The organism is Streptomyces neyagawaensis, from assembly GCF_023516595.1.
Classification (GTDB): domain Bacteria; phylum Actinomycetota; class Actinomycetes; order Streptomycetales; family Streptomycetaceae; genus Streptomyces; species Streptomyces neyagawaensis.
In genome coordinates this window covers 170084-285426 of record NZ_JAMGBG010000010.1, presented here as the reverse complement: position 1 = coordinate 285426, position 115343 = coordinate 170084, and the positions used below count along the sequence as shown (strand labels likewise).

The following is a 115343-nucleotide window of genomic DNA, read 5'->3' as shown; positions in this document are numbered from 1 at the left end:
CACGGTCCCCGGTCTGCGGATCGCCGCCCGTTATCTGCCCGCCACCCGCGGTATGGAGATCGGCGGGGACTTCTACGACCTGATCCGCTTCGGCGACACCGCCGTCGCGGCCGTCATCGGCGACGTCCAGGGCCACAATGTGGCCGCCGCCGCGCTCATGGGCCAGGTCCGCACCGGTGTCTACGCCCATGCCACCCTCGGCACACCCCCCGGCGAGGTTCTCGCCCGGACCAACCGGCTCCTCACCGATCTCGCCCCCGACCTGTTCACCAGCTGCCTCTACGCCCACCTCGACCTCGGCGAGGGTCGGGTGAGCCTCGCCAGCGCCGGGCACCCGCCGCCCCTGCTGCGCCTGCCCGACGGCGACACCCGGCCCCTCGCGGTCCCGCCCGGCCCTGTCCTCGGCGTCGACCCGCGCGCCGTCTACCCGGTGACGGAGATCCCGCTGACCCCGGGAATGACGCTCGCCTTCTACACCGACGGTCTCGTGGAGACACCCGGCGTCGACCTGGACGACTGCATCGCCCGTCTCGCACAGCACCTCGCGCGCGCCGACACCCGGGACCTGGACGTGGTCATCGACGATCTGGTCGAGAAGGCCGGTCCGCCCGGCCAGCGCACGGACGACATCGCGCTGCTCCTGCTGCACCACGAAGGCGACCACGGAAGCAGCGGTTGACACCACAGGGGAACCCTGCGGTGTCAGAGAATCCGGTGCGCCTCGGGTGCGCCTGTGCGCCGGGTCCGCGTCGAGGGAGCCCGCGCGGTCAGCCGGCCTTCTGCTCGCGTTGGTCGCGCAGTTCGTGGACGGTGGCGGTCAGGGTGCCGTCCTGCTGCTCGTAGTGCGACAGGGCGAGGCCGAGGCCGAAGAAGGTGGGCGCCCACTCGCCGACGAACAGGCCCCAGCGGTCCGCGCGGTCCAGCCCGGTGCCGGGCTCCATCTTGAGGGACCCCGCCCAGGCGACGACGGTCAGGCCGATGGACGCCATGGCGGCGATGTAGGCGTGCTCACTGCGGATGCCCATGTCGTGCATCTTCTTGATGACCATGATCGACTCCTTGTGTCCTCGCGGGTGGGGGATGTCCGCTCGGCGGGCGAGTGCCCGTGGCCGGGCCGCCCATGCGTCGATTCGCCATATATGTCCGCTATTTGAGGTTCGGGTGGTGGTCACTCCGCGACGTGGCGTTCGATCCAGTCGGCCGCGGTGCGGCGGAAGATCCGTCGGCTGTCCGCGCGCAGGAAGTCGTGGCCCTCGTTGCGCAACAGCAGCAGCTCGGCCTCCAGGCCCCGCTCGCGGGCCGCGCGCACGAACTGCTCGGACTCGCCGAGCGGCACGTTCGTGTCGTGCTCGCCGTGGACGGTGAGCACCGGTACCCGTAGCGCGTCGATCCGGGTCATCGGGGACAGCGAGTGCAGCAGGTCCCGGTCGTGTTCGGGATGGCCGTACTTGTGTGCGGCCGACTCCGCGATCCACGGCTCGGTCCCGGCATAGAACGTCGCGAAGTCCGACATACCGCACGCCGCGACACCCGTACGGAACAGCTCCGGGTGCCACACGAGCGAGGCCATCACCAGATAGCCGCCGTACGAGCGGCCCATGACGGCCAGCCGCCGCGGATCGGCGAGCCCGGCCTCCACGATGTGGGCCGCGCAGTCGGCGACGTCCTCGATCGCGGCGAACCGTCCCGTGCCGAGATCGGCGTCGACGAACGACCGGCCGTGCCCGGAGGAACCGCGCACGTCCGGCGCGAAGATGTCGAGCCCCCGGCCCGACAACTCGTGGTACAGCGGGTTGAACACGGGCCGTTCCTGCTCCTCGGGACCGCCGTGCAGATGGATCACACAGGGCGCCGGCTGCCCCGGGGCCCGACCCGGCGCCCGGTAGTACCAGCCGCTCAGCGGCAGCCCGTCCCGCGCGACCGGCCGCAGCGGCACGGGACGCACGGGCGAACGGCCCGGAGGTACGGCGTCCTCGTCGCGCGAGGACCACATGGTGCGCCGTGGGGCGCCCTCGGAGAGCCACCACACGCCGGGCCGCCGCTGCGACCCGGACAGCGCCAGCACCAGCTCCGGCCCCCCGCCGGCCCGCGCCATCCGGGTCACCACCTCGTGCGGCAGCGACACGGACCGCCGCACCCCCACCGACGCGACGCCGGCGGTGCCCGAGACGGTGGTGACCTCCAGCTCGGTGGCCCCCCGCACGTTCCACGCCAGGGCCGCCGTGGACCCGTCGCGGCCGAACGTCAGCAGCTCCAGGCCGGACCCCTCGCGCTCCGCGGTGACGGTGATGCCCTGCTGCTCGCCCCCGGGTGCCAGCCGTACGGCGAACAGCGCGGCGAACTCGCGGGCCGCGTCGCTGCGCAGCCACAGCGTCGTGGCGTCGGGGGAGAACCGGCCGATCCACGGGTCACCGTCCGCGACCGGCAGCGCGAACGTGGTCCGCAGGTCGGAGGTGCGCACGACGAGGGCCTCGCGGCGGCCGCGCGGGCCCCGGCGCACCAGGGCGAGCCGTCCGTCCCTGCTGAGGTCGCACACCCGCAGCGTGGCGGCGCCGCGTTCCACCGCCAGCAGCGCGGGTGCCGCCGCGCCCGTGGGGTCGACGAGGTAGGCGGCGAGACCACCCGCGGCCTCCTGGCCGCTCTCCTGGTCGTGTTCGCGGGGGGTCCCGCCCTCGCGTTCCGCGAGATGGGCGGCCGGCCCGGCGTCGCCGTAGCGCGGGCCGCCCAGCAGCACCGCCCGGCCGTCACGGACGGCCCAGCCCGGCGGACGGGCCGGCGTGTACGTGTGCGGGTCGGCGAGGCCCGGCTCCGCGCGGGCGGGCGACTCCTCCGTGTCGCCCCCGGCCGGCAGGAGCACCGGCTCGGCGACGGTGACGGCGACCGCCGACCCGTCGTGCTGCCAGCAGCCGAGGTACGCGGAACTGCCGGGCTCGGCACCGGCGAGGACGCGTCGCCCGGTGCCGTCGGGCCGGACGCACAGGACCCGGGTGTGCTCGCCGCCTCCGGGGGCGGTGGTGTAGGCGATCCAGCGGCCGTCCGGCGACCAGGCCACCTCCTTGACCGGGTGGGGATCGGAGTCCAGCAGATGGACCTCGTCCCCGTCGACGGGCCCGGTCCACAGTTGCGGCACCCCGCCCCGGTCGCAGATGAACGCGACCTGTCGGCCACTGGGGTCGACGGAGGGGTACCAGCAGCCGTGGGACCGCAGCGGCTGCGGTGTGTCCCGCGTTCCGGCGGTCTCCGGCAGCGGCACCGGTACGGGAGCCGTTGACGCCGGGGGTGCGAGGGCGGACGCCCCGGACCACGCGGCGGCCGGGGCGATCGCGACCGCGGCCGGGGGCGCGGTGCCGTGGTCCAGGGGCAGCCACGGCACCCCGTCGACGACGTCCTCACCGGCGTGGACGCCGACGGGGGGCGCCGCCGGCGGGTCCGACGGGGCTGCCGTGGCCGGGCGCGGGGATCGGCTCCCCTGCGCCCCGGTCAGCTGATTCCGTGCGTTTGCAGCCATATCTCCAGCAAAGCTACCTGCCACAGGGCGTTCGCCCCACGCCTGGTGCGGTGCTCGTCCGGCGCCGACAGCAGCTTGGCCACGTACGCGTCCTCGAAGACACCGCGCGACGTTGCCTCCGGAGCCGTCAGGGCCTCGGTCACCCGGTCGAATACCGGACCCGCCATGTGCATGATGGCGGGGACCGGGAAGTAGCCCTTGGGCCGGTCGACGACCGCCGTGGGCAGGACCTTCCGGCCGGCGGCCTTGAGGACTCCCTTGCCCCCGTCGGCGAGCTTCAGCTCCGGCGGGCAGAGGGCGGCCAGCTCCACGAGTTCGTGGTCGAGGAACGGCACCCGGGCCTCCAGCCCCCAGTCCATCGTCATGTTGTCGACCCGCTTGACCGGGTCGTCGACCAGCATCACCTCGGCGTCGAGCCGCAGCGCCGCGTCGAGGGCGGTCTCGGCGCCCGGGCGGGCCATGTGCTCCCGTACGAAGCGGCCGGACACGTCGTGCTCGGGCAGCATGTGCGGCCGGACGATCCCGGTGAGGTCGCCGTGCGAGCGGTCGAAGTACGTCTCCACGTACGCCTCGGGGGCCCGCTCCCTGGGGACGGCGGCCATGTCCGGGTACCAGTGGTAGCCGGCGAAGACCTCGTCGGCGCCCTGGCCGCTCTGGACGACCTTGACCTCCTTCGCCACCTGCTCGGACAGCAGATGGAAGGCGACCACGTCATGGCTGATCATCGGCTCGCTCATCGCCTCGACCGCCGCGTCCAGCGCCGTCGACACCCGGTCCGAGGGCACCATCAGCTGGTGGTGGTCCGTGCCGAAGTGCCGGGCGACCAGATCGGAGTAGTGGAACTCGTCGCCCTCGACACCGCCCTCCGACTCGAAGCCCACGCTGAACGTCGCGAGGTCCGTCTGCCCCTCGTCGGCCAGCAGCGCCACGATCAGACTGGAGTCCAGGCCGCCCGACAGCAGGACGCCCACGGGCACGTCGGCGACCATGCGGCGGCGTACGGCGGTGCGCAGCGCGTCGAGCACCGCGTCACGCCAGTCGTCCGCGCCGAGCCCCGCGTGCTCCGGCACACGGCTGTACGACGGCTGCCAGTAGCGGATGTCCCGCTCGCGGCCGTCGGGCTCCACGACCCGCACGGTGGCGGCGGGCAGCTTGCGCACCCCGTTCAGGACGGTGCGGGGCGCGGCCACCGTGGCGTGCCAGCTCATGTACTGGTGCAGCGCGACGGGGTCGAGGGAGGTGTCGACGCCGCCGCCCGCGAGCAGGGCCGGCAGCGAGGAGGCGAAGCGCAGCCGCCCCGGCGACCGGGCCAGGTACAGGGGCTTGATGCCGAGCCGGTCCCGGCCGAGGACGACCCGCCCGGTGTCCTGGTCGACGATGACGAAGGCGAACATGCCGTAGAAGTGGTCCACACAGTCGGTGCCCCACTGCTGGTACGCCTTGAGCACGACCTCGGTGTCGGAGTCGGAGAAGAAGCGGTGGCCGAGTCCGCGCAGTTCCTCGCGGAGTTCCTTGTAGTTGTAGACGCAGCCGTTGAAGACACCGGTGATCCGGCCGGCGGAGTCGGCCATCGGCTGCGCCCCGCACTCGGACAGGTCGATGATCTTCAGCCGCCGGTGGCCCAGGGCGACGGCGCCCTGCGACCACACGCCCCTGCCGTCCGGTCCACGGGCGGCCAGGCGGTCGGTCATGCGTTCCACGGCCGCCAGGTCCGGCCGTCCGCCGTCGAAACGGATCTCTCCGCTGAGACCGCACATCAGGCCGCACCCCCTCGCGCAGTGACGCCGGTCGTGCCCGGCGACGAGTGGGCGCCCGGCGGGCACCACCCGGTCTGATCGCTGTCGGTCTTGCTGGTGGGCATGTCGAACTCTCCTTGATCGCCTACGGCACCGGCGCCGGGGAGCGGACCACGACCGCTCCTGGGGGCGCCCCGTCGCGGGGCGCGGACCGGTGACCGTCTTTCCGCATGGCTGCGCGGTTCAGCCCCCGAGGGCTTCCACGGGGCCCGATGCCAGGGGCCCCCGCAGCGTCGTCGTCGCGGCCGCCGCGAGGGGCCGCCGGACCGGGGCGTGTGCGGGGCGCGGGTCCCGGTCTCCGCGGGTCTCGGCGACGACCGTCTCGACGGCGGCGCGCAGGCCGTGGACCTCGGCGATCCGGCGCAGCCGGTGGGCGGCGCTGCCCCGGGCGAGGGCCTCCGCCATGAGCAGGCGCACCGTGTCCCAGTCGCCGCAGGCCTCCAGGGCCGGGCGCAGCCGCCGGAGCATGCCGCGCAGGACGTCGGGGGCGGGCGCGGCCAGCCGGGTGTCGGGATCGACCAGGGGGCCCTCCAGCCCCGTCCGGGCCGCCCGCCACGCCGCCGCCCTGAGCCACTCGTGCCGGCCGTCGCAGACCTGATCGCTCCGCTCCAGGCGGAGCCGCGCGTCCTCGACGAGGGCCCGGAACAGCCCGGCGACGAGCACGACCGTCTCGGTGCGCGGACAGGCGTCGCAGATCCGCAGTTCCAGTGTCCGCTGGTGGTCGGAGGGCCGCAGGTCGTAATAGACCATTCCCGGGTCGCTGATCACTCCGCCGCGGATCAGGTCCGCCACGGCGGCGTCGTAGTCGGCGGCCGAGGCGAAGCAGCCGACCGGCCCGGCGGTGGGCCAGCGCTGCCACAGCATGGTGCGCCAGCTGGCGTACCCGGTGTCGGCGCCCATCCAGAACGGGGAGCTGGCGGAGAGCGCCAGCAGCGGGGGCAGCCAGGGCGAGACGGCGCACATGATCCGGACGGCCGTGTCGCGGTCGGGTATGTCGACATGGACCTGGGCGCTGCACACCAGGTGCTCGTCTGAGACCCGCCGGTACTCCTCGGCCATGGTCCGGTACCGCGGGTCCGGGGTGGGGTCACCCGGCGTCAGCCGTGCGAACGGCACGGTTCCGGCAGCGGCGACGGCCAGCCCCAGAGGGCCGGCCGCCGCGTCCAGTCGTCGCCGGGCCCCGGCCAGATCGGCGCGCAGGGCCTCCAGCGAGGTGTGCACCCGGCTGTTCCACTCGACGGCCGACCGCTGGAGTTCCGGCTTGAAGCCCGGTCTGCGCAGACGACCGAGGACCGCGTCTGCGCCCGGGACGAGTCGTCCGCTCTCCAGGTCCAGCACATGGAACTCTTCCTCAACGCCTACCCGAACGGCCACGATCTCTCCCTCTTCCGTTCCCGAGATCGCCCGCCGGGCAGGGAACCCGCGGCGACCGTTGCGCCATGCGAGTTCCCGGCAAAAGGACAAATAAGCCTCACGCTCTTGCACGTCTGTCGTGTACGGAGTGCATATGAGCGAACGCGATCGGGCTTCTCAAGGCCCGGGACCGGCTCCGTCAGCGGAAGAAGGCCGACGCGAGCGTCCCGAGTCCGGCGCAGGCGAGGAGGGCGCACGCGCAGGCGGCGTGGCGTCTCAGGAGGGAGCGCCGGAGGGCCGCGTACCGGGTCTCGTACTCCTCCCGGAGCTGCCCGGCGCGCTCCGTGGTGGCCAGCAGTATCTGGCGGGTCAGATCCATGCGGCGGCGGAGGTAGTGGGCGGTGACGTCCTCCGCCTGGGCGGTGGTCAGCCACGGCATCCGGGCGCACAGGTCCTCCGCCTCGCGCCGGGCCTGCTCGCGGTGGGTATGGGCGAGGAGGTACCCCTCGACCCTCGAGGCCGACCCGTCGTCGTACCCGGTGTCGTGCCCCGTGTCGCAGCCGCTCTCGTGTCCGCTCTCATGCCCGCTCTCGTCCTCCCGGTACGGCGATGTGCACCGGTCGCGCCTCACCGCGGCTCGCCCTTGTGGTTCTCGGCGTCGACGGCGTCCCGCCTGCCCTCGTTCGCCCGCTGCTCGATCCGCGCGAGCCGGGGGTGGTGCAGGTCGAAGGCGGGGGACTCGGAGCGGATCCGGGGCAGGGTGACGAAGTTGTGGCGCGGGGGCGGACAGGAGGTCGCCCATTCCAGGGAGCGGCCGTAGCCCCAAGGGTCGTCGACCTCGACCTTCTTGCCGGTCTGGGCGGTCTTCCAGACGTTGTAGAGGAACGGCAGGGTCGACAGGCCCAGGAGGAAGGAGCCGATGGAGGAGACCGTGTTGAGGGCCGTGAAACCGTCGGCGGCCAGATAGTCGGCGTACCGGCGGGGCATGCCCTCGGCGCCCAGCCAGTGCTGGACGAGGAAGGTGGTGTGGAAGCCGACGAAGAGCGTCCAGAAGTGGACCTTCTCCAGCCGGTGGTCGAGCATGGTGCCGGTCATCTTCGGCCACCAGAAACTGAAGCCGCCGAACATCGCGAAGACGATCGTGCCGAAGAGCACGTAATGGAAGTGCGCCACGACGAAGTAGCTGTCGGTGACGTGGAAGTCCAGCGGGGGAGAGCCGAGGATCACTCCGGTCGTGGGGACGGGCGGCTTCGGGGGCGCGGAGGGGACAGCCCCTTCGGAGGCCGGTCGTCGTCACTCCGTGCGTAACCGGCCCAGCGGAAAGTAGTCGTGCCGTTCCGCACCCGCGCACCCGAAAGGCCTGTAACGGGCCGAATGGCCGGATGATCCATCCCCTCGGGTGGATCCCGCCGCGACCGCCCGGACCGACGCCCACGACGGCTCAGCCGGGGCCGCATCCGACGGGCCGCCTCAGCGTGGCGCGAGCAGCACGGTGAAGCGTGTGCCCTCGCACGGGGCCGTTCTGAGTTCGACGCGGCCGCCGTGGCCCTCCAGGATCGCGGCGGTGATGGCGAGGCCCAGTCCGGTGCCGCCGCGGGTGCGGGAGCGGGCGTTGTCGACCCGGTGGAACCGTGCACGGCGTCCTCACGGTCGGATGGTGCCCCTGTTCCGCAGCCTGGTCTTCCTGCCGGCGGGCCGTCGAACGCATGCCGATGGCGCATTTCCTGTCCCTGACCGCCCTCGGCAGCCTGATCTGGAACTCCGGCTTCGTCACGGCCGGTTATCTGTTGGGCGCCAACTGGCAGGACGTGGACGCCTACGCGGGCGCCCCAGAAGCCGGTCGTCGCGCTCGTCGCACTGGCCGCCGTCGTGTTCGTGGCGGTCCGGCTGCGCGAACGGAGGCGGGACGCCCGGTAGACGCGAGCAGCGCTCGGCCGCCGCTCGTGGACCGGGCGGCCCATGAGAGCCTGACCCCTGATCAGGATCGATGCCGACCATCATGTCGAACACGGGGGCGAACCATGACCATCGAGCGGCCGGGAGTGCCCGGCGATCTTCCGCCCGCCGAGGTGCTGTGGGCGCGCTGGTCGCTCGTGGCCGTGCTGGAGGCCACCACGGCGGACGAGGGGGAGGGCCATCACCGCACGGGGACCTGGGTGGACGACGAGGGACTCCACCTGGACGACTCCGGCTGCACCTGGTGGACCTTCGAACAGCGGGGCGAGGGGCGGTACGTGCTCTTCGGCGAGGACGAGTCCAGCGGGGTCAAGTGGCACGAACCGCCGGTCGACATGCTCGTCGGCGCCCCCGACTGGCTCCCGCACGAGTGGCTCCAGGACCTGCTGAAGGGCTGGCAGCTCGGCTGCGTCTACTGGTACGAGAACGGCACCTGGGCACGTGCCCCGTACCCGGCGACCCTGCACGACGACGGACTCGACTGCGGCATGAGCCGCTTCGTCGACCGGAAGGACGTGCTGAGGACGATCGCCGACGAGGACCACGGCGCCATGCCGGCCCACGACGCCGAGACCCTGCTGACCCACGCCGAGACCCACCGGCTCACCCCCGACCTTCTGATGTCCCTCGTCAACGAACCCGACTGGCGTGAGCTGGACCGGCCCGCCATGATCAGGGCGCTGGAGCGCGCGGGCCTTGATCGGACACGGTAGCGATCACCGGGACGCCAGTAGCGGATCTGAGTCAGTTCGCTTCAGCCCAGCTCGGCGTGCGGCATCGCCGACAGCACTCATCAACATCGTGGTTGCGCAGGCATCCTTCATTACCGCGCTGATGTTCTACGTGGGCGTGATCTACACCAGCGCGTACTACGGCTACTTTCACCTTTCCCCCTTCGCGCTCGGTTTCGGCTTCGGGGAATTCGTCCTGCACAGCCTGCACTTGGCGACCTTCCCAGTCCTTGTGGGCGCCGCAAGTACTGCACTTCGTCATCGCGGTCGCCGGCCGTAGGCCAAGGCGACGTGGGGCGCTGGCGCACGCTGTCGAGCGCGGCGTATCGGCGCCGACCCGCCGCTATCTGATTGTCGTGGCCGCAGGTGTACTACTGCTCATCCTGTGGTGGCGGTGGCAGGTACTTGTGCCCTACCGCTGGGTGGGCCCCCTCTTCGTAGGCTTCGGCCTGCTGCTCGGCCTAGTAGGGCAAACCGGCTCCGGTCGCCACGGGAACGCCTGGGAGACCGCGTCGCTGGTTCTCGCTGCCGGGCCGTTCCTGCTGTGGACTGTCACCCTCGTCTCCGGCCAACTCGGCGAGCGGCACGCCAGACATGACGCTCGAGCGGTGATCCTTCGCACCGGCCTGGTCGTTCACAGCGCCCGGTCACTCGGCCTCTCGTCATGGGCGCCCGGGCTGCGCCACCGGGACTTGGGTGCGGGCACCCACCTCCGCCACCGCTACGAGGGACTGCGGCTCATCGTGGAGCGTGGCGGGCGCTATTACGCCGTGCCCACGGAATGGCGGGCACGCACCGACAGCGTCTTCGTCCTCAGAGAGAGCGCCGGCGTCCGCATCGAGCTCACGCCAGGGGTGATCTGGGTACGGTTGACTTCGTCGCGCTACTGTCGTGACGGGATCGAGGCCTGTGTCCCTGGGTGGTGCGGCTGACCCGCGCGCGGCGCTCGGTGAGCGTGGCCGGGCCGCCCGCTGTCAGGCGGCCCGTGCGACCCCAAACGTTAACCTTCGGTCATGAAGTCAACCGTGAGGCCCACCAGCGAGGAGATCGATCGTGCCCTGATCGACGTGGCGGCCTTCGTGTTTGCGCGGCACGGGTTCGCTCAGGGCCCCGTGCAGGCGATCGCTGACGGTGCCGGCTACTCCAAGGCGGCTGTGCTGAAGCGCTTTGGCTCGAAGGAGCGGATCCAGGACGCCGTGGTGGCTCGCGCGGAGGAACATGCCGCGCGAGTGGCGGCTGCGGGTGAGGGCCTCCCGGTCGGGTTCGAGCGGGATGCCGCCCTGCTCGGTGCGCTGGTCGAGCTGATCGAGGAGTGGCCGGGGACTGGTGCGCTCATGGCCGGAGCCTTCTGGCTGACGCGAGAGCCCGAGATCATGGAGCGCCTGTCCGGGGCGCAGCGCATGTTGATGGAAGCCTTCGATCCCGATGTCTGGACCGATGAGGAACGGCATGTGCGGGTGGTGTCCGCGATCGGTGCTGTGACCGTCACGATGATGGCGAACCGTGAGGCCAGGTGGACCGAGCGCACCGATGTGGTGATCGCCGCGGGCCTTGGCGCACTGGGCCACAGGGGCAACGGCGATGCCCGCACGGGTGATTGAGTCACTGAGACGGGTAGCCGGCGCCGCATTACGGAACAACGGGCCCGGCGACCAGTGCGCAGCGTCGGCTGAGGCAATGCTGCGTCACTTGTGCAGTTCGGCCGGGGTTGGGTGCCCGTGCGGCACGGCGGCAGACAACTACTGCCGGTGCAGCCAGTCGCCGATCACGGTGCAGGCGTGTTCGCTGGCTTGTGGCGGGACAGCAGGACGTCGTGGAGGGCGCCTGGGACGGGGACGACGGTGGTTTCGTTGCCGAGGCAACTCGACCAGCGGACAGTCCGGGTGACGTCCAGGACGGTATCGGAGCGGTCGCTGACCTCGGACGAGCGGTCGTCGATGGGCTGACCGGAGGGGGCGCCGTCGCTCCATGCCCAACCGGCGATCTTCATACTGGATACGGTGTTGCTGTTATGGTGCTGGCCGAGGAGGTGGACGTTCAGTGGCAGCAGCTGGTCCTGTGCGAGCGACCAAGGCATCGGCTCGGCGCCCGGGGCGTCCGCCCGTGCCGCTGGAGCGCATCGTCTCTACCGCACTGCGGATCGTGGACGATGAAGGGGCCGACGCTCTCTCGATGCGGACGCTGGCCCAGCGCCTGGGCTCGGGCACGGCGACGCTGTACCGGCACTTCGACAACCGGGCAGCGCTGGTCGCCCATGTCGTGGACCGCATGTTCGGCGTCGTGGAACTGAAGGGCGACGAACTCCTCGCGATGGGCTGGCAGCAAGCGCTGCGGACGGTCGCGCACACCATGTTCGAGGCCCTGGCCCGGCACCGGAACGCGGCGCGCCTGATGGTCGAAGAGATCCCCCTGGGGCCGAACGCCATGGCGCTGCGGGAACACTGTGTCGCGGCGCTGCTCGACAGCGGCTTCCCGCCGCGACTGGCCGCGCACGCCTTTGCCACCCTCTCCCGCTACGTTCTCGGATTCGCCATACAGTCCAACGGTCACGGCGGCGGCGGGCAACTCGACGACGCGCAACTGTCCGCCGTCTTTCAGGGCGTCGATCCAGCCTCGTTCCCCGCAACGGTCACCGTCGCCGGGTCGATGCCCGTTCCGATCGAGGACGAGTTCTCCTTCGGACTCGAACTTCTTCTCAGCGGGCTTGCCCAGCTGCGCGACGACGCCTGACCAGCCAGGACGATGCGGATGTGAGGCCGCCCGCCCACGGTGTCATCCCGGGCGGCATGGAGCGAGGCTGTCAGGGACTCGTGATCGACCCGCCGGCCCCGGCCAAGGGTGAATGCGCCGGCCGAACCGGCCCACCGGTGCCCGCGCGAGGAAAGCCGTCCGCCCCGGGCACCCAACGCTGCAGTGCCCGCGGCAGACGAGTTGAGCAACCGCTCGTGGTGAGCCTACGGGGATGCTGTGGAACCTCCCCAGCGGAGTCTGTCCGTCACTGCCCGGCGGCGGCAGGGGCGCTGTGCTTCCTGGTCAGCCCCTTGAGGTCGTAGGCACGAGTACCGAGGGCCCCGACGAGGAGGCCGAGGACAAGCGCGATCACGGAGGCCGACACGGCACGCGCCAGCCCCGAGTCCCAGGTGGCTCCGAAGTACAGAATCGAGCGCGTACCCAGATAGATCTGGTGCATGGGCTCGAACGAGCTGAGGAAGCGGAAGAAGGGGGGCATGGCTTCCAGCGGTGTCGTACCCCCGGAGCTGGGGATCGACAGCACGACGAAGAGGAAGAGGTTGACCACCATGCCCAGACCGCCCAGCAGGGCGAGAACCGCCTGGGCGACCACTGCGACGGCCGAGATACTCAGCACGCTGAACAGCCACAGCTCCCCTGGATGGTCCAGCGGCATGCCGGTCCAGTCCGCGATCCCCAGATAGACACTGCTGACGAGCACCGCGATACCCGCCATGATTCCCCACTTCAGAACAAGGGTGGCCAGGCGGCTGCGACCAGAGGGGCTTTCCATGCGGTAGAGCGGCCCGATCTCCGACGGAGTGAAACCGAGCTGGGAGTCGACGAGATTGGTGGCGATCAGGGAGCCCGTGAACCCGGCCAGCGCCAGCAGGAGGGCGTAGTAGAAGGCCGAGAGGCCGCCGCCGGTCCCGTCGGGAACCTCCTTGAACGGCGTGACGTGCACCAGCATCGGTTCGGACAGAACGATGCGTGCCGTTCCTGTGACGGACTGGCTGCCGGATGCCGCCTTGTCCCCGGCCTGCGTCGCGGTGGCAAGCAGCTGCTTGCCCACCGTTTGGTTCGCCTCGGCCAGCGCCTGAGAAGCGAAGGAATTGACGACGGACGCGCTGGAAGTGTTCGCGAGGGGATTGGTGTACACGGTGACCGCGGGCTGCTGTGCGGCCCCACCGGTCGCCGCGCTCTCCGTGAGAGCCACCAGCTTCCTGCTCAGGTCCGAGGGCAGAACGATCGCGCCGTAGAGCTTCCCCTTGCCCATGTCCTCCTTCGCTGCGGCAAGGCTGACGAAGCGTAGATCGAAATTGTCGTCGTCGACCCCCTTGCGCAGGCTGTCGGAGATCTGCTCGCCGACGTCGATGCGCTGCCCCGATGGGGTGGTGGCTCCGGTGTCGGCGTTGACGACCGCTACGGGAAAGTCGTTGAGCTCTTGGGAGGAGTTGACCGTCGACCCCAGATACAACGCTGCCAGGGCAGCCATGACCACGGTGACGATGACTGCCGGGGGCAGCCACAACCGCGGCCCCAGCCTGCTTCCTGCGGGCTCGTCGTCGTTCGTCATGGTGCGCACATCCTTCGGGGTGACCATTTCGGTTATGGTGTAACCAGAATGGTCACCTCTCATCGTGAAGTCAAATGCGAAGGTGAGCGGCGAGGAGGTGGACGGTGCGTTGACCGACGCCGCTGCCTCCGTGATCGCTGATCGCCCGGCACGGGTTCGCCCAGGGCACCGTCCAGGCTGTGGCGGATGCAGGCGGCTGTGACTGCTCGTGTCGAGGACCACATGGCGCTCATCGGTGCGGCCCGCACCGGACGGCATCCTGCCGCTAGAAGCGGAGTGCCTCTTCGGGCAGATCCCGTTCAGCAGTGAGCGGCAGCTCCAAACGGGTGAGCATGTCCCGGTACCGTTCGGCCAGTTGGGAGGGGGGCTTTCTGCTGAACACCACCAGCTCCCGGAAACAGCCGGGCCCGATCCGCCGGGCGTGCCTCGACCAGCGCAGCGGCACCGCGTTCTCCGGTGTCACCGTCACGCCGATTCCCTCGACCGCGAACAGAAGCGCCGCGGAGACCTGGCCCGTGCGGGCGACGGCGCGCGGCGTGAACCCGAGGTGCCCTGTCAGGCGGTCCACCACTTCGCTCATGCCCTGTTCCCGCTCGTAGAGCACCCAGTCGGCTGCGGCCAGTTCGGCCGGATCAGCCGCTGTCCCCGCCGGGTATTCGGCCGAGCCGGTCACCACCATCTCCTCGTATCCCAGGGAGATGACGGGCCCCTCCCACGGGTCGGGCCGTGGACCGACCGCGATGTCGCCCTGGCCGCTGCGCATGGCCTCTTCGAGGTCCCGGCGGTGGGAGTAGTCGTGCAGTCTCAGCACGGTGGAGGGGTACGTCGAGTGCCAGCGCGCCGCGGACGGCGGCAGGATCCCCGAGGCGACGGACCGTACGGTCAGGACGTGGACGTCGCCCTGACGGCCCTCCACCACCTCGCGCACCGAGTCCTGCGCGTCCTGAACCGCACGGACGACGTCCTGCGCACGGGGCAGAAAGGCACGGCCCGCGGGAGTCAGCGTCACCCCTTGCCGACCGCGCTCCAGCAGGACCGCGCCCAGCTCCTTCTCCAGGGCCCCGATCTGCTGGGAGAGCGAAGGCTGGGTGACATAGAGCCGCGCAGCCGCTCCGCTGAAGGAGCCCGCCTCCCAGACCGCGAGGAAGTACTCCAGCTGACGTAGCTGCATGTGATCAAGTTACGTGGTGCCGTACCGCTGTGCTGAGGCGTGTCGCCTGTGCGTCATGCCAAGAGTGCGACCCTGCTGTCCTTGCGGGTGAGCCTGGACAGCAGGTAGTCGACCTCGGTGCGGGCACGCGCCGAGAGTACGGACCCGGGCTTGCGCTGGGTGTCGGAGGCCAGGATTCCGCGGCGCTTCATGACGTACTTGCGCACGGCCAGGCCGATGCCCGGCTGCTGTTCGTAGCGCAGCAGGGGCAGGTGGGCGTCGAAGACGTCATGGGCGGCGTCACGGTCGCCGGCCGTGGTGTGGCGCACCACGTCGACGAGGAGCTCGGGAACGCAGTAGCCCGTCATCGCTCCGTCGGCTCCGCGTTCGGTCTCGAAGTCCAGGAAGAGGCCGCCGTTTCCGCACAGGATCGACAGGCGGGGCATCGCTCCATCGGCTTCGAGTTGCCGGAGTGCGCTGATCTTCTCCAAGCCCGGCCAGTCCTCGTGCTTGAGCATCACGCACCCGGGCGCGGCGTTCGCGATGCGGGCGATGACGGCAGGGGACATGACGACGGAGAACGACAGCGGATAGTCCTGGATCACGAACGGCACGTCCGCGCCGATGGCGCCCGCCGCTCCCTCGTAGTAGCTCACGATCTGGTCGTCAGTCCGCAGCGTGTTCGGCGGGGCGATCATGACGCCGCCGGCGCCGGCTGACATGACGTCGACCGCGAGAGCCCGCATGGCGGCGTAGCCGGGTGCGGAGACGCCCACGATGATCGGCAGATCGGTGCGCTTGATGACTTGCTGGACGATGCGCACGCTTTCCTCGTGGGACAGCTTGGGTGCTTCGCCCATCTGGCCCAGGAGGGTCAGTCCGGTGACGCCGACGTCACCGTAGAAGTCGACGAGTCGGCTGAGTGAGTCGAAATCGATTGTGCCTTCCTCGCTGAAGGGCGTTGGCGCGATGGCGAAAACGCCATGGGTGTTGCGGTCCAGGGGTGCCATTGTTCTGCCTCCTCAGAAATCCGATGTCTTTTTCAGAGGCTGGCGATGAGTCCGCCGTCGACGCGAATGACCGAGCCTGTGATGTAAGAGGCCTGGGCGCTTGCGAGGAAGGTGACGGCGGCTGCGTATTCCCGCGGTTCGCCGTAGCGGCCCACAGGGATCGACGCGACGCTCTCGGCGGACGTCTCCGCGACGGCCCTGCCCTCCCGATCGGCCTTGGCCTGGTCGAGGAACTTGGTCCGCTGGGTGCCGATCCGTCCCGGAACGACCACGTTGCAGGTGACGCCCTCGGCCGCGACTTCCCGGGCCAGCGTCTTGGACCAGCCGAGCAGGCTGCCCCGCAAGGCGTTGGACAGCCCCAGGTTGGGGATGGGGGCGATCACCCCCGAGCTGGCGCTGGTGATGACCCTGCCCCAGCCGCGGCTCCGCATCAGCGGCACGACCCTGTCCGTGATCGCGATGACGGACAGCACCATGGACTGGAAGTGTTTCAGCCAGAGTTCAGGGTCCTGCCCCGCAACCGGCGAGGGCGGCGGCCCTCCCGTGTTGTTGACGAGGATGTCCACGGGACCGAGCGCCCCTTCGGCTGCCGCGAGGTGCTGGTCGATCGCGCCCAGGTCCGCGAGGTCCCATTCCAGGGGCACGGCTTTCCCGCCCGCGTCGGCCACCGCCTCGGCGGTGCGCTCGGCGGCCTGTGGGTTGATGTCCGCGACGGCGACAGCGGCCCCTTCCGCGGCGAGTGTCTGGGCGATCGCGCCGCCGAGACCCCCACCTCCGCCCAGTACGAGCGCGGTCTTGCCCGAAATTCCCAGATCCACAGCTTCGCTCCTTGGGCGGTGGCCCCGTTCCCCGACCGTACGGCCGACGGCTACGTCCGTCGTTTCCACATGACACTGCCACGAGGCTGTGGTGGGTATCCAATAGGAATCTCTCGCGACATGCATAAGGGATGCCTATGTGCCGCGCATAGGGAATAGGCGTTTCCGGCGTGCAGGATGAGGTGGGGAACAGGGCCGTTTCGGCCCGTCGATTCCCGACGCATGTTCATGGCCGTAATCGGAGGCCCCTATGTCCTTGCCGGAAACCATGCAGGCCGCTGTGCTGTGCGAGCCCGGCACCCTCGCCGTCACGACGCTGCCCGTGCCGCGGGTGGGACCGGAAGACGTTCTGGTACACGTCCGCAGGGCGTCCCTGTGCGGAACGGACCTGAAGATCCGCAGCCGGCACTTCTTCAAGGACGGCGGCCCGGCCGCGGGCGAGTTCGTACCCGGCCACGAGTACGCCGGCGTCGTCGCCGCGGTGGGCAGCGCCGTGGACGAGCTCCGGGTCGGCGATCGGGTGGTGACGGAAGCCCACCGCGGTTGCATGCGCTGCGCCAACTGCCTGGCCGGGGCCTACACGGACTGCCTCAACTACGGCCTGCGGCACACCGGGCACCGCGTGCAGGGGATGACCGTCAACGGGGGCTTCGCGGAGTACGCGCTCAACCACGTGGCGACCCTCCACCGGTTGCCGGACACCGTGGACTTCGACGCCGCGGTCGTCCTCACCACCGTGGGCACCGTGATGCACGCCTTCGACGTGCTCGACGCCCTGCTCGTCGGATCCACGGTCGCTGTGATCGGCCCAGGACCGATAGGTTTGCTCGCGGTACAGGTCGCACGTGAACTCGGGGCCAGGACCGTGGCCCTGGCCGGCACGCGGGAAGCCAGGCTCGCCATCGGCAAGTCCTTCGGCGCGGACCTGGTCGTCAACTCCCGGGAGGAGGACGCCGTAGCGGCGGTTCGGGAGGCGACCGACGGGATCGGCGCCGACATCGTCCTGGAGTGCTCCGGCGCCCCGAGCGCGGTGGACGACGCGCTGCACATGGCCAAGCGGTCCGGGAAGGTCGTCCTCGTCGGCTTCTTCGAAGAGCCCGTACGGGCCGACCTCAACCACGCCGTGATGAACGGCATCTCGATCCGGACGGTCCGCGGCGAGGGCACCGGTTCGCTGGCCCGCTCCGTGGGCCTGGCCGCCCGGGGTCGGCTGCGCACCGCGGAACTGGTCACCCACCATTTCGGGCTGCCGGACGTCGCCGAGGCGTTCGACACCTACGCCGAGCGCCGGGGCAACGCCATCAAGGTCATGCTCGACATCTCCGAGGACCCGGAGTCCACCGGTGACCGGTGACCGAGAGGGCACCGTGCCCGCCGCCGCCCTGGCAGCCGGGCGGGAGAAGGCGGCGGCCGCCATGGCCGACACTGCCACCGCCTGGCTGGACAGCCTGAGCGAGGACCAACTCCCGCTCGCCGCCTACGACTCCCCGCTCCACCCGGATGCGGAGGCCGAGCGGCTGCGCTGGTTCTACACCCCCACCGAACACGGCGGGCTCGCCGTCCGGGACCAGAACGCCCGCCAACAGAGCCTGGCCATGCGACTGGTGGCCACCGGACTGTCCGTCCCGGGCTACGCCACGGTCACCACCGTGATGGGACTGGAGAACGTCCTGGACCAGCTGGAAGGGTGGCGGGTCCACTGGGGCCGGCAGCGCGGACGGGACCCCGGCCTGTACTGGCTGAGGATCTTCGGCCGCCCCGGCGACCGAGTCTGGGCATGGCGGTTCGGTGGCCACCACATCTCCCTGAACAACCTCGTCGTCGCCGGCCGGCTCGTCTCCACGACCCCCTGCTTCATCGGTGCCGACCCGGCCACGACCGAGCTGATCGGAGGCACCCTGCGGCCCTTGCAAGGCCCTGAGGAGACGGCCCGCCAACTGGTCCGCAGTCTGGACCCGGGCCAACTCCACAGCGCCCTGCTCCACCCGTCAGCGGTCTCGGACATCGTCTCCGGCAACCGCCCACGCGTCGAACACGGCGACACGATGATGCACATGCAGGACCTGTGGCGCGGCCGGTTCGCCGACCCTGAGCTGGACCGGCTTGTCAACGACATCGACCGCCGGGCGGAAGCGGGCAGCGGATACACCGAGAACGATCACGCCCGCGTGGCCATCACGATTCCCCCCGGAGGCATCGGCGGTCGCGACCTGAACAACGAGCAGCGGCACCTGTTGCGCCGACTCGTCACCCTCTACACCGGACGGGCACCCGAGTTCCTCGCAGACGCCTACGACACCCACTACGCCTCTGACACCGTCCTCGACGCGGTGCATTTCGGCTGGGCGGGCAGCACGGACGCCGGGGAACCGCACTACTACCGGGTGCAGGACCCTCGCGTTCTCATCGAGTACGACAACACCCAGCGGTACGCCAACCACGCCCACTCGGTGTGGCGAGACCTGACCTCCGACTTCGGACTGGACGTACTCGCCGAACACCGCGCACACATCGCCCACGAGTAGGGCGCGTACTCGGGGAGCGCCGTACACACCCGTACCGCCGCTCCATCCCCCTCCCCGAAAGAACCAGCACCATGACCACCCCGCTGATCGTCGACGACGAGCCCCTGCAACGCCTTGCCGTGCGCATGATCCTCGAACGACAACCTGGACTGACCCTCGTCGGCGACGCCGTCATCGCGCCGGGTCTGACCCGCAGACTCCTCGACACCTTCGCTCACCGCCTGCACAGTCCCGTCCCGGACCGGAACCACGACGACAGCGGCCGGCTCCACCACCTCACCAGACGCGAGCGTGACGTTCTCGCCCGCGTCGCATCGGGTCGGAGCAACGGAGAGATCGCCGAGGACCTGCATCTGGCCGAAACCACGATCAAGTCACACGTCAGTCGCATCCTCGCCAAGATCGCTGCCCGGACCCGCGTCCAGGCGGTGGCTTTCGCCTACGGAGCAGGGCTGGTCAGACCGGTCCTGCACATGTGACAACCTCCGAGAAGCTGACGGCATCGCGGTGCCAAGAAGGAGAGCCGGACATGAGCAGTCCCCAGATGCACGTAGTCGCCGCGTTCATGCGGTTGGCCCTTAAGGGCAAGACGGCCCCGGACCCCGTGGCTGCGTCGAAGGAGCCACCTCGTCCGCCCGCCAAACTGGTACAGCGGCACGACGTGAGATCGCGCAGCATCGACGGGTTCGCATGCCACACCGTCAGTCCGCGCGGGCGCCGGGCGGAGCGAGCGGTCGTCTATCTGCACGGCGGCGCCTACATCAAACACCTCTCGCCCCAGCACTGGCAGTTGATCTCGCAGCTCGCGGATGCCGGTGTACGGGTCGAGGTGGCGCACTACGGGCTGGCGCCGAAGTACACCTACCGTGACGCGTATCCCTTCGTCACTGCCGTCTACCGCGAACTGCTCAGCGACCTGGACGCCGGCCAGGTCACGATCATGGGCGACTCCGCCGGCGCGGGCTTGGCTCTGGGCGTGGCGCAGAGCCTGGTCGGCTCGGGTCTGCCCCAGCCGGCCCGAGTGGTACTGATCTCCCCCTGGCTGGATCTGACGCTGACCAACCCCACGATTCCCGAGGTCGAAGCCCGAGATCCCTTTCTCACCACCAGCGGCCTGCTCGCGGCAGGACGTGGCTGGGCAGGCGGGGACGACCCCGCCCAACCCCGGCTCAGTCCCGTCAATGGCCCGCTTGCCCCCCTGGCGCCCATCGACGTCTACATCGGCACTCGCGACTTGTTCTACCCGGACGTCCGGCGCCTGGAAGAACGGGCTGCTGCGGAAGGGGTGGCCGTGAACGTCATCGTGTGCGACGGGGCGGTCCATGTCTACCCGCTCGTCCCCGCTCCCGAGGGGCGTGCCGCGGCCCGCGCCATCGTGCGGTCCGCGGCCTCCTGAGCGGGTGAGAGGCGATCTTCAGCCGACGTCGGGCGATCCCTCGCCCCGCTGTTCGAGAGCGGTGTCGCACACCGACCAGCAGCTGCTTCCGAACTCCTGGTACGACACAGCCTGCGGAGGCGTGAGGTTGAGGAGAGGTCAGGTCTCCTGACTCGATACTCCGGTGCTCTGCGCTGGAACGGCTGCATCGTTGTACTCCCTCCGGCAGCACGGGGTTTGCGGCGGAGATCAGCCACCGATCAGGAGGAAGGGGATGCGGGCGCGCGATCGGCCGGGCAGTGCCTCAGGAGAGCGCCGCGTGCGCTGCTGTTGCCGCTGAGGAGGGTGTAGGGCAAGTCTCCGGTGAAGCAGGCGTAGTCGCCTTCGTGCGAGGTGGAGCAGCGAGCCTTCGATGCACGGGGGGTGGTGATCCTTCGCGCTCGTGCAAGTCCTCGGGCTGTCGGTGTGTCTCTCGGGCACCGCGATCAGCCCGGCATTGGCGGCAGAGTGGCGGCGCAACACGGGTGAGGTCGTGTGGCTCACGACCTCGGTCCATATCGGGTTCGTACTGGGCGCGACTGTCTCAAGCGTCTTCCGTCTCGCCGACCGTCGGCCCCCGCGCCTGGCGCTTGCCGCAGGTGCCCTGGGCGCCGCCGCGTCGACACTCGCGCTCGCGACGGCGGCCCACGGCCCGGGGGGCCGGAATCGCACTCCGGGCGCTCACGGGCGCGAGCCTGGCCGCGGTGTATCCCATGAGGGCGAGGCTGACCGCCTCCGGTCCGCGGGCGTGCCTCCGGGACCCTGACAGCCGCCCTGACCATCGGCTCCGCGCTTCCGCACCTGATCGCGAGTATCGGTGCACCCTCCTGGCGGGTCGCCGGGGTGGACAGCCTTGGGTGGCGTCCCCGCGGAGGAAAAGATGACGGGACGAGAGCTACGACGTTGCGCCCCATCCGGGCGCGATCTGCCGCGCCAACTGATCCAGGACCTCCTCCAGGCGCTCGCGAGACAGGCTCGCGTAGACGTAGTTGTCTGGACGAACGAGGAGGATGGGCTTGCGCCGGAACAAGGGGCGGGCGACACCTTCAACGTCCTCCAGGACGTCAGACCTTGCGTCAGGGCGTGTCGGACGCCGTCCCATTTCGGCGAAAGTCACGAAAGTCGCCCGCAAGACAGTCTCTGCAAGGTGCTGGCCGCGAGGCGACAATGATTTCCCTGGGGGGTCGCCCCAGCCGATGATGCGCCATCCAGTGCCTGCAACGTCGTCGAGAAGGCGCTCTTCACGCTCAAAGGTCCGGACGATCGGTTGAGGAAACAAGCGCCCGACTGGCGAGAGAGGTGAGGTTCGGCCGGACAAGAGGCCGCGGCGATAGCGGGCCGGCTCGCGCCATCGGCCCTGTCGAGCGGCAGTACGAAGGGCTGGGACCCGCAAGACCGTCCCGGCCACTACGTCGCGGGCTGCGGCTGCCTTCGCAGACCTTGGCGTGGTCAACTGCCCAGCCCGGACGGACAGGTTGGTGATCGCCTCCGCGTGCGGTCGCTGGGGGAACGAGGCCGCGGGGTGCGGTTCTGAGGGCGCGTGGCCATCGCGCCGACGAGGACGGGTGTCGTGCGCGTCGGCGCGCGGTTCCTGCGTGGGGGCCGTTGCGGTAGGTCAGCCGGGAGAGCCCGCGGGCATGATGCCGCGCAGCAGCCGCTCTCCGGACTCGCGTAGCTGGTCCTTGACCTCGTCGAGGCCGGATGCGAGCAGGACGTGATCGCGTTTGCGCCAGATGCCGGCGACCATCACGGCTTCGATGTTGGCGATGTCGGCGTGCAGGACCGTGGCGACCGGGTCGTGCGCCGGCCACAGGTTGAGCGCCCGGGCGTCGACGGCGACCAGGTCGGCCTGCATGCCCACCTCGATCCGGCCCACCTTGTCCGCCAGGCCCAGTGCCTTCGCTCCTTCGACCGTGGCCCAGGCGAGCGCCTGTTTGCCGGTGACGGACGGTGTGTTGGCGTACATGCCGGTCGTCCGCCGGTGGTGGGCGTGGTCCAGGCCGCGCTGGTGGGCCAGGGCGATCCGGGCGGCGGTGAGGACCGTGCCGGGTACGGCGGTGTCGATGTCCGTGCCCAGGGAGGGTGCCGCGTCCAGGCGCAGCAGGGATCCGGTGATGGGTGTGCCGTGTCCCTGGCCCAGTTCGTTCTCCGGGGTGGCGGTGAAGGTGACACCCGCCTCGACGAGCGTCTTCAGCCAGTCCTCGGGCAGGTCGGATCCGTGCACGACGTTGGTCAGGGGGCTGAACAGCCCGGCGTTGCGCACGGCTTCCCAGCCGGGTGAGGGTTCGCCGCCGCTCTGGTGCATCGAGACGACGAGGCCGCGTTCCGCGCCGGCCTGGAAGTCGGCCACCGCGGTCTCGGCGGAGGAGTACTGCGGCCCCTGGAGTGCCATGCCCAGGGTGAGGAGGCCGTGGTCGCGGACGGGGCCGTCGAGCAACCGGTCGATCTCGGCGAGCGGGTGGGGTGTGTCCGGCGAGCGGTAGGGCGTGCCGTGCAGGAAGACGGCGCGGATCCCGGCCCGGACCAGTCCCTCGACGGCCGCGTCGGCGTGTTCGGGCGACAGGGCGTTGTGACACCAGTCGCCGACGGTGGTGGTACCGCAGTTGAGCTGGTTCAGGGCGCCGGCGAGATTGCTGATGTGCATGTCGGCCGGGGTGTACTGACCGACGCACTCGCCGTGCAGGTGGGTGAGGTACTCCATCAGCGTCCAGTCGGCGCCCACGGAGCGCAGCGCGGTCTGCCAGGTGTGCAGATGGGCGTTGACCAGGCCGGGGATGAGGACGCGGCCGGAGAAGTCGACGACCTCGGCGTCGGGCGCCTCGATGGTTTCGCCGACGGCGGCGATGGTCTCACCGTCGACGAGGATGTCGACCTGCTCGGCGTCCGGCCGGTCCGGCGTCATCGTGATGACCTGCGCCTCGCGCAGCAGTATGCGGCTCATTCAGTGGCCCCCGAACCGGGGGAGGTGTGGCTCGGCTGGGACATGGTGCGGCTCCTTGCCTGCGGCGTCATCGCCCGCACGGCGGCTTGTGTGGTGGTGAGGAAATCCCGAGTGGCGATGTGCCCGATGTAGCCGTCGGGACGGATCAGCAGCAGCGTGTCGCCGGTCAGGCCGTAGGCACTCCGCAGCGTGTTCGTGGGGTCGGAGAAGGCGCGGCCGTCGCCCGCGGCCGATCCGACGGTGAGCCGCCCCAGCCGGGCGCCCGTCGTCGGCCAGTCGAGGAGTTCGAGGTCCCGGGCGGCTCCGGGGCCGTAGGCGATGGCGGTGAAGTGCGGTCCCTGGAAGAGGGTGAACAGGCGGGTCTCGGCGCCGTCGGCGCCGAGCAGTCGGGCGTCCGGGGCGCGGTCGCCCACGTGCAGCGTGCTGGTGCCGCCGCTGTCGCCGCCGGCGGGGGCGAGCGGGCCGCCGTAGTAGGTCAGGGCGAGCTGCTGCTCGTCCTTGCCGCGCTTCATGCTGGAGGGGTCGAGCCTGGCGAGGCCGCCCCACTTCTCCGTGGACAGTCCCAGGACCCCGGCGGCGATCGGCTGCCGCTCGGCCTCGTAGGTGTCCAGCAGGGCCGGGTCGGCTCCGGCGAGGACCTGGCCGAGCTTCCAGCCGAGGTTGTAGCCGTCCTGCATACCGGTGTTCAAGCCCTGGGCACCGGCCGGGGTGTGGACGTGCGCGGCGTCGCCGACGAGGAAGACACGTCCGCGGCCGTAGTGCTGCGCGAGACGGATGTTGGGCCGGAACACGGACGTCCAATGGATCTCGTGCAGCTGGATGTGCCGGTTGCGGGTGTGGGAGTGGATCCGGTCGATGATGGCGCCGATCTCCTGGGGCGGCTTCTCGTCGGGCGTGAGCCGGATCATCCACTGGAACATGTCGCTGTCGGGGAGCGGGCAGGCGCCGATGAGCTTGCCGCCGAGGCCGGGCCACATGTGCCACCGGTTGCGGGCCAGGCCACTGACGGAGGCATCCACGATCAGCACGCGGTCGGCCTCGTCCGTCGTCCCGGCGAAACCGATGTCGAGCTGCTTGCGCACCACACTGGAGCCGCCGTCGGCCCCCACGGCATAGCGGGCGACGATCTCCTCGACCCCGTCCGCGCCCACCACCTTGGCGACCACCGTGTCCTCGTCCTGCGTCAGCTCGGTCAGCTCCTTGCCGAACTCGACCCCGCGGCCGAGCTCACTGAGCCGGGCGTGCAGGGCGCGGTCCGTGCGGAACTGCGGGATCAGCCACGTGTTCGGGTACGGGACGTCCGGGGTCGCCTCTTTGTGGGGGAACATCTTCCACGGCACACCGATGGGCCCTGCGTGGATCCCGAGCTTGGGATAGATGTCGCCGCCGGCCAGCACGTCGTCGAGAGCGCCGAGGTCTTCGAGGACTTCGAGGCTGCGGGGCTGGATGCCCTTGGCGCGCGAGCCGTCGAAAGCGTGGGGGGACCTGTCGACGATCCGGACGTCGAGTCCACGGCGTACGAGGTCGATCGCCAAGGCGGAGCCCGAGGGGCCGGCGCCGATGATCAGGACGTCGATGGCCTGCGGACTGTTCATGAGTCGAGCCTTTCGGTGCGGGCGGACACGAACGAGGCGAGCTGATCGGCGACGTCGCGAGGCCGTTCGAAGGGGGCCATGTGCCCGCATTCGGTAATTACGTGATGTTTCTGAGGCTTCAGCAGAGCGCGCGCTGTGTCGAAGTGCGCCAGCGGCGTGACGTTGTCCTCGTCGCCCCACAGCAGCAGCGTCGGAATGCCCAGGGCTCCCGTCCGCCGGAAGAGGTCGTCACGGCCGGCGACAGGCAGGTGCTGGAGGGTGTCGAAGACCGCGTACAGCGAGCCCTCGAAGTGGAAGGCGTCGAGGACCATCTCGGTCAGTTTCGCGCCGAGCTCGGGGTCGCGGACGTTGTGCCCGAGGTGCCCCTGGAGCAGCTGAAGACCGCGACGGCGGGCGACCGCTCCGGCCAGCAGATCGCTGCGCAGCAGCCGGTGGGGGGAGGCCAGCCGCGGTTTCGCGAGACCGGCGGGCCCGACGATGGTGAGCGTGGACACCGACGAGCGGTACTGGGCGGCGTACGTCATGCCGACCAGCGCGCCCATGGAGGTGCCGACCAGGTGCAGGGGCCGCGCCGTCAGGCCGAGCCGGTCCGTCAGCTCGGCCAGCTGCCGCGTGAACAGCGCCTCGTCGTAGCGCGCCTCGACCCGGTCGGAGTAGCCGCGGCCGTAGGCGCTGCACGTCAGCGTGCGCAGCCCGCGGGCGTGCAGCTCGCCGACGAGGCCGTCCCAGTAGAACAGCGGAATGGTCAGACCGCCCGCCATCAGGACCACATCCCCGTCCTCGGGCCCCGTCAACTCGTAGTGGGTGACGCCGTCGGACAGCTCGATGAAACTGCCGCGCAGCGCCTTGCGCGAGTCGGCGGTGAGCTTGCGGTCCTCGCCCGAGGCGACGAAGTACTTCATGGAACGGGCCTCCTTGCCCTCAGTTCGCGGGAGTGTCGGCGCAGGAGCCGAGGAACTTCGCGATCGCGTCCGCGACCCACTGCGGTTCCTCCTCCGGCAGCAGATGTCCGCCGTGGGGGTGGACGAGCTCCTGGGCGCCGGGGATGTCGCGGGCGAAGTGCTGGCCGTCGATGCTCGCGCTGCGCAGCACCAGCGTGGGCACCGTGATGCGGGGGATCCGCGCGCTGCGGTCCGGCTGGTCGGTGTTGCAGAAGTCGACGAAGGCCGAGCGGTTGCCGGGGCGGCTCATGAGCTGATGGGCGCGGTCCACCATGGCGTCGTCCACGATCCGCGAGTGCGGCCCGACGGCGGCGCGCAGGTTGCGTTCGAGTGCCCCGCGCGGCATCACCCGCCTCAGCAGGGGCCGCACCAGCGGGTTGCGGGTCAGGCGCATCCCCGCGGGCACCGTCTTCTCCGGATAGCCGGTGGCATTGACCAGTACCAGGCCGGTCAGCCGTTCCGGGTGATCCAGCGCGACGTTCCAGGCGATGTTGCCGCCCAGGGAATTGCCGGCCAACGCGTAGCGCGGCACGCCCAGCGCCTCCGCGAAGCCCGCCACCGTCGCGGCGTACGCCGGGACGCGGTAGTCGCGGTCCTTGCGCGGGCCCGTCAGCCCGAACCCCGGCAGGTCGGGACGGATGACATCGAACGAATCCGACAGCAGATCCGTCGCGCGGTCGAAGTGCTGCAGGGATGAGGCACTGCCGTGCAGCAGCACGAGTGCCGGGCCGTGCCCAGCACGCTTGTAGTGGATCCGCAGGCCGTCCACCTCGACGAACCGGGAATCGGGCTGGGGCTCAGACCAGGTACTCATAATGGATACACTGTTACCGATATCGTGGCCGTGTCAAGAGGAAGCCCCCGCGTGTGACGACCACGGTGGTCCTGAGCGAGGAGACGGATCAGTCGGTGCGCCGCGCTGCCGGTCGTCCGCCGGTCCCACCGGACCGGATCGTCGACGAGGAGGAAGCGGAGGCGCTGTCGATGAGGGCCCTGGCCGAGCGCCTGGGCTCGGGTACGGCGACGCTGTACCGGCATTTCGGCAACCGGGCAGAGCTCGTGGCGCAGGTCGTGGACCACATGTTCGGCCTCGTCGAGCTGGACGACCGTGAACTGGCCTCGGTGAGCTGGCAGCAGTTTCTGAGGGCGGTGGCACACGCCATGTTCGGCGCCTTGGGTCGGCACGGGAACGCCGCCCGGCTGCTGGCCGAGCAGACTCCCGTCGGCCCCCACGCGATGGCGCTGCGGGCACGCTGTGTCGCGGTCCCGCTCAAGGCGGGATTCGAGGCCTCACTGGCCACGCGCGCGCGTATGTGACGCCGGCTCGCTACGTATGTGGCCTGGCGATACAGCTCAACCATGAGAACGGCGGCGGTGGGCGGCGCAACGGGGGGTCGGTCGCTGCTCCGCGGGGGATGGATCCGGCACAGTTCCCCGCTGTCCTCTCGATCGCGGAGGCGTTGCCGGTGCCTGTCGAAGAGATCTTCTCCTTCGGGTTGGATCTCATCCTCAGGGGGCTGGGGGCCTTCCGTGATCCGGAGCCGTGCTGAACCACCTCCCTCCGATCACGCTTGGTTACAATGCTCACTTCAGGCCGGAGGCCGGAAGCCCGGCGGCCGCGCCGGTGGGGCGCACCGCCGTCGACGGACTGCTGGGGAGGAGGGAGCTGTGGGGCCTTTGAAGATGCTGAGAGAGGTCACCGCCACCCGCTACATCGAGCCCCTGCGCTCCGGTGGCTCCGTCCCCGGCGTCGTCGAGGCCGACGACCTGGGCACCTACGTCGTGAAGTTCACCGGCTCCGCGCAGGGCCGCAAGGCGCTGGTCGCCGAGGTGATCGTGGGGGAGCTGGCGCGAGCGCTCGGGCTGCGGTTCTCGGAGCTGGTCCTCGTCCACTTCGACCCGGCGATCGCCGACGACGAGCCCCACCAGGAGGTACGGGAGCTGCACGGGGCGAGCGCGGGACTCAACCTCGGCATGGACTATCTGCCGGGGGCGAAGGACTTCACCCCCGAGGTCGCCAAGGCGTTCCCCGTGGATCCGGTCGAGGCGGGCCGGATCGTCTGGCTCGACGCCCTCACTGTCAACGTCGACCGTACGGTCCACAGCTCGAACCTCATGGTCTGGCCCACCCTCGGCACCGTCCCCCCGCGGCTGTGGCTCATCGACCACGGCGCCGCCCTCGTCTTCCACCACCGCTGGGACGCCTCGGACCCCGCGAAGGCGTACGACTTCCGGCACCACGCCCTCGGCCACTACGCACCCGACGTCCGCGCCGCCGACGCGGAGCTGGCGCCGAAGGTCACCGAGAGCCTGCTGCGGCGGATCGTGGCGGAGATTCCCGACGCCTGGCTGGCCGCCGAGGACGGGTTCGCGACGCCCGACGAGGCGCGCACGGCGTACGTCGACTACCTCCACGCGCGCGTGCGGGCCTCCGCGTCCTGGCTCCCCACGGACTTCCCGTCCCGGGAGGAACTCGCCGCCGAGGAGGCGCTCCGCGCGGCGAGAACACAGCAAGGCCGCCCGGACTGGCTCAAGCGGGTCCCCGATCTGCACGGCAAACCGGCGGCGGAACAGGATTGGTCGGTGCATCTCGGATGACGGACAGCACGGACACGACGGACGCGGCGACCGGCACGGCGTCCCCCGCCCCCCGGCGCGTGTCGATCGAGTACTGCACCCAGTGCCGCTGGCTGCCCCGCGCCGCCTGGCTCGCCCAGGAGCTGCTCACGACGTTCGAGGCCGAGCTGACGGAGCTGTCCCTCAGGCCCGGCACCGGTGGCGTCTTCGTCGTCCGGGTCGACGACGAGGTCGTCTGGGACCGCCGCGAGCAGGGATTCCCCGAGCCGACGGCGGTGAAGAAGCTCGTACGCGACCGAGTGGCCCCGGGAAAGACCCTGGGCCACTCGGAGCGGTGAGGTCCGGCGGGCCTCAGCCGCGCAGCCGCTCGTACGCCGGCAGCGTCAGGAAGTCCGCGTAGTCCTCGTCGAGGGCGACCTGGAGGAGCAGGTCGTGGGCCTGCTGCCAGTGGCCGGCGGCGAAGGCGTCCTCGCCGATCTCGGCGCGGACGGCGGCCAGTTCCTCGGCGGCGACCTTGCGGGCCAGCTCGGGCGTGGCCTTCTCGCCGTTCTCGAACTCGACACCCGCGTTGATCCACTGCCAGATCTGGGAGCGGGAGATCTCCGCGGTGGCCGCGTCCTCCATCAGGTTGAAGATCGCCACGGCGCCGAGGCCGCGCAGCCACGCCTCGATGTAGCGGATGCCGACCTGGACGGCGTTGACGAGGCCGTCGTAGGTGGGCCTCGCGTCGAGCGAGTCGACCGCGATCAGGTCGGCGGCCTCGACATGGACGTCCTCGCGCAGCCGGTCCTTCTGGTTCGGCCTGTCGCCGAGGACCTTGTCGAAGGACTCCATGGCGATCGGCACGAGGTCGGGGTGTGCCACCCAGGAGCCGTCGAAGCCGTCGTTCGCCTCGCGGTCCTTGTCGGCGCGGACCTTCTCGAACGCGACCTTGTTGACCTCGGGGTCCCTACGGGACGGGATGAACGCCGCCATGCCGCCGATCGCGTGCGCGCCGCGCTTGTGGCAGGTACGGACGAGGAGTTCGGTGTACGCCCGCATGAACGGGGCGGTCATCGTGACCGCGTTGCGGTCCGGGAGGACGAACCGGGTGCCGCCGTCACGGAAGTTCTTCACGATGGAGAACAGATAGTCCCAGCGGCCCGCGTTCAACCCGGAGGCGTGGTCGCGGAGTTCGTAGAGGATCTCCTCCATCTCGTACGCGGCCGTGATCGTCTCGATCAGCACCGTGGCGCGGATCGTGCCCTGCGGGATGCCGACGTAGTCCTGGGCGAAGACGAACACGTCGTTCCAGAGGCGGGCCTCCAGGTGCGACTCCGTCTTCGGGAGGTAGAAGTAGGGGCCCTTGCCGAGGTCGAGCAGCCGCTGGGCGTTGTGGAAGAAGTACAGGCCGAAGTCGACGAGGGCGCCGGGCACGGGCGTGCCGTCGGCGTCGACGAGGTGACGCTCGTTCAGGTGCCAGCCGCGCGGGCGCATGACGACCGTCGCCAGCTCCTCGTTCGGGCGCAGCGCGTACGACTTGCCGGTGCGCTCGTCGGTGAAGTCGATGTTCCGGGTGTACGCGTCCGCCATGTTCACCTGACCCAGGACGACGTTCTCCCAGGTCGGGGCGGAGGCGTCCTCGAAGTCCGCGAGCCACACCCGGGCGCCCGAGTTGAGCGCGTTGATGGTCATCTTGCGGTCGGTGGGGCCGGTGATCTCGACCCGGCGGTCGTCCAGGGCGGCGGGCGACGGGGCCACCTTCCAGGAGTCGTCGGCGCGGATAGCGGCCGTCTCCGGGAGAAAGTCGAGCGTGGAGGTGCGGGCGATCTCCGCGCGGCGCTCTGCCCGGCGGGCGAGCAACTCGTCGCGCCGGGGCGTGAACCGGCGGTGCAGCTCGGCCACGAAGGCGAGGGCCGCGTCGGTGAGGATCTCTTCCTGGCGGGGCAGGGGCTCGGCGTCGACGATGGCCAGCGGGGACGGCGCTGGTGCGGACATGAGCTGTCACTTCCTTCAGCGGGCGTGGCACCGGGTGTCAGTCGACCCGGGTAGGGCTGGGAGCGCCCTTGGGTCACGAGAGCGCTTCTGAACAGTGGATACTAGTTTCCTCATGGTGGAAGTTCAATGTTTTGTTGATGTCGAGATTCTCCGGGTCGAGTCAAGGCGGCGCTGGGTGCCACTCCGCTCACGCACCGCTCATTCGAGATGGGCGAGGTCGGCCTCGGTGTCGATGTCGTAGGGCCGCGCCACGTCCCCGCACTCGACGAGCGTGATCTCCTCCGCGTGCGCCTTCAGGTAGGCACGTGCCCCCCGATCGCCGGTGGCAGTCGCCGCGATGCCCGCCCAGTGCTCGGCGCCGAAGAGGACGGGGTGGCCCCGTTCCCCGCCGTAGGCGGCGGCCACGAGCGCCTTGCCCGCGCCGGCCGACTGGTACGCGGCGAGCACCCGGGCCACGGCCTCCGGTCCGATGCCCGGCTGGTCCACGAGCGACACCAGTGCCGCCTCGGCGCCCGTCCCGGCGAGCGACTCCAGTCCCGCGCGCAGCGACGAGCCCATGCCGTCGGCCCACCGCGGGTTGTCCACCAGGACGCAGCCGGGCAGTTCGGCCCGGGCGCGTACGGTCGCCGCCTCCGCCCCGAGGACCACATGGATCCGCGAACAGCCGGCCGCCCGCAGCACCGCGACCGCGTGTTCGACCAGGGGGCGCCCGCGATGGGGGAGCAGCGCCTTGGGGCGCCCCCCGAGCCGCCGCCCGCCGCCCGCGGCGAGCAGGAGCGCGGCGATACGGGGTGACGGGCCGCCGCTCTGTGCGCCCTGGCCGGCGGCGTGTCCGCCGCCGGGTGCGCCTTGGTCGACGGCCTGTCCGCCGCCGGGTGCGCCTTGGCTGACGGCCTGTCCGCCGCCGTGTACGCCCTGGCCGGCGGCCTGTGTGCCCCGCTCGGCGGCCGGTTGGTCGCCGTCGTGTGCGGTCTGCCGGTCACCTCGGCCCGCAGGCGGCCGGTCGTCCCGCTCTCCTGCCCGCCGGTCGTTGCGCCCTCCTGTCCGCCGGTCGTCCTGACCTGCGGTCTCCGCGTCGTCTCGGCCTGCGGGCCCCCGGTGGTCGTGTGTCATGTGCCCTGCATACCCGAACCGGCGTGCGGGTGCCCATCAACCGGGGGCCGGTGGCGTCCGCCGGTAGGGGAATCCTTGGGGCTGAATTTCGGTCCTCGGTGTGGCGCTCGCCATACCGTTGGCGTTTACTGGCCCGCGCCACCCCCGGCGGACGACCTGCGCCAGGGGCGGCCGGTCGTGCGACGGGGTGCGGCCGGGTCTCGCGCGCGACGGTGTGCGTGAGGGGGGAGAGCTGGGTTGCGGAGCTTGGGGCAGAGGCCAGTGACCGGCAGTGGCGAGGATGTGAGGGTGGCGGAACTGCGGTCCGCCGTGTCCCGGTTGCGTCGTGAACTCGCCGCGCATCCTGCCGAGTTCCCTGATCGGGGGATCGCGGAGGACGAGTTGGCCGCGCTGGCGGCGATGGTCGTGAGCGGCATGCCCGAGGTCCCGCGGTTGCGACGGTCCCTGCTGTTGATCGCGGGGGCGATCGGCTCGGTCAGCGCGCTCGCGCGAGGGCTGGCGGAGGTACGCACGGCAGTCGACCTGTTCGGCGAACCGCCGGGTCGGTGACAGCCGGGTCCGTGACACGGGCAGGTGGTTGTCGGACCGGTGGTTGTCGGGCCGGTGACCGCCGGGGGTTTCGCCCCGCCGTCCCCGGCCCGTCACCACCCTCTCCGGTGGGCCGTCGCCTCCTGGCCGACTACTCCTCCGGTTCCCAGGCGCGAAGCAGGTCCAAGAGCCCGGCGTCCCCGTCGATCCGTACGGCGTCTGCCGGGATGCGGTCGTACATGAAGAGGATCAGTTCTCCTGCCGTGCCGTGGACGGAGACGCCGGCCGCGTCCGGGCCCTCACCGGCGGTGGTGGTGGGCAGGCGGTCGGAGCGGGCGCCGTCCCCGTCGACCGTGAGGCGCCAGGAGGCACCCTCGGTGGCGTGGAAGTCGAACGTCGCGGGCTTGTGCGGCCAGGGGGCCGTCGTGGCGCAGCAGGTGGACAGGAACTCGTCGACGCCGTCGAGCGCCACCGCGTCCGGCAGCGGCCGCGGAGCCCCCAGGGTGAGCTGAACGTCGTAGGTGTGCACGGCGGTCTCCTGGACCCGGTGCCGGGCGACGCCACCGGAGGTGGGCGGCGACTGCGCCGCGCTCCACCACGTCCAGCAACCGGCGTCCGGGCCGACCGCTCGCAGCGCGCCCAGCAGCAACTGGGTCGACTCGGCCAACCAGGCCGACAGGGCCTCGGGCTCTCGTGGCGCCACCAGGGCGGCGCGCTCGGCGACCGCCTCGGCCGCCGGAGCGTCAGCGGGTCCTGCGGCGACGAGGGTGGCCCAGAAGCGGTCGCCTCCGCCCAGGTGCTGTGCCAGGTCGAACAGCGTCCACTCGGGACAGGTCGGCACCCGCGCGTCGAGATCGGGCGCGGCGGCGACCGCGCCCCGGAACGCGATCGACCGTTCGTCGATCAGCCGCAGCAGGTCGGAGAACTCAAGTGTCATGGCCACATCGGGTATCTATCACCACACCCCGATGACCGGACAGCGATTTTCGCCGACGACGCACGCGCCGCTCGGCACGGCAGTCGGACGGCGATGAAGGCCTGGCCGCAGGCCCATGCCCTCAGGGGCGCGGGGCCGTGACACACGCGGCTCCGCCGCCCGGGCGCGAGCAACTCCCAGACCAACTCCCATGCATCCGCACGCGCCGCCGCACCCGCACCCCCGAGCCGAAACGCGCCCGGCCCTCAACCCCCCGTGTTGGCGAGCGCCTCCGACAACTCCGCCGCCACCTGCTGCAGCACCGGCACGATCCGTTCCGTCGCCGCCTCGGTGACACGGCCCGCCGGGCCGGAGATGGAAATCGCGGCGGCGGTGGGGGAGTTGGGGACGGAGACGGCGAGGCAGCGGACGCCGATCTCCTGCTCGTTGTCGTCGACGGCGTAGCCCAGGTCGCGCACCTCGGCGAGCGCGGCGAGGAAACCGTCGGGTGTCGTGATCGTCTTCTCCGTCGCGGCGGGCATCCCGGTACGGGACAGCAGGGCCCGGACCTCGTCGGCGGGCAGGTCGGCGAGCAGGGCCTTGCCGACGCCCGTGGAGTGGGGCAGCACGCGGCGGCCGACCTCGGTGAACATCCGCATGGAGTGCTTGGACGGCACCTGCGCCACATACACGATCTCGTCGCCGTCGAGCAGCGCCATGTTCGCCGTCTCGCCCGTCTCCTCGACCAGCCGCGCCAGATAGGGGCGGGCCCAGGTGCCGAGCAGCCGGGACGCCGACTCGCCGAGGCGGATCAGACGCGGGCCGAGGGCGTAGCGCCGGTTGGGCTGCTGGCGCACATAGCCGCACACCACCAGGGTGCGCATCAGCCGGTGGATCGTGGGCAGCGGCAGCCCGCTGCTCGCGGACAGCTCGCTGAGGCCGACCTCGCCGCCGGCGTCCGCCATCCGCTCCAGCAGATCGAAGGCGCGCTCGAGGGACTGGACGCCGCCGCTGGACGAGGACGACTTGGTGGAGTCGGTGGTGCTGGCGCTGGACGTCGGCACGGCGCGGGTCCTTTCACGAAGGCAGGCGAAGTCGCAGCCTACCGGGCAGTTCGTTGACTGCTCGCTTGCACGTCACTATGTTCTGCCTGGTGGAATTCTCATTCCGGGAAATGAAAATATCCAGGGCGGCGGGATAGGGAGCAGAGTGGAGGTAGGGGGCTCTTGACGGGGCCCGACCTGGAGTGAAGACTCCTTCAACAGAACGTTGAATTCCGTTACGTGGAAGTAAAACCGGCGGACGCGGAAGAAAAAACGGCAGGACGAGAGGGGTCCGGGTGTCCGACGCTGAACTGGTGCTGCGCTCGACGCGGGTCATCACGCCCGAGGGATCGCGCCCCGCCGCGGTCGCGGTCGCGGACGGCCGCATCACGGCCGTCCTCCCGTACGACGCCGACCTGCCCCCCGGCGCCCGTCTGGAGGATCTCGGCGACGACGTCCTGCTGCCGGGGCTGGTAGACACCCATGTGCACGTCAACGATCCGGGCCGTACCCACTGGGAGGGCTTCTGGACCGCGACGCGCGCCGCGGCCGCCGGTGGCATCACCACCCTCGTCGACATGCCCCTCAACTCCCTGCCGCCGACCACGACCGTCGACCACCTCCGTACGAAGCAGGAGGTCGCCGTCGACAAGGCGCACATCGACGTCGGCTTCTGGGGCGGCGCGCTGCCCGACAACGTCAAGGACCTGCGCCCGCTGCACGACGCCGGCGTCTTCGGCTTCAAGGCGTTCCTGTCCCCGTCCGGCGTCGACGAGTTCCCGCACCTCGACCAGGAGCGGCTCGCCCGCTCCCTGGCCGAGATCGCGGGCTTCGGCGGACTGCTCATCGTGCACGCCGAGGACCCGCACCACCTCGACACCGCCCCCCAGCGCGGCGGCCCCCGGTACGCCGACTTCCTCGCCTCCCGCCCGCGCGGCGCCGAGGACAGCGCCATCGCGTCCCTCATCGACCAGGCCCGACGGCTCGACGCCCGCGTGCACGTCCTGCATCTGTCCTCCAGCGACGCGCTGCCGCTGATCGCCGCCGCCAAGGCCGACGGCGTACGGATCACCGTGGAGACGTGCCCTCACTACCTCACCCTGACCGCCGAGGAGGTCCCGGACGGGGCGAGCGAGTTCAAGTGCTGCCCGCCGATCCGCGAGTCCGCCAACCAGGACCTGCTGTGGCAGGCGCTCGCCGACGGCACGATCGACTGCGTGGTCACCGACCACTCCCCGTCCACCGCCGATCTGAAGACCGACGACTTCGCCACCGCCTGGGGCGGTATCTCCGGCCTCCAGCTGAGCCTCGCCGCGGTCTGGACGGAGGCCCGCCGGCGCGGCCACACCCTGGAGGACGTGGTCCGGTGGATGTCGACCCGCACGGCGAGCCTCGTCGGCCTCGACCGCAAGGGCGCCATCGAGGCGGGCCGCGACGCCGACTTCGCCGTGCTCGCCCCGGACGAGACGTTCACCGTCGACCCGGCGGCCCTCCAGCACCGCAACCGGGTGACGGCGTACGCGGGCAGGACGCTGTACGGCGTCGTCAGGTCCACCTGGCTCCGCGGCGAACGCATCGTCGCCGACGGCGAGTTCACCGCACCGAAGGGACGGCTCCTCACCCGCACCCCCTGATCCACTCCGCACCCGCGGCGGCCCACAACCGAGAGGCAGACCTGATCAACGTGACGGCGATCGTGAACTTCACCGGCGACGCGAACCCGTACGGCGGCGGTGACCCGTACGCGGACTACCGCACCGCCGACCTCCCCTTCACCCACTACGCCGACCTCGCCGACCGCAGGCTCGGCGCCGGTGTCATCGCCGCCAACGACGAGTTCTTCGCCCAGCGGGAGAACCTGCTGCTGCCGGAGCGGGCCGAGTTCGACCCGGAGCACTTCGGGCACAAGGGCAAGATCATGGACGGCTGGGAGACCCGGCGCCGCCGGGGTGCCTCGGCCGACCACCCCTGGCCGACCGCCGAGGACCACGACTGGGCACTGATCCGCCTGGGCGCGCCCGGCGTCGTCCGGGGCATCGTCGTCGACACCGCCCACTTCCGCGGCAACTACCCGCAGGCGGTCTCCGTCGAGGCCACCTCGGTGCCGGGCACCCCCTCGCCCGAGGACCTCCTCGCCTCCGACGTGAAGTGGACGACCCTCGTACCGCGCACCCCCGTCGGCGGCCACGCGGCGAACGGCTTCGCCGTCTCCGTCGAACAGCGCTTCACCCACCTGCGCGTCAACCAGCACCCCGACGGCGGCATCGCCCGCCTGCGGGTGTACGGCGAGGTCGTCCCGGACCCCGCGTGGCTGGACGTCCTCGGCACCTTCGACGTGGTCGCCCTGGAGAACGGCGGCCAGGCGGAGGACGCCTCCAATCTCTTCTACTCACCGGCCACCAACACCATCCAGCCCGGCCGCGCCCGGGTCATGCACGAGTGCTGGGAGACCCGTCGCCGCCGTGACCAGGGCAACGACTGGATCCGCTACCGCCTGGCCGCGCAGTCCCAGATCCGTGCCCTGGAGATCGACACGGCCTATCTGAAGGGCAACGCGGCGGGCTGGGCCACTGTCTCGGTCCGGGACGGCGAGGACGGCACCTGGACGGAGATCCTTCCGCGCACCCGCCTCCAGCCCGACACCAACCACCGCTTCGTGCTCCCCGAGCCCGCGGTGGCCACCCACGCCCGCATCGACATCTACCCGGACGGTGGCATCTCCCGTCTGCGCCTCCACGGCTCCCTGACGGAGGAGGGCAGGACGCGGCTGGCGGCACGCTTCCAGGAACTCGGCGCCTGACAGCATTCGTCCTGGCCGCACCGATGAGTTGCGGGCCCTCGCGGAGTCTGAGGTGATGACAACAGATCCCGCACCAGGAAGCAGGCGATCGCCATGGGCAAGCTCGTCTCGACCGTCTTCGTCACCCTCGACGGCGTCTACCAGGCCCCCGGTGGCCCCGAGGAGGACACCCGCGGCGGCTTCGAGCACGGCGGCTGGAGCTTTCCGTACGCCGACGACGACTTCGGGAAGTTCGTCGACGAGAGCTTCGGCAGGGTCGGCGCGTTCCTCCTCGGCCGCCGCACGTACGACATCTTCGCCTCGTACTGGCCGAAGATGACCGACCCGGCCGACCCCGTCGCCGGCAAGCTGAACACACTGCCGAAGTACGTCGCCTCCACGACCCTCACCGATCCCGAGTGGTCCGGTACCACGGTCATCGGCGGCGACCTCGCCGATGAGGTCACCGCCCTCAAGGAGCGCACCGACGGCGAACTCCAGGTGCACGGCAGCGGCGCGCTGGTCGGTTCCCTGATCGACCTCGGCCTCCTCGACACCCTGCACCTGCTGACCTTCCCGGTGGCGCTCGGCTCCGGCCTCCGGCTGTTCCGGGAGGGAGCCGTGCCGACGGCCTTCCGCCACGCGGGAGGCCGGATCACCGGCAAGGGCGTCTCGATCCAGACGTACGAGCGGGAGGGGCGCCCCACCTACGGCAGTTTCGCCCTGCCCGAGGACGCCTGACGGAGCGTCGTCGTGTGAAGGAGGACGGGCCGTCCGTGAACTCCGGTTGACTCCCGGAAAACTTCACGGACGTGCCCGCAAAATCCTCGGACTTGTCATTGGCATGTCATCGTCTACGCGCGTCATCATGAGGCCATGCGGTTCCCCCCACGCACAGCGCGCGCCACGCGTCTCGGCGCCACCGCCGCCCTGCTGAGGCTGCCCGTCGCACCGTGTCGATGGCGGGCGCACGGCATCACCGGCGCGCTCTCGGCGTTGCCGGTGATGCCGTGTGTGGGGCGCCGATCCGGCCTATCCGTAGGTGAGGTCGGCGGCCACGGCGATGTCGAGGACCAGCGGTGTCGTTCTCGTGGCGAGGCCCTGGAGGATCTCCGGGAGGGTGGATGCGAGCTGCTCGTAGGAGTCGACTCGCAGGGCCGGGCAGCCCAGACCGGCGGCGATGTCGGAGATCCGCACCTCGGTGAAGGAAGGCCATGGCGGTTTGCCCTGACCGGACTGCTCCGCAAGCCGGTCCATGATGGCGTAGCCGCCGTTGGACAGCACCAGGAAGAGCACGCCGATCTCGTAATGGGCCGCACTCCACAGGCCCTGGATGCCGTACATCGAGGAGCCGTCGCCCAGCACCGCCACCACCGGCCGCTCGGGGGCACCCGACTTGAGCCCGATCGCGGCCGGCAGGCCGAAGCCCAGTCCGCCGGCGGCGGCGCTGACGAAACCGAGCGGAGCACGTGCGGGCACACGCCGGTGCAGCTCGGGACGGCTCGACGGCGACTCCTCGACGAGGATCGTGTCGGCCGGCAGGCCCGCGGAGAGCAGGTCGAACACGTGGCCTGGACGCATCGGCTCTCCACCGGTCGGCTCCGGCAGAGGGTCCGCCGGGACACGGAAGGCAGCAGGCGCGCCGGTCCGGGCTCCGATCCGCTCGACGAGCGCACGGCACGTCCTGGACACATCGGCGACCAGAGCGAGATCGGCGATGCTGTGGTGCGTCTCGTCGGCGTACGGCGTGACCTGGACGACTGTCGCGCCTTCGGGTACCAGGTCGCCGGGTTCGCAGGGGTACTGGCGCAGCACGGGTGCGCCGAGGACGAGGAGCAGATCGTGCTCGGCCAGTGCCGTCCGTACGCCCGATCGGCCGGGCGGAAGGTGTCCGGCGAAGGATGGATGGTCCTGCGGAAAACCTGCCCGTGCCCCGAACGGCTCCTGCCAGACGGGCGCTGAGAGCCGTTCCGCCAGAGCCGTCAGGGCGGCCCAGCTCGCGGCATCGTCGGCGGCCGCGCCGACGACCAGCGCTGGGTTGCGGGAGCCGTCGATCCGCTGTGCCAGGTCGTCGAGTTCGGCGCCCAGTGTGGCCGCGCCACGGCGCAGGTCGAGCGGCGCGGCGCCGCGGCGGCTTTCGGCGGGCTGAACCCAGTCGTCCATGGGGACCACGACGATGGCGGGCCCCGCGCCTGTGATCGCCTCGTGGTGCGCTCGGGCGATCGCGGCCGGTACGTCCTGTGCGCGCAGGGGGTTGCCGGTCCACACGGGATAGTCTCCGATGAGGCTTTCGAGCCGTCCGGCGAGGAAGGGGTCGTACGCGAGATGGCGCCGGTCCTGCTGTCCGGCCACGACGACGAGTGGTGCCCGGTTGGTCCGTGCCGTGGCGAGAGCTCCGGCGGCGTTGGCGAGGCCGGCGGTGGTGTGGAGGTTCACGAAGGCCGGGCGGCCGGTGGCGATCGCCCATCCGGCGGCCGTACCGACCACGGAGCCCTCGTGGAGTGCCAGTCGGAATGCGATGTCGTCGGGCAGGCCGGTGAGGAACGGAATCTCGGTCGAACCCGGGTTGGCGAAGACGGTCGTCATCCCGAGGCGGCGCAGCACGTCGAAGACGGCGTCGCGCACGGTCTGAGGTGAGGAGCCCGAAACAGTGCTGCCCTCGGTGGTCATGGTGTGCTTCTCCTTGCGAGCGGTCAGGTCGAGGGGCGGGAGAACGGGCGGCGCTCAGATCGGGTAGTGGCGCTCGCCGGACTGGAGGGTGACCCAGCGCAGCTCCGTGAACTCCTCCAGCGCCGCACGTGAGCCGAACCGTCCCCAGCCACTCGCGCCGACACCGCCGAACGGCATCTGCGGCTCGTCGTGGACGGTAGCGCCGTTGATGTGGCAGATGCCGGAGCGGATACGGCGGGCGACTGCGAGTGCCCGTCCACCGTCTCGGCCGAAGACGCTCGCGGACAGGCCGTATTCGGTGTCGTTGGCGGTCGCGACGGCTTCCTCGTCGTCGGCCACCTCGATGATCGAGACGACCGGTCCGAAGGTCTCCTCGTGGTAGATCCTCATCTGCGACGTGACACCGCGCAGCACGGTCGGCCGGACGTAGAGACCGTCAGAGGTCCCGCCCGTGAGTACCTGGGCGCCGTGCGCGACGGCGTCCTCGATCAGGGCGACCACATGGTCGCGTGCCCCGGCATGTACGAGGGGGCCGATCTGCGAGGTGTCGTCGTCGGGCGGACCCACCACGAGTTGGGCGGCGCGCTCGGCCAGCAGGGTGCTCAGCTCGTCGGCGACGGACCGCTCGACGATGACCCGCTCAGTGGACATGCAGATCTCGCCCTGGTTCATGAACGCGCCGAAGCCGGCTGCCGCCGCGGCCGCCTCCAGGTCCGCGTCGTCCAGCACGAGCAGCGGGGCCTTGCCGCCGAGTTCGAGAACCACGCGGGTGAGGTGGCGCCCTCCGAGCTCGCCGATCACGCGCCCCACCTTGGTGGAACCGGTGAAGTTCACGCGTGTGCTGGCCGGATGGGCGATGAGAGCCTCCACTATTTCGGGGGCATCCGCGGGGTCGTTGCTGACGAGATTGACCACGCCGTCGGGGGCGCCGGCGTCGTGGAGGATCCGCACGATGGCGGCCTGGGTGAGCGGCGTCTGCTCGGAGGCCTTCAGGACAACGGTGTTGCCGTAGATCAGCGGCATCGCGATGGCGCGGACGCCGAGGATCAGCGGCGCGTTCCAGGGGGCGACACCGATCACGACACCGGCCGGCTGGCGTACGCCGAGCGCGGTGAGGCCCGGCACGTCGGAGGGGATCACCTCACCCACCGCGGAGTACGCCTGGGCGGCGGCCTCGGTGAGCATGCCCTGTGCGACATGGACGTTGAAGCCGCACCACGGCCGGGTGGCACCCATCTCACGGCCCATGGTCGCGGCGAGCTCCTCGGCACGCTCGCCGAAGAGCTCCGCCGCGCACGCCAGCACGGCTCGACGGCGGGCAGGGGGAAGCTCGGCCCAGGCCGGCAGCGCGGCCGCGGCGGCGTCGACAGCAGTGTTCACGTCAGCGACGGTTGCCGCGGCCACGCGAGCGATCGGCTGCCCGGTGAGAGCCTCATGCGTCTCGACGTACCGGCCGTCCTGTGCCGGCACGGACTTGCCGGCGATGAGCAGGTCGGAGGTCGTGGCTTTTGACGGCTCGGCGGGAGCTGCTTCGGTGGTGGACATCAGGGTTTCTCCTCCGCGGCTCGGGGTCCCGAGTGCACGGCTGCTCCACGGGTTCCGCGGGGAGTATCCGAAGTCACATGCGGCGGGACAATGCGCCCGTTCGTTCAATGAACATCCGGTACATCTGGTGGAGGGTCAGCCCTGGCGGACTTTGATCCCGGGCTGCCAGCCGAGCCTCCGCGAGATCGCCAGACCGCTCGTGATCACTGAAGGGAGGACGGCTTGCGTCTGCACGGAGCTGCTGCGGACGACGACGGAGAGCGCGGCGACCACCCGGCCCTCGTGGTCCATGACCCGCGTCGCGATCGAATCCGCACCCTCGGTCAGCTCACCACGCACCAGCGAACTGCCCGTGCGCCGGCACTCGGCGAGCTCACGGCGAATCGCCTCCGGATCGGTGACCGTACGCGACGTGAACCGCTGCAACGGGCCTCCCAGCACCTCGTTCATCAGCTCGGTGCCACCGTGGCCGAGAAGGATCTTGCCCACTCCCGAGCAGTGCAGCGGCAGCCGACCGCCGACCCCGGAGACGAGGTCGAGCGCCTGCGGCGCCGACAGCCGCTCGATGACGACGGCTTCCCTGCCTTCGAGGACGGCGAGCTGCACATGCTGATGCAGGGCGCTGTAGAGGTCTTCCATGTACGGCTGCGCCATCGTGCGCAGCGACTCGGTCAGTGGCGCCAGAGTGCCCAGCTGCCACAGCCGCAGGCCGACGACGAACCGGCCGTTCTCCCGCTGTTCCAGCGCGCCGGCGGCGGTGAGCTCCCGCACCAGTCGGCGAGCGGTGGGGTGCGGCAGACCTGTCTTTCGTCCGAGCTCGGCCAGACTCAGCTCGCTCTGCCCGGCCTCGAAGGAGAACAGCAGGTCGAGCAGGCGGGAGCTCACGCTTCGCCCGGGTTCGCTCGTTCGGGGCATGGAGCCGTCACCTCCCCTCCCGTCGATCGGCAGGACCGGCATGTTCGTTCAATGACTCATGATGCCCCCGACCTCACGGTTCTGGGCACCATGAGCGCGCCGGATGCCGCACGGCGCCGGAATGCCACCACCCACACCGTCCCGCCGACCGTGAAGCCATGAGACGGGCGATGAAACCAGAGGGGCTTCCTCATGACAACGCACGAGACCCGACCGAGGATCGCGATCCTGGGAGGCGGCATAGGCGGCCTCGCCGCGGCCGCATTCCTGCACCGGGAAGGTCTGTCCAGCACGGTCTACGAACAGGCACCCCGGCTGGGAGAAGTGGGCGCCGGCCTGGTCGTAGCACCCAACGCCGCACGCCAGTTGCGCAAGCTCGGCGTCCTCGACGAGTTGCGCAAGGGTGCTGTGCAGCTCGTCGTGGGCTGGGAGTTCCGGCGCTGGCAGGACGGGACGGTCCTGTCCGCCGAAGACCTCGCCGCCTCCTGCGAGCGGCTCTACGGCGAGCAGACCTACACCGTCCACCGCGCCGACCTGCTGGCAGCGATCCAGTCCCGGGTATCGGCCACGAGCATCGAACTCGGACGCAAGTGCGTCGGCGTCTCACCCCGCGGCGACGCCCTTGAGATCGACTTCGCCGACGGCACCAGAGCCGAGGCCGACATCGTGATCGGTGCCGACGGTGTCCACTCCGTCGTACGGGGCTGCCTCTTCGGAACCTCACCCGCGACCTACTCCGGCATCTGCGCCTACCGCGCGCTCGTCCCCGCCGACCAGGCACCGGACTTCGCCCGCCGAGCCGCCCAGACTCTGTGGATCGGCCCAGGCCGTCACCTGGTCCACTACCCCGTCTCCGGTGGGCGGCTCGTCAACGTCGTCGCCTTCGCGCCGGCCAGGGACTACACCGTGGAGTCCTGGACCGCCACGGCCACCGTCGGGGAGTTCCTCACCGAGTTCGACGGCTGGGACCCCCGTCTCGTCGACCTCATCCGTGCCTCCGGAACACCCGGCCGATGGGCCCTGCTGGACCGGGCGCCCCTGCCTCGGTGGACGGTCGGCGGGGCCACGCTGTTGGGTGACGCCGCCCACCCCATGTTCCCGTTCTTCGCGCAGGGCGCCGCCCAGGCGATCGAGGACGCCGCCGTCCTGGCCCGGTGCCTCGCGGACGGCATGGGCAACCCGACCGCCGCGCTGCGGCGCTACGAAGTGCTGCGCATCCCTCGCACCACCCGTCTCCAGACGGTCAGCCACGGCCGGTCGCACATCAACCATCTCGACGACGGACCCGAGCAGCGTGAACGCGACGCGCTCTACGCCCAGGAGGACCCCCTCGTCGCCAACGGATGGATCTACGGCTACGACCCGGACGCCGAGCTGAGGCCGGCCGCAGCCCGCAGATCTGGCTGCCCATCGACTTCGGTCTGAGCAGACAGGCGCCGGCCATCAGCAGCGTGAGGCGAAGCCGGTGGCCGGGACCGGACACGGTCCGTTCGGATGGCGGGTCGTCACCGGCCGCTGCCGACAGGGACGGGGGCGAGGGCACGAGGTAGGCATGCGAGAACTCCACGTGGCGTGTCGGGAGAGAAGGTCTCCGGTGGCGCGCGGCCCACGCACGTGCGGGCCGCGTGGCAGGGGCAGCGGAGCGTGGGGCGCCGTACGGCTGCCGGGCGGTCGCGCAGGCGGCGGAGAGGTCCGGCGCCTGCGCCGACCCGACATCGGTGAGGGGGAGCGGCTCCGGCGCCGGGTGGAGACGACTATGGGCCAGCGGGCAGGTGCTGCCTAGGCCCTGTCCGATGGAGATCACAGATGTGGATCATCGATGTGTCGGATGCCGCTACGTCCTGGATGCCCGTCCGCCCCGTCCGCCCTGTCCGTCGTGGCCATGAGAGGGGGCTCGCCCGGCTCCGAACGTCGGCGGAGGGCCGCCGGCGGCGCCGCCTGGATCTGGACGTGCTGTTCTCGGCGTGTCCTTCGGGTCAGGTGCTGCCTCCTCCGGGCAGGAGGGCGAGTGCGAGCCGCAGGAAGGCCTGGGCCGCGGGGGAGGCCGGGGCGGGGTCGCGGTGCACGAGGGCCAGTGGCTGGAGTGCCTGGGGATCGTCGAGGCGCAGGACGCAGTCGGCGTGGTCGGCGGGGACGATGGCGTCGGCCACCGGGCGGGGTACCACGGTCACCCCGATGCCCTCGATCGCCAGCGAGGTGAGATCTCCCGCGTTCCGCAACGCGCAGACACCCCTGCGGCGGGCCCGCGCGCGGTCGAACGCGGCGTCCACCTGCGCGCGAAGTCCCGTGTCCGGGCCGCATTCGAGGAAGCGCTCGTCGGCCAGCTTGCCGAGATCCGTGACGCCGGTCCCACGCAGCCGGTGCCGACGGCCCACCACGGCCACGAGAGGCACCAGGCGGAGCAGGTGGTACGCGATGCCCTGGGGCAACTGGTGCTCGTGCAGGGCGATCACGGCGACCTCGAGTTCGCCGGTCAGGAGCTGGGCGGCGGCCTCCACCCCGTCGGCGTCGGAGAGGATGACCTCGACCGCGGGGTAGGCCTCCTGGTACTCCCGCAACAGGCCGAGCTGGTCGATGTCGCCGGCCGTGAGCGCCACCGAGCCGATGCGCAGCCGTCCTCGCACGAGTCCGTCCAGCGCGGCGATGTCTGCGTGCATCTCCTGCACTGCCGTGAGCACCCGCCGTGCGCAGGCCACGAAGGTCTGTCCGGCCTGGGTCAGCCGGACGCTGCGGCTCGTCCGTTCGAACAGTATGGTCCCGACCTCCCTTTCGAGCTGGGTGATCTGGTGGCTGAGCCCGGACTGCCCGATGCGGCAGCGCGCTGCGGCACGGGTGAAGTTGAGCTCGTCGGCGATGGCCACCGCGTACTCCATCTGCCGCAGATCCATCGCAATCTCCGATCATTTCGTGCGTGATTGAGTGTTGGACGCTGAAGGCGTGACCGAGACATCATGGGCAAGACGAGCTGCTGAGCTCATATCCACCAGCGCTTCCACCCGATTCCGCGATGCCTGAGCTCGCAGTGGAGCGCCGATGCTCAGGATCATCCATCACATTCTTCGCTTGATTCAGACCTTGTCACAGGGAAGAGAGCCATGGCCACTGCAACGACGCAGCCCGGCGGAACGCCCGGACAACAGCCCGTGGGCACCCAACCGCCTCCGGAGACCATGCAGTTCCCGGACACGCCGAAATTCGGGGGGTTCTTCGCTCCGTCGCGGATCGAGGCGGATGTCCACGACCTGGAGGTCGAGGGCCGCATCCCGCCCGAGCTGTCCGGCGCCTTCTACCGTGCCGCCGCGGACACCCGGTACCCGCCGCGGTTCGCCAATGACGTGTACATCAACGGCGACGGCATGATCCACATGGTTCGGTTCGAGAACGGCCACGCCGATCTGAAGACCAAGTACGTCCGTACCCGGCGCTTCGAGCTCGAACACCAGGCTCGCCGGGCCCTGTTCGGGGCGTACCGCAACCCCTACACCGACGACCCGTCCGTGGCCGGCGTCGACGACGGCAACGCCAACACGTCGATCATCTGGCACGCCGGCAAGCTGCTCGCGCTCAAGGAAGCGGCGCTCCCGTACGAGTTGGACCCGCTGACCCTGGAGACGAAGGGCGTCCACGACTTCTCCGGCCAGATCACCGGACGTACCTTCACCGCACACCCCAAGCACGATCCGCGCACGGGCGAACTGATCGCCTTCGCGTACAACGCCAGCGGGCTGCCGGACAAGCAGATCCACATCTACGAGATCTCGGCCTCCGGCAAGGTCACCCGCTCCCAGACCTTCGAGGTGCCGTACTCGTCGATGGTGCACGACTGGCTGGTCACCCGGGACCACTTGGTCTTCACGATCTCGCCCATGGTCGCCGATCCTGAGCAGCTGAAGAGGGAGGAGCAGTACTTCGTCTGGGACCCGAACCGGGAGACCTACGTCGCGATTATCCCCCGTGAGCAGGGCGTGAGCGGCATCAAGTGGTTCCGCAGCGAGCAGCTCATGGAGACGCACTCCCTTAATGCGTGGACCCACGGCGACACTCTGGTCGCCGACCACTTCGTCACCAAGTCCGGCTGGTTCTCCCAGTTCCCGAAGACGACCGTCGGCCTACTGCCCGAGCAGCCGCCGTTCCTGCACCGCTGGACGTTCGACCTCACCCAGGGCGCCGCTCACTGGGACGACGCCAAGAACACCTACCGCAGCGAAAAGCTCATCGCCTCGCCCGGTGACATGCCCCGCGTGGACCCCCGTGTGCTGATGGAGAAGCACCGGCACGGGTGGATCGGCGGTATGCATCCCGACGAGCCGAAGTGCGAGGTCGGCCCGATGGGCCCGCCGTTCAACTCCCTCATCCACCGCGACAACGACACCGGTGAGACGACGCACTGGGCGCCCGGCGAGCACGCCGCGCCCGAGGAGCCGGTGTTCGTGCCGAAGTCGGCAGACGCCGCCGAAGGCGAGGGCTACCTGCTGTCGCTTGTCGGCCGCCGCGACCAGAACCGGCACGACCTGGTCATCCTCGACGCCCTCGACATCGCCGCCGGCCCCATCGCCACCGTGAAGATCCCCTTCCGGCTGCGCTACGGCTTTCACGGCACGTGGGTTCCCGACAACGAACTGCGAAAGTGAGCGGCCAGATGCGACTCATCAGGTGCGGACACGCCTGTATCCGGCTGGAGCGGGACGGCGTGGTCATCGTCATCGATCCCGGTGTCTTCTCCGACCCCCGGGCACTGGAGGGTGCCGACGCGGTGCTCGTGACGCACGAACACGAGGACCATTTCGCCGAGCCCGTGCTGCGCGCGGCGGCCGAGGCCGAGCCCGCCCTGCGGATCCGGGCCGACCGTTCGGTGGCGGACCGGCTCGACGGGCTCGGCGCCGGCCGGGTCACCGTGGTCGGTGACGGAGACGCCTTCGACATCGGGGGCATCGGCGTCGAGGTGCACGGGGAACTGCACGCCCCGACCCACCCGGACTTCCCTCAGGTCACCAACGTCGGCTTCCTGGTGGGGAACACGGAAACGGGCGGCACTGTCTTCCACCCGGGCGACGCGTTCACCGTGCCCACCCGCCCGGTGGACACGCTCCTGGTGCCGGTCCACGGGCCGTGGTCCAAGACCGGCGAAGTCGTCGACTACGTCCGCGAGATCAAACCCCGGCGCGCTCTGTCGATCCACGACGCCGGTCTCAGCGAGGTCGGGAACTCCCTGGTAGACGGCCTGCTCAAGGCGGGTGTACGGGACTTCGCCACCGGCTATGAGTCGGTGGCGGTCGGAACCGGGATCGAACTCACCTGATGGCTCCTTGACCCGCGGGCCGGAGAATTCCCAAGGCTCGCGACGCAGTAGCCGGGACGGAGTGCCGCAGCGAGCTCGTGAGCGACCTACGGGACCGCACTCGTGACGCCGAACCGGTCGAGTGCGGTCCGGGCCGGGCGCGCCGCGGACCGGCTGACGCGCGAGGCCGGCCCGGGCAGCATGGTGCTCTTCTCGTCCGCCTCCTCCCGGCTCGCGCACCGCGACCACGCCCGGGTGTGCTCCGGCGGGACGCCGGCCAGCACGGTGCCCTTCGCCGGGCGTTGAACTTGGTCCTCGTACCCACACCTCGCGCCGACGAGAACCGTTCGTGGTCGGCCAGAGCCGCGCGGACCTGGTCGCAGCGGCGCAGCGGGGAAGGCCCCAGGCGTCGTATGCGGTCAGCCGTACAGCGGGGCCTGCTTCCCGGAGCTGGCGGAGCGCGGGATACGGTCCCGCAGCACGTCGTCGGCGAACAGGCCGACGTCGGAGGTGGGCAGCGGCAGGGTCGCATGCATCGACAACCCTCCTTCGAGTTGCTCGGACCACGACGGAGCTCCGGAGGTGGAAGAGGACTGAGCTGTCGGCACGAGGGCGCGGGAAGCGAAGAGAAGCGAACCTCTGTGTGAGTCAGTACTCACACATAGGGTGAGCGTGAGCTCACAACCACTCGCGTCGCGTCAAGCCCTGTGTGCGCACTTGTGCGCAACGGCGAGCCAGGCGGTCAGCGGCCGTCCGGGGTGCCGAGGAGGTAGGAGATGACCGCCGTCTGGAGGTGGCTGCGCAACTCGCCCCAGGGCAGCGGGCGGTCGGACTCCAGAAACTCGCCCTGCGTGATGCGGTGCGCGATCGTCGCATAGACCAGGCGGAAGGCGAAGTCCAGCGCGGCCTCGGGATCCGGGTGCGCGACGGGGATGTGACGCAGAGCCTCGGCGAAGTTGCGGTTGCCCTCGACGCTGATGCGCGAGCCTTCCGCCCGTACCGCTTCATGACGGGTGCCGAGCAGCAGAAAGACGCGCAGCAGAGACTTGTAGGCCTGGAAGACGTCGGTGATCGCTCCGACCGCCTCGGCGATCGCCACGGCCGGATCGCGCAGGAGGCGCAACCGCTCCGGGGACATGCGCCGGGTGATCTCGGCCTGGAGGTTCTCGGTGAAGGCGTGCTGGATGGCCAGCAGAAGTCCTTCCTTGTCTCCGAACCGGCGGTAGATGCTGCCGACCGCCATACCGGCCCGCTCCGCGACCGCGGCCACGGTCAGCGCGTCCACTCCGCCCTCTTCGAGCAGCGCGTACCCGGCCCGCATGAGGTCCTGCTGCGAACGGCGACTGCCTTCCCGGAGGGCGGCAGGCCTGCGGGTGGGGGACTCGGTCATCTGCGCAGTTTATCGACCGGGCTCTTGACGTCCACGTTGCCGGCATGTGAATCTCGCTTCACTATCGAGTGTGAATCTGAATTCACACGAAGCTGCGGCGTGCACCGCACGGTCGAACCGCACCCCTCTCCCTTCCCACCACGACCCCTCGCAACGGCGCGGGGCTGTCTCTGGAGGTGTCCGATGGCACCGCACTACGACATCGCGGTCGTCGGCTACGGTCCGACCGGACTCGCCGCGGCCTCTCTGCTCGGCCGGCTCGGCAACCGGGTGGTGGTGTGCGAGCGCTGGCCGGCCCTGTACGGCCTGCCCCGGCTCACCCACATCGACGACGAGACCGCACGCACCGTCCAGGCGGCGGGCGATGTCGACGACGCACTGCGCGACTCGTCCCTGTGCGAGTACCTGTGGGTCAACGGAAAGGGAGAGACGCTGGTGCGCATCCCGGCGAACCCTGACGGCCCGATGGGATATCCGGACCACATGTCCATGTACCAGCCGGACGTGGAGCAGGCGATCGACAAGCAGTTGCGCGGTTACGGCACGGTCGACGTCCGCCAGGGCTGGGCGGTCACCGGCCTCGACCAGGACGACGACGGCGTCACCCTGCGCCTGTGCGGCTGGAACACCGAGACGATCTGTGCGGACGGTCCGGACGACGAGGTCCGGGCCCGCTATGTGATAGCCGCCGACGGCAGCCGCAGCGGGGTGCGGGAGATGCTCGGGGTCGAGCGAGAGGACTTCGGCTTCAACGAGAGCTGGGTCAACATCGACACCGAGTGGCTGCGCCCGCAGCCACCGGAGTTCGCCTACGGCACCCAGTACTGCGACCCTGCGCGCGGGCACATGACGATCAACATCGGCACGACCCGGCAGCGCTTCGAGTTCGCCCTGCTGCCGGGCGAGACCCGCGAGGAGATGACCGCGCCGGAGACGGCCTGGCGGCTGCTGCGGGAGTACCACGACCTGGGCCCGGACGATGTACGGATCACCCGCCAGCTCGTTTACGGCTTCGAGGCCCGCATCGCCACCCGCTGGCGCACCGGCAGGGTCTTCCTGGCCGGCGACGCCGCCCACACCATGCCCCCCTACCTCGGCCAGGGCGCGTGCAGCGGCATCCGCGACGCCACCAACCTCGCCTGGAAACTCCACCTCGTCCTCGGAGGGTCGGCGCCCGAGGCTCTGCTGGACACCTACGAGAGCGAGCGCCGCCCACACGTCACCGCCCTCACCCACATGGCGATCGGCCTCGGCAAGGTCGCCAACACCCACGACGTCGAGGCTGCGGCGGCCAGGGACGCCGCGTTCTTCGCGGGCAAGGTGCCCCCGCCGCCCCCGTTCCCGCCGCTGAGCGGCGGTGTGCTGCGCAAGGAAGCCGGCACACCGGTCGGCACCCTCACCCCGCAGGGCCGCATCCGTCTGGCCGACGGCCGCACCGGCCGCCTCGACGACCTCACCGGCTATGGCTTCACCCTGGTGGCCGCCGAGGACCCGACCACCGCCCTCGGCCCGGAGCGCCTCGCCGTGCTGGAGCGCCTGGGCTGCGCCGTGGTCGCCCTCGACACGGCCCGCGACCTCGACGGGCGGCACCGGGAGTACCTCCAGCGGCTCGGCGCGGTCGCCTACCTGGCACGCCCCGACTTCGTGCTGTTCGGCACGGCGGCCGACAGTACGGACCTCGGCGGGCTCGTGGACGACCTGGACGACGCGCTGTCCGGCACGGCCAAGGCGGTCGTATGACGCCCGCGACCCCCGGAACAGCTGACCTGCCGCCGCTGGTGGCGGCCCAGCACCGGGCCATGCCCTTCACCCGGCTCACCGACTGCGGCATGGACCCGGCCGACGCCCGCCGCCTGCTCGCCGACACCGCGGCCGGGACGCCGTGGCAGGACGCCGCCGCGGCCCTCGCACAGACGCAGCTGGAACGGGCCCGCGTGTCGGAGGGGGCGGGACACCGCACGACCGCCCGGCAGGCGTACCGCTACGCCTCCGCGGCCTGGATGTTCGCGCAGATGGCGCACCAGACCGACACCGCGGAGAAACGGGATCTGTACGCCCGGCACACCGCCGCGACCGCCGCTCTCGCACCCGGCGTGGAGCGCGTGGAGATCACTCACCGCGACAGCGTCCTCGGTGGCTGGCTGTGTATGCCGGAGGCCGCCACGCCCCGGGCCACCGTCATCGTCTGGGGCGGGCTCAGCGGCTGGGGCGCCGCGTACCTGCCCGTCGCCGACGCGTACACCGCACGCGGCCTGGCCTGTCTGCTCGCGGAGGGCCCCGGGCAGGGAGAGTCGCGGCTGCGCCACGGACTGTACGTCGATGAACGCGTCACCGACGGCTTCGCCCGCTTCATCGACCTGGTCGAGGCCGATCCCCGTCTCGGCGGCGCGATCGGAGTGCAGGGCATCAGCTTCGGCGGCCTGTTCGCCGCCCACCTGGCCGCCGCCGACCCGCGCGTCGGCGCGGTGGTCGTCAACGGCGCCCCGGCCGCTCCCACGGTCCCGGAATTCCGCACCGCCCGCGAGCAGATGGCCGCCGTGGTCGGCACCGACGACCTCTGCCGGGTGACCGAGGTCATGAACGCCCTGCGCTTCGACCCGGACAAGCACCGCATCACCTGCCCGCTGCTCCTGCTGCACGGCGGCCAGGACCCCCTGGCCCGCTACGAGGACCAGGAGCCCTTCCTGCGTGCCGCCGATCCCGCCGCCGCCACCGTCCGCGTCTGGCCCGACGGCGAGCACACCCTCTACAACCACGCGGCGGAACGCGACGCGCTCACCGGCGACTGGTTCACCGACCATCTCACCCATCAGGGCACCCCGAAAGGTTAGGACCACCAGTGGACTTCACCGTCGAGACAGCCACCGACGCGGTGGTGGAGAGCTTCCGGGAGACCAAGGACCAGCGGCTGCGGCAGGTCATGGAGAGCCTGACCCGCCACCTCCACGACTTCGTCCGGGACATCGAACCCACGATCCAGGAGTGGGAGGCCGCGATCGGATTCCTCACCGCGGTCGGCCACACGTGCGACGACACCCGCCAGGAGTTCGTCCTGCTCTCCGACATCCTGGGCGTCTCCATGCTCGTCGAGACGATCAACGGTGCCGAGGAAGGAACCGAGAGCACCGTCCTCGGCCCCTTCCACATGACCGAATCCCCCCGCCGCGAACTCGGGGACTCCATCGACCTCCTCGGCACCGGCCGTCCCTGCGTGGTCTCCGGCCGGGTGCTCGCCGCCGACGGAACGCCGCTTCAAGGCGCGGAACTCGACGTGTGGCAGTGCTCGCAGGACGGCTTCTACGACGTGCAGCAGCCCGACGTGCAGCCTCCGGGAAACGGGCGCGGCCTCTTCCGTACGGACGAGGACGGCCGCTACTGGTTCCGCACCGTCGTCCCCTCCCACTACCCGATCCCGACCGACGGCCCCGTAGGCCGCCTCCTCGAAGCCACCGGCAGGCACCCCTACCGGCCCGCCCACATCCACTTCATCGCCGACGCCGAGCGTCACCGGCCGGTCACCACGCACGCGTTCGTCGCGGGCAGCCCCTACGTCGACTCGGACGCCGTCTTCGCGGTCAAGCGGGGCCTGATCACCGACTTCACCGAGTCCCATGACGAGCAGGACGCCGAGCGCTTCGGCGTGACCACGCCCTTCACCCACGCCGGGTTCGACATCGTGCTGGCGCAGGAGGCGAAGGCGACGCGATGACCTTCACCTACGAGGCGCTGCCCATGCGGGTGGTCTTCGGTCCCGGCAGTCTGCGCCAACTGCCCCAAGAAGCAGACCGTTTGGGCCTGCGCCGACTGCTGGTGCTGTCCACGCGCGGTCAGCGCTCTCTCGCCGAGCACGCGGCCACCGTGCTGGGCGACGCATGCGCGGGTCTCTTCACCGAAGCCAGGATGCACGTGCCGGTCACAGTCGCCGAAGCGGCTCGCGCGGCCGCCCGCGAGGCCGGCGCGGACGGTTGCCTGGCCATCGGCGGCGGGTCCACCATCGGCCTGGGCAAGGCGATCGCCCTGACCTCCGGCCTGCCCGTGATCAGCGTGCCCACCACCTACGCCGGCTCCGAGATGACAGCCGTCTGGGGGCTCACCGAGAACGGGCGCAAGCGCACAGGCCGCGACCGGGCGGCCCTGCCTCGCAGCGTGGTCTACGACCCCGAACTCACCGTCGGCCTCCCCGTGGACGTGTCGGTGACCAGCGGCTTCAACGCCATCGCTCACGCCGTGGAGGCCCTGTACGCGCCCGACGCCTCGCCGATCGTGTCCCTGATGGCCGAGGAAGGGGTGCGCTCACTGGCCGCGTCCCTGCCGCTCATCGCCGCCGACCCCGGCGACACGGCGGCCCGCACCGACGCGCTGCGCGGGGCGTGGCTGTGCGGGGCGTGCCTGGGAGCCACCACCATGTCCCTGCACCACAAGCTCTGCCACATCCTCGGCGGCACCTTCGACCTGCCCCACGCCGCCACCCACACGGTCCTGCTCCCCTACGTCGCCGCCTTCAACCTCCCCGCCGCACCAGCCGCCGATCGGGCCCTGCGCCGCGCGCTGGCCACGGACGACGTACCGAAACACCTCGCGCACGCATTCGCCGGCCTTGGCGTTCCACGCTCACTGGCCGAACTCGGCCTGGGGGAGCGCGACATCGACGAGATCATCGCCCAGGCACAGGCCCAGCCCTACGCCAACCCACGACCGGTCACCGAAAAGGCCCTCCGCTCGCTTCTCGCCCAGGCCCTGAACGCAACCCTCGCCTGATCAAGCCGTTGGCCGTCGTACCGCGGCGCCCCGGTACCACGCAGACCGACCCGCGACGGAGCGTGCTGCCAAGGGGCTCCTGCGGCTGCCGCAGCGGCTTGACAACGGCATGGGAAAGTTTCTGAACCGGGTGCCTCGGTCGGGCGTGCCAGCGCGCCGATCCCGCCACTCTGTGGTGACGCTGGGAGACAGCGGTGCCGCAGATGAGAGGTTCGGGCCGAATGCCGTCAGGCAGACAGCAGGTAGCGCACCGCTGTCTCCGCCAGATCGGCGGTGAACGCGTCGTCCTCGACAGGTACCGGCCTGGCGAATCCCGGACCGTAGGCGACACGGATGACCGAGGCGGCGAAGACGGTGCTGAAGCAGGAGTGCACCGCGGTATCGACGTCGGGGAGTGTGATGGCGTCCGCCGCGCGAACGACCACCTTGGCGAATCCGTTCCCGAGCTCCTGGCTGTAGCGGGAACCACGGTGCCGGATCTCGGGATGTGACGCCGAGGTCAGGACGACGGCCCGCAGGAACCGTTCATGGCGCAGGAACATGCCGATCGTTTCGGCCACCGCACCGCGGACGAGTTCGGCCGCGGACAGGTCTGCCCATCGGCTGTCGTCGGCGAAGACCTGCTGCTCCGCGCGCAGGCGCTGCATGCCGTGCTCGTAGACGGCGAGGAAGAGGGCGTCCTTGCTGGTGGTGCGGGCATAGATCGCCGGCGGCGCGACGCCGGCCCGCTCGCACACGGCGGCGATGGTGAACGCCTCGTGCCCGCCGTCCTCCAGGATCGACACTCCGGCATCGAGCACCCGGTTCCACGCCTCGCGGCTGCGCCGCTGCTTGGGTGGCCGGATCTCCAGGTCGGCCACCCGTGCTGCTCGGGCCTCGCCCATGATCTCAGCCTCTCGTTCCCCTGGTGCGTGCACAGGTCTTGACTGAACCGTAGTCCACACTACAGTCTGCGGCTAACAGTAGCGCCCGCTACTGTTTTCCTCCCGATGACGCGAGGTGCTCCATGCCCGTGCCGAACAACTCCGGCGGCAGTGTCGCCGTCCTCGGCGCCGGTCCGGCCGGTATGGCCGCGGCCCTGTCCATAGCCCAGGCCGGCCACGAGGTCACCCTGTATGAGCGCTACCGCGAGGCGCGGCCGGCCGGCAACATCCTCAACCTGTGGCCGCCGCCCCTGAAGGCGCTGCGTGCACTCGGAGTGGACACCGAAGACCTCGGCTCCCCCACGGACACCGAGTTCCGCAACCTCCGCGGCCATGTGCGCGTACACGTCAGGCAGGACCCGGAGACCAAGCGTGCCTACGGCGGCGGGTTCATCGGACTGCTGCGGCCCGAACTGTACGAGCGGATGCTCGCCGCCATCCCGCCGGACACCCTCCGGTTCAACCAGCACGTGACGCACATCGAGCAGGGCGACCACGCGGTCACCCTGCACTTCGCCGACGGCACCGCGGCCGAGCACGACCTCCTGGTCGGCGCCGACGGCATCGACTCGCTGGTGCGGCGCACCCTGTGGGGCGACGCCCCCAAGCGCGAGCACCGGCTGCACATCTTCGGCGGATTCACCTTCACCGACGTCCCCGGCACCGAGCCGAACATGTGCGTGGTGACGCACAGCAGGACGGTGCAGGGAAGCTGGACATCGATCCGGCACAAGGGCCGCGACGGCTTCCAGTGGTGGGTACTCACCGCCGCCGACCCCGACGCCCCGGCACCGTCCGACCTCAAGGCCGCAGCCACCGTACTGGGCGCGGAGTTCCCCGCGCCCCTTCCCGGGCTGATCGCCCGGACAGAGCCGGATGACGTCCAACGCTGGGTGCTGCGCGACCGGCCCCGCCTGAAGCAGTGGTCCCAGGGACGGGCCACCCTCGTGGGCGACGCCGCACACCCGACCTCGCCCTACGCCGCCTACGGTGCGGGCATGTCCATCGAGGACGGCTACTTCCTCGGCCGGGCCCTGCGGGGCGTCGACCTCACCGACCTCACCGCCCTGCAGCGTGCGCTGCAAAGCTACGAGGACCCGCGCAAGCCCCACACCGCCCGGCAGGTCCAGCAGGCATGGATGCTCGGCAAGGTCTTCCACCACACACCGGCACCACTGCGGCCCGTCCGCGACTTCATCTTCGACCACACCCCGCTGCTGCAGAAGGTCGCAGGCGACACCAACCCCCGCGAAATCCGGAAGCAGTTGGCCCTCATCCAAGACTGACGGGGTGCCGGAAAGCACATGCTGACCATCAGCTCCCCGGGCCGCCGGGACGACTCCGTCGCGGCGGCCCGGGACACGAGGGAGGAGGCCGCACGCGAGACACAGACCACCAGCACGTAGCTGAGGCCCTGGCCCTCGGTGCTGATGTGCCGGTGCCTCTCGATGAACAGGCAGCCGAGGGCGCCCGGTTGTGGCAGCTGACGGAGAACATTGGCGAGTGCCGACGTGGCCCCTCACCCACCAAAGCCCTCCTGGTTACGGCCACGGCGGCATGAGCGCCGTGCTCCTCGACTGGTGGGGGAGGAGCCGCCCAGCGTGGCGGCGAGCACTCCGGTCGGCGACCGGGCGATACGGAGGACCGCTTGGCCGATCGACTTGGCGGTAGGACAAGGTCGATGTCATGTGCCCATGGCTCACGTCGGCTGAACTCGGCAGCGCGGCCCAGGCGACGGTGCACTACACCTTCGGGCAGAACTCGTAGCCGTCCGGGTGGGTCCAGATCAGTGGTGGCCAGCCGCGTTCGGCGATGATGTCGCGCGGGCAGGCGAGTCCCGCGCGGGTCTGGTGGGGCGGGAGTTCACCGGATTCGGCGGCTCGTTCGTCGTCAACAAGCAGCCGACAGGCTGTCGAGGCGCAAGGGGGCACCGGTGCGCGCTGCGACGTGGTCCACGGTGACGCCGGGCGCGGTTTCGACGAGGGCGAGGCCGGTATCGGTGATGTCGAGGACGCCGAGGTCGGTGATGACGCGGTGGACGCAGGCCTCGCCGGTGAGGGGGAGGGTGCACTCCTTGAGGATCTTCGGGGTGCCGTCCTTGGCGGTGTGTTCCATGAGGACGATGACGCGGCGGGCGCCGTGGACGAGGTCCATGGCGCCGCCCATGCCCTTGACCATCTTGCCGGGGATCATCCAGTTGGCGAGGTCGCCGCGTTCCGACACCTGCATGGCGCCCAACACCGCGGTGTCGATGTGGCCGCCGCGGATCATGCCGAAGGACAGAGCCGAGTCGAAGAAGGAGGCGCCCGGCAGCACGGTGACGGTTTCCTTGCCGGCGTTGATCAGGTCGGGGTCGACCTCGTCCTCGCTCGGGTACGGGCCGGTGCCGAGTATGCCGTTCTCGGAGTGCAGCACGACGTGCACACCGGGCGGCAGGTGGTCGGGGATCAGGGTGGGCAGGCCGATGCCGAGGTTGACGTAACTGCCGGCGGTGAGTTCGGCGGCGGCGCGGGCGGCCATCTGGTCGCGGGTCCAGGGCATCAGGAACGTACCGTCCTCTTCTCGATGTGCTTGTCGGCGGCTTGCGCCGGCGTCAACTCCACGATCCGCTGTACGAAGACACCGGGCAGGTGGACCATGTCGGGGGCGAGTTCGCCGGGTTCGACCAGTTCCTCGACCTCGGCGACGGTGACGCGGCCGGCCATCGCGGCGAGCGGGTTGAAGTTGGCGGCGGCGCGCCGGAAGACCAGGTTGCCGTGGCGGTCGCCACGCCAAGCCCGTACGAGGGCGAAGTCGGTGGTGATGCCGTGCTCCAGAACGTACGCGCGGCCGCCGAACTCGCGGATCTCCTTGGGTGGGGAGGCGACGGCGACGGAGCCGTCGGGGGCGTACCGCCAGGGCAGTCCGCCGCGTGCGACCTGGGTTCCCACACCTGCCGGGGTGTAGAAGGCGGGAATCCCGGCCCCGCCGGCTCGCAGGCGTTCGGCGAGGGTGCCCTGGGGCGTCAGTTCCACCTCCAGTTCCCCGCTCAGGTACTGGCGGGCGAACTCCTTGTTCTCACCCACGTACGAGCTGGTGACCCGGCTGATGCGACCGGAAGCGAGCAGCACGCCCAGCCCCCGCCCATCGACCCCGCAGTTGTTGGAGACGACCCGCAGTCCCGACGTGCCCTGCGCATGGAGGGCCTCGATGAGGACGCCGGGGATGCCGGAGAGGCCGAATCCCCCGACGGCGAGCGAAGCGCCGTCAGGAATGTCGCCGACCGCCTCGGCGGCGCCGGCGATGACCTTGTCCACGGTGTTGCCTGTTCCTTTCAGTGGGGACGGCCGGCCGAGCGGTCGGCCAGCCGTCGCTGACGACGAGTCGGGAGCCGGAGCCGCTTTCCGGTCCGGCCGTTTCACGGGCCCTCCGCTCGCAGCGCGTCCGAGACGGACTTGACGCCGCCGTGCGCGGTGAGCCCACCGTCGACGGCGATCTCGGCGCCGGTGATGAAGGACGAGTCGTCGGACAGCAGGAAGACGACCAGGGGAGTGACCTCGCCGACCGTGCCGGTCCGCCCCAGGGGCGTCTCGCGGATGTTCGCCTCACGGAAGGCGGGCGCGGCGGAGGCGGTCATCTCGGTCTCGATGTATCCGGGGTGGATGGTGTTGACCCGGATGCCCCGGGGCCCGAGTTCGAGCGCCGCGGTCTTCGACAGTCCCCGCAAGGCCCACTTGCTGGCCGTGTAGGCGACCGGATAGTGGCCGGTGAGAGCGGCGGAGGAACCGACGTTGACGATGGAGGAGCCGCGTGGCATCAGCGGGGCGAGGTGCTGGATGCCGAGCAGCGGGCCGGTGACGTTGACGGCGTGGACGCGGTGGAAGTCGTCGGTGCGCACGTCGCCGAGACGGGCGCGCCAGGTGATGCCCGCGTTGTTGACCAGGCCGTGAACCTGGCCGTACGCCTCCTTCAGTTCGGCGGCGAGTTCGGCCCATTCCTTGTCGCTTGTGACGTCGAGCCGACGGCAGCCGGGGGCTCCTGTCACATCGGTGGCGATGACACGCGCGCCTTCCCTCGTGAGGGCATCGGCCTCGGCCGCCCCCTGGCCGCGGGCCGCTCCGGTGACGACGACGACCTTGCCGAGCAGCCGCTTGCTGTGGAGTTCGCTCACGGCCGCTCCCGCGAGCGGCGCCTGCCGACCGGCAGGGCGACAGGTTCGGGACCGGGCACGACGGTGTTGGAGACGGTGCCGATGCCCTCCACCGTGAGGGTGACGACGTCGCCCGGATTCAGCGGGGGTGGCGTCTGCTCGCCACGCAGGCCCCACAGCTCTGCCAGGCAGCCGCCATTGCCGCAGGTGCCGGAGCCGAGGACGTCACCGGGAACGACGCGGGTGCCACGGGAGGCGTAGGCGACCATCTCCTCGAAGGTCCAGCTCATGTTGGACAGCAGGTCCTTGCCGACGACCTCGCCGTTGACCTCGGCGGTCAGGGCCAGACGCAGGAAGCCGTCCGGGTCGCGGAAGGGCTCCAGCTCGTCGGCGGTGACCAGGTACGGTCCGAGCGTGGTGGCGGTGTCCTTCCCCTTGCAGGGGCCGAGACCGACCTTCATCTCGGCGGACTGCAGGTCCCGGGCCGACCAGTCGTTGAAGATCGTGTAGCCGAGGATGTGGTCGCGGGCCTGTTCGGGGGTGAGGTCGTGACCTTCGCGCCCGATGACTGCGGCGACCTCCAGTTCGAAGTCCAGAACGCTCGATCCCGGGGGTACGGGGATGAAGTCGTACGGACCGACGACCGCGTAGGGATTGGTGAAGTAGAAGGTCGGGGCTGCGTACCACTGCTCGGGCACCCCGGTGACGCCGTCCACGGCCCGCCGTACACCCTCGACGTGCTCCTCGAAGGTGACGAAGTCCCGCACGGTGGGCGGCTGGAGCGGTGGCAGCAGCCGCACCTCGGACACGTGGGGGCCCGGAGGGACGTCCAGCGTGGCGGCGCCGGCGCGCAGGAGCGCGTCGAGTCCGTCGCCGCTGCTGATCAGCTCCGTGAGCGAGCGCGCTCCGGGAACGGGGTGGAGGGTGCCGTCCTTCTCCACGACGGCGACCCGGCGCTGGTGTCGGTGTTCATAGGTGGCGAATCGCATGCACGGCTCCAGGTTCCGGCGGTCTTCGACAGCGGTGGAAGCCGGGGACGCGGCAAACATCAGGGCGGTGACAGGGCCACCGCGTCCCCGGGGTTCGAGGGGTCAGACCGGCGGGGCCACGAAGCAGCCGCGGTCGGGGTCGTTGAAGGACTCCTTGGCGACCAGTTCGTTCATCGGGTTGGCGGTGCCCCACTGGTCGGTGACCTCGGGCTGGGAGAAGTCGTAGACGTGCGGGTGCCAGGTGTCCTCGTCGAGGCATTCCAGCTCGGTGGTGTACTCGACGGTGTTGCCGTGCGGGTCGAGGAAGTAGGTGAAGGTGTTGTCGCCGGCGAGGTGCCGGCCCGGGCCCCAGATCTTCTTGAAGCCAGCGCGGATCACGCGGCCGGAGCCGCGCATGTACTCGTCGATCCCGCGCATCTCGAAGGAGATGTGGTGCAGCGCGGTGTGCGGGCCCTTCGCGATGGCCATGGAGTGGTGCTGGTTGCTGATGCGCATGAAGTGCATCGCCTCACCGATCTGCGGGTGCATGAGGGTGTCGGAGAGGCGGAAGCCGAGGTGGCGCTCGTACCACTCCCGGGTGCGGTTCAGGTCGGGGGAGTTGAGGACGACGTGGGACAGCTTGACCGGGATCGCCTCCTTCTCCTCGATCCTGCGGTGCTGACGCACCTCGACGTCGGCCGAGACCTCGATGGTGCGGCCGTCGACGTCGAAGAAGCGGAAGCCGTAACCACCGCCGGGGGTGTCGACCTTGCCCGGCTGGGAGACCAACTGCACGCCACCGGCGAGGAGTTGCTCGGCCAGGGTGTCCACGTCGGCCGGGTTGTCCGCGCCGTAGGAGACCAGGTCGAGGCGCTTCTCGTCGGCCCTGCGCAGCCGTACGACGTACTGCTCGGGGCTGCCCTCGGCGGCCAGGAAGGAGATGCCGGAGTCCTCGGCGACCTTGGTCAGGCCCCAGACGTCGGCGTAGAAGTCCAGCTGCTTGTCGTAGTCGGGCACCGCCAGGTCGACGTGCCGCAGGTGAGTGAGCAGGCGTGCGGTCATGGTTTCAGTCCTTCCGGAGGAGCGCGGCGGCGTTGCCGCCTCGTACGGCGTGGAAGTCGGGGTCGGACAGACGGGCCGCGCGCAGGGCGCCGACCGGGTCCTCGGTCCCCATGTCGAAGGGGAAGTCGGAGCCGAGCAGCACCCGGTCGGCGCCGACGACCCGGATCAGCTCCCGCAGGATGTGCGGGTCGTGGACCAGGGAGTCGAAGTACAGGCGCTTGAGGTAGCTGCTGGGCAGGTGGGCGCAGTCCGCGCCCGCGTCGGAGCGGGCCGACCAGGCGTGGTCGGAGCGGCCGATGTGGGTGGGCAGGTAGCCGCCGCCGTGTGCGGCGATCAGCTTCAGGTCCGGGTGGCGGTCCAATACGCCGGAGAAGATGAGGTGGGACAGCGCCACCGCGTTCTCCGTGGGCTGGCCGACGGTGTTGGACAGGTACCACCGGTCGAGGCGTTCGTCGAGCGTGCAGCCGAAGGGGTGCAGGAACAGGATCGCGCCCGTTTCCTCGGCCCGCTTCCACAAGGGCTCGTACGCCGGGTCCGACAGCTCGCGGCCCGGTGTGTGCGAGGAGATCTCCACTCCCGACAGGCCCTGGTCCAGGGCATGTTCGAGGGCGAGCACGGTCTGCTCCGGGTGCTGCAGCGGGACCAGCCCGAGACCGTGCAGCCGGTCCGGCGCCTGCGCGCAGTGCGCGGCCGTCGCCTCATGGGCGAGCCGGTACACCTTCTCGGCCGTCGCCTCGTCCGCCCAGTAGTGGTAGTGCGAGGGCGACGGACTGACCAGCTGCACGTCCACGCCCTGCGCGTCCATCGCGGCGAGGCGTACGGCGACGTCGGTGAGGCGCGGGATGCGCTCGCGCACCATCGGCCCGCTCACGGCGAGGGCGGCCGGACCGTTGCGGCGGGCGTCCAGCGCCCGGGCCGCCGCGAGGTCGGGGTGATCGGCGACGGCCTCCTCCACCTCGGGGACCAGGAGGTGGGCGTGGACGTCGACTGTCGGTGTGGTCACGGCAGTTCCCTGAGCGGGGTGAGGGTGCGGGAGATCAGACCGGGTACGTCGGCGTCGCGCACGCCGTCCAGCTGCCACTGCCCGACCTGGACCGACGCCTCGACGATCGGCCGGACCCGTCGGATGCGGCGCTCGTAGAACTCCTGGAGCAGTGCGTCGTCCCAGTCCCGCCCGCCGGTCAGCAGCTCGGCCAGCACGGAGGCGTCCTCCAGTGACAGGGCCGCCCCCTGGGCCAGGGTGGGCGGGCAGCAGTGCGCCGCGTCGCCGATGAGGACGACCCGGCCGCGATGCCAGGAGCCCTCCACCAACAGCCGGTCGAACCAGGTGTAGTTGACCTTCGTCGGGTCGGTGATGTGCTTGGTGATCTCGGTCCAGTGGCCACCGTAGTTGCGCGCGATTCGGCGCATCTCGTCCGCGTAGGTGGCCGGGTCGATGAGGGCGCGGTCGCGGCAGGCCTCGACGACGTACGCGTAGATGGTGGTCTCGCTCGTCGGGCAGTACCCCGCGATGTACGCCGGGCCGCCGTACGCCAGGTCCGTGCGGACCAGCCCCTCGGGGCGCGGTGCGGGGGCGCGCCAGATCGCCATGCCGGTGGGCTCGGGCTTGTCGGTGATCCCGATCGCCGCGCGGGTCGCGGAGTTGAGGCCGTCGGCGGCGATCACCAGGCCGTAGCGGCCCTCGGTGCCGTCGCTGAACCGCACCGAGACGCCCTCGGCGTCCTGCTCCAGGGTCTCGGCGGTGGTGCCCAGGTGCACGTCGGCGCCGGAGGCGCGCACGGCGTCGATGAGGATCTGCTGGAGCCGCGGGCGCTGCATGCCGACCGTGGCGGGCAGGTCGTCACCGCCGGTGCGGATGTCGTCGTGGGCGAAGAGCAGCGTGCCGTCCGGGGCGGTCACACCGAACGACTCGAAGGCGAACCCGGAGGCTTCGACCTGTTCCCACACGCCGAGTTCGCGCAGCACGCGCAGCGCGTTGCCCTGCAGGGTGATGCCGGAGCCGACGGCGGCGTTCCAGTCGGGCTTCGCCTCGACCAGGTCCACCTCGACGCCGGCGCGGCGCAGCAGGATGGTCACGGCGTTGCCGGCCGCGCCGCCGCCCACGACGAGGACTCTTCGGGTGTTGCTCATGGGGAACTCCTTCGTTCCGCTGTTACTTGACGGCGATCGGATTGATGGGAGAGCCGACGGCTCCGGTGATGGGCAGCGGTGCGGCGGTGAGCCAGAACTCGTACACGCCGTCGACCGCGCAGTCCTCGGCGAGCGACTCCAGGTCCCACATCTCACCGATCAACAGACCGATGTGCGGGATGGCCACTTGGTGCAGCGGCTGGAAGGCGTGCTCGAACTCGTTCGGCCGCACCTCGAAACCCCAGGTGTCGGTGGCGATCGCGGCGATCTCGCTGCCGTGCAGCCAGCCCGCGGTGGTGAACGACAGCCCGGGGGCCGCGCCGCCTGCGTAGTCACCCCACCCCTCGCGCCGGGCACGGGCAAGCTGCCCGGTACGCACCACCACGATGTCGCCGCGGCCCACGGTCACCCCGTGCGCTGCCGCGGTAGCGGTCAGATGCTCCTCGGTGATCGCGAAACCGTCCGGCAACTCTCCCCCACTCTCGGCTCCGCTCGAGCGGGAGGTGCCCCCACCGGTGCCCACGACCCGGCCCACGTCGAGCAGAACGCCGCGTCCCGCGACGTACGGCGCCATGTGCTCGATACCGGTGACGAGGTCGCCCTCGGAGGTGACCACCTTCTCGGACGCCCGGCCGTTCCAGGCCTTGCCGTGGTCGAAGATGTGACCGAGCCCGTCCCACTGGGTGGAGCACTGCAACGGCATGGCGATCACATCGTCGGCCCCGCCGATGCCGTGCGGGAAGCCCTGATTACCCAGGGCCGCGTCGGTGCCGGTGTCCAGCATGGTGTGCACCGGGTTGGTCCGTCGGCGCCAGCCCTTCTGCGGACCGTTCATGTCGAACCGCTGGGAGAGGGAGAAGCTGACGCCCCGGCGGACCAGGGCCGCACCCTCCCGACGCTTGCCCTCGTCGAGGAAGTTGAGGGTGCCGAGCACGTCGTCCTCGCCCCAACGCCCCCAGTTGGAGCACGCCTTGGCCGTGCGCGCGATGCAGCCTTCCGGATCATGGCGGTCCAGGGTCACGAGGCGGCCTCCGCGACACATCTGGTGCGCTGCACACCGAGCCCGGTGACCGAACCCTCCATCACGTCGCCGTCGCGCAGCAGCCGACCCCAGTGCATGCCATTGCCGGCCGGGCTGCCGGTCAGGATGAGGTCACCGGGCAGCAGGCGAGCGGTCTGGGAGGCGTACGCCACCATCCGGGCGATGTTGAAGATCATGTCCTTGGTGGACTCGTCCTGCATGGTCTCGCCGTTGAGCCTGAGCGTGACGCGCACGTCGTCCGGGTCGGCGATCGACTCGGCGGGCACGATCCAGGGGCCGAGCGGGGTGAAGCCGGGTGCGTTCTTGCTGCGCAGCCAGTCGGTGCCGATCTGCGGCATGTCCCGGCGGAAGACGGTGGCACGGTCGGTGAGGTCGTTGGCGATCGTGTACCCGGCGACGTGTTCCAGGGCCTCCTCCACGGACACCTGGTAAGCGGGCTTGCCGATGACAACCGCCAACTCCAGTTCCCAGTCCGGCTTTTCAGCCCAGGAGGGAAGCACGACATCGTCGTACGGGCCGGTGATCGCGCTCGGCAGGCCGATGAACATGTAGGGCAGGTCCTCGGCCGCCCGCCGGTCCATGATCTCGGCGGCCTCGGCGCGCCGCTCCTCCTCGGAGCGGTCGTCGGCGGGGTCCCGGTGGGCCACGTGCAGGTCGATCACGTGCTGCCGGTAGTTGGCTCCCGACTGGAGCACCTGGCGCGGCTCGATGGGAGCATGCACCCGGAAGTCCGCCAGGGGCCGCCGTTCGGTCCCGGGGTCAGCGGCGAGCTCGCGCAACACGGGGAGTGCGACCACCCACTGCTCGAGCAGACCGCGCATTGTCAGAGCGTCGTCCCGCAGGGCCGCTCGGAGGTCGACCACCTGACTGTCGGCCGTGACCAGGGCGGGAAAGTGCGGCTTGCCCGGGGCCGAGAGGGTGGCGAGGGCGAAAGGGCCCGCGAACAGAGCGGATGCGGGTTCGGGTTTCACGGACATGTCCTCCTGATTGCGGGTGGGACATAATCTGAGGCCGCCCGCCCTGATCAAGGAAATCGATTCTTTGGATACTCGCAATCCACGACGCTTATAATCGCTGATCAAAGTGTCGCTAAGGGGAGTCCCGTGAACCTGGCCCGCCTCGATCTCAACCTCGTCGTCGCGCTGCGTGTCCTGCTGGAGGAGCGCAATGTCACCCGGGCAGGGCGTCGCATGGGCCTCAGCCAGCCCGCCATGAGCGCCGCGCTCGCCCGGCTGCGCCGCCACTTCGACGACGACCTCCTCGTCCGGGCCGGCGGGCACTACGAGCTCACCGCCCTCGGGCAGGTCCTCCTCGACCGCACGTCCACCGTCTGTGACCTGCTGGAACGCCTCTTCAGCAGTCAGGCCCACTTCGACCCGGCCGCCGAGAGCCGCGAGTTCAGACTGCTTGCGACCGATTACGCCGTCGCCGTCTTCGGTAGCGAACTCGCCCGCGTCGTCCATGAAGAGGCGCCGGGTATCAGGTTGCGCTTCACCCAGACCCCGCCGACCGTGCTCGACGACACCGCCACACTGCTCAGCGCGACGGACGGCCTGTTGATGCCGCACGGTGTGATCAGCGGTTTCCCCGCCACCGATCTCTACGACGACCGATGGGTCTTCCTCGTCGCGGACCACCACCCCGAAGTCGGTGACCGCATCACGACCGAGGACCTGGCCCGGCTGCCGTGGGTGACATACCAGCGCACCTATGACGCCCCGGCCGTACGCCAGCTCGGCATGCTCGGCATCGAACCCCACGTCGAGGTCTCCGTCGACAGCTTCCAGAGCCTGCCCTTCCTGGTCGCCGGCACCCGTCGCATCGCCCTCGTCCAAGGGCGCCTCGCTGAGCGCCTGCGCGGCGTCGCCCCGGTACGGATCATGGAGCCGCCCTACGAGGCCGTCCCCCTCCGGCAGGCCCTGTGGTGGCACCCGGTCCACACCCGCGATGCCGCGCACATCTGGCTGCGCGAGACGGCCGCGCGCGTCGCTGACTCCCTCACCGGGCCGACCACCCGCCATCCACAGGCTGGATGAACACGATCCAGGAGTTTGATCGCGCAGAGGGTAGCCCCCCGGGGGAGCCTGGCCCATAGTCGTGCCAGTTCCTGACGCCCGCTCTCGGGCGCATTCCCCTTGGGTGCACCTGCGCCCCGCAGCCTGGCACGGCCACGGTCACCGCGGGGGCGCGGTTGCGCGCCCCCGCCCCCGCCTCGTGGAGGCCTCGCATGCCCGGATTCCCCTCCCCACCCGTGCCCGCCGACGGCACCGCCGCCCAGAACACCGGGCCCGCGCCCGAAGCCGGGGGCCGTCTGCGCGTCGTGCTTCTGATGGCAGGCAGCTGTCTGCCGATCCTCGGCGCGGTGCTGCTCGCTCCGGTGCTGCCGAAGATGCAGGCGCACTTCGCCACAGTGCCCGGCGCCAAGGCGCTCGTCCCGATGGTCCTGACCGTCCCCGCACTCGCGCTCGCCCTGCTGGCCCCCTTCGCGGGCGTCATCATCGACCGGCTGGGACGCAAACGCCTCCTGATCGTCGCGGCCGTCCTGTACGCCCTGTTCGGCACCGCACCGCTGTGGCTGGACTCCCTCGGTGCCATCGTGGCCAGCCGCGCCCTCCTCGGCGTCACCGAGGCCGCCATCATGACCTGCTGCACCACACTGATCGGCGACTACTACACAGGCCGCGCACGGGACCGCTACCTGGCCCTGCAGACCTTGTGCGCCTCCGCCTCCGCCACCGCCTTCTTCGTGCTCGGCGGCGCGCTCGGATCCTCGGGCTGGCGCACCCCGTTCTGGCTCTACGCTGTCGGGCTGCTCCTCGCCCCCGCCATGGCCGCGTACCTGCCCCAGCCCAGGCAGGGCGCAGCCACGGAAAAGGCTGCCGCCGCCGAGGTACGGCCGTTCCCCGTGCGCCGACTGGCGGGCATCTGCGTGCTGACGGTGTTCGGCGCCATCGTCTTCTACACCGTCCCGGTGGAAACGGCCTACCTGCTGGACGACCTGGGCGTGAAGAACAGCGGCGTCATCGGCATGGCCACCGCCATCGCCAGCGCCGCCACCGTCACCGGATGCCTCACCTTCGCCAGGCTCACCGGCCGGCCGGAGCGCAGGCTGCCCGCGATCTTCGCCCTGTGCGGAGCAGGGTTCGTGGTCATGGGCCTGGCCCCCACCACCCCGGTCCTGGTCGCCGGCGCGGTCCTCAACTGCATCGGCACCGGCTTCCTGCTGCCCTCGCTGCTCACCTGGGCGATGTCCAAGCTGGACTACGCCGACCGCGGCCGCGGCACCGGCCTGTGGACGGCGTCGTTCTTCTCCGGGCAGTTCCTCTGCCCGCTCGCCCTGATCGCCGTCGAGTCCGCCACCGGCAGCCTCGCCGCCGCCGTCGGCCTCCTCGGCCTGGCCTCGGCACTGGTGGCGGCCGGGCTGCTGCCCGTCCTGCGCCGGGCGTCGGCCCCGCAAGAGCCTTCGCGGGCGTGACCCGCCCCCTGGTCAGCCGCACCCGTCGGGTGCGGCTGACCAGGCTCTTCCTTCGGTCCGGCGCGACGCGCCGCCCACCGTCAACTCCCTTCGTCCTGCGCGTGACGACACCACCGGCAGACAGACCCACTGGGCCCCGGCGCGCACCGCGCATCCGAGGAAACGGGTGTCTCCCGCACCTTCGGCCGTCGTCCCGAAGTCCGACAGCGCCGTCGAGGGCGACGGCACAGCGTGATCCGTTCGGCCCGCTCCGGCAGGAACCGGCGCGGCCCGGTCATCCTCCAAGCCCTCGGCCTCTCGCGCCGGACCCACCGCCCCGGCGAAGATCCCGTTCTCGGCTCCGATACGCCGCGAACCTCCGGCCGCACGGGACGGCCTTGCGTGCCGGAGAGCGAATGCCATGCTGGTCTCCCGGCGGCGCATGCCCCGAACACCGGAGCACGGATCATGAAGACACCCCACCACGAGTCGGTCCTCTCCCGGGCGGCTCGCATCCTGGAGGCCTTCAGTCAGGACGAGCCGGCGCTGACCGTCTCGGAGATCGCCCGCCGCAGCGGGCTGCACGTGGCGACGGCCTCCCGGCTCGTGGCCGAGCTGGTGGCGCACGGCTTCCTCAGCCGGGACGACGACCGTGAGGTGCGGATCGGTGTGCGACTGTGGGAGCTGGTGACACGCGCTTCGCCGACGCTCTCGCTGAGGGACACCGCGATGCCGTTCATGGAGGGCGTGCACGACGTCGTCGGCCACCACGTGCAGCTGGGCGTGCGCGACGGCGACGACGTGCTGTTCCTGGAGCGCCTCTCGGCACCCAGCGCGGTGATCAACTACACCCGGGTCGCCGGCCGGCTGCCCCTGCACGCCTCCTCCAGCGGCCTGGTGCTGCTGGCCCACGGCCCCGTCTCGCTGAGGGAACGCATCCTCGCCGGCCCCCTCACCACCTACACCCGCCACACTCCGGCCACCCCGGCACGGCTACGCGCGATCCTGGCCGACGTCCGGCAGCAGGGGTACGCCTACTGCCCCGGCTACGTCCACGAAGAGGCCCTCGGGATCGCCGCCCCCGTGCGCGGCGCCGACGGCACGGTGCTGGCAGCTCTGGCCGTCATCGTGCCCAACGACGCCAGCGCCCAAGCGGTCGTCCCCGTCGTACGGACCGCCGCCCGCGGCATCTCGCGCGCCCTGGGCAGCACCTGACGACGGGGCTGCGGGCGGTCGTGTGACGGTGGCGCGACAGCCGCGTGACATCCGCACGAAATTCGTCTCTCACTGAATGAGAATGCCGTCGCGAGACAGCCCCGGCCCCGAGCATCCTGCCTGCATTCCACAGACGGGAGGCGACAAAGTGGTCGCAGACAGCCTGCTCCGGGTTCCCCAACCCGCCCTCTCCAGGGTGACATTGCAGATCCGCGCCAAGGACACGATCGCCGACGGCGTCGTCTCTCTCACTCTCGCCCACCCGGACGGCGCGCGGCTGCCGGACTGGACCCCTGGCTCGCACATCGACCTGGTCCTGCCGGAAGGGACGACCCGGCAGTACTCCCTGTGCGGTGACCGGTGGGACCCGTACACCTACCGCATCGCGGTCCTGCGCGAGCCGGCCGGGCGTGGCGGCTCGGCGTACGTGCACGACCGGCTCGCGCCGGGTGACCTGGTCGGCGTCGGCGGGCCGCGCAACCACTTCCCTCTGGTTCCGGCCGACCGGTACCTGTTCATCGCAGGCGGCATCGGCATCACCCCGCTGCTGCCCATGATCCACCAGGCCGAACTGATCGGCGCCGACTGGCAGTTGCTGTACGGAGGCCGCAGCCGTGCCTCGATGGCGTTGCGCGAGGAACTGTCGGCCGCCCACGGCGACCGAGTGCACATCAGCCCCCAGGACGAGTGCGGTCTGCTGGACCTGGCCTCGTGGCTGGACACCCCGGATCCCGACACCAAGGTCTACTGCTGCGGACCGGCGCCGCTGCTGGCGGCCGTCGAGCAGGCCTGCGCCGCCTGGCCGTCGTACAGCCTGCGCACCGAGCGCTTCAGCGCCGGCGCCCTGCCGGAGCCCGTCCACCAGAGGGCCTTCGAGGTGGAGCTGCGCCGCACGGGCCGCACCGTGACCGTCATGCCGGACACCTCCGTCCTGCACGCCGTACGACAGGTGGGAGCCGACGTCCTGTCCTCCTGCGAGCAGGGCACCTGCGGCACCTGCCTCACGCCGGTGCTGGAAGGGACGCCCGATCACCGGGACTCGATCCTCGCCGACCACGAACGGGCCGCGAACGACTGCATGCTCCCGTGCGTATCCCGCTCCCGCGGTGACCGCCTCGTCCTCGACCTCTGAGCCGCACCCGCAGACATGCCCCCACGCCCGTGCCCTCTTCCGCTGGAGCCGCCATGACCCACGCACCGGCCCCCGCCGTCTCGCTCCCCACGAGTGACGCGGACCCCTTCGCCGCCGAACATCTGTCACAACCCGAGCCGCTGCACCAGCAGTTGCGGCAAGCCGGTCCCGTCGTCCACCTGGCCCGCTACAACGTGTACGCGCTGGCCCGCTACCGCGAGGTGCACACCGCCCTGGTCGACTGGCAGACCTTCCAGTCCGCCGCCGGCGTCGGACTGGCCAACTTCCGTCACGAGAAACCCTGGCGGCCGCCGAGCCTGCTGCTGGAAGCCGACCCGCCGCACCACGACGCCCCACGCCGTGTCCTGCGCGAGATCCTCGCACCACCCGCCCTGCGGAAACTGCGCGCGACGTGGCAGACGGTCGCCGAGGAACTGGTCGACACCGTACTGGCCGACCGGGGCAGCCAGTTCGACGCCTTCACGGACCTGGCCAGGGCGTTTCCGCTCCGTGTGTTCCCCGACGCCGTCGGACTGGGGCCCGAGGGACGGGACAACCTTCTGCCTTACGGCAACATGGCCTTCAACGCCTTCGGACCGGCCAACGACCTCGTGAAGGCCGACGCCGACAGGGCGGCCGAGTTGTCGGCCTGGGTGAACGCCCAGTGCGCCCGCGAGGCGCTGAGCGAGGACGGTTTCGGCTCCCGTATCTGGGCCGCCGCCGACCGCGGCGACCTCACACACGCCCAGGCACCCCTGGTGGTGCGCTCCCTGCTCACCGCCGGCGTCGACACCACCGTCCACGGCCTCGCCGCCACTCTCTACGCCTTCGCCACCCACCCCGACCAGTGGCAACGACTGCGCGAACGACCCGAGTCGGCACGTGTGGCGTTCGACGAAGCGGTGCGCTGGCAGTCACCCGTGCAGACCTTCTTCCGTACCGCCACCACCGACGTCACCATCGCCGACGCCCTCATCCCCGAGGGCACGAAGATCCTCATGTTCCTCGGCGCCGCCAACCGCGACCCGGCCCGCTGGCTGGACGCCGACCGCTTCGACCTCACCCGGGACCCCTCCGGCCATGTCGGCTTCGGCATGGGCATCCACCAGTGCGTCGGCCAGCACGTCGCCCGCCTGGAGGCCGAGGCCCTGCTGACCGCCCTCGCCCGCCGCGTGGAACGCATCGAGCTCACCGGCGAACCCCGCCGCCATCTCAACAACACCCTGCGCTCCTGGGCGGCGCTCCCCGTCACCGTGCGGCCCGCAAGGTGATCTCCGGCAACCGCACCCCGTCCCACCCACCCACATCGCACAGCGAGAGGACCACCTCCATGCCCCACCACGTACGCGGTGTCGTCGCCCGCGCCAAAGGCGAACCCGTAGCCGTCGAGACGATCGTCGTGCCCGACCCGGGCCCGGGAGAGGCAGTGGTGAAAATCCAGGCGTGCGGTGTCTGCCACACCGACCTGCACTACCGCGACGGGGGCATCAACGACGACTTCCCCTTCCTCCTCGGGCACGAGGCGGCCGGCGTCGTCGAAGAAGTCGGTCCCGGAGTGACGGACGTCGAACCCGGCGACTTCGTCATCCTCAACTGGCGTGCCGTGTGCGGCCGCTGCCGCGCCTGCCGGCGCGGACGCCCCCAGTACTGCTTCGACACCCACAACGCCGCACAGAAGATGACTCTCCTGGACGGCACCGAGCTCTCGCCCGCCCTCGGTATCGGAGCCTTCGCCGAGAAGACGCTGGTCGCCGCCGGGCAGTGCACGAAGGTCGACCCGGCCGCCTCACCGTCCGCGGCCGGCCTCCTCGGCTGCGGGGTGATGGCCGGCATCGGCGCGGCGATCAACACCGGCAACGTCGGCCGAGGGGACACGGTGGCCGTCATCGGCTGCGGTGGCGTCGGGGATGCCGCGATCGTCGGGTCCCACCTGGCCGGTGCGGCCAAGGTCATCGCCGTCGACATCGACGACCGCAAGCTGGCCACCGCCAAGAGGCTGGGCGCCACCCACACCGTCAACTCCAAGGAGACCGACCCGGTCGAGGCGATCCGCGAGCTGACCGGCGGGTTCGGCGCCGACACCGTCATCGAGGCCGTCGGCCGACCGGAAACCTACCGGCAGGCCTTCTACGCCCGCGACCTCGCCGGCACGGTGGTCCTGGTCGGGGTGCCCACCCCGGACATGACGCTCGAGCTGCCGCTGCTGGACGTCTTCGGCCGCGGCGGAGCCCTGAAGTCCTCCTGGTACGGCGACTGCCTGCCCTCCCGCGACTTCCCGATGCTCATCGACCTCTACCAGCAGGGCCGACTGGACCTGGACGCCTTCGTCACCGAGACCGTCGCCCTGGACGAGGTCGAGAAGGCCTTCGAGCGGATGCACGACGGCGATGTCCTGCGCTCGGTGGTGATGCTGTGATGACCGGCGTCCGCATCGAGCACGTCATCACCTCGGGCACCTTCAGCCTGGACGGCGGCACCTGGAACGTCGACAACAACGTCTGGATCGTCGGCGACGACCACGAGGCGGTCGTCATCGACGCCGCCCACGACGCGGAGGCGATCGCCCGCGCCGTCGGAGACCGCCGTCTGACCGCCATCGTGTGCACCCATGCCCACGACGATCACATCAACGCGGCTCCCGCCCTCGCCGAGGCCACCGGCGCGCCCGTCCTCGTCCACCTGGACGACCGGCTGCTGTGGAAGCACACCCACCCCGACCACGACCCCGGCGGTTACCTCTCCGACAACCAACGCATCCCCGTCGCGGGCACGGAACTGCGGGTGCTGCACACCCCTGGGCACACGCCCGGGGCCATCTGCCTGCACCTGCCCTCGCTCAACACCGTCTTCACGGGCGACACGCTGTTTGCGGGGGGTCCAGGAGCGACCGGCCGGTCGTACTCGGACTTCCCGACCATCATCCGCTCGATCCGGGACCGCCTCCTCGAGCTGCCACCGGCCACGCAAGCGCGTACCGGGCACGGACAGGGCACCACCATCGGCGCTGAAGCGCCCCACCTCGCCGACTGGATCGCACGAGGTCACTGAGCGGCGGCGCTCAGCGAGGATGCCGGGCCCGATGGGGGCCGTGAGCCTCGGTGTTCCGCGCACCGCGCGGGCCGGCACTGGTTGCCGCCATTCGACCGGAGTGGGATGACGCTCGCCGGAATGAGCCTTGGACCGTGCCCGACGTGGTGAGGCGGACGAGCCTCTTGTAACAGCAGAGGGGGGCGGCCAGGCCGAGAAAGGCCAGGTAGTTGCGGGGATTGCGTTCAGAGCGGGGGCTGAGCCGGCGGTAGCCGGACAGCCACGACATGGTTCGCTCGATGACCCAGCGACGGCACCCTACCGACCTTCCAAGCGTGGTGTCGTAGGGGCTGACGCCTCATGATCCCTGCGGCCGACCGCATGAGGTATGCGCAAGGGGGCGCACTGACCGACGAACGGCGGGCCTTCCGCGAGCAGTTGAGGATGGAGGCGGCCGAGCGGTTCCGGCAGGGCGACGAGAACCCGGTCATCGCTCACGACCTGCGGGTCAGCGTCCGGTCGGTTCAGCGGTGGCGCAGAGCCTGGTCGCAGAACGGGCCCCGGGCCCTGGCTTCCAAGGGCCCGGCATCGCTGCCGCTGCTCAGTGACGAACTGTTCGCCGTGCTCGAGCGGGAGCTGGCCAAGGGGCCGGTGGGACACAGCTGGCCGGACCAGACCTGGACCCTGTCGCGGATCAAGACGCTGATCTGGCGCCGCTTCCACAAGAGCTACACCGTTCAAGGGAGGGCCGCCCTGCTCAAGCGGCACGGCTGGAGCTGCCAGGTCCCCGCCCGGCGGGCGATCGAGAGGGACGAGAACCTGGTGGCCGGCTGGGTGAAGGAGACCCGGCCGAGAGTGGAAGGACCGTGGCGGCGCTCGACGCCTGGCTCGTCTTCGAGGACGAGGCCGGATTCTCGATGACGCCGCCGCCCCCCGCACCTGGTCCCGCCGCGGCCACACCCCGGTGACCCGCGTGCGGGGCCGCTCCCGCCGCCGCTTATCGGTGGCCGCCCTGGCCTGCTGCAAGGCCCGCGAACCCTCGCGGCTGATCTGCCGGCCCTGCCCGGACGCCCGGCCTGACGGGCGCGAGAGCTTCTCCTGGAAGGACTGCCGCGAGCTGATCCAGACCGCCCACCAGCAGCTCGGCGGCCCGATCGTGCTGGTCTGGGACAGTCTCAACACCCACCCGACGGCCGGAATGCGCCGCTGCATCGCCGACCGCGACTGGCTCACCGTCCTTCAGCTGCCGCCCTACGCACCCGACCTCAACCCCCGTCGAAGGCATCTGGTCCGTCCTGCGACGCACCACCACAGCCAACCGCGCCTTCGCCGACCCCGACGACCTGATCACCGCCGTCCGGCGCGGCCTACGCCAACTCCAGTCGCCCCGACGTCCTCGATGGCTGCCTCACCGGCACCGGCCTCCGACACCAGCCACCACGACGACATGTGACTGGACAGGTGGCTGGTTGGCTTGGCTCGGTCGGCTCTGTGGCGGCTGGCGGGACCCTGTACCGCCCCTGAGGGCGTGGTGACCGTCAATCTGGGCTCAGCGCAAGGCGCTGGCGAGGTAAGCGTTGCGGGTTCTGATGAGGCGGGGCATGTACCAGCTCAGAACAGTGCGGTCGACGACACGTCCGAGGAGTCCGAACGGCGAGGCAAAGTCGATGACGTCCCTCATAACGGTGCCGCCAGTGCCGTCCGGCTCGAAGTGATGACTGTGATGCCATCGCTTGAAGGGGCCGGCATCCTGCTCGTCCACGAAGCACTGGGGCGGGTCATACGCCGTAATGCGGGCGGTGAGTCGCCAGATCAGGCCGAAGTGGCGGGCCTGGAAGGTCACCGTGTCGCCGAGTGAGAGTCCGCCTCGGGTCCTGCCGCCGACCGCCCGCTCCGACGAATCGGCCATCGACCGCGTGTGTGCTTCCACGTCGAGGCATGCCTCGAACACCCGGTCCGGGGGTGCGGCGACGGCTGTCACGATCTCGAAGTGCGGCACCGGGCCATCCTAGAAGGGCGTGCTTGATCGCAGGTCGGTGGGGCCGGCGTGGTCAAGTGGTGGCGGGCATCCAGGGGCTGCCCCGCACGGCCTGCACGAGGACGTCGAGCATGGGCTGGTCCTGGCGGGCCGCGGTGGCGAGGTACGTGCGGATCGCGGCGAAGTCCTGGGCGCCTTGCAGGGTCCGCGGACACTCGGAGACCTTGATCCGCAGTTTTCCCATCCTGATCGCCTGTTCGGCCGGGTTGTTGTCGAACGGCAGCCGCAGGTCGTGGACCCGGCGCAGGTAGTCCTCCCAGCGCCGGTGCAGGCGCTTGAACAGGGCGTGGTGCTGGCCTCGGTCTTCGACGCTCGGGCGGCGGTGGCTGCCGGCCGGTCGTCGACCGCGCGGTGAACCATCTATCCAGTTACGACGACATCACGCATTCAAGGTCAGTAATCGTTCGCTGGACTCGATGCCCTTGCGGGCGATCCGCACTCCGATGTGCCGCTCGATCATGAGCTTCAGCCCCTCGCTGTGGTGGGTGTTCCCGGCCGAGACACCGACGAGTGGGGCAGTCCGTTCGCGTCCGACAGGATGTCCATGTTGGAACCCGGCTTGCCCCGGTCCAAGGGGCCCGGACCTGTGTGTTCGCCCCCTTTTGGCGCGGACATGCGCGGTGTCGAGGACGACGCGGGTGACGTCGATGAGGCCGACGTCGTCGAGCCGGGTGCAGCACCGCTTCGTGCAGTCGGCCCCAGACACCGGCCCTCGACCAGATCAGGAACCGGCGGTGAGTCGTCGACTGGGATCGATGGCTGCTGTGATGCGGTGCCCGTGCTCGGCAGCGCCGTGCCGGTCCTGGCGCGCGACCACGGCGTGGCCGTCGGATCCGAGCCTGCTGCAACTGCCGGTGGCTTACCGGCCGGTGAGGTCGCCGAGCAGAACGCAGCAGAACCAGGAGGACTGCTACACCGCCGACCACTACGCGTCCTTCGACCTGATCGACTACGACCGCTGAGCCGGCCCGATCGACTACGACCGCTGAGCACCGCGAGGACACCCGTCGGGCCGTCCGTCCGCCCCCCACCGGAACGGACGGCCCGACGGGCCAGGGTCAGCCGGCCTTCCGGCTGTCGGCCGCCGCGAACAGGGCGAGCCCCAGCACGATCAGCGCGATGCTCACATAGATCTCGTAGCCGTCCAGGACGGCCCACCGCTGGGTCACCCCCCACCGCAGCTTGCCGGTGAGCTCGTAGACCAGACCGCCCGAGCCCTGCAGCAGGGCGAGGAACCCGAGGAACTCCAAGAACTGCTTCATGGCAGGGATCCTCACGCCACGGACCCCTCCCGCCCATCGGCCGCGGGGCCCTGCCCGGCCGACCGCGGTACCGATCCGCACGGCGGCGGGCCACCGAAAGTCGACGAGGTCACGACTTTGGTCGCGATCCCCGGCGGAAAGGCGTCGACGGGGGCCGACTCTGCATAGATTTGTCGACTGTGAGTGGTGACCGACCGGTGCCCGAACCACCGGCCTTCCCTGGGCGGCGCTGGCTGTTGCCGTCCGCCGTCCTCGACCCCGCCCAGGAGCCCGGCGGCGGGCGGCCGGACCGGCGACCCCGGCGCACCGCGCGCGACTGGGTCGTCGACTTCACCTGCTTCCTGCTCGCGGTGGGCATCGGCCTCCTCGCCCTGGACACGGTGAACAAGGAAGTCGGCCTCCCCGACGCCTACGCCACGCTCGACCAGGTGCTCGGCGCGCTCGCCTGCGCCGCGGTATGGCTGCGCCGCCGCTGGCCGACCGGGCTCGCCGTCGCGATGGTCCCGGTCTGCTTCGTGTCCGCGACCGCGGGCGGCGCCGGCCTCGTCGCCCTCTTCACCCTCACCGTCCACCGGCCCTTCCGGTACGTGGCCGGAGTGGCCGGCGTCTCCGTGCTGTTGAACCCGGTCTTCTACTGGCTGCGCCCCGACCCCGACGTCAGCTACCCCTGGGCGGTCTTCCTCTCCGCCGTGCTCACCGGCGCCATCGTCGGCTGGGGCATGTTCGTGCGTTCCAAGCGGCAGTTGATGCTGAGCTTCCGGGACCGCGCCCGGCGGGCCGAGACGGAGGCGGCCCTACGGGCCGAGAAGGCGCAGCGCCTGGCCCGGGAGGCCATCGCACGTGAGATGCACGACGTCCTCGCCCACCGGCTGACCCTGCTCAGCGTGCACGCGGGCGCCCTGGAGTTCCGGCCCGACGCGCCCCGCGCGGAGATCGTCCGCGCGGCGGGCGTCATCCGGGAGAGCGCCCACGAGGCGCTCCAGGACCTGCGGGAGATCATCGGCGTGCTGCGCGCGGGCGACTCCGACGACGCCGGACGCCCCCAGCCGACGTTCGCCGCGCTGGACGGACTCGTCGCCGAGTCCCGCGTGGCCGGCATGAAGGTCGTCCTCGACAGCCACGTCACCGACCCCGCCGCCGTCCCCGCCTCCGTGGGCCGCACCGCGTACCGCATCGCCCAGGAGTGCCTCACCAACGCCCGCAAGCACGCGCCCGGCGCCGAGGTCACCGTCACGGTCTCGGGCGCCCCGACCGACGGACTCACCGTCCGCGTCCGCAATCCCGCCCCGCCGGGGGAGGTCCCACCCGTCCCCGGCTCCGGACAGGGGCTGATCGGCCTGACCGAGCGGGCGACCCTCATCGGCGGCCGCCTGGAGCACGGCCCCGAGGCGGACGGCGGCTTCGAGGTGCGGGCCTGGCTGCCCTGGGCCTGAGAATCGGGTGTGCGCGCCGCCGGGGAGTCGACCATGATGGCCAGTCGACGCGTTCGGCACCGGGCACCTCGGAGGGGACAGCAGCGTGAGTTTCGGGGGACACGATCCGTACCAGCCGCTCCGGCCGCCGAACGGAGGACCGCCCCCGTCGCCGTACCCCGGCCCGTATGTGCCGCCGCAGCCCGGCCCGTCGCCCTACGGCCCGCCCTTCCCCCACCCGTACATGCCGCAGCGCCCGCCCTCCCTGTGGCAGCGGATGCGCGAGGACGACTGGCCGCCGCTGGGCGAGTTCCTGAGCGGACTCCGGCTGCACGGCTGCCTGTGGGCGCTGGCCGCGCTCTGCGCGTGGCCGTTGGTCGTCGGGGTGCTGGCGGGCTACCCGCTGGCCCGCTCCGCCCGCCGCCGGGCCCGGCGGCTGTTCCCCTCCGGGGCCCGCCACCGCGTGTTCGACCCGGGCGTGGCACGGGTGCAGCGGACCAGGGCGTGGACGGCCACCGCGATGTCCCTGCTGATCCTCGCCGTGTACGGCAGACCGGAGGACGTGGACCAGGCGCAGGAACAGTTCATGATGCGGATCACGATCACGCCCTGGCTGCTGCTCCTGAGCGCACCGGTCGTCGTCGTGGTCCTCTTCCGCCGCTCCTCGCCCGCCGCCCGTCGCGCGATGCGCGCCCCGCTGCGGACCGCCGGCAGAACGGCCCTGTGGTACTTCGGTGGTTTCACCACGGTGCCGCTCATGGTCGCCGCGATCCTCTACGCCAAGCACCGCATGGGCCCGGACGCGGGCCGCTGGGTGCCGCTCGCCCTCCTCGTGCCGCTGCTGTGGATGCTGCTGTTCCTCGCCTTCGCGACCGGCCCCGCCGTACGCACCGCCTTCAACACCGCCGACGTGCACGCGGCACTCCCGGCGCTGCTCACCGGCGTCCTGGTGTGGGAGCTCGCGGCGATCGGGCTGGCGATGGGCGGGATGCCGCCGGGGCCGCCGGTGGTGCGGTTCGCCGCGCTGGTGGGTGGGCCGTTGTCGGTGACGGCGGTGGCGTGGTGGGAGATTCGCCGGTTGCGGGTGCGCTACGGGGTGGGGTTGTAGGGCGCCTGACAGCTCGGGGGTGCGCGATTCGTCGGCGGGTGCGGGTGGGTGGGGGTTGTTCGCGCCCACGCGGCGGAGCCGCATGTGTCACCGCCCCGCGCCCCTGAAAAGCGACCGGGGCTGCGCCCCGTGCTTTTCATGGGGAGGGCGGGCCGCAGGCCCGTCCCTCCAGGGGCGCGGGGAACTGCGCGAGCAACCACGAACCACCCGCACCCGCCAACGAATCGCGCACCCCCGAGCTACTGGGCGCCCCGGCCCCACTCCCGCGGCACCACCCGTTGCCCCGCCGAGCCGTACACCCAGGCCGACGCCTCGTCGATGAAGTCGCCGGGGAAACCGAGACGGAAGCCGGTCGTGTCCTCCAGACGGGCCAGGACCTCCTCCGGCAGGACCAGCCGGGCCGCGCCCAGGTTGTCCGTGAGCTGTTCGGCCCGGCGGGCGCCCAGGATGGGGTGGACGGCGGGGGAGTGCGCCATCGTCCAGGCGATGGCGACCTGCGCGGGCGTGGCACCGAGCTCGTCCGCGGCGGACTGCACGGCCTGCGCGACCGCCCGCTCCCGCCGCCCGATGGTCTCCGCGGACAGCCGGGTCGCCGTACCCGGCGCCGGCCCGCCCGCCCGCGTGTACTTGCCGGACAGGATGCCGTTCTGCAGCGGGCTCCACGCCGCGACCGACATCCCGAACGCCTCCGCCATCGGAAGCAGCTCACGCTCGATGTCCCGGTTGAGCAGGCTGTACGGCACCTGGAGCGCCGACAGCGGGGACCAACCCCGCCACTCCGCGAGGGTGTTGGCCCGGGCCACCACCCATGCCGGTGCGTCCGAGATCCCGACGTACAGCACCTTCCCGGACCGTACGGCGTCGTCCAGCGCGCGCATCGTCTCCTCGACAGGGGTGTTCCGGTCCCAGATGTGCACCCAGTACAGGTCGATGTAGTCGGTCTCCAGGCGCCGCAGACTGGTCTCCAGCGACAGGGCCAGGTTCTTGCGGTGGTTGCCCGCCGCGTTGGGGTCGGTGCCGTCGCGCGAGACGGTGTACTTCGTGGACAGCACGAACCGGTCCCGCTGCCCCTTGAGCAGCTCGCCGACGATGCGCTCGCTCTCCCCGCCCCGGTAGTTGACGGCCGTGTCGATCACATTGCCGCCGGCCTCCGCGTACACGTCGAGGATGCGCGCGCACTCCGCCCGGGGCGCCCCCACCCCGCCCTGCTCGCCGAACGTCATGGCGCCGAGGAACAGCTCGGAGACACGGAGCCCGGTCCGGCCCAGGAGTCGGTAACGCACCCACAACCTCCGTCAGTTGAATGCCGTACCGGCCGACACTAACGGGTCGACCCGACGGAAGGCGGGGGTCCGCGACGCGGCGTCATTACGGTAGGGCCATGACCGACATCCGAACGGCGGGCCGATGACCCCCATCCGACTGCTCCTCGTCGACGACGACCCCCTCGTCCGCGCCGGGCTCTCCTTCATGCTGGGCGGCGCCGACGACATCGAGATCGTCGGCGAGGCCGCCGACGGCGCCGAAGTGGACGCCCTGGTCGACCGCGCCCGCCCCGACGTCGTCCTCATGGACATCCGGATGCCCACCGTCGACGGCCTCTCGGCCACCGAACGGCTCCGCCGCCACCCGGACGCCCCCCAAGTGGTCGTCCTCACCACCTTCCACGCCGACGACCAGGTGCTGCGGGCCCTGCGCGCGGGCGCCGCCGGGTTCGTGCTGAAGGACACCCCGCCCGCCGAGATCGTCGACGCGGTACGCCGGGTCGCCGCCGGTGATCCCGTCCTGTCGCCCGCCGTCACCCGCCAGCTGATGGAGCACGCCGCGGGCGCCGCCCCCGATACCCGCCGCACGACGGCCCGTTCCCGGGTCGCCGCCCTCAACGACCGGGAACGCGAGGTCGCCGTCGCGGTCGGCCGGGGCGCCTCCAACGCCGAGATCGCCGCCGAACTCTTCATGAGCGTCGCCACCGTCAAGACCCACGTCTCCCGCATCCTCGCCAAGCTCGACCTCAACAACCGTGTGCAGATCGCTCTGTTGACATACGACGCCGGCCTGCTGGAGGAGGACGGTCGCTAGCTCCGGCCGCCAGGGCGGGGAGCTCCTACCAGGGGCCGTCGCCCGGTGGGTGGGGAATCCGGTGCCTGGCGCGGGCACTCGCGCGGGGGTCCGTGCGTTGTGCGGGTGAGGGGGGATTCATGAGGAACACGCATGTGATCGATCTGGGGGAGTACGGGGCCCGGTTCACCGAGGACCCGTATCCCGTGTACGCCGAGCTGCGCGCGCTCGGCCCGGTGCACCGGGTACGGCTGCCGGGGCACGACGCGCACCACGAGACATGGCTGGTCGTGGGGTACGAGGAGGCGCGGGCGGCGCTCGCCGACCCCCGGCTGTCGAAGGACGCCTCGAAGATCGGGGTCACCTTCCTCGACGAGGAGCTGATCGGCAAGTACCTGCTGGTCTCCGACCCGCCGCAGCACACCCGGCTGCGGGGGCTCATCACCCGCGAGTTCACCGCCCGCCGCGTGGAGCGTCTGCGGCCCCGGATCCAGCAGATCACCGACGACCTGCTCGATGCGATGCTGCCGCTCGGACGCGCCGACCTGGTGGAGTCCTTCGCCTACCCGCTGCCGCTCACCGTCATCTGCGAACTGCTCGGCGTGCCCGAGTTCGACCGTGCCGCCTTCCGTGAGATGTCGACGGAGACGGTGGCCCCCACCAGCGCGGAGAGCGAGTACGACGCCTTCGTCCGACTCGCCGCGTACCTGGGCGAGTTGATCGAGGACAAGCGGTGCTCGCCGCCCGCCGACGACCTGCTCAGCGCGCTGATCCGCACGACCGACGAGGACGGCGACCGGCTGTCGCCGGACGAGCTGCGCGGCATGGCCTTCATCCTGCTCATCGCCGGCCACGAGACCACGGTCAACCTCATCAGCAACGCCGTGCGTACCCTGCTCGCCCACCCCGGCCAACTCGCCGAGGTACGGGCCGACATGAGCCTGGTGGACGCGGTGGTGGAGGAGACCCTGCGCTACGAGGGCCCCGTGGAGAACGCGACGTTCCGCTTCGCCGCCGAGCCCCTCGTCATCGCCGGCACACCCATCGAGGTGGGCGATTCCGTGCTGGTCGGCCTGGCCGCCGCCGATCGCGACGACAGCCGCTGCCCCGCCGCCGACCGCTTCGACATCCACCGCGACACCCGGGGCCACCTCGCCTTCGGGCACGGCATCCACTACTGCCTGGGCGCGCCCCTGGCCCGACTGGAGGCCCGCGTCGCCCTCCGCACTCTCCTCGACCGCTGCCCCGACCTCGCCCTGGACGGACCGCCGGGCCCCTGGCTGCCGGGCATGCTGATACGCGGCGTACGGAGCCAGCCGGTCCGCTGGTGAGTACGCTCACCCCGCCGGCGCACGCCGCCCCCGAGCCCCGCAGGAGAACCCGACCATGCTGCGCACCGCGGAGATCACCGCGGCCCTCACCCGGCCGCCGGGCGGCAAGGAGAGCCATCAGCTGTACTGGGGGCCCACCGTCGAGTTCAGCCTGGACTGCTTCGTCTGCGAGCGCCTCGGCCGCACCACCCTCTTCGAGCGGGGCGCGGAGAAGGCCCTGTGCTCCGGTACCCGCAGCGGCCTCGGCCGGCATCACGCGCCGGCCCGCATCGCCGCGTTCGACAGCACCTCCGGCGACGAACGGCTCGGGGTGCGGATCCTGGTCGACTTCTGGTGGGCGCCCTTCGAGGACGGCCGTGACGGCCGCCGCTCCGCGGCCCCGACCAGCCACCCCTGGGTGCGACTGCACCTCGGCTACTACTGCCACGAGACCAGGGAGTCAGGCAAGCCCAGCATCCAGACCAATGTGAGCCGCCCGTGGGACCTCCGCTGCGGCGACTGCGACCAGATCCTGGCCACCGACACGGAGACCCCGGCGGTACGGCTGCTCGTGTGACCCGGGCGCTCGGAAACCCCGGCGGTACGGCCGTCGGGCGGCTCAGTCGCGGCCGCCCGGGATCTCGCCGAGGCTCACCGGCCGGTGCTCCCGGCGGGACACCTCGCAGGCCTCGGCGACGCGCAACGCCTGCAGCGCCTCACGGCCGTCGCAGGGGTTGGCCCGCTCGCCGCGCACCACCTCGACGAACGCGGCGACCTCGGCCTCGTACGCGGCGGCGAAACGCTCCAGGAAACCGGTCCACGGCTTGTCGGCGGGCGGCGGCCCGGCCGGCTCGGTGGACGCGACCGGCGTACGGTCGTCCAGCCCGACCACCACGGTGTCCAGCTCACCGGCCAGCTCCATGCGGACGTCGTAGCCCGCCCCGTTCACCCGCGCCGCCGTCGCCGTGACGAGGGTGCCGTCCTCCAGCGTCAGCACGGCGGCTGCCGTGGCGCAGTCGAAGGCATGCGCCTCCCGGAACACCGGGTTCCCGGCGTCCGACCCCGTGGCGTACACGGTGACGACCTCGCGCCCCGTCACCCAGCGCACGGCGTCCAGGTCGTGGATCATGCAGTCCCGGAAGATGCCCCCGGAGACCGCCAGGTACCCGGCGGGCGGCGGCGCCTGGTCCGCGCTCAGTGCCCGCACGGTGTGCAACCGCCCCAGCCGGCCCGAGCGCACGGCCTCACGGGCGGTGACGTAGCCGGAGTCGAAGCGTCGCTGGAAGCCCATCTGCAGCACGGTTCCGGCGGCGTCGACCTCGGCGAGCGCGTTTAAGGTGCCCTGCATGTCCACGGCGATGGGTTTCTCGCAGAACACCGGGAGCCCCGAGCGTGCTGCCCGACCGATCAGTTCGCCGTGGGCCGACGTGGCGGCCGTTATCACCACGGCGTCCACGCCCCAGGTGAAGATCTCGTCCACTCCGGGTGCGACCGTCTCGCCCAGGCGGTCCGCGAGGTCATGGGCCCGAGCCGTGTCGACGTCCGTGATGATCAGGGAGCCGACGTCGCGATGACGGCTGAGCGTGGTCGCGTGAATCGTCCCGATTCGACCCGCTCCGATAAGTCCGATGCGCATGAGAAACAAAGTGCGGGCGTACCCGCCGCCGTGTCAATGCTTTGTCCGGACAACCGAACGACGCGGCTTCCCGTCATCCGGCACCGGGGCTACGCTCGGCCCGTGCCGAAACCAGAAGTGGATCCGACCGTGTCGCTCCAGCTCAGCGTCGACCGCAGCAGCCCGGTCCCGCTCTACTTCCAGCTGTCGCAGCAATTGGAGGCCGCGATCGAGCACGGCGCGCTGACCCCGGGCAGCCTGCTGGGCAACGAGATCGAGCTGGCCGCCCGCCTCGGCCTGTCCCGTCCCACGGTCCGCCAGGCCATCCAGTCCCTCGTCGACAAGGGGCTCCTCGTCCGCCGCCGCGGCGTGGGCACACAGGTCGTCCACAGCCAGGTCAAGCGGCCCCTGGAGCTCAGCAGCCTCTACGACGACCTGGAGGCCGCCGGCCAGCGCCCCGAGACCCGGGTCCTGCTCAACACCACCGTCCCCGCCTCCGCCGAGGTCGCCGCCGCCCTCGCCGTCGCCGAGGGCGGGGAGGTCCACCGCATCGAGCGACTCCGTCTGGCCCACGGCGAGCCCATGGCCGCCCTGTGCAACTACATCCCGACCGGCCTCCTGGACCTCGACTCGCCCCAGCTGGAGTCGACGGGCCTCTACCGCCTGATGCGCTCCGCGGGCATCACCCTGCACAGCGCCCGCCAGACCATCGGCGCGAGATCGGCCACACCGGAGGAAGCCGAACGCCTGACCGAACCCGACGGCGCCCCCCTCCTGACCATGCAACGCACCACCTTCGACGACACGGGCAGAGCGGTCGAATACGGCACCCACGTCTACCGAGCCTCCCGCTACTCGTTCGACTTCCAGCTGCTGGTGAGGGCGTAGCCGGCTTTCCGCCCGCCCGCCCGCTCGACGGCGGCGCAGCCGCCGAAAGAGGGGCGCGGGGAACTGCGCGACCAGTCCCCACCGGACCCGCACCCGAAAAACAACCCATGGCACCCCCAGCCCCCACGCCGCACCAAGCGGAGCGCTAAGGCAGAATCGGCCCGATGAGCACTTACCGCGACTTCACCCACCGCGGCTCCGCGCGGGCCACCGTCCTGCGTACCGTCGGCACGCGCGAGCGCCGCTCGCACCTGACGGCGCCCCGCGTCCCCACCGTCGGCATCGACATCGGCGGTACGAAGGTGATGGCGGGCGTCGTGGACGCCGACGGCAACATTCTGGAGAAGCTCCGCACGGAGACCCCGGACAAGTCCAAGAGCCCCCAGGTCGTCGAGGACACGATCGTGGAGCTGGTCCTGGACCTCTCCGACCGGCACGACGTGCACGCCGTCGGCATCGGCGCCGCCGGCTGGGTCGACGCGGACCGCAACCGCGTGCTGTTCGCCCCGCACCTGTCCTGGCGCAACGAACCGCTGCGCGACCGGCTCGCCGGCCGTCTCGCCGTGCCCGTGCTGGTCGACAACGACGCCAACGCCGCCGCCTGGGCCGAGTGGCGCTTCGGTGCCGGCCGTGACGAGGACCACCTGGTCATGATCACGCTCGGCACCGGTATCGGCGGCGCGATCCTGGAGGACGGCCAGGTCAAGCGCGGCAAGTTCGGGGTCGCCGGAGAGTTCGGCCATATGCAGGTCGTGCCCGGCGGACACCGCTGCCCGTGCGGCAACCGCGGCTGCTGGGAGCAGTACAGCTCCGGGAACGCGCTGGTCAGAGAGGCCCGCGAGCTGGCCGCGGCGGACTCCCCGGTCGCGTACGGGATCATCGAGCACGTCAAGGGCAACATCGGCGACATCACCGGGCCGATGATCACCGAACTGGCCCGTGAGGGCGACGCGATGTGCATCGAGCTGCTCCAGGACATCGGCCAGTGGCTCGGCGTCGGCATCGCCAACCTCGCCGCCGCCCTCGACCCGTCCTGCTTCGTCATCGGCGGCGGTGTCTCGGCCGCCGACGACCTCCTCATCGGCCCCGCCCGCGACGCCTTCCGCCGCCACCTCACCGGCCGCGGCTACCGCCCCGAGGCCCGTATCGCCCGCGCCCAGCTCGGCCCCGAGGCCGGCATGGTGGGCGCCGCCGACCTGGCCCGTCTCGTCGCCCGCCGCTTCCGCCGCGCCAACCGCCGCCGGGTCGAGCGCTACGAACGGTACGCGCGGTACGTGGAGGCCCGCCGCACCACCCAGGACTCCGCATGACCGCCTCCGTGCCCCGCCAGGGCACCTCACCCGAGGAACCCGAGCAGCCCGCCGAGGACCGCCGCCACAAGATCCGCCGGCGCGCGCTCACCCTGGCGATCATCGTGCTGCTCATCGGCGTCCCCGCCGGCTATCTGGTGATCTCCGCGAACCAGAGCCGGGACAGCGGCAAGGACAAGGAGGAGAAGTACTCGGCGACCGGCCTCACCGCGCACTGGCCCTCCCGGCTCCAGCAGCGCCTCTACGACGTCCCGGTCCCGCCGTACTCGAAGCACCTCGCGTACTACGAGACGAACAACTGGCGGACCAGCCGTCTGTACGTGCAGTTCTACACGAGCAACGAGGGCCTCGAACGCTTCCTCGACCAGATCGGCACCAGCACGGCGGCGCTGAAGAAGGGCGAGCTGGCCGTCCACGCCCGCGACCGGCGGATCGTCGGCTGGGACTTCAGCGGCCCCGGCCCCTGGTACGGCCTCGTCAACAAACGGAAGAGTCCCGCGCCCACCCACGACATCGTCGTGAACCGGTCCAACCCGGACCATCCGATGGTGTACGTGGTGTCCCGAACTGTGCCCTGACCTGCGCGTATCCGGGCCCGTGCGGGCTCGCGCACGGTCGGCGGGACCGATTGTCAGACCCCGCCCGTAGAGTCGGAGACAGCTGATCGGAGCCGGAGACGGCTCATCCGACCATGGGCGGGGAGGTGACCGGACGCATGCGGGACACGGCTGTTCCCGAGGCCGGCACGGCTGTTCCTGAGGCCGACATGGCCGTTCACGGTGCCGTCACGGCCGTGCCCGCGATGACACCGGCCGCCACCGATCCCCTGACCGTCCCGGTGCGGCTGGCCGCCGTCTTCCTTCCGGCGCCCCTGCCCCGCCACGGCCGGGTCGCCTTCTGGGACCCGGACAGCGACAAACCACCGCCCGGCACCCCCGAGGACCTCACCGTCGTCCGACGGCACGGCGCCACCGGCGTCCGCAGAGGCACCGCCCCCGCCCTGTCCCTGCCCGTCGCCGCGGCCCTGCCCCTGCTCGCGCGGGCCCGCCGCGACCCCGCCGCCCACCCCGCCACGGCCTGCTGGGGCGCCGCCGCCCTGCACGCGCTGCGGCTCGTCGCCCGGGGACGCCTGCTGCCGGGGCTCACGGCCGACGGGTTCGACGCCTGGCGGGCCGGACCGCTCGACCCGGACGACATCGCCCACCTCAGGGCCGTCGCCGCGGCCCTGCCGTATGAGGGCCACGCCGTTCCGCTGCCCGGCAAGGGCCCTCTCCGGCTGCCCGAACCGGAAGCGCTGGTGCGGTCCTTCCTGGACGCCGTGGCCGACACCCTGCCCCGCGGCCCGGCCGCGCCGTACGTCTCCGGCAAGCCCTTCGCGGCGAGCACCGGCCAGCGGCTTCCCGGCGCCCGCGACTGGGCCGCCGAGGTCGCCGCCGGCATGGACGCGGGCGTACGGATCTCCCTGCGCCTCGACCTGTCGGCGTACGACCTGTTCGACGACAGCGAAGGGGGCCGCCGGGCCGGCGCGGCCGTCGTCCAGGTGCACAGCCTCGCCGACCCCACGCTGGTCGTCGACGCGGCGGCGCTGTGGGCGGGCGACGCGGACGAGGCGTTCGGGCCCCGCGCCCGGGTGGACGCCGCCCTCGCCGTGCGCCGCGCGGCCCGCGTCTGGCCGCCCCTGGACCGGCTCGCCGACCAGGACGTCCCCGACGTCCTCGCGCTCTCCGAGGACGAGCTGTCCGACCTCCTCGGCGTGGCCGCGACCCGGCTGGCCGCGGCCGGGGTCGCCGTGCACTGGCCCCGCGACCTCGCCCAGGACCTGAGCGTCCGGGCCGAGGTGCGCCCGGCGCCCGGCTCGGCCACGGACGGCACCGGCTTCTTCGAGAGCGAGGAACTGCTGAGCTTCCGCTGGCAGTTGGCGCTCGGCGGCGACCCGCTCACCGACGCCGAGATGGACGCCCTGGCCGAGGCGCACCGCCCGGTCGTCCGTCTGCGTGACCAGTGGGTCCTCGTGGACCCGGCTCTCGTCCGCAAGGCCCGCCGGCGCGAACTGGGCCTGCTGGACCCGGTGGACGCCCTGTCCGCGGCCCTGACCGGCACGGCCGACGTGGACGGCGAGACCGTGGAGGCGGTCCCGGTGGGCGCGTTGGCCGCGCTCCGCGACCGACTGACGGCCGGCGTCGGCCCGGTCGACCCGCCCCGGGGCCTCGCGGCCACCCTCCGCGACTACCAACTCCGGGGCCTTGCCTGGCTGGACCTCATGACCTCCCTCGGCCTCGGCGGCTGTCTCGCCGACGACATGGGCCTCGGCAAGACCATCACCGTCATCGCCCTGCATCTGCGCCGGGCCCGCCCCGAGCCCACCCTCGTCGTCTGCCCCGCCTCCCTGCTGGGCAACTGGCAGCGCGAGATCACCCGCTTCGCCCCCGGCGTGCCCGTCCGCCGCTTCCACGGCCCCGACCGCTCCCTGGACGACCTCGGCCCCGGCTTCGTCCTCACCACGTACGGCACCATGCGCTCGACGGCGACCCAACTCGCCGAGCAGCGATGGGGGATGGTCGTCGCCGACGAGGCCCAGCACGTCAAGAACCCCTACTCGGCGACGGCGAAGGCCCTGCGCACGATCCCGACGCCCGCCCGGGTCGCCCTCACCGGCACCCCGGTCGAGAACAACCTCTCCGAGCTGTGGGCGCTCCTCGACTGGACCACCCCCGGCCTCCTCGGCCCCCTCAAGTCCTTCCGCGCCCGTCACGCCCGCGCCGTGGAGAACGGCGAGGACGAGGAGGCCGTGACCCGACTCGCCCGGCTGGTCCGCCCCTTCCTGCTCCGCCGCAAGAAGTCCGACCCCGGTATCGTTCCCGAGCTGCCGCCGAAGACCGAGACCGACCACCCCGTCCCGCTCACCCGTGAACAGGCCGCGCTCTACGAGGCCGTCGTCCGCGAGTCGCTGCTGGCCATCGAGACGGCGGAGGGCATCGCCCGCCGGGGCCTGGTCCTGAAACTGCTGGGCGCCCTCAAACAGATCTGCGACCACCCGGCGCTGTATCTGAAGGAGGAAGCCGCCGGCCACGGAGACCGCCTCTCCGCCCGCTCCGGCAAACTCGCCCTCCTGGACGAGCTGGTGGACACCCTGCTCTCCGAGGACGGCTCGGCCCTGGTCTTCACCCAGTACGTCGGCATGGCCCGCCTGATCACCGCACACCTGGCCGCCCGCGCGATCCCCGTCGAACTGCTCCACGGCGGCACCCCCGTCAAGGACCGCGAGGAGATGGTGGACCGTTTCCAGAGCGGGGCGACCCCCGTCCTGGTGCTCTCCCTCAAGGCGGCCGGCACCGGCCTGAACCTCACCCGCGCCGGCCATGTCATCCACTTCGACCGCTGGTGGAACCCCGCCGTCGAGGAACAGGCCACCGACCGTGCCTACCGCATCGGCCAGACCCAGCCCGTCCAGGTCCACCGCCTCATCACCGAGGGCACCATCGAGGACCGCATCGCCGAGATGCTCGAAGCGAAGCGGGCCCTCTCCGACGCCATCCTCGGCTCCGGCGAGGCGGCCCTCACGGAACTGACCGACCGCGAACTGACCGACCTCGTCTCGCTGCGGAGGTCGACGTGAGCACCCCTGACCACCCCACCCCCCGCCCCGCGGACGCGGCCCGCCAGGCACTGCGCGCGGCCCGGGACCGGGCCCTGCGCGGCGACGACCAGGGAGAGACCGCGACGCCACCGACGCCGACCAGCGGGGGTGCGGCGACCGGCGGTGCCGAGGCGGCGCAGGGCAGTGCCTGGGAGGCGCCGGGCGTGGAGGGGACGAGCGACTCGGGCGGGGCCGGTGCGTCGGGCGGTGCCGGGGCCGGGCCCGGTGGGGCCGCTGGAAGGTCCGACCGTGGTGCTGGTGCTGGTGCTGGTGCTGGTGCTGGTGCCTCGGGCTCGGAGGGTGCTGCGTCCGGCGGAGCCCGTGGGGCCGGTCAGGCGCTGGGGCGCGGCGTGGAGATGACGTCCGGCCGTGGCAGTGCGGAGCCGCAGGGCCTCGGCGAGGAGTCGGAGAGCGGGGGTGCGGCCGCCGCGTCGGCCGGGAGTGAGGCCCAGGGGGCGCGGGGTGCCCGGCCCGGCGATGTGGCCCGGGCCGCGCTGTGGCGGGCAGCGGGCGCCAGGGCGGCGGCCTCGCCCGAGGAGCCGTCCGGGGAGCGCGCATCACGCACCCCCGAGGTCCCGCGCGCCGGTGGGACCGCCGCATCCGGCGGTGCCCGGCCCGGTGACATCGCCCGTGCCGCGCTGCGCGCCGCTCGGAGCGCGGCGGAGCGGGCCCGCGCGGAGGCCGAGGCGGAGACCAAGGCCAAGGCTGATGCCAAGGCCAAGGCTGATGCCAAGGCCAAGGCTGATGCCAAGGCCAGGACCGGTGCCGGGGCCAAGGCCACCGATGCCGATGCCGATGCCGGGGGAGCCGCGTCTGAGGCATCGGCAGCAGCGGGGGCAGCCGATGCCGGGCGCCGGGCTGTGCCGGCGCGCCGTTCTGCGGACCAGGCCCTGGGCCGCCGCAGAGGGAGGCAGGAAGGGAGCGGCCGCAGCGCTGACCGACGTGAGGGCGCTGACCGGAGGGAGGGGCCCCGCCCGGTCCGGGACGTACGCGCCTTGCTCGCCGGTGCCTTCGAGCTGCCCTCGGAGGCCGCTGAGTCGCCGCACGGCCTCACCGCCGCCGAGCCTCGGCAGGGCAGCTCCCGTGATACCGCGAGAGCCGAAGCCGAAGCTCGCACCCGAGGCGAAGCCGAAGCCGAAGCCGAAGGTCCCACCCGAGCCCAAGCCCGTACCCGAGCCGAAGCGCAAGCCCGAGCCGAAGGCGAGGCTTCCCTCGGCGACCGGGCTGTCGGCCCTGCGGTCGACCACCCCGCAGATGCCCGGTCCGGTGTCGGCGCCGCCACGCCCCGCGTCCCCAGCAGCATGGCCGCCCCTTCCCGTGACGGCGAACTCCGGCGTACCTTCCGGGCGTTTCCGCCCCGGACCTCGGGCGGGGAGGCGTTCGCGGAGAGCTGGTGGGGGAACGCGTGGGTGACCGCGTTGGAGGAGGGCGCCCTGGACGCGGCCCGTCTCGCACGGGGGCGGGCGTACGCCGACAAGGGTCACGTGGACGCGATCACGGTCACGCCGGGGCTGGTGCTGGCGTACGTCCACGGCAGCCGGCCCCGGCCCTACCGGGTGCAGGTCCGGCTGCGGACACTGGACGACGACGAGTGGGACCGTTTCCTGGACACGGCGGCCGAACGCCCCGCCGACATCGCCGCCCTGCTCGACAAGGAACTCCCGCAGTCCCTGGCCGGTGGTGCCACAACCGCATCCGCATCCGGCCGCCGGAGCCCTCGCGGGACGCGGCTGCTGCCCGGACCGGGGGAGTTGGAGCCCCACTGCAGTTGCCCGGACCGGGGGCACCCCTGCAAGCACGCGGCGGCGCTCTGCTATCAGACGGCGCGGCTGCTGGACGAGGACCCGTTCGTCCTGCTGCTTCTGCGGGGCCGGGGCGAGCGGGAGCTGCTCGACGCGCTGTCGCGGCGCAACGCCGCGCGGGCGGCGCGTGCCGCGCAGGAGCAGCGGCCCGCGGCGCTCCCCGGCGTCCGGGCGAGCGAGGCCCTCGCCCCGCGCACGCTTCCGCCGCTGCCCGCACCGCTGCCCCCGCCTCCGCACCCGGAGCAGCCCCCGGTGTATCCGGGGGCGCCGGGCGGCCCGGACCCGTTCGCGCTGGACCAGTTGGCCACCGACGCGGCGGCCCGGGCGCACGCGCTGCTCACCACCGGACGGGACCCGGTAGCCGAGCTGACGCTCTGGCAGGACGCGGTGCGGCTGGCCGCGGCCCGCCCCGGCTCCGGTCTGACCGCCACCACCCGCGCCCTGTACTCGTCGCTGGCCGCCGCCACCGGCCGCACCCCGGCCGACCTGGCCCGCGCGGTCGCCGCCTGGCGCCAGGGCGGCCTCGAAGGGCTTGCCGTCCTGGAGGAGCCGTGGGACCCGCCGGCGGGCCGCTTCGACCGTGCCCGCCCGCTGCTCCTCGCCGCCGACCTGCCGGCGTTCCGCCCCTGGCACAACCACCTCACCCACCCCTTGGGCCACGTCCAACTCCGCCTGGGCAGGGACGGCCTGTGGTACGCCTACGAGTCCGAACCGGGCCACGACGACTGGTGGCCGAGAGGCACACCCGACCTCGACCCGGTGGGAGCCCTGACGGGCCTGGGCTCGACCGACGACCACTGAACCCCCACGAATGAACCCCCACGAATGACCCCACGGACGCGGAGGCCCCCGCCCCCGACAGCGCGCCGGGGGCGCCCTGCAACGCACGACACGCTGGGAAGTTTGTTCGACGGATGGTCCGGTGTCGTGCCCCGTTCCCGCGCCCGTAGCGTGACCTGCGCTTCGGTGAAGACGGTGTGGAAGTTGCCCGTCGATGTTCGGGAGCCGCACGGGCGGATTCCGATCCCCGGGACAGAGCACCGAGGGCGGGACGTTAGCGTGTAGCGGTGAGTGAGACGACGACCCCTGCCCTCCAGTACCGCTTCGACGGGCCGGACGACGCCCCGGTCCTCATCCTCGGGCCCTCGCTCGGCACGACATGGCACATGTGGGACAGGCAGATCCCCGAACTGACCAAGCAGTGGCGGGTCTTCCGGTTCGACCTGCCGGGCCACGGCGGCGCGCCCGCCTACCCCGGCGGTTCGGTCTCCGAGCTGGCCGCCCGGCTGCTGGCCACGCTGGACGCGCTCGGCGTGCAGCGCTTCGGCTACGCGGGCTGCGCGCTCGGCGGCGCCATCGGCGCGGAGCTCGCGCTGCGCCACCCCGACCGCATCGCCTCGCTCGCGCTGATCGCCGCGTCGCCGCGCTTCGGCACGGCCGACGAGTTCCGCCAGCGCGGCGTGATCGTACGGACGAACGGCCTCGACCCGATCGCGCGTACGTCCCCGGAGCGCTGGTTCACCGCCGGGTTCGCGGCGGCGCAGCCCGCGATCACCGAGTGGGCCGTCCAGATGGTCCGCACCACCGACCCCGGCTGCTACATCGCCGCCTGCGAGGCCCTCGCCTCGTTCGACATCCGCGCCGAACTGGGCCGTATCGGTGTCCCCACCCTGGTCCTCGTCGGCTCCGACGACCAGGTCACCGGGCCCGCCGAGGCCCGTACGCTCGTCGCGGGCATCCCGGACGCCCGTCTCGCCGTCGTGCCCAGCGCCTCGCACCTGGTGCCCGTCGAGCAGCCCGCCGCGGTCACCGACCTCCTCGTCCGGCACTTCTCGACGGCCTGGCAGCCCGCGTACGACTCGACCACCGGTCAGATCGCCATCCCGGTGGCGCCCGCCAAGCCGGCCCTCGCGGTCGCCGTGCCGCAGCAGAGCGGCCCCGTCGCCGAGATCGCCCCGGCCGCGGTCCAGCCGGAGGCGACGGGCAGACCGGACCCGTACGACGCCGGGCTCAAGGTGCGCCGCGAGGTGCTCGGCGACGCGCACGTCGACCGGGCGCTGGCCACGGCGGACGAGTTCTCCGGGGACTTCCAGGAGTTCATCACCCGCTACGCGTGGGGCGAGATCTGGGACCGGCCGGGCCTCGACCGCCGCTCCCGCAGCTGCGTCACGCTCACCGCCCTCGTCGCCGGCGGACACCTCGACGAACTCGCCTTCCACACCCGGGCCGCCCTCCGCAACGGGCTCACCCCGAACGAGATCAAGGAAGTCCTCCTCCAGGCCGCCGTCTACTGCGGCGTCCCCGCCGCGAACAGCGCCTTCAAGGTCGCCCAGCAGATCATCCGGGAGGAGACCACCCCCGAGGAATGACCCCGGCGGCGGCCCGCACAGGCAGGGGACCTGACCCGTGAAACACCGGCCAGCGGGCCCTCGGGGGTCCCGCGGGGGCAGGATGGAGTCATGACCATGAAGCTCACGAAGAAGTCGCACGCCTGCGTCCGTCTGGAGAAGGGCGGACGCACGCTCGTCATCGACCCCGGCGGGTTCAGCGAGGAGGACGCGGCGGTCGGCGCGGACGCGGTCCTGGTCACGCACGAGCACCCCGACCACTTCGACGAGGGACGGCTGCGCGCGGCCCTTGAGGGCAACCCGGCCGCCGAGATATGGACCCTGCGCTCCGTCGCCGAGAAGATCTCCGCCGCGTTCCCCGGCCGGGTGCACACGGTCGGCCACGGCGACACGTTCACCGCCGCGGGCTTCGACATCCAGGTGCACGGCGAACTGCACGCCGTCATCCACCCGGACATCCCCCGCATCACCAACGTCGGCTACCTCGTCGACGGCGGCCGGGTCTTCCACCCCGGCGACGCCCTGACCGTGCCCGACCACGCCGTGGAGACGCTGATGCTCCCCGTGATGGCCCCCTGGAGCAAGATCTCCGAGGTCATCGACTATGTCCGCGAGGTCAAGCCGCAACGCGCCTACGACATCCACGACGCCCTCCTCACCGACCTGGCCCGCCCGATCTACGACCGCCAGATCGGCGCCCTCGGCGGCGCCGAGCACCTCCGCCTCGCCCCCGGCACCTCGGCGGACCTGTAGGGGGACCTGGGGCGGGGGACCGGGCGGGACGGCGTTGTCGGACCCGCCCGGTAAGTTGTGGGGCATGCGTATCGCCACCTGGAACGTGAACTCGATCACCGCCCGCCTCCCGCGGCTCCTCGCCTGGCTGGAGACCAGCGGTACGGACGTGCTGTGCCTCCAGGAGGCCAAGATCGCCGAGGACGCCTTCCCCTTCGAAGCGCTGCGCGAGAGGGGCTACGAGGCCGCGGTGCACGCCACCGGCCGGTGGAACGGCGTGGCGGTGATCTCCCGCGTCGGCCTGGAGGACGTCGTCAAGGGCCTGCCCGGCGACCCCGGCTACGACGGAGCCGTGGAGCCCCGCGCGATCTCCGCCACCTGCGGCCCGGTCCGCGTCTGGTCGGTGTACGTGCCGAACGGCCGCGAGGTCGACCACCCGCACTACGCGTACAAGCTCCAGTGGTTCGAGGCCCTCAAGGCCGCCGTCGCCGGCGACGCCGCCGGCAGCCGCCCCTTCGCCGTCATGGGCGACTACAACGTGGCCCCCACGGACGACGACGTGTTCGACGTCGCCGCCTTCGAGGGCGCCACCCATGTCACCCCCGCCGAGCGCGCCGCCCTCGCCTCCCTCCGCGAGGCCGGCCTCTCCGACATCGTCCCGCGCCCCCTCAAGTACGAGCACCCCTTCACGTACTGGGACTACCGCCAGCTGTGCTTCCCCAAGAACCGCGGCATGCGCATCGACCTGGTCTACGGCAACGAACCGTTCGGGAAGGCCGTGAAGGACGCCTACGTGGACCGCGAGGAGCGCAAGGGCAAGGGCGCCTCGGACCACGCGCCGGTGGTGGTGGACCTGGACGTGTAGCGGCCCCGGGACCGCCGCTCAGAGCAGCCGCAGATCCACCGACTCGGCCAGCGCGGCGAGCCCCGCCTCGCCCGGATGCAGATGGTCCCCGCTGTCGTACGCGGGAAGCATCCGCGCCGGCCGGTCGGGGTCGCGCAGCACCCGGTCGAAGTCCAGCACTCCGTCGAACGCGTCGTTGCCGCGGATCCACTCGTTGATCGCGACGCGGTGGGCGTCGGCGGCCGCCGTGCAGCGGGCCTCGCCCTCGCAGGGCGCGATCGTCGCCACCAGCATCCGCAGACCGCGTGCGTGGCCCCGGGCGGCGATCTCCCGCAGCCCGTCGACGACCTGGTCCGCGGTGCCGCCCCAGCGGACGTCGTTCACGCCCTGGAAGACGACGGCGGTACGGGCGGACGTCTGGGCGAGGACATCACGGTCGAAGCGGTGGAGGGCGCTGACCCCGCCCGTGTCGGTGGAGACACCGTCGCCCGGATAGCGGTCGGTGACGACCCGGTTCGCGGAGATCCCCTGATTGAGGACCCCGTAGCGGGGGACCTGGTCCTGCTGCCGCAGCCGGTCCGCCAGGACGTCCGGCCAGCGGCGGTTCGCGCCCACCGTCGTCCGCTCCCCGTCGGTGATCGAGTCGCCGAGGAGAACGACCGACCCCGGCCCGCCTCCCACGTCGACGCCCGTCAGCAGCGGCCAGGTCGTGATCGTCGACGTGTAGGGCGCCGCCGAGCCGTCGCCCGCGTGATCGCCCGGCTCGCTGACGTACGAGGTCTGCTGGGCCAGCCGGTGCACGGGCGCGGCAGGCACCGTGCCCGGCAGATGGAAGCTGACCAGCAGATCCGTGTCCGGCGGCACCTCGAAGCCCAGCGGATCACTGAACGCCTGCGCGCCCGCCGGGATCTCGGTGCCCGCCCGGCCCTCGAACGACAGCGGAACCGGAGCCCCGAGGGCGGCGGCCCCCTCCGCCCGCAGGGCCACCGTCGCGCTGCCGACCCGTACCGGCGCCGACGCGAACGTGTTGTCGAGCCGGATCCGCACCCGGGGCCCGCCCGCCGAGGTGTGCACGACCAGGCGAAGGGTGCGGTCGGTCCAGGTGCCGACGGCGGTGTAGCCGGAGGTGGAGGCCGCCCAACTGCCGGTCCAGCCCCGTGACTCGGGCCGCACCGACAGGGCGAACACATGGAGGTCCCGGTCGCGCGGCAGCGTCACGGAAGCCACCTGGCGGCCCCGCACCAGGGGCACGGTGACGACGTACAGCCGTGCCTTCTCGGCGAGTTGACCGCCGGGCGTGTTGATGTGGGGGAGGGCGACGGCCTTGGTGGCGAGCGGGCCGGTGCGCCAGTCGGGGGCGGTCAGCCGGTACGTGGACCGGGTGCCGCCTGTGTAGCGGACCGTCCCGGTGCCGCTCGCGTCGGCGCCGCCCGTCGCGGCGACCAGGAAGGCGAGGACGTCGCCCCGGCCCCGTACCCGCACGGACTGGCCGTCGGCCCGTACGTTGTCCACCTCCCCCGGGTCGCGGTCCGGCCAGGTCAGGCGGGCGCCCTGGACGGTCAGCACACCGCCCGGGGTCCAGCCGGCCGCCGTCAGGTCCCGTGCCGAGAGCGAACCGCCCGAGCCGTCGAAGTCGGCCTCACCGGGCCGGGCGTCGTCACTGACCGCCCGGTTGTCGAACAGCCGCGCAAGCGGGACCGGCTCGCCCGCCCCGCCGGCGGCGGCACGGGCCGAGGCGACGGGGGCGACCCCCGCCAACAGGCCCAGTACGACAGCCGTTCCCCAGACGCGTCGGCGCACGCGCGACCCTCCCGTTCCCCTGATGACGACGGATGCGCCACGAAACTAAAGAGGCGTCAGGGACCCGTCAATGAGGCTGGCGCGAACCGGGCGCGAACTCCGGGCGAACAGGCGATTTCCGCGCGCCTGTGGTGCGAAGGGCGGTGCGAATGACACGCTGACCGCATGAACATCCCTTTCCTGGGCAACTGGCGCAAGAAGCGTGGTCCAGCCCTGGGAGTCGCGGTGATATCCGCCGGCGAGGGCGAGGGGGACGACAACGGTCAGGAACGCCACGAGCGCATCGCCGAACTCCTCTCCGAATGCGAGCTGCTGCGCGCGCAGGCGCACCATGCAGGGGTCGAACTCGACGACTCGGCCGACTCGTTGGAGGCACTGGACCAGCTGGTGCCGCGCTGGCGCGACGACGAGGAGACCGCCACCTGGCTGGGCAACGACGCAGGGCTCTACCTCGGAACCGTCGTCGTCCGCACCGTCCCGGGCGCCCGCTGGGAGATCTGGCCCAATGGCCAACCCGTGGTGCGGCTGGCCTCCGGACGGGAGATCCACGTGGTCGAGGCCGGACACGAATGGGCCGACAACGGCGTACCGGAGCTGTCGCAGCTGTACGCCGAGATCGCGGAGGGGTGAGCCACCCAGGAGATCGGGGCAGCCCGGCATCGGGCGGCGGGATGGCGAGGCCGACCCCGGCCCGTGCCTGACAATACGGCTAATCCCCGACGGTGCGTGTCGCGTATGGAGCCACCTTGCGTGCGGATAGTTTGCGGCACCTGCGACACGACACGGCCGAGAGCGAACAGGGCGGGCAGTGCATGGCTGTCGATCCGCTGATCGAACTGCATGGTGTGAACAAATACTTCGGGGAGCTGCATGTCCTCCAGGACATCGAGCTCACCGTCGGCAGGGGGGAGGTGGTCGTGGTCATCGGCCCCTCGGGGTCGGGGAAGTCGACGCTCTGCCGGGCCATCAACCGGCTGGAGGCCATCCACTCCGGGGAGATCCTGCTCGACGGGCAGCCGCTGCCCGCGGAGGGCAAGGCCCTCGCGGCGCTCCGCGCGGACGTCGGCATGGTCTTCCAGTCCTTCAACCTCTTCGCGCACAAGACGGTCCTGCAGAACGTGTCGCTCGGTCAGATCAAGGTGCGGAAAAGGAAGAAGGAGGACGCCGACGAGCGCTCCCGCACCCTCCTCGACCGGGTCGGCCTGGCCGATCAGGCACCGAAGTACCCGGCACAGCTGTCGGGCGGCCAGCAGCAGCGTGTGGCGATCGCGCGGGCGCTGGCGATGGAACCGAAGGTCATGCTCTTCGACGAGCCCACCTCCGCCCTCGACCCCGAAATGATCAACGAAGTCCTCGAAGTCATGCAGCAGTTGGCACGCGAGGGGATGACCATGGTGGTCGTCACCCACGAGATGGGCTTCGCCCGATCCGCCGCCAATCGTGTCGTCTTCATGTCCGACGGGCGCATCGTCGAGGACCGCACGCCCGACGAGTTCTTCACGAATCCGAACAGCGACCGCGCCAAGGACTTCCTCTCCAAGATCCTCAAGCACTGACCGCCGCTGGACCGGGCGCGGGCCTCGACTACGATGAGCGGTTCCTCCACTTGGGGGTGACCGAGGCCGAGGACTCCATCCCGGTCGCGCAAGGGGACGCTGCTGCCAGGCGCGCAGTAGCCAGGGGCCAGGCCCGCCCGGCGGCAGCCGGAGATCACTGCTCGCGCAGCGGGATCGACACGTACGACGGGTCGTTCGGCGGCGAGGAGAAGGTCAGCTGCGCGCCGGACGGGTTGTGCTCGATGTAGAGCGGGTCGACCGTGTCGACGACCAGGGCGAGACGGTGGCCCGCCGGAACGTCGTAGGCCGTGGAGAACAACTCCAGGTCCACGCCGAACGGCTTGCCGGGCGTCTCGCCGTGGAAGGTGTACGGCGCGTGGCTGACCAGCTTGCCGAGGCCGAGCGGGCCCACGTCGTACAGATGGGCGACGAGGGTGCCGCTCTCCTTGGTGGCCGTCACCGTGGTGTGCAGTTTCGCGGTGCCCCGCACCTGCTGCGTCGTCCGGTACTTCTCCGACTGCCACACGGCCGCCCAGCGGCGCGGAAGCAGCGGTATCGAGGCCATGGGCGGTAGTTGGACGACCTGGTCGAGGACGCTGGACAGGAAGACCACCCCGCCGTTCGCACCCGAGTCGACGTTCGCGTGGATCGTGGTGCCACTCGTGAGGGCGATCTTCTTGCGGGTGGCGGTGACCGACTTCCAGTCCGGATAGCCCTCGAAGGCGCCGCCGGTACGGGACTTGAGTTGCACGGGCTGCTCGTCGTCGATGCCGTTGGCCTGACCCCGCAGATAGTGGTCGAACCAGCGCCGGGTGTCCGTCCACACATCGTTGGGCAGCCCGAACAGGCCCGTCAGCTCGGTGGTGGCGTGGTCGCCGGGCCGCAGTTCCAGGCGCTTGGGGCCGGTGAGCTTCTCGTAGAAGTCGGCGTACTGGTTGGGCGGGAAGATCGAGTCGCCCCAGCCGTTGGCGAGCATGACGGCCGTGCCGTTGGTGTTGAGGGCATCCACATATATCTCGGGGGAACGTTTCTTCCCCCACTCGATCATGTCCTGTTCCTTGGCCAGGTTGGACGCGTAGAGGTTCTTGAAGATCTCCTGGACTTCGGGGCTCTGACGGCCCGTGATCCGGCCGGCGCCGTCGAGCACGGCCGCCGCCTGGAGGTGCTGGGTGCGCCCGGAATAGATGGAGTCGATGAGGTCGGCCCAGCCGCTGAGCGCGGCGACCGCCTTGACCCGCTTGTCGTGCGCTGCGGCGAGCAGGCTGATGCCCGCGCCGTACGACAGCCCCGCCATGCCCACGCGGCGCGCGTCGGCCGGGGTGTGGGCGAGCGCCCAGTCGATGACCTTCGAGGCGTCGGCCATGTCCGGTGGCCCGGCGACTTCTATGTACCCGCCGGACTCCCAGAAGCCCCGTACGTTGTAACTGACCACGACGTACCCGGCCTTGGCGAGCTGCTGCGCCTGGGCCAGGTACTCGACCTGCGGCAGCCCCCAGCTCGTGGGGAGCACGAGCAGTGGGTAGGTGCGGGAGGCGTCGGCGGGGGCGACGACATTGGCCTTGAGGACCGTGCCGTCGGTGCTCGTGATGTCGACGAAGCGGGTGGTGGGGGAGTCGGCCGAGGCCGCCTGGGCGGCGGGGGCGAGTCCGAGGGCCGTGCCGGCGACCAGGGTGGCCGAGACGGCCCCCACGGTCGTCGTGCGCAGGGCCTTCGCCGTGCGCGATGTGGTGCCGTGCGGGTGTCTCACGGGTCGCTCCTCACTCGTGTCAGTGCAAAGTGACCCGACGGTAACCGCCGCGACTTACCAGAGGTAACTCCTCGGTAAGTTACGTGACGGTAACAGTTGGCGTGAACGCGTCGGCGGGGCTCGTCCCGTCCCGTCCTGGGGGCCCGCCCTACGAGGCCCGGTGCGTCGCCTTGGCCGGGAGCGCCGCCGGCGGTGTCTGCGCGGCGCGGGTGACGTCCGCGACCAGTTCGACGACATCGGGGCCGTACGCCTGGGAGTTGACGACCTTCAGCAGGAGGACGAAGTTGCCGGTGCCGTACTTGCGGTGGAGTCGCTCGTGGTGGCGGGCGAGGTAGCGGGTGGCCGCCTGATTGGTGATGGCCCGCTGGCCGCAGAACAGGAAGACCGGCCGGGCCTGGTGCGGCTGGCCGGTCGTGAGCCGGGCCAGCAGGACGTGCTCGGTGACACCGGGCTCCAGCCGGTAGGTGTCGTCGCCGACCAGGAAGGCAGCCCGGTCGGGGCCGGGCTCGGGATCGGTGTTGAAACGTATACCGGGCAGCATGGCCCCGATGTGTGCGGCCATCCGGCGATTGGAGACGGGTCCGCCCACACAGAACTCGGTGCGTTCGCCGAAGCCCTGCTGGGCCGCGTCCTGCGTGATCATCTGGGCGTGCGCGCCGCAGTCCTTGATCAGGGCGGACAGTTCCAGCAGCGCGAACACGTCGAAGCGGTGCACCGCCATGTCCGCGCTGGACGGATCGCGGTTGACCACCAGCAGCGACTCGGAGTTCTCGGGCAGCCCGAAGAACGCCTGTTTGCGGCGGAGCTTGCGCTTCCACAGGTAGGTCCGGACGAACCAGCCCAGCGAGGCACTGATGCCCGCCGCGATCACGCCGAGGACGATATTGCGCACGTCGTCATTCATGGCCGCGCATGGTAGCGGGCGCGACCGAATACTGTCCGAATCCGTGTCCGATTCCTTGACCGGCTCCGCCCCGGGGTCTGCTCGGCGACCTGTGCGGATCGCCCCGTACGACGTCCCGGCGCGGGCGGGTGGCGGGGCCGCCAGTTGGCCGAGACGCCGCTGACGGCGGGACGGCGGCCACGTTAGTCTGCGCGAACGGTCGTTGACTGGAGGTACGGATGCGTCTGCGTCGCCCTGTCGCGCGGAAACTGACGGTTCTTGCGGCGGTGTCCGCCGTGGTGTCGGTGGGGGCGGCGGCGCCGCCGACGTCCGCCGCGACGGACCCCGTCGAGAAGGTGCCGGTCGCCGTCGGCTACGGCGGTGCCGTGGCGAGCGTCGACCCCGACGCCTCGGCCGCCGGGATCGAGGTCCTCAGGAAGGGCGGCAACGCCGTGGACGCGGCCGTCGCGACCGCCGCCGCCCTCGGCGTCACCGAGCCGTACTCGGCGGGCATCGGCGGAGGTGGCTACTTCGTCTACTACGACGCCGCGAGCCGCAAGGTGCACACCGTCGACGGCCGTGAGACGGCGCCGCTCAGCGCCGACGAGAGCCTCTTCCTGGAGAACGGCACGCCCATCCCGTTCGCCGAGGCCGTGACGAGCGGACTGAGCGTCGGCACGCCGGGCACGCCCGCCACCTGGCGGACCGCGCTGCGCCACTGGGGCAGCAGGCCGCTCGCCAAGCTGCTCAGGCCCGCCGAGAGACTCGCCCGCGACGGCTTCACCGTCGACGCCACCTTCCGCGCCCAGACCGCCGCCAACGAGGCCCGGTTCCGCAACTTCCCCGCCACGGCCGACCTCTATCTGCCCGGCGGACAGCTGCCCGTGATCGGCTCGACGCTGAAGAACCCCGATCTGGCCCGCACCTACGCCGAGTTGGGCCGCGAGGGCGTCGGGGCGCTCTACAAGGGCGACATCGCCCGGGACATCGTCGCCACTGTCAACAAGCCGCCCGTCGACCCCGCTTCGGGCTACAACGCCCGCCCCGGCGACCTGACCACCGCCGACCTCGCCGCCTACCGCACCAAGAACCAGGCGCCCACCAAGGCGTCGTACCGCGGACTCGACGTCTACGGCATGGCACCCTCCTCCTCCGGCGGCACCACCGTCGCCGAGGCACTCAACATCCTGGAGCGGACCGACCTGTCGAAGGCGAGCGACGTCCAGTACCTGCACCACCTCATCGAGGCGAGCCGTGTGTCGTTCGCCGACCGGGGCCGCTGGGTGGGCGACCCGGCCTTCGAGGACGTACCGACGAAGGAACTGCTGTCGCAGCGGTACGCCGACTCCCGCGGCTGCCTGATCAAGGACGACGCGGTGCTCACCAGCCCCGTCGCCCCCGGCGACCCGCGCCACCCGGCGGCCTGCCCCACGGGCGGCACCGCCGCGCCCACCACGTACGAGGGCGACAGCACGACCCACCTCACCGTCGCCGACAAGTGGGGCAACGTCGTCTCCTACACCCTCACCATCGAGCAGACCGGCGGCAGCGGCATCACCGTGCCCGGCCGTGGCTTCCTGCTCAACAACGAGCTGACGGACTTCTCCTTCACCCCCGCCAACCCGGCCGTGCACGACCCGAACCTGCCGGGCCCGGGCAAGCGGCCGCGCTCGTCCATGTCACCGACGATCGTGCTCGACAAGCACGGCAAGCCCGTGGTGGCGCTCGGCTCGCCCGGCGGCGCGACCATCATCACCACCGTGCTGCAGACCCTCACCGGCTTCCTCGACCGTGGCCTGCCGCTGGTCGACGCCATCGCCGCGCCCCGCGCCAGCCAGCGCAACCAGACCACCACCGAACTCGAACCGGGCCTGTGGAACAGCCCCCTGAAGGGACAGCTCGAAGCCATCGGGCACGCCTTCCGGCAGAACCCCGAGATCGGCGCGGTCGCCGGCGTCCAGCGCCTGCCGAACGGCAAGTGGCTGGCCGCCGCCGAGACGGTACGCCGCGGCGGCGGCTCGGCGATGGTGGTGCACCCGACGCGCTAGTCGGCGTCAGCCCACCTCAGCCCACGTCTGAACCCCGCGGAGCGGGCGGCGGCGTCGTCGTACGGAAGGCGAGCCGCCCGTCCTCCGTTTCCACCACCACCCGACTGCCGGACGGCAGACGGCTGTCGAGGAGCAGCCGGGAGAGGGGGTTGTCGACCTCCCGCTGGATCGTGCGGCGCAGCGGCCGGGCCCCGTACTCGGGCTGGTGGCCGTGGCGGGCGAGCCAGTCGACGGCCTGCTCGGTGAACTCGATGCCGATGCCCCGCGCGTGCAGCCGCTCCCGGGTCCGTTCGAGCAACAGGTCGGTGATGCGCCGCAGTTGGTCTGCCGTGAGCTGCCGGAACACGACGATCTCGTCGACGCGGTTGAGGAACTCGGGCCGGAAGTGCTCCCTGAGCGGCCTGAGGATCCGCTCGCGCCGGTCCTCCTCGGCCGCCTCGGCACCTCCCGCCCCGAAGCCCAGCCCGGCCCCGCGGCGGGTGATGGCGTCCGAGCCCAGGTTGCTCGTCATGACGATCACCGTGTTGGTGAAGTCGACCGTGCGGCCCTGGGAGTCGGTGAGCCGGCCGTCGTCGAGGACCTGGAGCAGGATGTTGAACACATCCGGGTGGGCCTTCTCCACCTCGTCCAGCAACAGCAGCGCGTACGGGTGCCGCCGTACGGTCTCGGTGAGCTGCCCGGCCTCCTCGTGGCCGACATAACCGGGCGGCGCGCCCACCAGCCGGCTGACCGTGTGCCGCTCCTGGTACTCGCTCATGTCGAGGCGGACCATCCGGTCCTCGCTGCCGAAGAGGGCCTCCGCCAGCGCGCGGGCCAGCTCCGTCTTGCCGACGCCGGTCGGGCCGAGGAAGAGGAAGCTGCCGATGGGCCGGTCGGGGCTGGACAGCCCGGCGCGTGAGCGCAGCACCGCGTCGGCGACCACGCCCACCGCCTCGTCCTGCCCGACGACCCGCTGGTGCAGATGCTCCTCCAGCCCCAGCAGCCGTTCCTTCTCCTCCTGGGTGAGACTGCTGACCGGGATGCCGGTCTGCCGGGACACCACCTCGGCGATGTCCTCGGCGGTGATCCCCAGGCTCTGCCCGTCGTCGGCCCGGTCGCCCTCGCGGCCCTCGGCGAGCCGCTCGTTCAACTCGGCGATACGGTCGCGCAACCGCGTCGCCTGCTCGTACTGCTCACCCGCGACCGCCTGGTCCTTGTCACGGGTGAGCTGCTCGATCTCCCGCTCCAGGGCCCGTAGGTCCGTCCCCTTCGTGCGGGAACGCAGCCGCACCCGGGCGCCCGCCTGGTCCATCAGGTCGATGGCCTTGTCGGGCAGCCGCCGGTCGGTGAGATACCGGTCGGACAGGTCCACGGCCGCCGCCAGCGCCTCGTCGGTGTAGCGGACCTGGTGGTGGGCCTCGTACCGGTCGCGCAGCCCCCGCAGGATCTCCAGCGCGTCGGCGGCGGACGGCTCGGAGACCAGCACCGGCTGGAACCGGCGGGCCAGCGCCGCGTCCTTCTCGATCCTGCGGTACTCCTCCAGGGTCGTCGCGCCCACGATGTTCAGCTCACCGCGCGCCAGCGCCGGTTTCAGGATGTTGCCCGCGTCCATCGCGCCACTCTCGCCGGAACCGGCGCCCACGACGGTGTGCAGCTCGTCGATGAAGACGACCAGTTCCTCGGAGTGCGTTCGTATCTCGTCGACGATGGTGGTCAGCCGCTCCTCGAAGTCGCCCCGGTAGCGGGTACCGGCGACGACCCCCGACAGGTCCAGGGCGACCACGCGGCGCCCGGCCAGCACATCGGGCACGTCGCCCTCGGCGATGCGCTGCGCCAGCCCCTCCACGATCGCCGTCTTGCCGACGCCCGCCTCACCGATGAGGACCGGGTTGTTCTTGCCCCGCCGCGACAGCACCTCGACGGTCTGCTCGATCTCCTCGTCCCGCCCGATCACCGGGTCGATACGGCCCTGGCGCGCCTGCTCGGTCAGATCGCGCCCGTACTTGTCGAGGGTCGGCGTGGCCGCGCGGCGCGGCAGCTCCGACTGCGGGTAGAGGGGGCGCGGCAGTCCCGGCTGGGTGCCGTTCGGCGGCGGCTCGGACGCCTCGGGCGGCAGCGACGCGGCCGACAGGCGCGCGGCGTTCAGGATGTGCCCGGCGGCCGAGTCCGGGTTGCCCGCGAGGGCGCTCAGGACGTGTTCGGGGCCGATGTATCCGGAGCCGGCGGCACGGGCCAGCTCGTGGGCGTCCAGCAGGGCCCGTTTGACCGCCGGTGTCAGGGCGAGCGACGCGGGCGCCGGCCCCTGGCCGGGTTTGTGCCGGGCCGGGCCCGACCGCTCGTCGATCTCCCCTGCGAGCGCGTCCGGATCGGCGCCCGCGCGGGCCACGAGACTCCGGGTCGGCTCGGCGGTGAGCGCGGCGCGCAGCAGATGCTGGGTGTCCAGGTCGCTGCTGCCGTGCTGCGCCGCGTACGCCGCCGCGTCCGCCACCAGCTGCCGGGCCTGGCCGCTCATCAGCCGCCCGATCTCGAGGCGCTGGGGGCGGGGCCCGCCGAAGAAGCGTGCGAGGAACTCACTGAAGGGGTCCGGACCGTAGCCCTCGGGCCCCGGGAATCCGCTGTTCATTGGCACGCGAGTGCCCTGTCGCTGCGCGGCTACACCCGGGGGCGCCTAGTAGCTCGGGGGTGCGGCGTTCGTGGGCGGGTGCGGGTTCGTCGTGGTTCCTCGCGCAGTTCCCCGCGCCCCTGAAGGCTTGGGCCTGCGGCCCGGCCTTCATCGGGAAAGCACGGGGCCGCAGGCGGCGCTCTACCGCGCGGTCAGCACCCGCGGTCCCCCCGTCGTGATGGCCACCGTGTGTTCCACGTGGGCCGCGCGGGAGCCGTCGTCCGTGCGTAGGGTCCAGCCGTCCGGGGCCGCGTGGTAGCCGTCCTTGCCGCCGCCGGTCAGCATCGGCTCGATCGCGAGCACCAGGCCGTGCCGCAGCGGCAGCCCCCGCCCCGGCGGGCCCTCGTTCGGGACGGACGGGTCCTCGTGCATATGGCGGCCGATGCCGTGGCCGCCGAAGCCGTCGGGGACGCCGTACCCGGCGGCACGGCACACCGAGCCGATGGCGTGGGCGATGTCACCGATGCGGTTGCCGACGACGGCGGCCTCGATACCCGCCTCCAGGGCCCGCTCCGCGGTCTCGATCAGCCGCAGGTCGGCCGGGCGCGGCTCGCCCACGACGAAGCTGATCGCCGAGTCACCGGCCCAGCCGCCCAGGTGGGCGCCGCAGTCGATGGAGACGAGGTCGGCGTCCCTGAGCCGGTAGGAGGTCGGGATGCCGTGCACGATCGCGTCGTTCACCGAGGCGCAGATCACCGCCGGGAACGGGGTCGGCGCGAACGAGGGCCGGTAACCGAGGAACGGCGACGTGGCGCCCGCCTCGCGCAGCACCTCGCGCGCCACCTCGTCCAGTTCGAGCAGGGACACACCCACGTCTGCGGCCTTCCGTACCGCGCTGAGCGCACGCCCCACGACCTGCCCGGCCTCGTACATCGCGTCGATGGACGCGTCCGTCTTCAGTTCCACCATGCCAATTACTATACCGGTCGACATCCAATTCTAATACCGGTTCCCCGGTGGGGGTCGGTATTAGAATGGGCGCATGGTGCGCACCCCACTGACCCCCGAAGAGCGCGAACGCGGCGAGCGGCTCGGCCGGTTGCTGCGGGAAGCCCGCGGCGGTCGCAGCATGGCGGAGATCGCCGCGGGCGCGGGCATCTCCGCGGAGACGCTCCGCAAGATCGAGACCGGTCGCGCCCCCACCCCGGCCTTCTTCACGATCTCCGCCCTGGCCCGCACGCTCGGCCTCTCCATGGACGAACTCGCCGGACGCTGCACACCGGTGGAGGCCGTGCCGCCGGCGGCGGTGGCCTGAGCGGGCGGAGCGGCGCCTTCCGTGCGGGCGCCTGGCCGGAGCCTGTCGTCGCGTGGCCTGAATCCCTTACGCACAGCCGCCGGACGGGCGCGCACAGCACACTGCGTCCGGTCCGAAAACTCCGCGTAGCCTTTCTGTAACACGGCTGGTGTTTTCTGGCGGACCGGGGCACTCCAGTCTGCCGGGGAGCATGGGATGGCTGTGGATCAACTCCCGGGCGAGGTTCGGGAGTTCGCTGGTTACCTGAACAAGCTGATGACGAAGCTGGACCAGGGCGGAGGTTGGTGCGCCGTCTTCTGGCGGCGCGACCCGGACGGTATGCGGGCCTGCCTCGACGGCCTGGAGGTCCCGCCGTGGGACGTCGTCGAAGCGCTCATGCACGACCTCCACACCGCGTACGGTCCCGCGGTCGCCGCCCAGGAGACCGCGCGGGCCCGCGCCCTGCACGGCGCCTCGCTCGCCGCGTACGACGCCCTGCCCGGCGGCCGGGACGCCCTCGGCGACCGGTTCGACGTCATGCTCCGCGAGCAGCGGTACGCCGCCGAGCGCACCGCCGAACTCGACCGCCGCCTCCGTACCGCCACCACCCGGGAGGAGGCCGAGTCCCTCCGTCTCGACCTGGCCTGGGCCCACGACGACCACGAACGGGCCACAGCCCGCTGCGCCGAACTGCGCGCCCGGATGGAGAACCTCGACCGTCGCGCCCCGCACCTGCCTGTGCGGGGCGCGACGCGCTTTCCGGACGACCCCGCCAGGGACTTCTCCCGGGCGCCGGAGGCGGAAGGGCGCGCCCCGGAGGCGGCGACACCCGGCGGCCGCACCGGCCGCACGTACGCGGGCCCGGAGGGCGCGGTCCCGGCGGGCCCGCGCGACGGCATGCCGACGGACCGGACGGACGACCGCCGTGCGCACGACCCCTACGCGGCCCCCGGCGTCGGGTACGACGCCCACACGGTCGGGCGTGATACCCAGGCCCAAGCCCAGGGTCATGAGGTCGCGTTCGACGCTCACGACCCCGCGCACGATGCCGCCGACCCCGAGGTCGAGGCGGTGACGTCCAAGAAGCGGGCCAAGCGGCGTCCCCGGGGTGGTGCACGCTTCGCCGGTGCCGTGGAGGCGGAGGAGGTGCCCGTCGTCGTGCCCGAGAGCGCGCCCGCGCAGGCGGCCGCGCCCCAGGCGCGTGCCCGCCGGGGCGCTCGCTACGCCGGGGTCACCGAGGAGGCCGCGCCGCCGCAGCGGCCGGAGCGGCCGGCCCGGCAGGCCCTGGACGACGAGGCGCGGCGGGAGGTCGCCGGGACCGTCGAGCGGCTGTTGCGGCTGCGCAAGGAGGGGCGCAGCGGGGAGGCGCACGCCCTGCTCGTCGAGGTCGCCCACTGGCCCGCCGCCCGTTTCCCGCTGCTCGCGGCCGACATGCACCGGGCAGGACTGGGCGCCGACTGGGCGACCCTGCTGTGGGAGGCCGCCTCGCTGCCCGTGGACAGGCTGGTCGCCGTCGTCGACGCCCTGAACGCCGTGGGGCGCGTCACCGACGGGGAGCAGATGCTGCGGCAGGGTGTCGGGCGGCCCTCCGAGGAGATCGGCGAGGCGGTGCTCGGCCTCGCCGAGGAGGGGCGCGAGTGGCAGGCGCGTGCGCTGCTCGATGCGTATGTACGCGTCCGTACGCCCGAGGAGGCGGCGCGCGTCGCGGAGGCGCACCCACAGCGGCTGACCCGTATGGTCGTGGAAGCGGCCCGAGCCGTGTCGGAGGACCGCCACCGGGACGTGGCGCACGCCCTGCGCGTCGCCGGACTCGCCTGACGGTCACCGGGAGCCGCGACCGGCTCTCCGTGCGCGGACGCCGAGGCACGGCGAGGCGATCACCCACTGGAGTGCGAAACGTGATCGACTCGGCCGGTTAACGGCGATGGTCTTGCCCAGCCCGTCGGCGAGGCTTACTTTCAAGCCTCTACGGCCTGTTTCTACGGGCGTAGAGGCTCTCTGACTTCCCGGTCGAAGGAGCAGCTGACATGGCCAACGTCGTACGCGCCGCCCTCGTCCAGGCGACCTGGACCGGCGACACGGAATCCATGGTCGCCAAGCACGTCGAGCACGCCCGCGAGGCGGCCCGGCAGGGCGCGAAGGTGATCGGCTTCCAGGAGGTCTTCAACGCGCCGTACTTCTGCCAGGTGCAGGAGCCGGAGCACTACGCCTGGGCGGAACCCGTGCCCGACGGGCCGACCGTCACGCGGATGCGGGAGCTGGCCCGCGAGACCGGCATGGTGATCGTCGTCCCGGTCTTCGAGGTCGAGCAGTCCGGCATCTACTACAACACCGCCGCCGTGATCGACTCCGACGGCACCTACCTCGGCAAGTACCGCAAGCACCACATCCCCCAGGTCAAGGGCTTCTGGGAGAAGTACTACTTCAAGCCCGGGAACCTCGGCTGGCCGGTCTTCGACACCGCCGTCGGCAAGGTCGGCGTCTACATCTGCTACGACCGCCACTTCCCGGAGGGCTGGCGCCAGCTCGGCCTGAACGGCGCCCAGCTCGTCTACAACCCCTCCGCCACGCACCGCGGTCTCTCCTCCCACCTGTGGCGGCTCGAACAGCCCGCCGCGGCCGTCGCCAACGAGTACTTCGTCGCCGCGATCAACCGCGTCGGTGTGGAGGAGTACGGCGACAACGACTTCTACGGCACGTCGTACTTCGTCGACCCGCGCGGCCAGTTCGTCGGCGACACCGCGAGCGACAAGGACGAGGAACTCGTCGTACGGGACCTGGACTTCGACCTGATCGAGCACGTACGCACGCAGTGGGCGTTCTACCGGGACCGCAGGCCGGACGCGTACGAAGGACTCGTACAGCCCTGACGTAGGCACGTACAGCCCTGACACGCCCCACCCGTACCGCAGTGAAAGGAGTGGTGCAGCCGTGACCGACGAACTGCTCGGCCGCCACAAGGCCGTGCTGCCCGACTGGCTCGCGCTCTACTACGCGGACCCGCTGGAGATCACCCACGGCGAGGGCCGTCATGTGTGGGACGCCGCCGGCAACAAGTACCTCGACTTCTTCGGCGGCATCCTCACCACGATGACGGCGCACGCCCTGCCCGAGGTCACCAAGGCGGTGAGCGAGCAGGCCGGGCGGATCATCCACTCCTCCACGCTCTACCTCAACCGGCCGATGGTGGAACTGGCCGAACGCATCGCCCAGATGTCCGGCATCCCCGACGCCCGGGTCTTCTTCACCACCTCCGGCACCGAGGCCAACGACACCGCGCTGCTGCTGGCGACGACGTACCGGCAGAGCAACCAGATCCTGGCGATGCGCAACAGCTACCACGGCCGCTCCTTCAGCGCGGTCGGCATCACCGGCAACAAGGGCTGGTCACCGACGTCGCTGTCCCCGCTCCAGACGCTGTACGTGCACGGCGGCGTCCGCACCCGAGGCCCCTACGCCGATCTGAGCGACGCCGACTTCATCGCGGCCTGCGTCGCCGACCTGGAGGACCTCCTCGGCCATGTCCGGCCGCCCGCCGCGCTGATCGCCGAACCGATCCAGGGCGTCGGCGGCTTCACCTCACCGCCGGACGGCCTGTACGCGGCCTTCCGCGAGGTGCTCCAGCGGCACGGCGTGCTGTGGATCGCCGACGAGGTGCAGACCGGCTGGGGCCGCACCGGCGACAACTTCTGGGGCTGGCAGGCGCACGGGCAGAACGGGCCGCCCGACATCATGACCTTCGCCAAGGGCATCGGCAACGGCATGTCCATCGGCGGTGTCGTCGCCCGCTCCGAGGTCATGAACTGCCTCGACAGCAACTCCATCTCCACCTTCGGCGGCACCCAGATCACCATGGCCGCCGGCCTCGCCAACCTCAACTACCTGGTCGAGCACGACCTCCAGGGCAACGCGCGCCGCGTCGGCGGGCTGCTCATCGAGCGGCTCCGGGCGATCACGGCGCAGGTGCCGGAGGTGAAGGAGGTCCGCGGCCGGGGTCTGATGATCGGTGTCGAGCTGGTGAAGCCGGGTACCGAGGAGGCCAACCCGGACGCGGCCGCCGCCGTCCTCGAAGCCGCCCGCCGGGAGGGCCTGCTGATCGGCAAGGGCGGCGGCCACAACACCAGCGCCCTGCGCATCGCACCCCCGCTCTCCCTCACCGTCGCCGAGGCGGAGGAGGGTGCCGACGCCCTCGAACGTGCTCTGAGGAGCATTCGGTAGCACCACCGGAGCAGATCTGAGGAACGCCCCATGACCACCGCCCTGGAACCCGCCCTGTCGGTACGCCAGGTCCTCACCCTGGACCGGGTCCTCGCCGGAGAGCCCGAGGTGGTGGCCGGGGCCGGCCAGCTCGACCGGCCCGTGCGCTGGGTGCACGTCGCCGAGGCCCCCGACGTGGGCGTCATGCTCACCGGGGGCGAGATGGTCCTCACCACCGGGGTCCTCCTCGCCGGCGACGAGGAGGCGCAGGCCGAGTACATCCGCTCCCTGCACCGGGCGGAGGCCGCGGCGGTCGTCCTCGGCCTCGGCCGGGCCTTCCCGACGCCGCCCGAGGTGATGCGCCGGGCGGCGGAGCGGTGCGGACTGCCCATGGTGGTGCTGCACCGGCCGTTCCCCTTCGCCGAGCTGACGGAGGAGGTCCAGTCCCGGCTCGTCCGGCGGAAGTTCGCGGCGGTGAGCCTCTCCGAGTCCGTACGGACCGCGCTGACCGGCCTCATCACGGCCGGCGCTCCGCTGCAACGGCTGCTCGACGAGATCGCCCAGCACGCGGGCTGTCCGCTCGTCGTCACCAACCTCGCCCACCGCGTCCTCGCCACGGCGGGGGAGCGGCCCGCCGTCGACGACGTGCTGCGCGACTGGGAGCGCATCTCACGGCAGGCGGGCGGCACCGAGGGCGACGGGTGGATCCGCGCCGAACTGGGCGGACGCGGGGAGCGCTGGGGCCGGATCGTGCTGTGCGGCTACCGCGGCGACACCGCCACCGGGCGGCTCCTCGCCGACCGGGCCGCCGAGGCGCTCGTCCTGCACCGCATGCTCGGCGGAACCGCGCACAGCTGGGAGGAGCAGTCCGCGCAGAGCCTGCTGACCGACCTGGTCTCCGGTGTCGTACCGGCCCGGCAACTGCTGCCCCGGGCGCGGGCGGCCGGGTTGCCCGTCAACCGCCGGACGTTCGTGCCGCTCGTCGTACGCGACGGCGACCCTGCCCAACTCGACCGGGTGCTGCGGATGCTGGGGCTCTCCGGCCTCGTCGCCGAACTCGCCGAGGGCGCGACCGCCGTTCTGCTGAGCCTCGCCCGCGACCAGGACGCGCAGGCCCTCACCGCGCACTTCGCGACCCGGCTGCGCTCGGAGTCAGGGGTGCGCCGGACGGTCGTGGCGGCGGCCGAGCCACGCATCACCTGGGAGGACGTCCCGGCGGGCCTGCGCGAGGCGCGGCACGTGGCCGACGCCGTCGCCCAGTCGGCGACGGGGCTCGACCTGCCCGCCGTCGTACGGCTGCGCGACGTCCATCTGCGGGGCCTGATCCGGCTGCTGCGGGACGACCCGCACGTCCAGGCCTTCGCCGAGCGGGAGCTGGACGGGCTGCTGTGCGGCGACCGGCACGCCGAACAGGACCTGCTGCCGGTCCTGCGGACCTATCTGGCCACCGGCCGCAACAAGTCGCACACCGCTCAGCTGCACCATGTCAGCCGGCCCGCCCTGTATCGCCGTCTCGAAGCCATAGAGGCCCGGCTGGGCGTCGACCTCGACGACTTCGAGCAGGCCGCGTCCGTGCACATCGCCCTCCTCGCGCATGACGCGCAACAGGGCTGAAACATGCCGGGACCTGGGAAAACGGCGGTGAAACATGCGTCCACGAAGAGGTGACACGGTGGAACGCCAAGCGGCTCCAGACGTGACACCGTGCAACTCAAACCCGGTCTTCGGGCTTCCTAGTCTCGCTTCACACCGAGTGACCGGAGGTCCCGATGAGCAGAGTCATCCGCGCAGCCATCTTCCAGACGGCCTGGACCGGCGACAAGGAATCGATGATCCAGGTCCACGAGCAGGCGGCCCGCGACGCGGCGGCACAGGGCGCCCAGGTCATGTGCTTCCAGGAACTGTTCTACGGCCCCTACTTCTGCCAGGTGCAGGACAAGGCGTTCTACGAGTACGCGGAAGCCATCCCCGACGGCCCGATCGTCAAGCGCTTCCAGGCGCTCGCCAGGGAACTGAACCTCGTCCTGGTGCTGCCGATGTACGAGGAGGAGCAGCCGGGCGTCCTCTACAACACGGCCGCCGTGATCGACGCGGACGGCACGTACCTCGGCAAGTACCGCAAGCACCACATCCCGCAGGTGCCCGGATTCTGGGAGAAGTTCTACTTCCGCCCCGGCAACGCCGGCTGGCCCGTCTTCGACACGGCGGTCGGGAAGATCGGCGTCTACATCTGCTACGACCGTCACTTCCCGGAGGGCTGGCGGGCGTTGGGCCTCGGCGGAGCGGAGATCGTCTTCAACCCGTCGGCGACCTCGCGCGGTCTGTCCCGCTACCTCTGGCAGTTGGAGCAGCCGGCGTCGGCCGTCGCCAACGAGTACTTCATCGGCGCGATCAACCGGGTCGGCGTCGAGGACCTCGGCGACAACGACTTCTACGGCACGTCCTACTTCGTCGACCCGGAGGCCCAGTTCGTCGGCGAGGTGGCGAGCGACAAGGAGACGGAACTGGTCGTCCGCGACCTCGACCTCGCCAAGCTCCGCGAGGTCCGCGACCGCTGGCAGTTCTTCCGCGACCGCCGCCCGGACGCGTACGGCCCGCTGACGGCGCCGTAGCAGCGCCTCCCCGCGACCCTGTCTTCGGCGGGGCGCGGGGCAGTGCCTGATGTGCGGCTTCCGCCGCGATGGGGGCCCCTCCCGCTCGAGCGGAGTCGAGAGTGGGGGAGCGACCAGCCACGAACGACCGGCACTTTCCCGACAACCGAACGGAGCGTGACCGAATGAGCGGCCGTACTCTGATCCGCGGCGGTCTCGTCATCACCGCGTCAGACGAACTGCACGCCGACGTCCTGATCGAAGACGGCCGAGTCGCCGCCCTGGCGGCAAGCGGTACGGCCCCCGCGGCGGCCTGGACCGCCGACCGCACCATCGACGCCACCGGCAAGTACGTCATCCCGGGCGGCGTCGACGCCCACACCCACATGGAGCTGCCCTTCGGCGGCACGTTCGCCTCCGACACCTTCGAGACCGGCACCCGGGCCGCCGCCTGGGGCGGGACCACGACCATCGTCGACTTCGCGGTGCAGAGCGTGGGCCACACCCTCCGCGAGGGCCTCGACGCCTGGCACGCCAAGGCGGACGGCAACTGCGCCATCGACTACGGCTTCCACATGATCGTCTCCGATGTGAACCAGGAGACGCTCAAGGAGATGGACCTGCTGGTGGAGGAGGGCGTCACCTCCTTCAAGCAGTTCATGGCCTACCCGGGCGTCTTCTACAGCGACGACGGCCAGATCCTGCGGGCCATGCAGCGCTCCGCCGACAACGGCGGCCTGATCATGATGCACGCGGAGAACGGCATCGCCATCGACGTCCTGGTCGAGCAGGCGCTGGCGCGCGGCGAGACCGACCCCCGCTACCACGGCGAGGTCCGCAAGGCGCTCCTCGAAGCGGAGGCCACCCATCGGGCCATCAAGCTCGCCCAGGTCGCCGGCGCGCCCCTGTACGTCGTGCACGTCTCGGCGATGGAGGCGGTCGCCGAGCTGGCCAGGGCACGCGACGAGGGGCTCAACGTCTTCGGCGAGACCTGCCCGCAGTATCTGTTCCTGTCCACGGACAACCTCGCCGAGCCGGACTTCGAGGGCGCCAAGTACGTGTGCTCCACCCCGCTGAGGCCCAGGGAACACCAGGCCAAGCTGTGGCAGGGCCTGCGCACCAACGACCTCCAGGTGGTCTCCACCGACCACTGCCCTTTCTGCTTCGCCGGGCAGAAGGAACTCGGCCGCGGCGACTTCTCCAAGATCCCCAACGGTCTGCCGGGCGTCGAGAACCGGATGGACCTGCTGCACCAGGCCGTCGTCGACGGGCACATCTCGCGCCGCCGCTGGATCGAGATCGCCTGCGCGACCCCGGCCCGCATGTTCGGCATGTACCCCAAGAAGGGCACGATCGCGCCTGGAGCCGACGCGGACATCGTCATCTACGACCCGCACGCCGAGCAGGTCATGTCCGCCGAGACCCACCACATGAACGTCGACTACTCGGCGTACGAGGGCAAGCGCACCACCGGCCGGGTCGAGACGGTCCTCTCGCGCGGCGAACTCGTCATCACCGAGCGGGAGTACACCGGTCACGCCGGGCACGGCGTCTACACCCCCCGCTCCACCTGTCAGTACCTCAACTAGGAGCGGAGCAGATGGACTTCGGACTCGTCCTGCAGACCGACCCGCCGGCCTCGCGTGTCATCGAGCTGATGAAGCGCG

The 115343-nt window shown here is 71.3% G+C and carries 101 protein-coding genes and 5 pseudogenes (2 of these 106 running past the window's edge); 57 read left to right on the top strand and 49 right to left on the bottom strand.

The annotated features are described in order from the left end of the window. On the top strand, positions 1-679 hold the final stretch of the coding sequence (locus M8J73_RS06310; protein WP_249828325.1) for a SpoIIE family protein phosphatase. 1439 nt of this gene lie to the left of the window's left edge; only the last 679 of its 2118 coding nucleotides appear in the window; its start codon lies off the left edge, out of view; its stop codon occupies positions 677-679. 88 nt (positions 680-767) lie between these two features. On the opposite strand, the gene M8J73_RS06305 is transcribed toward M8J73_RS06310, so the two are convergent. The 7 genes and pseudogenes from M8J73_RS06305 to M8J73_RS06275 all read right to left on the bottom strand — a co-directional run. Beyond that, positions 768-1049 (bottom strand): hypothetical protein, encoded by a 282-nt coding sequence (locus M8J73_RS06305; RefSeq protein WP_055536866.1) that lies wholly within the window; start codon positions 1047-1049, stop codon positions 768-770. 119 nt (positions 1050-1168) lie between these two features. Beyond that, positions 1169-3508 (bottom strand): S9 family peptidase, encoded by a 2340-nt coding sequence (locus tag M8J73_RS06300; protein ID WP_055536865.1) that lies wholly within the window; start codon positions 3506-3508, stop codon positions 1169-1171. Continuing rightward, the gene (locus tag M8J73_RS06295) at positions 3481-5265 is read right to left on the bottom strand and encodes an N-acetylglutaminylglutamine amidotransferase (protein ID WP_055536864.1); all 1785 of its coding nucleotides are present in this window, start codon (positions 5263-5265) and stop codon (positions 3481-3483) included. Before M8J73_RS06295 ends, M8J73_RS06300 begins: the two co-directional genes overlap by 28 nt. Before the next feature lie 222 nt (positions 5266-5487). Beyond that, positions 5488-6678, bottom strand: a complete 1191-nt coding sequence (locus M8J73_RS06290) for a carboxylate-amine ligase (RefSeq protein WP_055536863.1) — start codon at positions 6676-6678, stop codon at positions 5488-5490. Positions 6679-6856: 178 nt separating this feature from the next. Then, positions 6857-7288, bottom strand: coding sequence for a hypothetical protein (locus tag M8J73_RS45200; protein ID WP_308408336.1), 432 nt, complete (start codon positions 7286-7288; stop codon positions 6857-6859). Next, positions 7285-7890: pseudogene (locus tag M8J73_RS06280) on the bottom strand (cytochrome c oxidase subunit I); the annotation flags it as partial. The pseudogene M8J73_RS06280 and the gene M8J73_RS45200, both read right to left, overlap by 4 nt. A 237-nt stretch (positions 7891-8127) precedes the next feature. Further along, a pseudogene (locus tag M8J73_RS06275) lies at positions 8128-8277 on the bottom strand (ATP-binding protein); the annotation flags it as partial. Positions 8278-8678: 401 nt separating this feature from the next. Here M8J73_RS06275 and M8J73_RS06270 point away from each other — a divergent pair. The 4 genes from M8J73_RS06270 (at position 8679) to M8J73_RS06255 (ending at position 10945) form a co-directional block, all read left to right on the top strand. Beyond that, positions 8679-9326: a hypothetical protein gene (locus M8J73_RS06270; RefSeq protein WP_055536862.1), complete on the top strand. Its 648-nt coding sequence runs from the start codon at positions 8679-8681 to the stop codon at positions 9324-9326. 88 nt (positions 9327-9414) lie between these two features. Then, positions 9415-9624, top strand: a complete 210-nt coding sequence (locus M8J73_RS06265) for a hypothetical protein (RefSeq protein WP_055536861.1) — start codon at positions 9415-9417, stop codon at positions 9622-9624. Between the two features lie 76 nt (positions 9625-9700). Beyond that, complete coding sequence (locus M8J73_RS06260) at positions 9701-10276, top strand: hypothetical protein (protein WP_249828324.1); 576 nt, start codon at positions 9701-9703, stop codon at positions 10274-10276. A gap of 81 nt (positions 10277-10357) precedes the next feature. Next, positions 10358-10945, top strand: a complete 588-nt coding sequence (locus M8J73_RS06255) for a TetR/AcrR family transcriptional regulator (RefSeq protein WP_079054648.1) — start codon at positions 10358-10360, stop codon at positions 10943-10945. A 164-nt stretch (positions 10946-11109) separates the two neighbouring features. Here M8J73_RS06255 and M8J73_RS06250 read toward each other — a convergent pair whose 3' ends face one another. Continuing rightward, the gene (locus M8J73_RS06250; RefSeq protein ID WP_157873031.1) at positions 11110-11334 is read right to left on the bottom strand and encodes a hypothetical protein; all 225 of its coding nucleotides are present in this window, start codon (positions 11332-11334) and stop codon (positions 11110-11112) included. Between the two features lie 113 nt (positions 11335-11447). Between M8J73_RS06250 and M8J73_RS06245 the strand changes: the two genes are divergently transcribed. Continuing rightward, positions 11448-12074 (top strand): TetR/AcrR family transcriptional regulator, encoded by a 627-nt coding sequence (locus tag M8J73_RS06245; RefSeq protein ID WP_055536857.1) that lies wholly within the window; start codon positions 11448-11450, stop codon positions 12072-12074. 265 nt (positions 12075-12339) lie between these two features. Here M8J73_RS06245 and M8J73_RS06240 read toward each other — a convergent pair whose 3' ends face one another. The 4 genes from M8J73_RS06240 to M8J73_RS06225 all read right to left on the bottom strand — a co-directional run bounded on the left by M8J73_RS06240 (position 12340) and on the right by M8J73_RS06225 (position 16628). Further along, positions 12340-13677: a YhgE/Pip domain-containing protein gene (locus M8J73_RS06240; protein WP_055536856.1), complete on the bottom strand. Its 1338-nt coding sequence runs from the start codon at positions 13675-13677 to the stop codon at positions 12340-12342. Positions 13678-13915: 238 nt separating this feature from the next. Next, positions 13916-14821: a LysR family transcriptional regulator gene (locus M8J73_RS06235; RefSeq protein WP_055536855.1), complete on the bottom strand. Its 906-nt coding sequence runs from the start codon at positions 14819-14821 to the stop codon at positions 13916-13918. A gap of 53 nt (positions 14822-14874) precedes the next feature. Then, positions 14875-15810 (bottom strand): dihydrodipicolinate synthase family protein, encoded by a 936-nt coding sequence (locus tag M8J73_RS06230; RefSeq protein WP_055536854.1) that lies wholly within the window; start codon positions 15808-15810, stop codon positions 14875-14877. Between the two features lie 32 nt (positions 15811-15842). After that, positions 15843-16628, bottom strand: coding sequence for an SDR family oxidoreductase (locus tag M8J73_RS06225; RefSeq protein WP_055536853.1), 786 nt, complete (start codon positions 16626-16628; stop codon positions 15843-15845). A 250-nt stretch (positions 16629-16878) separates the two neighbouring features. Between M8J73_RS06225 and M8J73_RS06220 the strand changes: the two genes are divergently transcribed. From M8J73_RS06220 to M8J73_RS06205, 4 genes are all read left to right on the top strand, one after another. Next, on the top strand, positions 16879-17982 hold the full coding sequence (locus tag M8J73_RS06220) for a zinc-dependent alcohol dehydrogenase (protein WP_063799143.1): 1104 nt from the start codon (positions 16879-16881) through the stop codon (positions 17980-17982). After that, positions 17972-19153 (top strand): DUF3500 domain-containing protein, encoded by a 1182-nt coding sequence (locus tag M8J73_RS06215; protein ID WP_240500901.1) that lies wholly within the window; start codon positions 17972-17974, stop codon positions 19151-19153. Before M8J73_RS06220 ends, M8J73_RS06215 begins: the two co-directional genes overlap by 11 nt. A gap of 71 nt (positions 19154-19224) precedes the next feature. Continuing rightward, on the top strand, positions 19225-19632 hold the full coding sequence (locus M8J73_RS06210; RefSeq protein WP_055536851.1) for a response regulator transcription factor: 408 nt from the start codon (positions 19225-19227) through the stop codon (positions 19630-19632). 50 nt (positions 19633-19682) lie between these two features. Further along, on the top strand, positions 19683-20549 hold the full coding sequence (locus tag M8J73_RS06205; protein ID WP_055536850.1) for an alpha/beta hydrolase fold domain-containing protein: 867 nt from the start codon (positions 19683-19685) through the stop codon (positions 20547-20549). A 913-nt stretch (positions 20550-21462) separates the two neighbouring features. On the opposite strand, the gene M8J73_RS45880 is transcribed toward M8J73_RS06205, so the two are convergent. The 5 genes from M8J73_RS45880 to M8J73_RS06185 all read right to left on the bottom strand — a co-directional run bounded on the left by M8J73_RS45880 (position 21463) and on the right by M8J73_RS06185 (position 26858). Beyond that, the gene (locus M8J73_RS45880) at positions 21463-21975 is read right to left on the bottom strand and encodes a hypothetical protein (protein ID WP_492012101.1); all 513 of its coding nucleotides are present in this window, start codon (positions 21973-21975) and stop codon (positions 21463-21465) included. Positions 21976-22182: 207 nt separating this feature from the next. Then, complete coding sequence (locus tag M8J73_RS06200) at positions 22183-23508, bottom strand: amidohydrolase family protein (RefSeq protein ID WP_055536849.1); 1326 nt, start codon at positions 23506-23508, stop codon at positions 22183-22185. After that, positions 23505-25103: an FAD-dependent oxidoreductase gene (locus M8J73_RS06195; RefSeq protein WP_055536848.1), complete on the bottom strand. Its 1599-nt coding sequence runs from the start codon at positions 25101-25103 to the stop codon at positions 23505-23507. Before M8J73_RS06195 ends, M8J73_RS06200 begins: the two co-directional genes overlap by 4 nt. Then, entirely contained in the window at positions 25100-26005 is a 906-nt protein-coding gene (locus M8J73_RS06190) for an alpha/beta fold hydrolase (protein WP_055536847.1), read from the bottom strand. The genes M8J73_RS06195 and M8J73_RS06190 overlap by 4 nt, the downstream gene beginning before the upstream one ends. 19 nt (positions 26006-26024) lie before the next feature. Continuing rightward, positions 26025-26858, bottom strand: coding sequence for an alpha/beta fold hydrolase (locus M8J73_RS06185; protein ID WP_055536846.1), 834 nt, complete (start codon positions 26856-26858; stop codon positions 26025-26027). A gap of 53 nt (positions 26859-26911) precedes the next feature. Between M8J73_RS06185 and M8J73_RS45195 the strand changes: the two genes are divergently transcribed. The 3 genes from M8J73_RS45195 (at position 26912) to M8J73_RS06170 (ending at position 28959) form a co-directional block, all read left to right on the top strand. Next, positions 26912-27361, top strand: coding sequence for a TetR/AcrR family transcriptional regulator (locus M8J73_RS45195; protein ID WP_308408335.1), 450 nt, complete (start codon positions 26912-26914; stop codon positions 27359-27361). 366 nt (positions 27362-27727) lie between these two features. Further along, entirely contained in the window at positions 27728-28642 is a 915-nt protein-coding gene (locus M8J73_RS06175; protein ID WP_055536845.1) for a HipA family kinase, read from the top strand. Beyond that, on the top strand, positions 28639-28959 hold the full coding sequence (locus M8J73_RS06170; RefSeq protein WP_055536844.1) for an Rdx family protein: 321 nt from the start codon (positions 28639-28641) through the stop codon (positions 28957-28959). Before M8J73_RS06175 ends, M8J73_RS06170 begins: the two co-directional genes overlap by 4 nt. 13 nt (positions 28960-28972) lie before the next feature. On the opposite strand, the gene aceB is transcribed toward M8J73_RS06170, so the two are convergent. Together aceB and M8J73_RS06160 are read right to left on the bottom strand one after the other, a co-directional pair. Further along, the gene (aceB, locus tag M8J73_RS06165; RefSeq protein ID WP_055536843.1) at positions 28973-30598 is read right to left on the bottom strand and encodes a malate synthase A; all 1626 of its coding nucleotides are present in this window, start codon (positions 30596-30598) and stop codon (positions 28973-28975) included. A 198-nt stretch (positions 30599-30796) separates the two neighbouring features. Beyond that, positions 30797-31384, bottom strand: a complete 588-nt coding sequence (locus M8J73_RS06160; protein WP_055536874.1) for a nucleotidyltransferase family protein — start codon at positions 31382-31384, stop codon at positions 30797-30799. Between the two features lie 588 nt (positions 31385-31972). Between M8J73_RS06160 and M8J73_RS06155 the strand changes: the two genes are divergently transcribed. Then, the gene (locus M8J73_RS06155; protein ID WP_055536842.1) at positions 31973-32260 is read left to right on the top strand and encodes a DUF5955 family protein; all 288 of its coding nucleotides are present in this window, start codon (positions 31973-31975) and stop codon (positions 32258-32260) included. A 130-nt stretch (positions 32261-32390) separates the two neighbouring features. Here M8J73_RS06155 and M8J73_RS06150 read toward each other — a convergent pair whose 3' ends face one another. Then, the gene (locus M8J73_RS06150) at positions 32391-33176 is read right to left on the bottom strand and encodes a maleylpyruvate isomerase family mycothiol-dependent enzyme (RefSeq protein ID WP_055536841.1); all 786 of its coding nucleotides are present in this window, start codon (positions 33174-33176) and stop codon (positions 32391-32393) included. A gap of 245 nt (positions 33177-33421) precedes the next feature. Beyond that, the gene (locus M8J73_RS06145) at positions 33422-34219 is read right to left on the bottom strand and encodes an IclR family transcriptional regulator (protein ID WP_055536840.1); all 798 of its coding nucleotides are present in this window, start codon (positions 34217-34219) and stop codon (positions 33422-33424) included. A gap of 275 nt (positions 34220-34494) precedes the next feature. Between M8J73_RS06145 and allB the strand changes: the two genes are divergently transcribed. From allB to M8J73_RS06130, 3 genes are all read left to right on the top strand, one after another. After that, complete coding sequence (gene allB / locus M8J73_RS06140) at positions 34495-35832, top strand: allantoinase AllB (protein WP_055536839.1); 1338 nt, start codon at positions 34495-34497, stop codon at positions 35830-35832. A 50-nt stretch (positions 35833-35882) separates the two neighbouring features. Next, positions 35883-36998, top strand: coding sequence for an allantoicase (gene alc, locus M8J73_RS06135; RefSeq protein ID WP_055536838.1), 1116 nt, complete (start codon positions 35883-35885; stop codon positions 36996-36998). A 93-nt stretch (positions 36999-37091) separates the two neighbouring features. Further along, positions 37092-37718 carry a dihydrofolate reductase family protein gene (locus M8J73_RS06130; RefSeq protein WP_055536837.1) on the top strand — a complete coding sequence of 209 codons (627 nt, stop codon included), beginning with the start codon at positions 37092-37094 and terminating at the stop codon, positions 37716-37718. Between the two features lie 291 nt (positions 37719-38009). Here the strand turns inward: M8J73_RS06130 and mdlC are convergent, their stop codons facing one another. From mdlC to M8J73_RS06115, 3 genes are all read right to left on the bottom strand, one after another. After that, positions 38010-39647 carry a benzoylformate decarboxylase gene (gene mdlC, locus M8J73_RS06125; RefSeq protein WP_055536836.1) on the bottom strand — a complete coding sequence of 546 codons (1638 nt, stop codon included), beginning with the start codon at positions 39645-39647 and terminating at the stop codon, positions 38010-38012. Positions 39648-39701: 54 nt separating this feature from the next. Continuing rightward, a complete protein-coding gene (locus M8J73_RS06120) occupies positions 39702-41192 on the bottom strand; it encodes an aldehyde dehydrogenase (protein WP_055536835.1) in 1491 nt (496 codons plus the stop codon). A 135-nt stretch (positions 41193-41327) separates the two neighbouring features. After that, complete coding sequence (locus tag M8J73_RS06115) at positions 41328-42107, bottom strand: IclR family transcriptional regulator (RefSeq protein WP_055536873.1); 780 nt, start codon at positions 42105-42107, stop codon at positions 41328-41330. A 192-nt stretch (positions 42108-42299) separates the two neighbouring features. Between M8J73_RS06115 and M8J73_RS06110 the strand changes: the two genes are divergently transcribed. Next, a complete protein-coding gene (locus tag M8J73_RS06110; protein ID WP_055536834.1) occupies positions 42300-43532 on the top strand; it encodes an FAD-dependent monooxygenase in 1233 nt (410 codons plus the stop codon). 551 nt (positions 43533-44083) lie between these two features. On the opposite strand, the gene M8J73_RS06105 is transcribed toward M8J73_RS06110, so the two are convergent. Beyond that, entirely contained in the window at positions 44084-44995 is a 912-nt protein-coding gene (locus M8J73_RS06105; RefSeq protein WP_055536833.1) for a LysR family transcriptional regulator, read from the bottom strand. 207 nt (positions 44996-45202) lie between these two features. Here M8J73_RS06105 and M8J73_RS06100 point away from each other — a divergent pair, with 207 nt between their 5' ends. Beyond that, entirely contained in the window at positions 45203-46738 is a 1536-nt protein-coding gene (locus M8J73_RS06100) for a carotenoid oxygenase family protein (RefSeq protein ID WP_240500899.1), read from the top strand. An 8-nt stretch (positions 46739-46746) separates the two neighbouring features. Beyond that, positions 46747-47406: an MBL fold metallo-hydrolase gene (locus M8J73_RS06095; RefSeq protein ID WP_055536872.1), complete on the top strand. Its 660-nt coding sequence runs from the start codon at positions 46747-46749 to the stop codon at positions 47404-47406. Between the two features lie 721 nt (positions 47407-48127). On the opposite strand, the gene M8J73_RS06090 is transcribed toward M8J73_RS06095, so the two are convergent. Further along, a complete protein-coding gene (locus M8J73_RS06090; RefSeq protein ID WP_055536831.1) occupies positions 48128-48775 on the bottom strand; it encodes a TetR/AcrR family transcriptional regulator in 648 nt (215 codons plus the stop codon). A 183-nt stretch (positions 48776-48958) separates the two neighbouring features. Here M8J73_RS06090 and mhpA point away from each other — a divergent pair, with 183 nt between their 5' ends. Genes mhpA through M8J73_RS06070 form a run of 4 tightly spaced genes read left to right on the top strand, consistent with a single transcriptional unit; the run spans position 48959 to position 53533 of the window. Continuing rightward, positions 48959-50515 (top strand): bifunctional 3-(3-hydroxy-phenyl)propionate/3-hydroxycinnamic acid hydroxylase MhpA, encoded by a 1557-nt coding sequence (gene mhpA, locus M8J73_RS06085; RefSeq protein WP_055536830.1) that lies wholly within the window; start codon positions 48959-48961, stop codon positions 50513-50515. Continuing rightward, entirely contained in the window at positions 50512-51606 is a 1095-nt protein-coding gene (locus M8J73_RS06080) for an alpha/beta hydrolase family protein (protein WP_055536829.1), read from the top strand. The genes mhpA and M8J73_RS06080 overlap by 4 nt, the downstream gene beginning before the upstream one ends. Before the next feature lie 8 nt (positions 51607-51614). Continuing rightward, positions 51615-52484, top strand: a complete 870-nt coding sequence (locus tag M8J73_RS06075) for a dioxygenase family protein (protein ID WP_055536828.1) — start codon at positions 51615-51617, stop codon at positions 52482-52484. Further along, on the top strand, positions 52481-53533 hold the full coding sequence (locus M8J73_RS06070; protein ID WP_055536827.1) for a maleylacetate reductase: 1053 nt from the start codon (positions 52481-52483) through the stop codon (positions 53531-53533). The genes M8J73_RS06075 and M8J73_RS06070 overlap by 4 nt, the downstream gene beginning before the upstream one ends. 227 nt (positions 53534-53760) lie before the next feature. Here the strand turns inward: M8J73_RS06070 and M8J73_RS06065 are convergent, their stop codons facing one another. After that, positions 53761-54417 carry a TetR/AcrR family transcriptional regulator gene (locus tag M8J73_RS06065; protein WP_055536826.1) on the bottom strand — a complete coding sequence of 219 codons (657 nt, stop codon included), beginning with the start codon at positions 54415-54417 and terminating at the stop codon, positions 53761-53763. A 122-nt stretch (positions 54418-54539) separates the two neighbouring features. Between M8J73_RS06065 and M8J73_RS06060 the strand changes: the two genes are divergently transcribed. After that, complete coding sequence (locus M8J73_RS06060) at positions 54540-55742, top strand: FAD-dependent oxidoreductase (RefSeq protein WP_055536825.1); 1203 nt, start codon at positions 54540-54542, stop codon at positions 55740-55742. A gap of 604 nt (positions 55743-56346) precedes the next feature. Here the strand turns inward: M8J73_RS06060 and M8J73_RS06055 are convergent. The 9 genes from M8J73_RS06055 to M8J73_RS06015 all read right to left on the bottom strand — a co-directional run bounded on the left by M8J73_RS06055 (position 56347) and on the right by M8J73_RS06015 (position 64764). Then, positions 56347-56997, bottom strand: coding sequence for a CoA transferase subunit B (locus M8J73_RS06055; protein WP_055536824.1), 651 nt, complete (start codon positions 56995-56997; stop codon positions 56347-56349). After that, a complete protein-coding gene (locus tag M8J73_RS06050; protein ID WP_055536823.1) occupies positions 56997-57752 on the bottom strand; it encodes a CoA transferase subunit A in 756 nt (251 codons plus the stop codon). The genes M8J73_RS06055 and M8J73_RS06050 overlap by 1 nt, the downstream gene beginning before the upstream one ends. A 101-nt stretch (positions 57753-57853) precedes the next feature. Continuing rightward, entirely contained in the window at positions 57854-58606 is a 753-nt protein-coding gene (locus M8J73_RS06045; protein ID WP_055536822.1) for an SDR family NAD(P)-dependent oxidoreductase, read from the bottom strand. Continuing rightward, positions 58603-59574: a fumarylacetoacetate hydrolase family protein gene (locus tag M8J73_RS06040; RefSeq protein WP_055536821.1), complete on the bottom strand. Its 972-nt coding sequence runs from the start codon at positions 59572-59574 to the stop codon at positions 58603-58605. Before M8J73_RS06040 ends, M8J73_RS06045 begins: the two co-directional genes overlap by 4 nt. 102 nt (positions 59575-59676) lie before the next feature. Next, positions 59677-60615, bottom strand: a complete 939-nt coding sequence (locus M8J73_RS06035; RefSeq protein ID WP_249828323.1) for a VOC family protein — start codon at positions 60613-60615, stop codon at positions 59677-59679. Between the two features lie 4 nt (positions 60616-60619). Next, a complete protein-coding gene (locus M8J73_RS06030) occupies positions 60620-61618 on the bottom strand; it encodes an amidohydrolase family protein (protein WP_055538705.1) in 999 nt (332 codons plus the stop codon). Next, complete coding sequence (locus M8J73_RS06025) at positions 61615-62745, bottom strand: FAD-dependent oxidoreductase (protein WP_055538704.1); 1131 nt, start codon at positions 62743-62745, stop codon at positions 61615-61617. Before M8J73_RS06025 ends, M8J73_RS06030 begins: the two co-directional genes overlap by 4 nt. A 22-nt stretch (positions 62746-62767) precedes the next feature. Then, positions 62768-63766 (bottom strand): cyclase family protein, encoded by a 999-nt coding sequence (locus M8J73_RS06020; protein WP_249828322.1) that lies wholly within the window; start codon positions 63764-63766, stop codon positions 62768-62770. Continuing rightward, positions 63763-64764 (bottom strand): fumarylacetoacetate hydrolase family protein, encoded by a 1002-nt coding sequence (locus M8J73_RS06015; protein WP_055542670.1) that lies wholly within the window; start codon positions 64762-64764, stop codon positions 63763-63765. The genes M8J73_RS06020 and M8J73_RS06015 overlap by 4 nt, the downstream gene beginning before the upstream one ends. Before the next feature lie 126 nt (positions 64765-64890). On the opposite strand from M8J73_RS06015, the gene M8J73_RS06010 reads away from it, so the two are divergent. The 7 genes from M8J73_RS06010 to M8J73_RS05980 all read left to right on the top strand — a co-directional run bounded on the left by M8J73_RS06010 (position 64891) and on the right by M8J73_RS05980 (position 72636). Beyond that, positions 64891-65823, top strand: a complete 933-nt coding sequence (locus M8J73_RS06010; protein ID WP_055542671.1) for a LysR family transcriptional regulator — start codon at positions 64891-64893, stop codon at positions 65821-65823. Between the two features lie 191 nt (positions 65824-66014). After that, positions 66015-67262 carry an MFS transporter gene (locus M8J73_RS06005; RefSeq protein WP_372503907.1) on the top strand — a complete coding sequence of 416 codons (1248 nt, stop codon included), beginning with the start codon at positions 66015-66017 and terminating at the stop codon, positions 67260-67262. A 447-nt stretch (positions 67263-67709) separates the two neighbouring features. After that, positions 67710-68456: an IclR family transcriptional regulator gene (locus M8J73_RS06000; protein ID WP_055539269.1), complete on the top strand. Its 747-nt coding sequence runs from the start codon at positions 67710-67712 to the stop codon at positions 68454-68456. Positions 68457-68652: 196 nt separating this feature from the next. Beyond that, positions 68653-69588, top strand: a complete 936-nt coding sequence (locus M8J73_RS05995) for a PDR/VanB family oxidoreductase (protein ID WP_240501336.1) — start codon at positions 68653-68655, stop codon at positions 69586-69588. A 53-nt stretch (positions 69589-69641) separates the two neighbouring features. Next, positions 69642-70859, top strand: a complete 1218-nt coding sequence (locus M8J73_RS05990) for a cytochrome P450 (RefSeq protein WP_055539270.1) — start codon at positions 69642-69644, stop codon at positions 70857-70859. A gap of 59 nt (positions 70860-70918) precedes the next feature. Further along, entirely contained in the window at positions 70919-72004 is a 1086-nt protein-coding gene (locus tag M8J73_RS05985; protein ID WP_055539271.1) for an S-(hydroxymethyl)mycothiol dehydrogenase, read from the top strand. Further along, positions 72004-72636, top strand: a complete 633-nt coding sequence (locus tag M8J73_RS05980; protein ID WP_055539272.1) for an MBL fold metallo-hydrolase — start codon at positions 72004-72006, stop codon at positions 72634-72636. Before M8J73_RS05985 ends, M8J73_RS05980 begins: the two co-directional genes overlap by 1 nt. 142 nt (positions 72637-72778) lie before the next feature. On the opposite strand, the pseudogene M8J73_RS45460 reads toward M8J73_RS05980, so the two are convergent. After that, positions 72779-72937 (bottom strand): annotated as a pseudogene (locus M8J73_RS45460) (IS5/IS1182 family transposase); the annotation flags it as partial. 59 nt (positions 72938-72996) lie between these two features. Between M8J73_RS45460 and M8J73_RS45730 the strand changes: the two are divergent. Beyond that, positions 72997-74040: pseudogene (locus M8J73_RS45730) on the top strand (IS630 family transposase); the annotation flags it as partial. A 124-nt stretch (positions 74041-74164) separates the two neighbouring features. Here M8J73_RS45730 and M8J73_RS05960 read toward each other — a convergent pair. From M8J73_RS05960 to M8J73_RS05945, 4 genes and pseudogenes are all read right to left on the bottom strand, one after another. After that, a complete protein-coding gene (locus M8J73_RS05960) occupies positions 74165-74614 on the bottom strand; it encodes an SRPBCC family protein (protein WP_055539273.1) in 450 nt (149 codons plus the stop codon). A gap of 52 nt (positions 74615-74666) precedes the next feature. Then, positions 74667-75017, bottom strand: coding sequence for an IS66 family transposase (locus M8J73_RS44705; RefSeq protein ID WP_079054896.1), 351 nt, complete (start codon positions 75015-75017; stop codon positions 74667-74669). Between the two features lie 92 nt (positions 75018-75109). Next, positions 75110-75405, bottom strand: a pseudogene (locus M8J73_RS05950) (transposase family protein); the annotation flags it as partial. 306 nt (positions 75406-75711) lie between these two features. Continuing rightward, positions 75712-75915 carry a hypothetical protein gene (locus M8J73_RS05945; protein WP_055539276.1) on the bottom strand — a complete coding sequence of 68 codons (204 nt, stop codon included), beginning with the start codon at positions 75913-75915 and terminating at the stop codon, positions 75712-75714. 179 nt (positions 75916-76094) lie between these two features. Between M8J73_RS05945 and M8J73_RS05940 the strand changes: the two genes are divergently transcribed. Further along, a complete protein-coding gene (locus tag M8J73_RS05940; protein WP_249828321.1) occupies positions 76095-77348 on the top strand; it encodes a sensor histidine kinase in 1254 nt (417 codons plus the stop codon). Between the two features lie 85 nt (positions 77349-77433). After that, positions 77434-78435, top strand: a complete 1002-nt coding sequence (locus tag M8J73_RS05935) for a hypothetical protein (RefSeq protein WP_249828320.1) — start codon at positions 77434-77436, stop codon at positions 78433-78435. Positions 78436-78674: 239 nt separating this feature from the next. On the opposite strand, the gene M8J73_RS05930 is transcribed toward M8J73_RS05935, so the two are convergent. Beyond that, on the bottom strand, positions 78675-79718 hold the full coding sequence (locus M8J73_RS05930; protein ID WP_249828319.1) for an aldo/keto reductase: 1044 nt from the start codon (positions 79716-79718) through the stop codon (positions 78675-78677). A 124-nt stretch (positions 79719-79842) separates the two neighbouring features. Between M8J73_RS05930 and M8J73_RS05925 the strand changes: the two genes are divergently transcribed. From M8J73_RS05925 to M8J73_RS05915, 3 genes are all read left to right on the top strand, one after another. Next, entirely contained in the window at positions 79843-80514 is a 672-nt protein-coding gene (locus M8J73_RS05925; RefSeq protein ID WP_055538068.1) for a response regulator, read from the top strand. Between the two features lie 119 nt (positions 80515-80633). Beyond that, positions 80634-81824: a cytochrome P450 family protein gene (locus tag M8J73_RS05920; protein ID WP_055538067.1), complete on the top strand. Its 1191-nt coding sequence runs from the start codon at positions 80634-80636 to the stop codon at positions 81822-81824. Between the two features lie 55 nt (positions 81825-81879). Then, the gene (locus tag M8J73_RS05915; RefSeq protein WP_055538066.1) at positions 81880-82380 is read left to right on the top strand and encodes a hypothetical protein; all 501 of its coding nucleotides are present in this window, start codon (positions 81880-81882) and stop codon (positions 82378-82380) included. 42 nt (positions 82381-82422) lie between these two features. Here M8J73_RS05915 and M8J73_RS05910 read toward each other — a convergent pair whose 3' ends face one another. Next, the gene (locus tag M8J73_RS05910; RefSeq protein ID WP_055538065.1) at positions 82423-83439 is read right to left on the bottom strand and encodes a Gfo/Idh/MocA family protein; all 1017 of its coding nucleotides are present in this window, start codon (positions 83437-83439) and stop codon (positions 82423-82425) included. Between the two features lie 129 nt (positions 83440-83568). Here M8J73_RS05910 and M8J73_RS05905 point away from each other — a divergent pair, with 129 nt between their 5' ends. The 4 genes from M8J73_RS05905 to M8J73_RS05890 all read left to right on the top strand — a co-directional run bounded on the left by M8J73_RS05905 (position 83569) and on the right by M8J73_RS05890 (position 89232). Further along, positions 83569-84306: a GntR family transcriptional regulator gene (locus M8J73_RS05905; RefSeq protein ID WP_206187805.1), complete on the top strand. Its 738-nt coding sequence runs from the start codon at positions 83569-83571 to the stop codon at positions 84304-84306. A 164-nt stretch (positions 84307-84470) separates the two neighbouring features. After that, positions 84471-85616, top strand: coding sequence for an ROK family glucokinase (locus M8J73_RS05900; protein WP_055538063.1), 1146 nt, complete (start codon positions 84471-84473; stop codon positions 85614-85616). Then, complete coding sequence (locus M8J73_RS05895) at positions 85613-86194, top strand: hypothetical protein (RefSeq protein WP_055538062.1); 582 nt, start codon at positions 85613-85615, stop codon at positions 86192-86194. Before M8J73_RS05900 ends, M8J73_RS05895 begins: the two co-directional genes overlap by 4 nt. A 137-nt stretch (positions 86195-86331) precedes the next feature. Next, the gene (locus M8J73_RS05890; RefSeq protein ID WP_372503904.1) at positions 86332-89232 is read left to right on the top strand and encodes an SCO1167/SCO6262 family helicase; all 2901 of its coding nucleotides are present in this window, start codon (positions 86332-86334) and stop codon (positions 89230-89232) included. A gap of 352 nt (positions 89233-89584) precedes the next feature. On the opposite strand, the gene M8J73_RS45190 is transcribed toward M8J73_RS05890, so the two are convergent. Then, complete coding sequence (locus tag M8J73_RS45190; protein ID WP_249828341.1) at positions 89585-89818, bottom strand: hypothetical protein; 234 nt, start codon at positions 89816-89818, stop codon at positions 89585-89587. On the opposite strand from M8J73_RS45190, the gene M8J73_RS05880 reads away from it, so the two are divergent. From M8J73_RS05880 to M8J73_RS05865, 4 genes are all read left to right on the top strand, one after another. Continuing rightward, the gene (locus M8J73_RS05880; RefSeq protein WP_274757593.1) at positions 89733-91856 is read left to right on the top strand and encodes an SWIM zinc finger family protein; all 2124 of its coding nucleotides are present in this window, start codon (positions 89733-89735) and stop codon (positions 91854-91856) included. The two genes, M8J73_RS45190 and M8J73_RS05880, sit on opposite strands and share 86 nt — an antisense overlap. 266 nt (positions 91857-92122) lie before the next feature. After that, the gene (pcaDC, locus tag M8J73_RS05875; RefSeq protein WP_055540250.1) at positions 92123-93424 is read left to right on the top strand and encodes a bifunctional 3-oxoadipate enol-lactonase/4-carboxymuconolactone decarboxylase PcaDC; all 1302 of its coding nucleotides are present in this window, start codon (positions 92123-92125) and stop codon (positions 93422-93424) included. Between the two features lie 96 nt (positions 93425-93520). After that, a complete protein-coding gene (locus M8J73_RS05870; RefSeq protein WP_099968192.1) occupies positions 93521-94156 on the top strand; it encodes an MBL fold metallo-hydrolase in 636 nt (211 codons plus the stop codon). 64 nt (positions 94157-94220) lie between these two features. Further along, positions 94221-95000 carry an exodeoxyribonuclease III gene (locus M8J73_RS05865; protein ID WP_249828318.1) on the top strand — a complete coding sequence of 260 codons (780 nt, stop codon included), beginning with the start codon at positions 94221-94223 and terminating at the stop codon, positions 94998-95000. A gap of 18 nt (positions 95001-95018) precedes the next feature. Here the strand turns inward: M8J73_RS05865 and M8J73_RS05860 are convergent, their stop codons facing one another. Then, entirely contained in the window at positions 95019-96779 is a 1761-nt protein-coding gene (locus M8J73_RS05860) for an SGNH/GDSL hydrolase family protein (RefSeq protein ID WP_249828317.1), read from the bottom strand. Between the two features lie 165 nt (positions 96780-96944). Here M8J73_RS05860 and M8J73_RS05855 point away from each other — a divergent pair, with 165 nt between their 5' ends. Further along, positions 96945-97409 carry a DUF6278 family protein gene (locus M8J73_RS05855; RefSeq protein ID WP_055539067.1) on the top strand — a complete coding sequence of 155 codons (465 nt, stop codon included), beginning with the start codon at positions 96945-96947 and terminating at the stop codon, positions 97407-97409. 182 nt (positions 97410-97591) lie between these two features. Further along, positions 97592-98335 (top strand): amino acid ABC transporter ATP-binding protein, encoded by a 744-nt coding sequence (locus M8J73_RS05850; RefSeq protein WP_055539068.1) that lies wholly within the window; start codon positions 97592-97594, stop codon positions 98333-98335. Between the two features lie 154 nt (positions 98336-98489). On the opposite strand, the gene M8J73_RS05845 is transcribed toward M8J73_RS05850, so the two are convergent. Both M8J73_RS05845 and M8J73_RS05840 read right to left on the bottom strand, forming a co-directional pair. After that, on the bottom strand, positions 98490-100082 hold the full coding sequence (locus M8J73_RS05845) for an alpha/beta fold hydrolase (protein ID WP_055539066.1): 1593 nt from the start codon (positions 100080-100082) through the stop codon (positions 98490-98492). A gap of 148 nt (positions 100083-100230) precedes the next feature. Continuing rightward, a complete protein-coding gene (locus M8J73_RS05840) occupies positions 100231-100986 on the bottom strand; it encodes a hypothetical protein (protein WP_055539065.1) in 756 nt (251 codons plus the stop codon). Between the two features lie 218 nt (positions 100987-101204). On the opposite strand from M8J73_RS05840, the gene ggt reads away from it, so the two are divergent. Then, complete coding sequence (gene ggt / locus M8J73_RS05835) at positions 101205-103013, top strand: gamma-glutamyltransferase (RefSeq protein ID WP_055539064.1); 1809 nt, start codon at positions 101205-101207, stop codon at positions 103011-103013. A 16-nt stretch (positions 103014-103029) separates the two neighbouring features. Here the strand turns inward: ggt and M8J73_RS05830 are convergent, their stop codons facing one another. Then, positions 103030-105615, bottom strand: a complete 2586-nt coding sequence (locus tag M8J73_RS05830; RefSeq protein WP_249828316.1) for an ATP-dependent Clp protease ATP-binding subunit — start codon at positions 105613-105615, stop codon at positions 103030-103032. Positions 105616-105795: 180 nt separating this feature from the next. Next, a complete protein-coding gene (gene map / locus M8J73_RS05825) occupies positions 105796-106563 on the bottom strand; it encodes a type I methionyl aminopeptidase (protein WP_055537543.1) in 768 nt (255 codons plus the stop codon). Positions 106564-106636: 73 nt separating this feature from the next. Between map and M8J73_RS05820 the strand changes: the two genes are divergently transcribed. The 8 genes from M8J73_RS05820 to M8J73_RS05785 form a co-directional block, all read left to right on the top strand. Next, entirely contained in the window at positions 106637-106909 is a 273-nt protein-coding gene (locus M8J73_RS05820) for a helix-turn-helix domain-containing protein (RefSeq protein ID WP_055537542.1), read from the top strand. 195 nt (positions 106910-107104) lie between these two features. After that, entirely contained in the window at positions 107105-108706 is a 1602-nt protein-coding gene (locus M8J73_RS05815; RefSeq protein WP_055537541.1) for a hypothetical protein, read from the top strand. 209 nt (positions 108707-108915) lie between these two features. Further along, the gene (locus M8J73_RS05810; protein ID WP_055537540.1) at positions 108916-109758 is read left to right on the top strand and encodes a nitrilase-related carbon-nitrogen hydrolase; all 843 of its coding nucleotides are present in this window, start codon (positions 108916-108918) and stop codon (positions 109756-109758) included. 61 nt (positions 109759-109819) lie between these two features. Next, on the top strand, positions 109820-111106 hold the full coding sequence (locus tag M8J73_RS05805; protein WP_055537539.1) for an aspartate aminotransferase family protein: 1287 nt from the start codon (positions 109820-109822) through the stop codon (positions 111104-111106). Positions 111107-111136: 30 nt separating this feature from the next. After that, the gene (locus M8J73_RS05800) at positions 111137-112699 is read left to right on the top strand and encodes a PucR family transcriptional regulator (protein WP_055537538.1); all 1563 of its coding nucleotides are present in this window, start codon (positions 111137-111139) and stop codon (positions 112697-112699) included. Between the two features lie 155 nt (positions 112700-112854). Then, on the top strand, positions 112855-113697 hold the full coding sequence (locus M8J73_RS05795; RefSeq protein ID WP_055537537.1) for a nitrilase-related carbon-nitrogen hydrolase: 843 nt from the start codon (positions 112855-112857) through the stop codon (positions 113695-113697). 164 nt (positions 113698-113861) lie between these two features. After that, positions 113862-115265, top strand: a complete 1404-nt coding sequence (hydA, locus tag M8J73_RS05790) for a dihydropyrimidinase (RefSeq protein ID WP_055537536.1) — start codon at positions 113862-113864, stop codon at positions 115263-115265. Between the two features lie 11 nt (positions 115266-115276). Next, positions 115277-115343 carry the 5' end (the start) of a TIGR03842 family LLM class F420-dependent oxidoreductase gene (locus tag M8J73_RS05785; protein WP_055537535.1) on the top strand. The gene runs 953 nt beyond the window's last position, so 67 of the gene's 1020 nt are visible here — the first part of the coding sequence; the start codon lies at positions 115277-115279; the stop codon falls past the right edge of the window.

Excerpts from the sequence above, each read along its gene's own strand:
- M8J73_RS06115 (WP_055536873.1), bottom strand. The coding sequence starts at position 42,107 with ATGCCCCGAACGAGCGAACCCGGGCGAAGCGTGAGCTCCCGCCTGCTC.
- M8J73_RS05865 (WP_249828318.1), top strand. The coding sequence starts at position 94,221 with ATGCGTATCGCCACCTGGAACGTGAACTCGATCACCGCCCGCCTCCCG.
- M8J73_RS06040 (WP_055536821.1), bottom strand. The coding sequence starts at position 59,574 with ATGCGATTCGCCACCTATGAACACCGACACCAGCGCCGGGTCGCCGTC.
- ggt (WP_055539064.1), top strand. The coding sequence starts at position 101,205 with ATGCGTCTGCGTCGCCCTGTCGCGCGGAAACTGACGGTTCTTGCGGCG.
- M8J73_RS05840 (WP_055539065.1), bottom strand. The coding sequence starts at position 100,986 with ATGAATGACGACGTGCGCAATATCGTCCTCGGCGTGATCGCGGCGGGC.
- mhpA (WP_055536830.1), top strand. The coding sequence starts at position 48,959 with ATGGCACCGCACTACGACATCGCGGTCGTCGGCTACGGTCCGACCGGA.
- M8J73_RS06210 (WP_055536851.1), top strand. The coding sequence starts at position 19,225 with ATGACCACCCCGCTGATCGTCGACGACGAGCCCCTGCAACGCCTTGCC.
- M8J73_RS05980 (WP_055539272.1), top strand. The coding sequence starts at position 72,004 with ATGACCGGCGTCCGCATCGAGCACGTCATCACCTCGGGCACCTTCAGC.
- map (WP_055537543.1), bottom strand. The coding sequence starts at position 106,563 with ATGGTGGAACTGAAGACGGACGCGTCCATCGACGCGATGTACGAGGCC.
- M8J73_RS06175 (WP_055536845.1), top strand. The coding sequence starts at position 27,728 with ATGCTGAGAGAGGTCACCGCCACCCGCTACATCGAGCCCCTGCGCTCC.
- M8J73_RS06095 (WP_055536872.1), top strand. The coding sequence starts at position 46,747 with ATGCGACTCATCAGGTGCGGACACGCCTGTATCCGGCTGGAGCGGGAC.
- M8J73_RS06255 (WP_079054648.1), top strand. The coding sequence starts at position 10,358 with ATGAAGTCAACCGTGAGGCCCACCAGCGAGGAGATCGATCGTGCCCTG.
- M8J73_RS06195 (WP_055536848.1), bottom strand. The coding sequence starts at position 25,103 with ATGAACAGTCCGCAGGCCATCGACGTCCTGATCATCGGCGCCGGCCCC.
- M8J73_RS05815 (WP_055537541.1), top strand. The coding sequence starts at position 107,105 with ATGGCTGTGGATCAACTCCCGGGCGAGGTTCGGGAGTTCGCTGGTTAC.
- M8J73_RS05855 (WP_055539067.1), top strand. The coding sequence starts at position 96,945 with ATGAACATCCCTTTCCTGGGCAACTGGCGCAAGAAGCGTGGTCCAGCC.
- M8J73_RS05890 (WP_372503904.1), top strand. The coding sequence starts at position 86,332 with ATGCGGGACACGGCTGTTCCCGAGGCCGGCACGGCTGTTCCTGAGGCC.
- M8J73_RS06005 (WP_372503907.1), top strand. The coding sequence starts at position 66,015 with ATGCCCGGATTCCCCTCCCCACCCGTGCCCGCCGACGGCACCGCCGCC.
- M8J73_RS06000 (WP_055539269.1), top strand. The coding sequence starts at position 67,710 with ATGAAGACACCCCACCACGAGTCGGTCCTCTCCCGGGCGGCTCGCATC.
- M8J73_RS06150 (WP_055536841.1), bottom strand. The coding sequence starts at position 33,176 with ATGACACTTGAGTTCTCCGACCTGCTGCGGCTGATCGACGAACGGTCG.
- M8J73_RS05870 (WP_099968192.1), top strand. The coding sequence starts at position 93,521 with ATGAAGCTCACGAAGAAGTCGCACGCCTGCGTCCGTCTGGAGAAGGGC.
- M8J73_RS06070 (WP_055536827.1), top strand. The coding sequence starts at position 52,481 with ATGACCTTCACCTACGAGGCGCTGCCCATGCGGGTGGTCTTCGGTCCC.
- M8J73_RS06270 (WP_055536862.1), top strand. The coding sequence starts at position 8,679 with ATGACCATCGAGCGGCCGGGAGTGCCCGGCGATCTTCCGCCCGCCGAG.
- M8J73_RS06130 (WP_055536837.1), top strand. The coding sequence starts at position 37,092 with ATGGGCAAGCTCGTCTCGACCGTCTTCGTCACCCTCGACGGCGTCTAC.
- M8J73_RS05810 (WP_055537540.1), top strand. The coding sequence starts at position 108,916 with ATGGCCAACGTCGTACGCGCCGCCCTCGTCCAGGCGACCTGGACCGGC.
- M8J73_RS05820 (WP_055537542.1), top strand. The coding sequence starts at position 106,637 with ATGGTGCGCACCCCACTGACCCCCGAAGAGCGCGAACGCGGCGAGCGG.
- M8J73_RS06025 (WP_055538704.1), bottom strand. The coding sequence starts at position 62,745 with ATGAGCAACACCCGAAGAGTCCTCGTCGTGGGCGGCGGCGCGGCCGGC.
- M8J73_RS06100 (WP_240500899.1), top strand. The coding sequence starts at position 45,203 with ATGGCCACTGCAACGACGCAGCCCGGCGGAACGCCCGGACAACAGCCC.
- M8J73_RS06305 (WP_055536866.1), bottom strand. The coding sequence starts at position 1,049 with ATGGTCATCAAGAAGATGCACGACATGGGCATCCGCAGTGAGCACGCC.
- M8J73_RS06205 (WP_055536850.1), top strand. The coding sequence starts at position 19,683 with ATGAGCAGTCCCCAGATGCACGTAGTCGCCGCGTTCATGCGGTTGGCC.
- M8J73_RS05945 (WP_055539276.1), bottom strand. The coding sequence starts at position 75,915 with ATGAAGCAGTTCTTGGAGTTCCTCGGGTTCCTCGCCCTGCTGCAGGGC.
- M8J73_RS06190 (WP_055536847.1), bottom strand. The coding sequence starts at position 26,005 with ATGAAGTACTTCGTCGCCTCGGGCGAGGACCGCAAGCTCACCGCCGAC.
- mdlC (WP_055536836.1), bottom strand. The coding sequence starts at position 39,647 with ATGACCACCGAGGGCAGCACTGTTTCGGGCTCCTCACCTCAGACCGTG.
- M8J73_RS05915 (WP_055538066.1), top strand. The coding sequence starts at position 81,880 with ATGCTGCGCACCGCGGAGATCACCGCGGCCCTCACCCGGCCGCCGGGC.
- M8J73_RS05800 (WP_055537538.1), top strand. The coding sequence starts at position 111,137 with ATGACCACCGCCCTGGAACCCGCCCTGTCGGTACGCCAGGTCCTCACC.
- M8J73_RS06035 (WP_249828323.1), bottom strand. The coding sequence starts at position 60,615 with ATGACCGCACGCCTGCTCACTCACCTGCGGCACGTCGACCTGGCGGTG.
- M8J73_RS06170 (WP_055536844.1), top strand. The coding sequence starts at position 28,639 with ATGACGGACAGCACGGACACGACGGACGCGGCGACCGGCACGGCGTCC.
- M8J73_RS05925 (WP_055538068.1), top strand. The coding sequence starts at position 79,843 with ATGACCCCCATCCGACTGCTCCTCGTCGACGACGACCCCCTCGTCCGC.
- M8J73_RS06220 (WP_063799143.1), top strand. The coding sequence starts at position 16,879 with ATGTCCTTGCCGGAAACCATGCAGGCCGCTGTGCTGTGCGAGCCCGGC.
- M8J73_RS06230 (WP_055536854.1), bottom strand. The coding sequence starts at position 15,810 with ATGGCACCCCTGGACCGCAACACCCATGGCGTTTTCGCCATCGCGCCA.
- M8J73_RS05895 (WP_055538062.1), top strand. The coding sequence starts at position 85,613 with ATGACCGCCTCCGTGCCCCGCCAGGGCACCTCACCCGAGGAACCCGAG.
- M8J73_RS05985 (WP_055539271.1), top strand. The coding sequence starts at position 70,919 with ATGCCCCACCACGTACGCGGTGTCGTCGCCCGCGCCAAAGGCGAACCC.
- M8J73_RS06300 (WP_055536865.1), bottom strand. The coding sequence starts at position 3,508 with ATGGCTGCAAACGCACGGAATCAGCTGACCGGGGCGCAGGGGAGCCGA.
- M8J73_RS06295 (WP_055536864.1), bottom strand. The coding sequence starts at position 5,265 with ATGTGCGGTCTCAGCGGAGAGATCCGTTTCGACGGCGGACGGCCGGAC.
- aceB (WP_055536843.1), bottom strand. The coding sequence starts at position 30,598 with ATGTCCGCACCAGCGCCGTCCCCGCTGGCCATCGTCGACGCCGAGCCC.
- M8J73_RS06250 (WP_157873031.1), bottom strand. The coding sequence starts at position 11,334 with ATGAAGATCGCCGGTTGGGCATGGAGCGACGGCGCCCCCTCCGGTCAG.
- M8J73_RS05830 (WP_249828316.1), bottom strand. The coding sequence starts at position 105,615 with ATGAACAGCGGATTCCCGGGGCCCGAGGGCTACGGTCCGGACCCCTTC.
- M8J73_RS06055 (WP_055536824.1), bottom strand. The coding sequence starts at position 56,997 with ATGCCCTGGACCCGCGACCAGATGGCCGCCCGCGCCGCCGCCGAACTC.
- M8J73_RS06065 (WP_055536826.1), bottom strand. The coding sequence starts at position 54,417 with ATGGGCGAGGCCCGAGCAGCACGGGTGGCCGACCTGGAGATCCGGCCA.
- M8J73_RS06235 (WP_055536855.1), bottom strand. The coding sequence starts at position 14,821 with ATGCAGCTACGTCAGCTGGAGTACTTCCTCGCGGTCTGGGAGGCGGGC.
- M8J73_RS05795 (WP_055537537.1), top strand. The coding sequence starts at position 112,855 with ATGAGCAGAGTCATCCGCGCAGCCATCTTCCAGACGGCCTGGACCGGC.
- M8J73_RS06060 (WP_055536825.1), top strand. The coding sequence starts at position 54,540 with ATGCCCGTGCCGAACAACTCCGGCGGCAGTGTCGCCGTCCTCGGCGCC.
- M8J73_RS06120 (WP_055536835.1), bottom strand. The coding sequence starts at position 41,192 with ATGTCCACCACCGAAGCAGCTCCCGCCGAGCCGTCAAAAGCCACGACC.
- M8J73_RS06090 (WP_055536831.1), bottom strand. The coding sequence starts at position 48,775 with ATGACCGAGTCCCCCACCCGCAGGCCTGCCGCCCTCCGGGAAGGCAGT.
- M8J73_RS06240 (WP_055536856.1), bottom strand. The coding sequence starts at position 13,677 with ATGGTCACCCCGAAGGATGTGCGCACCATGACGAACGACGACGAGCCC.
- M8J73_RS06185 (WP_055536846.1), bottom strand. The coding sequence starts at position 26,858 with ATGAGTACCTGGTCTGAGCCCCAGCCCGATTCCCGGTTCGTCGAGGTG.
- M8J73_RS05900 (WP_055538063.1), top strand. The coding sequence starts at position 84,471 with ATGAGCACTTACCGCGACTTCACCCACCGCGGCTCCGCGCGGGCCACC.
- M8J73_RS06015 (WP_055542670.1), bottom strand. The coding sequence starts at position 64,764 with ATGTCCGTGAAACCCGAACCCGCATCCGCTCTGTTCGCGGGCCCTTTC.
- M8J73_RS05850 (WP_055539068.1), top strand. The coding sequence starts at position 97,592 with ATGGCTGTCGATCCGCTGATCGAACTGCATGGTGTGAACAAATACTTC.
- M8J73_RS06080 (WP_055536829.1), top strand. The coding sequence starts at position 50,512 with ATGACGCCCGCGACCCCCGGAACAGCTGACCTGCCGCCGCTGGTGGCG.
- M8J73_RS06105 (WP_055536833.1), bottom strand. The coding sequence starts at position 44,995 with ATGGATCTGCGGCAGATGGAGTACGCGGTGGCCATCGCCGACGAGCTC.
- hydA (WP_055537536.1), top strand. The coding sequence starts at position 113,862 with ATGAGCGGCCGTACTCTGATCCGCGGCGGTCTCGTCATCACCGCGTCA.
- M8J73_RS05910 (WP_055538065.1), bottom strand. The coding sequence starts at position 83,439 with ATGCGCATCGGACTTATCGGAGCGGGTCGAATCGGGACGATTCACGCG.
- M8J73_RS06110 (WP_055536834.1), top strand. The coding sequence starts at position 42,300 with ATGACAACGCACGAGACCCGACCGAGGATCGCGATCCTGGGAGGCGGC.
- M8J73_RS06200 (WP_055536849.1), bottom strand. The coding sequence starts at position 23,508 with ATGAGCCGCATACTGCTGCGCGAGGCGCAGGTCATCACGATGACGCCG.
- M8J73_RS05990 (WP_055539270.1), top strand. The coding sequence starts at position 69,642 with ATGACCCACGCACCGGCCCCCGCCGTCTCGCTCCCCACGAGTGACGCG.
- M8J73_RS05920 (WP_055538067.1), top strand. The coding sequence starts at position 80,634 with ATGAGGAACACGCATGTGATCGATCTGGGGGAGTACGGGGCCCGGTTC.